82 protein-coding genes and 4 tRNA genes are annotated in these 90962 nt (G+C 62.2%); 57 read left to right on the top strand and 29 right to left on the bottom strand.

Translation table 11 applies throughout. The features are described 5' to 3' along the window. Positions 1 to 644 precede the first annotated feature (644 nt). A complete protein-coding gene (locus HMPREF2635_RS12470; protein ID WP_175973587.1) occupies positions 645 to 1370 on the top strand; it encodes a fructosamine kinase family protein in 726 nt (241 codons plus the stop codon). 16 nt (positions 1371 to 1386) lie between these two features. Here the strand turns inward: HMPREF2635_RS12470 and nadE are convergent, their stop codons facing one another. Next, the gene (gene nadE / locus HMPREF2635_RS12465) at positions 1387 to 2202 is read right to left on the bottom strand and encodes an ammonia-dependent NAD(+) synthetase (RefSeq protein ID WP_369816130.1); all 816 of its coding nucleotides are present in this window, start codon (positions 2200 to 2202) and stop codon (positions 1387 to 1389) included. A gap of 217 nt (positions 2203 to 2419) precedes the next feature. Here nadE and ykgO point away from each other — a divergent pair, with 217 nt between their 5' ends. The 4 genes from ykgO (at position 2420) to nrdE (ending at position 5883) form a co-directional block, all read left to right on the top strand. After that, positions 2420 to 2542: a type B 50S ribosomal protein L36 gene (gene ykgO / locus HMPREF2635_RS12460; RefSeq protein ID WP_003847162.1), complete on the top strand. Its 123-nt coding sequence runs from the start codon at positions 2420 to 2422 to the stop codon at positions 2540 to 2542. A 440-nt stretch (positions 2543 to 2982) separates the two neighbouring features. Continuing rightward, entirely contained in the window at positions 2983 to 3222 is a 240-nt protein-coding gene (nrdH, locus tag HMPREF2635_RS12455) for a glutaredoxin-like protein NrdH (RefSeq protein WP_046647387.1), read from the top strand. A 9-nt stretch (positions 3223 to 3231) separates the two neighbouring features. Further along, positions 3232 to 3657 (top strand): class Ib ribonucleoside-diphosphate reductase assembly flavoprotein NrdI, encoded by a 426-nt coding sequence (nrdI, locus tag HMPREF2635_RS12450; protein ID WP_070509778.1) that lies wholly within the window; start codon positions 3232 to 3234, stop codon positions 3655 to 3657. 63 nt (positions 3658 to 3720) lie between these two features. Beyond that, positions 3721 to 5883, top strand: coding sequence for a class 1b ribonucleoside-diphosphate reductase subunit alpha (nrdE, locus tag HMPREF2635_RS12445; protein ID WP_070509791.1), 2163 nt, complete (start codon positions 3721 to 3723; stop codon positions 5881 to 5883). On the opposite strand, the gene HMPREF2635_RS12440 is transcribed toward nrdE, so the two are convergent. Next, positions 5880 to 6569: a FadR/GntR family transcriptional regulator gene (locus HMPREF2635_RS12440; RefSeq protein WP_070509775.1), complete on the bottom strand. Its 690-nt coding sequence runs from the start codon at positions 6567 to 6569 to the stop codon at positions 5880 to 5882. The genes nrdE and HMPREF2635_RS12440 overlap by 4 nt on opposite strands. Before the next feature lie 125 nt (positions 6570 to 6694). Here HMPREF2635_RS12440 and nrdF point away from each other — a divergent pair, with 125 nt between their 5' ends. From nrdF to HMPREF2635_RS12420, 4 genes are all read left to right on the top strand, one after another. Next, on the top strand, positions 6695 to 7684 hold the full coding sequence (nrdF, locus tag HMPREF2635_RS12435; protein ID WP_046647383.1) for a class 1b ribonucleoside-diphosphate reductase subunit beta: 990 nt from the start codon (positions 6695 to 6697) through the stop codon (positions 7682 to 7684). Positions 7685 to 8035: 351 nt separating this feature from the next. Then, positions 8036 to 9727 (top strand): aa3-type cytochrome oxidase subunit I, encoded by a 1692-nt coding sequence (gene ctaD / locus HMPREF2635_RS12430; protein ID WP_070509772.1) that lies wholly within the window; start codon positions 8036 to 8038, stop codon positions 9725 to 9727. A gap of 103 nt (positions 9728 to 9830) precedes the next feature. Then, on the top strand, positions 9831 to 11024 hold the full coding sequence (serB, locus tag HMPREF2635_RS12425) for a phosphoserine phosphatase SerB (protein WP_070821857.1): 1194 nt from the start codon (positions 9831 to 9833) through the stop codon (positions 11022 to 11024). Beyond that, a complete protein-coding gene (locus tag HMPREF2635_RS12420) occupies positions 11017 to 11742 on the top strand; it encodes a peptidyl-tRNA hydrolase (protein ID WP_070821856.1) in 726 nt (241 codons plus the stop codon). Before serB ends, HMPREF2635_RS12420 begins: the two co-directional genes overlap by 8 nt. On the opposite strand, the gene HMPREF2635_RS12415 is transcribed toward HMPREF2635_RS12420, so the two are convergent. The 3 genes from HMPREF2635_RS12415 to HMPREF2635_RS12405 are packed head-to-tail and all read right to left on the bottom strand — an operon-like array spanning position 11739 to position 15712. Next, entirely contained in the window at positions 11739 to 13700 is a 1962-nt protein-coding gene (locus tag HMPREF2635_RS12415; protein ID WP_070821855.1) for an ATP-dependent DNA helicase, read from the bottom strand. The genes HMPREF2635_RS12420 and HMPREF2635_RS12415 overlap by 4 nt on opposite strands. A 36-nt stretch (positions 13701 to 13736) precedes the next feature. After that, entirely contained in the window at positions 13737 to 15089 is a 1353-nt protein-coding gene (locus HMPREF2635_RS12410) for a nicotinate phosphoribosyltransferase (RefSeq protein WP_080975094.1), read from the bottom strand. A 41-nt stretch (positions 15090 to 15130) separates the two neighbouring features. Continuing rightward, positions 15131 to 15712: a spore germination YkwD domain-containing protein gene (locus HMPREF2635_RS12405; RefSeq protein ID WP_070821854.1), complete on the bottom strand. Its 582-nt coding sequence runs from the start codon at positions 15710 to 15712 to the stop codon at positions 15131 to 15133. An 88-nt stretch (positions 15713 to 15800) separates the two neighbouring features. Between HMPREF2635_RS12405 and clpS the strand changes: the two genes are divergently transcribed. The 8 genes from clpS to rdgB all read left to right on the top strand — a co-directional run bounded on the left by clpS (position 15801) and on the right by rdgB (position 21345). After that, on the top strand, positions 15801 to 16136 hold the full coding sequence (gene clpS, locus HMPREF2635_RS12400; protein WP_049155733.1) for an ATP-dependent Clp protease adapter ClpS: 336 nt from the start codon (positions 15801 to 15803) through the stop codon (positions 16134 to 16136). Positions 16137 to 16139: 3 nt separating this feature from the next. Beyond that, positions 16140 to 16676 (top strand): DUF2017 domain-containing protein, encoded by a 537-nt coding sequence (locus HMPREF2635_RS12395; RefSeq protein WP_046647374.1) that lies wholly within the window; start codon positions 16140 to 16142, stop codon positions 16674 to 16676. Between the two features lie 22 nt (positions 16677 to 16698). Further along, positions 16699 to 17643: a P1 family peptidase gene (locus tag HMPREF2635_RS12390; RefSeq protein ID WP_070509763.1), complete on the top strand. Its 945-nt coding sequence runs from the start codon at positions 16699 to 16701 to the stop codon at positions 17641 to 17643. Between the two features lie 13 nt (positions 17644 to 17656). Next, positions 17657 to 18379 (top strand): rhomboid family intramembrane serine protease, encoded by a 723-nt coding sequence (locus HMPREF2635_RS12385; protein ID WP_232751589.1) that lies wholly within the window; start codon positions 17657 to 17659, stop codon positions 18377 to 18379. After that, a complete protein-coding gene (gene murI / locus HMPREF2635_RS12380) occupies positions 18379 to 19155 on the top strand; it encodes a glutamate racemase (RefSeq protein ID WP_070509761.1) in 777 nt (258 codons plus the stop codon). The genes HMPREF2635_RS12385 and murI overlap by 1 nt, the downstream gene beginning before the upstream one ends. Positions 19156 to 19222: 67 nt before the next feature. After that, on the top strand, positions 19223 to 19990 hold the full coding sequence (locus tag HMPREF2635_RS12375) for an MBL fold metallo-hydrolase (RefSeq protein ID WP_046647370.1): 768 nt from the start codon (positions 19223 to 19225) through the stop codon (positions 19988 to 19990). 21 nt (positions 19991 to 20011) lie between these two features. Beyond that, the gene (gene rph, locus HMPREF2635_RS12370; RefSeq protein WP_046647369.1) at positions 20012 to 20740 is read left to right on the top strand and encodes a ribonuclease PH; all 729 of its coding nucleotides are present in this window, start codon (positions 20012 to 20014) and stop codon (positions 20738 to 20740) included. Beyond that, a complete protein-coding gene (gene rdgB, locus HMPREF2635_RS12365) occupies positions 20734 to 21345 on the top strand; it encodes an RdgB/HAM1 family non-canonical purine NTP pyrophosphatase (RefSeq protein WP_070821853.1) in 612 nt (203 codons plus the stop codon). Before rph ends, rdgB begins: the two co-directional genes overlap by 7 nt. A gap of 365 nt (positions 21346 to 21710) precedes the next feature. Here rdgB and HMPREF2635_RS12360 read toward each other — a convergent pair. Continuing rightward, positions 21711 to 21792: transfer RNA gene (locus HMPREF2635_RS12360), tRNA-Leu, on the bottom strand. A gap of 143 nt (positions 21793 to 21935) precedes the next feature. Between HMPREF2635_RS12360 and HMPREF2635_RS12355 the strand changes: the two genes are divergently transcribed. Next, positions 21936 to 22334, top strand: a complete 399-nt coding sequence (locus tag HMPREF2635_RS12355; protein WP_070509754.1) for an SURF1 family protein — start codon at positions 21936 to 21938, stop codon at positions 22332 to 22334. Beyond that, positions 22331 to 22687 carry a DUF3817 domain-containing protein gene (locus HMPREF2635_RS12350; protein ID WP_046647365.1) on the top strand — a complete coding sequence of 119 codons (357 nt, stop codon included), beginning with the start codon at positions 22331 to 22333 and terminating at the stop codon, positions 22685 to 22687. The genes HMPREF2635_RS12355 and HMPREF2635_RS12350 overlap by 4 nt, the downstream gene beginning before the upstream one ends. Here the strand turns inward: HMPREF2635_RS12350 and HMPREF2635_RS12345 are convergent. Continuing rightward, positions 22684 to 23454 (bottom strand): DeoR/GlpR family DNA-binding transcription regulator, encoded by a 771-nt coding sequence (locus tag HMPREF2635_RS12345; RefSeq protein ID WP_046647415.1) that lies wholly within the window; start codon positions 23452 to 23454, stop codon positions 22684 to 22686. The genes HMPREF2635_RS12350 and HMPREF2635_RS12345 overlap by 4 nt on opposite strands. Positions 23455 to 23597: 143 nt before the next feature. Between HMPREF2635_RS12345 and HMPREF2635_RS12340 the strand changes: the two genes are divergently transcribed. After that, complete coding sequence (locus HMPREF2635_RS12340) at positions 23598 to 23900, top strand: hypothetical protein (protein ID WP_230308861.1); 303 nt, start codon at positions 23598 to 23600, stop codon at positions 23898 to 23900. Between the two features lie 83 nt (positions 23901 to 23983). Then, entirely contained in the window at positions 23984 to 24589 is a 606-nt protein-coding gene (locus HMPREF2635_RS12335; RefSeq protein WP_046647363.1) for a hypothetical protein, read from the top strand. Positions 24590 to 24668: 79 nt separating this feature from the next. On the opposite strand, the gene HMPREF2635_RS12330 is transcribed toward HMPREF2635_RS12335, so the two are convergent. Further along, the gene (locus HMPREF2635_RS12330) at positions 24669 to 26591 is read right to left on the bottom strand and encodes a solute carrier family 23 protein (protein ID WP_070509752.1); all 1923 of its coding nucleotides are present in this window, start codon (positions 26589 to 26591) and stop codon (positions 24669 to 24671) included. A 354-nt stretch (positions 26592 to 26945) separates the two neighbouring features. Here HMPREF2635_RS12330 and pflB point away from each other — a divergent pair, with 354 nt between their 5' ends. The 5 genes from pflB to HMPREF2635_RS12305 all read left to right on the top strand — a co-directional run bounded on the left by pflB (position 26946) and on the right by HMPREF2635_RS12305 (position 32770). Next, positions 26946 to 29057 carry a formate C-acetyltransferase gene (gene pflB / locus HMPREF2635_RS12325; protein WP_232745238.1) on the top strand — a complete coding sequence of 704 codons (2112 nt, stop codon included), beginning with the start codon at positions 26946 to 26948 and terminating at the stop codon, positions 29055 to 29057. A 35-nt stretch (positions 29058 to 29092) separates the two neighbouring features. Further along, positions 29093 to 29344 (top strand): autonomous glycyl radical cofactor GrcA2, encoded by a 252-nt coding sequence (gene grcA2, locus HMPREF2635_RS12320; protein WP_070509749.1) that lies wholly within the window; start codon positions 29093 to 29095, stop codon positions 29342 to 29344. Then, positions 29345 to 30214 (top strand): pyruvate formate-lyase-activating protein, encoded by an 870-nt coding sequence (gene pflA, locus HMPREF2635_RS12315; protein ID WP_070516097.1) that lies wholly within the window; start codon positions 29345 to 29347, stop codon positions 30212 to 30214. 4 nt (positions 30215 to 30218) lie between these two features. Then, a complete protein-coding gene (locus HMPREF2635_RS12310; protein ID WP_070516094.1) occupies positions 30219 to 31469 on the top strand; it encodes an alpha/beta fold hydrolase in 1251 nt (416 codons plus the stop codon). Positions 31470 to 31573: 104 nt separating this feature from the next. Next, positions 31574 to 32770 (top strand): SPFH domain-containing protein, encoded by a 1197-nt coding sequence (locus HMPREF2635_RS12305; RefSeq protein ID WP_070516092.1) that lies wholly within the window; start codon positions 31574 to 31576, stop codon positions 32768 to 32770. Positions 32771 to 32889: 119 nt separating this feature from the next. Here the strand turns inward: HMPREF2635_RS12305 and HMPREF2635_RS12300 are convergent, their stop codons facing one another. The 5 genes from HMPREF2635_RS12300 to HMPREF2635_RS12280 form a co-directional block, all read right to left on the bottom strand. Continuing rightward, on the bottom strand, positions 32890 to 34599 hold the full coding sequence (locus HMPREF2635_RS12300; RefSeq protein WP_070516090.1) for an ABC transporter family substrate-binding protein: 1710 nt from the start codon (positions 34597 to 34599) through the stop codon (positions 32890 to 32892). A gap of 62 nt (positions 34600 to 34661) precedes the next feature. Further along, entirely contained in the window at positions 34662 to 36632 is a 1971-nt protein-coding gene (locus tag HMPREF2635_RS12295) for an ABC transporter ATP-binding protein (RefSeq protein WP_070516088.1), read from the bottom strand. Further along, on the bottom strand, positions 36629 to 37714 hold the full coding sequence (locus HMPREF2635_RS12290) for an ABC transporter permease (protein WP_070509741.1): 1086 nt from the start codon (positions 37712 to 37714) through the stop codon (positions 36629 to 36631). Before HMPREF2635_RS12290 ends, HMPREF2635_RS12295 begins: the two co-directional genes overlap by 4 nt. Beyond that, positions 37715 to 38698 (bottom strand): ABC transporter permease, encoded by a 984-nt coding sequence (locus tag HMPREF2635_RS12285; protein ID WP_070516086.1) that lies wholly within the window; start codon positions 38696 to 38698, stop codon positions 37715 to 37717. 370 nt (positions 38699 to 39068) lie between these two features. Further along, positions 39069 to 39851 (bottom strand): HNH endonuclease family protein, encoded by a 783-nt coding sequence (locus HMPREF2635_RS12280; RefSeq protein WP_070516084.1) that lies wholly within the window; start codon positions 39849 to 39851, stop codon positions 39069 to 39071. 37 nt (positions 39852 to 39888) lie between these two features. On the opposite strand from HMPREF2635_RS12280, the gene HMPREF2635_RS13490 reads away from it, so the two are divergent. The 6 genes from HMPREF2635_RS13490 (at position 39889) to HMPREF2635_RS12255 (ending at position 52351) form a co-directional block, all read left to right on the top strand. After that, on the top strand, positions 39889 to 40059 hold the full coding sequence (locus HMPREF2635_RS13490; RefSeq protein ID WP_158013196.1) for a hypothetical protein: 171 nt from the start codon (positions 39889 to 39891) through the stop codon (positions 40057 to 40059). A 5-nt stretch (positions 40060 to 40064) separates the two neighbouring features. After that, positions 40065 to 48986: a type I polyketide synthase gene (locus HMPREF2635_RS12275; protein WP_070821852.1), complete on the top strand. Its 8922-nt coding sequence runs from the start codon at positions 40065 to 40067 to the stop codon at positions 48984 to 48986. 97 nt (positions 48987 to 49083) lie between these two features. Then, the gene (locus HMPREF2635_RS12270) at positions 49084 to 50079 is read left to right on the top strand and encodes a substrate-binding domain-containing protein (protein ID WP_070821851.1); all 996 of its coding nucleotides are present in this window, start codon (positions 49084 to 49086) and stop codon (positions 50077 to 50079) included. Next, positions 50076 to 51134, top strand: coding sequence for an ABC transporter permease (locus HMPREF2635_RS12265; protein WP_070821850.1), 1059 nt, complete (start codon positions 50076 to 50078; stop codon positions 51132 to 51134). Before HMPREF2635_RS12270 ends, HMPREF2635_RS12265 begins: the two co-directional genes overlap by 4 nt. 2 nt (positions 51135 to 51136) lie before the next feature. Further along, entirely contained in the window at positions 51137 to 51889 is a 753-nt protein-coding gene (locus HMPREF2635_RS12260; RefSeq protein ID WP_046647351.1) for an ATP-binding cassette domain-containing protein, read from the top strand. Positions 51890 to 51925: 36 nt separating this feature from the next. Further along, positions 51926 to 52351: a holo-ACP synthase AcpS gene (locus HMPREF2635_RS12255; protein ID WP_070509785.1), complete on the top strand. Its 426-nt coding sequence runs from the start codon at positions 51926 to 51928 to the stop codon at positions 52349 to 52351. Between the two features lie 13 nt (positions 52352 to 52364). Here the strand turns inward: HMPREF2635_RS12255 and HMPREF2635_RS12250 are convergent, their stop codons facing one another. Both HMPREF2635_RS12250 and bcp read right to left on the bottom strand, forming a co-directional pair. After that, positions 52365 to 53003 carry a TetR family transcriptional regulator gene (locus HMPREF2635_RS12250; RefSeq protein WP_046647350.1) on the bottom strand — a complete coding sequence of 213 codons (639 nt, stop codon included), beginning with the start codon at positions 53001 to 53003 and terminating at the stop codon, positions 52365 to 52367. 3 nt (positions 53004 to 53006) lie between these two features. Further along, positions 53007 to 53477 carry a thioredoxin-dependent thiol peroxidase gene (gene bcp / locus HMPREF2635_RS12245; protein ID WP_046647348.1) on the bottom strand — a complete coding sequence of 157 codons (471 nt, stop codon included), beginning with the start codon at positions 53475 to 53477 and terminating at the stop codon, positions 53007 to 53009. Between the two features lie 198 nt (positions 53478 to 53675). On the opposite strand from bcp, the gene HMPREF2635_RS12240 reads away from it, so the two are divergent. The 5 genes from HMPREF2635_RS12240 (at position 53676) to HMPREF2635_RS12220 (ending at position 57759) form a co-directional block, all read left to right on the top strand. Continuing rightward, on the top strand, positions 53676 to 53954 hold the full coding sequence (locus HMPREF2635_RS12240; RefSeq protein ID WP_010191207.1) for a DUF3618 domain-containing protein: 279 nt from the start codon (positions 53676 to 53678) through the stop codon (positions 53952 to 53954). Between the two features lie 268 nt (positions 53955 to 54222). Then, entirely contained in the window at positions 54223 to 55371 is a 1149-nt protein-coding gene (locus tag HMPREF2635_RS12235) for an ABC transporter substrate-binding protein (RefSeq protein WP_070821849.1), read from the top strand. Between the two features lie 2 nt (positions 55372 to 55373). Next, positions 55374 to 56489 carry a FecCD family ABC transporter permease gene (locus HMPREF2635_RS12230; protein WP_232745235.1) on the top strand — a complete coding sequence of 372 codons (1116 nt, stop codon included), beginning with the start codon at positions 55374 to 55376 and terminating at the stop codon, positions 56487 to 56489. After that, positions 56480 to 57241 carry an ABC transporter ATP-binding protein gene (locus HMPREF2635_RS12225; protein WP_070821848.1) on the top strand — a complete coding sequence of 254 codons (762 nt, stop codon included), beginning with the start codon at positions 56480 to 56482 and terminating at the stop codon, positions 57239 to 57241. Before HMPREF2635_RS12230 ends, HMPREF2635_RS12225 begins: the two co-directional genes overlap by 10 nt. Positions 57242 to 57252: 11 nt before the next feature. Next, positions 57253 to 57759: a 2'-5' RNA ligase gene (locus HMPREF2635_RS12220; protein ID WP_070821847.1), complete on the top strand. Its 507-nt coding sequence runs from the start codon at positions 57253 to 57255 to the stop codon at positions 57757 to 57759. A gap of 81 nt (positions 57760 to 57840) precedes the next feature. On the opposite strand, the gene HMPREF2635_RS12215 is transcribed toward HMPREF2635_RS12220, so the two are convergent. Beyond that, positions 57841 to 57913: transfer RNA gene (locus HMPREF2635_RS12215), tRNA-Lys, on the bottom strand. A 286-nt stretch (positions 57914 to 58199) separates the two neighbouring features. Here HMPREF2635_RS12215 and HMPREF2635_RS12210 point away from each other — a divergent pair. The 4 genes from HMPREF2635_RS12210 (at position 58200) to sucD (ending at position 62392) form a co-directional block, all read left to right on the top strand. Continuing rightward, positions 58200 to 59429, top strand: a complete 1230-nt coding sequence (locus HMPREF2635_RS12210; protein ID WP_070821846.1) for a L,D-transpeptidase — start codon at positions 58200 to 58202, stop codon at positions 59427 to 59429. A gap of 55 nt (positions 59430 to 59484) precedes the next feature. After that, positions 59485 to 60129, top strand: a complete 645-nt coding sequence (locus HMPREF2635_RS12205) for a hypothetical protein (RefSeq protein ID WP_070821845.1) — start codon at positions 59485 to 59487, stop codon at positions 60127 to 60129. Between the two features lie 203 nt (positions 60130 to 60332). Then, the gene (sucC, locus tag HMPREF2635_RS12200; RefSeq protein ID WP_210385870.1) at positions 60333 to 61505 is read left to right on the top strand and encodes an ADP-forming succinate--CoA ligase subunit beta; all 1173 of its coding nucleotides are present in this window, start codon (positions 60333 to 60335) and stop codon (positions 61503 to 61505) included. 8 nt (positions 61506 to 61513) lie between these two features. Further along, a complete protein-coding gene (gene sucD, locus HMPREF2635_RS12195) occupies positions 61514 to 62392 on the top strand; it encodes a succinate--CoA ligase subunit alpha (protein ID WP_046647338.1) in 879 nt (292 codons plus the stop codon). 49 nt (positions 62393 to 62441) lie between these two features. On the opposite strand, the gene HMPREF2635_RS12190 is transcribed toward sucD, so the two are convergent. From HMPREF2635_RS12190 to orn, 4 genes are all read right to left on the bottom strand, one after another. After that, positions 62442 to 62987: a DNA-3-methyladenine glycosylase gene (locus HMPREF2635_RS12190; RefSeq protein WP_070821843.1), complete on the bottom strand. Its 546-nt coding sequence runs from the start codon at positions 62985 to 62987 to the stop codon at positions 62442 to 62444. 27 nt (positions 62988 to 63014) lie between these two features. Further along, on the bottom strand, positions 63015 to 63875 hold the full coding sequence (locus HMPREF2635_RS12185; protein WP_070821842.1) for a siderophore-interacting protein: 861 nt from the start codon (positions 63873 to 63875) through the stop codon (positions 63015 to 63017). Between the two features lie 154 nt (positions 63876 to 64029). Continuing rightward, positions 64030 to 64102, bottom strand: a tRNA-His gene (locus HMPREF2635_RS12180). Between the two features lie 49 nt (positions 64103 to 64151). Beyond that, positions 64152 to 64784 carry an oligoribonuclease gene (gene orn / locus HMPREF2635_RS12175; protein WP_046647412.1) on the bottom strand — a complete coding sequence of 211 codons (633 nt, stop codon included), beginning with the start codon at positions 64782 to 64784 and terminating at the stop codon, positions 64152 to 64154. A gap of 262 nt (positions 64785 to 65046) precedes the next feature. Between orn and HMPREF2635_RS12170 the strand changes: the two genes are divergently transcribed. After that, on the top strand, positions 65047 to 66588 hold the full coding sequence (locus HMPREF2635_RS12170) for an alanine/glycine:cation symporter family protein (RefSeq protein WP_070821841.1): 1542 nt from the start codon (positions 65047 to 65049) through the stop codon (positions 66586 to 66588). Between the two features lie 47 nt (positions 66589 to 66635). Here the strand turns inward: HMPREF2635_RS12170 and cmrA are convergent, their stop codons facing one another. Then, a complete protein-coding gene (gene cmrA / locus HMPREF2635_RS12165) occupies positions 66636 to 67448 on the bottom strand; it encodes a mycolate reductase (RefSeq protein WP_049155810.1) in 813 nt (270 codons plus the stop codon). A 129-nt stretch (positions 67449 to 67577) separates the two neighbouring features. On the opposite strand from cmrA, the gene HMPREF2635_RS12160 reads away from it, so the two are divergent. Continuing rightward, positions 67578 to 67763, top strand: coding sequence for a PspC domain-containing protein (locus tag HMPREF2635_RS12160; protein ID WP_046647333.1), 186 nt, complete (start codon positions 67578 to 67580; stop codon positions 67761 to 67763). On the opposite strand, the gene HMPREF2635_RS12155 is transcribed toward HMPREF2635_RS12160, so the two are convergent. The 3 genes from HMPREF2635_RS12155 to HMPREF2635_RS12145 all read right to left on the bottom strand — a co-directional run bounded on the left by HMPREF2635_RS12155 (position 67764) and on the right by HMPREF2635_RS12145 (position 69518). Beyond that, positions 67764 to 68396 carry a hypothetical protein gene (locus HMPREF2635_RS12155; protein ID WP_070821840.1) on the bottom strand — a complete coding sequence of 211 codons (633 nt, stop codon included), beginning with the start codon at positions 68394 to 68396 and terminating at the stop codon, positions 67764 to 67766. A gap of 76 nt (positions 68397 to 68472) precedes the next feature. Then, positions 68473 to 68546 (bottom strand) — tRNA-Arg (locus HMPREF2635_RS12150). Between the two features lie 39 nt (positions 68547 to 68585). Further along, positions 68586 to 69518, bottom strand: coding sequence for a LysR family transcriptional regulator (locus HMPREF2635_RS12145; protein ID WP_070679998.1), 933 nt, complete (start codon positions 69516 to 69518; stop codon positions 68586 to 68588). A 76-nt stretch (positions 69519 to 69594) separates the two neighbouring features. On the opposite strand from HMPREF2635_RS12145, the gene HMPREF2635_RS12140 reads away from it, so the two are divergent. From HMPREF2635_RS12140 to HMPREF2635_RS12120, 5 genes are all read left to right on the top strand, one after another. Further along, positions 69595 to 71667: a bifunctional copper resistance protein CopD/cytochrome c oxidase assembly protein gene (locus tag HMPREF2635_RS12140; protein WP_070821839.1), complete on the top strand. Its 2073-nt coding sequence runs from the start codon at positions 69595 to 69597 to the stop codon at positions 71665 to 71667. A gap of 221 nt (positions 71668 to 71888) precedes the next feature. After that, positions 71889 to 72479, top strand: a complete 591-nt coding sequence (locus tag HMPREF2635_RS12135) for a single-stranded DNA-binding protein (protein ID WP_046647328.1) — start codon at positions 71889 to 71891, stop codon at positions 72477 to 72479. Between the two features lie 80 nt (positions 72480 to 72559). Next, positions 72560 to 74230, top strand: coding sequence for an energy-dependent translational throttle protein EttA (gene ettA / locus HMPREF2635_RS12130; RefSeq protein ID WP_070516054.1), 1671 nt, complete (start codon positions 72560 to 72562; stop codon positions 74228 to 74230). Between the two features lie 49 nt (positions 74231 to 74279). Then, entirely contained in the window at positions 74280 to 74753 is a 474-nt protein-coding gene (locus HMPREF2635_RS12125) for an acyl-CoA thioesterase (protein WP_046647327.1), read from the top strand. Next, positions 74743 to 75399 (top strand): DUF8185 domain-containing protein, encoded by a 657-nt coding sequence (locus tag HMPREF2635_RS12120; protein WP_049155827.1) that lies wholly within the window; start codon positions 74743 to 74745, stop codon positions 75397 to 75399. Before HMPREF2635_RS12125 ends, HMPREF2635_RS12120 begins: the two co-directional genes overlap by 11 nt. Here HMPREF2635_RS12120 and chrA read toward each other — a convergent pair. Further along, complete coding sequence (gene chrA, locus HMPREF2635_RS12115) at positions 75396 to 76562, bottom strand: chromate efflux transporter (RefSeq protein ID WP_070512017.1); 1167 nt, start codon at positions 76560 to 76562, stop codon at positions 75396 to 75398. The genes HMPREF2635_RS12120 and chrA overlap by 4 nt on opposite strands. Positions 76563 to 76690: 128 nt before the next feature. Between chrA and ald the strand changes: the two genes are divergently transcribed. After that, complete coding sequence (gene ald / locus HMPREF2635_RS12110) at positions 76691 to 77773, top strand: alanine dehydrogenase (protein ID WP_049155868.1); 1083 nt, start codon at positions 76691 to 76693, stop codon at positions 77771 to 77773. Here ald and HMPREF2635_RS12105 read toward each other — a convergent pair. After that, the gene (locus HMPREF2635_RS12105; RefSeq protein ID WP_046647325.1) at positions 77770 to 78159 is read right to left on the bottom strand and encodes a globin; all 390 of its coding nucleotides are present in this window, start codon (positions 78157 to 78159) and stop codon (positions 77770 to 77772) included. The genes ald and HMPREF2635_RS12105 overlap by 4 nt on opposite strands. Before the next feature lie 2 nt (positions 78160 to 78161). After that, positions 78162 to 79163 carry a mechanosensitive ion channel family protein gene (locus tag HMPREF2635_RS12100; RefSeq protein WP_049155834.1) on the bottom strand — a complete coding sequence of 334 codons (1002 nt, stop codon included), beginning with the start codon at positions 79161 to 79163 and terminating at the stop codon, positions 78162 to 78164. 115 nt (positions 79164 to 79278) lie between these two features. Here HMPREF2635_RS12100 and HMPREF2635_RS12095 point away from each other — a divergent pair, with 115 nt between their 5' ends. Further along, a complete protein-coding gene (locus HMPREF2635_RS12095; RefSeq protein ID WP_070511962.1) occupies positions 79279 to 80439 on the top strand; it encodes a cystathionine gamma-synthase in 1161 nt (386 codons plus the stop codon). A gap of 12 nt (positions 80440 to 80451) precedes the next feature. On the opposite strand, the gene HMPREF2635_RS12090 is transcribed toward HMPREF2635_RS12095, so the two are convergent. Continuing rightward, complete coding sequence (locus HMPREF2635_RS12090; protein ID WP_070821838.1) at positions 80452 to 82332, bottom strand: FAD/NAD(P)-binding protein; 1881 nt, start codon at positions 82330 to 82332, stop codon at positions 80452 to 80454. A gap of 56 nt (positions 82333 to 82388) precedes the next feature. Between HMPREF2635_RS12090 and HMPREF2635_RS12085 the strand changes: the two genes are divergently transcribed. From HMPREF2635_RS12085 to HMPREF2635_RS12055, 7 genes are read left to right on the top strand one after another with little or no spacing between them, the layout of a single operon-like run. After that, the gene (locus HMPREF2635_RS12085; protein WP_246824895.1) at positions 82389 to 84092 is read left to right on the top strand and encodes a TIGR04028 family ABC transporter substrate-binding protein; all 1704 of its coding nucleotides are present in this window, start codon (positions 82389 to 82391) and stop codon (positions 84090 to 84092) included. Beyond that, positions 84093 to 85073, top strand: a complete 981-nt coding sequence (locus tag HMPREF2635_RS12080) for an ABC transporter permease (protein ID WP_070511974.1) — start codon at positions 84093 to 84095, stop codon at positions 85071 to 85073. Continuing rightward, positions 85070 to 85924, top strand: a complete 855-nt coding sequence (locus HMPREF2635_RS12075; RefSeq protein WP_046647321.1) for an ABC transporter permease — start codon at positions 85070 to 85072, stop codon at positions 85922 to 85924. The genes HMPREF2635_RS12080 and HMPREF2635_RS12075 overlap by 4 nt, the downstream gene beginning before the upstream one ends. Position 85925: 1 nt before the next feature. Continuing rightward, positions 85926 to 87623, top strand: coding sequence for a dipeptide ABC transporter ATP-binding protein (locus HMPREF2635_RS12070; RefSeq protein ID WP_070546580.1), 1698 nt, complete (start codon positions 85926 to 85928; stop codon positions 87621 to 87623). A 27-nt stretch (positions 87624 to 87650) separates the two neighbouring features. Then, positions 87651 to 88838, top strand: coding sequence for an alkylhydroperoxidase domain protein (locus HMPREF2635_RS12065; RefSeq protein WP_070511980.1), 1188 nt, complete (start codon positions 87651 to 87653; stop codon positions 88836 to 88838). A gap of 18 nt (positions 88839 to 88856) precedes the next feature. After that, entirely contained in the window at positions 88857 to 89531 is a 675-nt protein-coding gene (locus HMPREF2635_RS12060; RefSeq protein ID WP_070511984.1) for an SDR family oxidoreductase, read from the top strand. A 56-nt stretch (positions 89532 to 89587) separates the two neighbouring features. Beyond that, positions 89588 to 90334, top strand: coding sequence for a GntR family transcriptional regulator (locus HMPREF2635_RS12055; RefSeq protein ID WP_070546577.1), 747 nt, complete (start codon positions 89588 to 89590; stop codon positions 90332 to 90334). Between the two features lie 264 nt (positions 90335 to 90598). Here the strand turns inward: HMPREF2635_RS12055 and HMPREF2635_RS13175 are convergent. Continuing rightward, positions 90599 to 90962, bottom strand: a 364-nt coding sequence (locus tag HMPREF2635_RS13175) for an HNH endonuclease signature motif containing protein (protein ID WP_141761716.1), incomplete at its 5' end; no start/stop codon positions are given.

The following is a 90962-nucleotide window of genomic DNA, read 5'->3' as shown; positions in this document are numbered from 1 at the left end:
TCCGTGTCCAAAAAGTCGCTAGACATCACATTCCTCAGCTAAGGAAGGATTGAACTATGCCTAGAAGGTATTCCGTTGAGTTCAAGGAGAAGGCTGTCATCCGGCGGCGATGGAATTGCCTAGTGCTCTCTTTTGTAATGCTGTCGCTCTCGTTTAGCCAAAGGTCTATTAGCTGTTCCACGGTTGTGCTGTTTGTCAGCTCTAGCTTCTCTTTTTCAGCGGGGGAGATCCATTTAATCCCCGATGCCTCTGCCTTATCGATGTCTGCCTTATTGCGGTTCAACCAACTTTCGGCGTCCTTCTTTTCTTTAAAGGTGATCGGTGCTCTGTGCAAAATGCCTTGGTGTTTGAAACTGGCACGCCACCTATTTTTTCCGCGTTGCTCAATTCGCCCCCACGAACGATGGGGCTTATACTTCGGGCCTTTTTCTTTTCGTTTTCGTTCTGCATATTGGGGAACCTTCGGGGAACTCTAGCGCCGTTTTGTGTCATATAATGATGTTAGAAATTACCTAAAATAAATGCAGGTTAAATAGGCATAATGCCAGCTAGGCAAGGGGTAATATTTAGAAACCGATGGAATCCCGTTAGCTCCACCAGTGGCCGTCTCTGTTATGGAGCCGGCCTTTTCCTATGCTGGGAACATGGATGTTTTCACCAAGACCGTGTCCCGTCCTGATCAAGCTGGTGCCGAGGCTGCTGGGTTGAGATGGCTGGCGCAGGCGCATGGCGACGTCGTCGTGGACGTCGCCGAAGTCACCCCCACATCTATTAGCACTCGGCGGGTTGAGCAGTCGCGACCGAGTGCCCTCGCTGCCCGCGCTTTTGGTGCTGCGCTCCGTACGGTCCATGAAGCAGGAGCGCCCGCTTTCGGCGCGCCGCCGGCGGGCTGGGAGGGCGCGAATTTCATTGGACGCGTGGAACAACGCTGCGAACCATGCGAATCCTGGGGCGAGTTCTACGCCGAGCAGCGGGTGTCGCCTTTTATAGGAGGACTGCCTCAAGAGCTACAGGGGATAGTTCGACAAGCATGCGAGGCTATAAAAGCCGTTGAGTGGGACGTGAAACCGGCGCGAATTCATGGCGACCTGTGGGCAGGAAACGTATTGTTTACTGCCTCGTCGGCCGTGATGATCGACCCAGCCGCACACGGCGGACACCCGTGGACGGATTTGGCCATGCTGGAGCTATTTGGCACGCCGTACTATGGCGAGATACTGCGTGGTTATGGGGTGGGGGAGGAGTATCACCAGTGGGTGCCGGTGCATCAACTACACCCGCTGGCGGTTCATTCGATGACGCATGGTCCCGCGTATTATGTACCGCTCGAGCGGGCCGCACGTGCCACGCTCGAAGCGTTGGGCGGATAGTCTTCCTTGTGAGGCGTTAGGCACTAGTGGGTCCTGGCGGCATGGCGCGCTTATGGGCGCCGCGGCGCCAGAGGCTTTCGATGCGCTCGCGGGCGTCGTCAGGCACGGCCTTGCCCTCGAGGTAGTCGTCGATATGGGCATAGGTCACGCCGAGTGCTTCCTCATCAGATAGCTGTGGGCGGTCATCCTCCAAGTCGGCGGTAGGAACCTTCTTCCACGTGGACTCGGGTGCCCCGAGGTGCTCGAGAAGTTGAGCGCCCTGGCGCTTGTTGAGCCCGGCGAGAGGCAGGATGTCGGCAGCGCCATCGCCCCACTTGGTAAAGAAAGCCGTGACGTTTTCGGCGGCATGGTCGCTTCCGATAACGAGTGCGCCGACCTCACCAGCCACCGCATATTGGGCGGACATGCGCAGGCGCGCCTTGAGATTCCCACGGTTGAAATCGTTCAAGTGCTCCGTGTCGAGTGCGGAAGCCACGGCGCCGGCGAGAGCCGCTGTGGCGTCGGCGATGTTGATGGTGAGCCGGTAATCGGGCTGGATGAAATCGAGCGCTACTTGCGCATCGTCCTCGTCCGCTTGCGTGCCGTGGGGAAGACGTACGGCCCAAAAGTGTGCGCCATCGACACGCTCGACGGCCAGCTGGGCCAAGCGGCCGGCAAGGGTAGAATCCTGGCCACCGGAAATACCGAGAACAAAGCCCTGAGCGCCGGTGTTGCGCAGATACGTGGCGAGGAAGTCGACACGGCGTTCAATCTCCTCTGCCGGATCAATGAAAGGTTTCGTCCCTAGCGCAGCGATGATCTCTTGTTGAAGCTCCCTGGATGCTTGTGTCATAGCGACCATGGTAGCCATCACGCGCAGCGGTGGTCCGAGGGTCTGCCAGGTTGGCTCGGGGAAAAATTGGCGTGGCTAGTTCTCGGTGACGTGAGTGTTTTGGTAATGAGGCACTCGTGGGGTAATATTTTTCCTCGTGTCATTGCTGGGTGTCTGCCCAGCTGTGCTTTGAACTAATCAATCGCATCAAGATTGCGCATAACGAAAGGAGCGCCCGATGAAGGTTCGCAAGTCGCTTCGGTCGCTGAAGAAGAAGCCGGGCGCCCAGGTTATTCGCCGCCACGGTAAGGTCTTCGTGATCAACAAGAAGGATCCGCGCTTCAAGGCTCGCCAGGGCTAAGAAACGAGTGTCCTCGGTCCGCCGTCCCCGCATTGTGGGGCGGCGGATTTTTTTATGCCTCCCTTCGCCGGCTGGGATCGGGGGAGGCGTCGCGGGGTGGCCTGCTCCCATTTGTGGACTTTGTCACAAACTGAGTGAATGTTTGGTAAACGTGCAGGGAATATCACCCGTGTAGTTACCGCCGTGGCGGTGGGGGTTGTGGCGGGGTGTCAACATGTGGGGTCGGGCCGAGTTACATCCTGGGAATACCAGCCATGTAACTACTACATATTGTGTCGGTTGCGGGTTGTGGGCACAAAGTATAGTGTCGTTGATGTTGCTCGGGCGGCGGCCCTACATCACCGCTCAGAGCTCGCATGCAGAGCCGCTAAACGCTCTGCTCGTATCGAATTCAACAGTCACTCCGCGTGTAGTGCCGAAGGAAGCTAAAGGAACGTCACATGAGCATCACCCTCTACACCAAGCCAGCCTGTGTCCAGTGCAACGCCACCAAGAAGGCCCTCGACCGTGCTGGCCTCAAATACGAGACGGTGGATATCTCCCTGGATGATGATGCCCGCGACTACGTGATGGCTCTGGGGTACGTCCAAGCACCGGTCGTTGAGGCGCACGGTGAGCACTGGTCCGGCTTCCGTCCTGACCGCATCAAGGCACTCTCTGCGATGGCGGCGAGCGCCTAGGGCAAAACCATGTTGGTCGTGTATTTCTCTTCCGCTACAGAAAACACCCACCGCTTCGTCGAGAAGCTCGGCCTTCCCAACGTCCGCATCCCGCTGCGTCTCAGCGATGAGCCCATCACTGTGAATGAGCCCTACGTCTTGATTTGTCCGACGTATGGGGGAGGGGTATCGATGAGCGGGCGGAACACGCGGCCTGTCCCCAGGCAAGTCATTCGTTTCCTGAATGACGAACACAACCGCAGTTTCATTCGTGCCGTCGTGGCCGGAGGTAACAGCAACTTCGGCAGTGACTTTGGCAAGGCCGGCGAGGTCATCGCAGCCAAGTGTAAGGTTCCTTATGTGTACCGCTTCGAACTTCTCGGAACCGAGGAAGATGTCACAATTTGCCGTGAAGGCCTCTTGGCCAACGCGGCCGCTTTAGGTTTAGCCGCCTAAGGCTTTAATTCCTACCAACCCATCTCTCCATTTCGCCATAGCAAAGAAAGGCCCGTGAACGTCGTGACCACGCAACTGGGTAAGACCGTCGCTGAACCTGTGAAGCCGGAAGAGCAGCTGGACTACCATGCGCTCAACGCCCTGCTGAACCTGTATGACGAGAATGGCAAGATTCAGTTCGACAAGGACCGCGAGGCCGCGAACCAGTTCTTCCTCCAGCACGTCAACCAGAACACAGTCTACTTCCATGACTTGGAAGAAAAGATGCGCTACCTGGTAGAAAACAAGTACTACGAGCCGGGACTGATCGAGCAGTATGACTTTGAGTTCATCAAGTCCCTGTTTAAGCGCGCCTACGCCTTTAAGTTCCGCTTTAAGACCTTCCTGGGTGCCTACAAGTACTACACCTCCTACACGCTGAAGACTTTCGACGGCCGCCGCTACCTCGAGCGCTTCGAGGACCGTGTATCCATGACTGCCTTGTTCTTGGCTGACGGCGACACGAAGCTGGCGGAGCGCCTCGTCGATGAGATCATGACCGGCCGCTTCCAGCCGGCCACCCCGACGTTCCTCAACGCCGGCAAGGCGCAGCGCGGTGAGCTGGTTTCCTGCTTCCTGCTGCGTATTGAGGACAACATGGAGTCGATTGGTCGCTCCATTAACTCTGCTCTGCAGCTGTCCAAGCGCGGCGGCGGCGTCGCTCTGCTGCTGTCTAATATCCGCGAGTCGGGCGCACCCATCAAGCACATCGAGAACCAGTCTTCCGGCGTCATCCCCGTAATGAAGCTGCTCGAGGACTCCTTCTCCTACGCCAACCAGCTGGGTGCTCGTCAGGGTGCTGGTGCGGTCTACCTCAACGCGCATCACCCGGACATCATGAACTTCCTCGACACCAAGCGCGAGAACGCGGATGAGAAGATCCGTATCAAGACTCTCTCGCTCGGCATCGTGATCCCGGATATTACGTTCGAGCTGGCCAAGAACAACGACGACATGTATCTGTTCAGCCCGTACGATGTTGAGCGGGTCTACGGTAAGGCCTTCGGCGATATTTCCGTCACCGAGCACTACGAAGAGATGGTCGAGGATCCGCGTATTCGCAAGAAGAAGATCAACGCTCGTCACTTCTTCCAGACCGTCGCGGAGCTGCAGTTCGAGTCCGGATACCCGTACATCATGTTCGAGGACACCGTGAACCGTGCCAACCCGGTCAAGACTGGGCGCATCAACATGTCGAACCTCTGCTCGGAGATTCTGCAGGTGAACTCCCCGTCGGAGCTCAACGAGGACCTCACCTACAAGACCTTGGGCAGTGACATTTCCTGCAACCTTGGCTCCCTCAACATTGCCGCGACCATGGATTCTCCGGATTTCGCCCTCACGGTGGAAACGGCCATCCGCGGATTGACCGCTGTGGCAGACAAGACCTCCATCAACTCCGTGCCTTCCGTGCGCAAGGGCAACGATGATTCCCACGCCATTGGCCTGGGGCAGATGAACCTGCACGGTTATCTCGGTCGCGAGCACATCGAGTACGGCTCGGAGGAAGGCCTCGATTTCACCAACGCCTACTTTGCGGCCATCATGTATGCCGCGCTGCGCGCATCTAACAAGCTGGCGCGTGAACGCGGCGAATACTTCACGGAGTTCCCGGAATCTGAATACGCGAGCGGCGAATTCTTCGACCGCTACGATCCGGCCGACTTTGCTCCCCGCACGGAGAAGGTCAAGGAACTCTTCGCTAAGTCGTCCATCCACACCCCGTCGGTAGAGGAGTGGGCGGAGCTGAAGGCGGACGTCGCCAAGCATGGCATTTACAACCGCAACCTGCAGGCGGTGCCGCCGACCGGCTCGATCTCCTACATCAATAACTCAACCTCCTCGATTCACCCGATTGCGTCGAAGATTGAGATCCGCAAGGAAGGCAAGATCGGCCGCGTCTACTACCCGGCGCCGCACATGGACAACGACAACCTGGAGTACTTCAAGGACTCCTACGAGATCGGCTACGAGAAGATCATCGATACCTACGCCGAGGCCACGAAGTATGTTGACCAAGGTCTGTCGCTGACGCTGTTCTTCAAGGACACCGCTACTACCCGCGATATCAACCGCGCCCAGATTTACGCTTGGCGCAAGGGCATTAAGACCCTTTACTACATCCGCCTGCGCCAGATGGCTCTGGAAGGTACTGAGATTGAGGGCTGCGTTTCCTGCATGCTCTAACCCTTATTCGCACGCGCCTCAAGCAAGATGGCGCGTGCGATTTTTTCTGCCTCAGGTGAGTCGCCGCGGTTGATGGCTTCTGCCAAATCGAGATGAAGTTGGGCGGTACCGGCCGTCGGGTTTCGCTTGCGGGAACCATAGAGCGAACGCCCGCGCACCATGGAGAGCAGGTAGGGGCTCAGCGCTGAGAACATCTCATTGCCTGAGGCGTGGAGGACCATGGCGTGGAAGCGCAGATCTGTGGCGAGGTGCTCGCCGACGCGCCGCGTGGGCGTGACCTGGAGGCGCTGGGCCAGCTCCAGAATCTCTTCCTTATCTTCAGGGGAGGCGTGCTGTGCGGCTAAGCCCGCGGCGACAGGCTCGATGGCAAGGCGCAGATCATTAAGGGAGGTGCGCTGGCTATCGCGCGCTTTCTCCGAGCCCAGGCGCCACGAAATGATGGCGGGATCGTAGACCGCCCATTCGCTGATGGGGAGCACCGTAATGCCGACGCGGCGCGAGGAAGAGACCATTCCCAGTTGCTCCAGTGCGCGCATGGCTTCGCGCGCCACGGTTCGGGAAATGCCGAAGCGTTCGCAGAGGTCGTTGAGCGTAAAACGTTCACCGGCGGGGAGGGCGCCACTGACGATATCAGTGCCCAACGCGTCCAAAACGGTGCTGAGTAGGGGAGTGGAGGGTTCAGTCATTCCATCGAAACTCGGGGTCGTGGGAGTAGGGCTTAAGTATAAAACACGCAGGAATTTTGGCCCCTAGTTTTACCGGGTACGATGGCACCAGACTCACAAATTACTAGTAAGACGAGGTGACGTGCGTGTCTCACGAGTACGACGATTACATCGCCAGCCACGAGGCTCCGGTGAAGGCAATCAACTGGAACACCATTCCAGATGAGAAGGATCTTGAGGTGTGGGATCGTCTAACCGGCAACTTCTGGCTCCCAGAGAAGGTCCCGGTGTCCAACGACATCCAGAGCTGGAAGACGCTCACGGAGAAGGAACAGGAGACCACCATGCGCGTCTTCGCTGGCCTGACGTTGCTCGACACTATCCAGGGCACCGTGGGTGCGGTATCGCTGCTTCCCGACGCCGTCACGCCCCACGAAGAGGCCGTCTACACCAACATCGCCTTCATGGAGTCGGTGCACGCGAAGTCCTACTCCAATATCTTCATGACGCTAGCGTCGACCCCGATGATCAACGATGCTTTCCGCTGGTCTGAGGAAAATGAGAACCTGCAGCGCAAGGCCAAGATTGTTATGTCCTATTACCAGGGTGACAATCCGCTGAAGAAGAAGGTCGCCTCCACGCTGCTGGAGTCCTTCCTCTTCTACTCCGGTTTCTTCCTGCCGATGCACTTCTCTTCGCGCGCGAAGCTGACGAACACCGCGGATATCATTCGCCTCATCATCCGCGATGAGGCCGTCCACGGCTATTACATCGGCTACAAGTTCCAGCAGGGGTACAAGAAGCTGTCGGGGCCGGAGCAGGAGGAAATGAAGGGCTATGCCTTCGACCTGCTCTACGACCTCTACGAGAACGAGATCGACTACACCGAGGATCTGTATGACGAGCTGGGCTGGACCGAAGATGTGAAGCGCTTCCTTCGCTACAACGCCAACAAGGCTCTGAACAACCTCGGCTTCGAGGGGCTGTTCCCGGCTGATGAGACCCGCGTGTCTCCGGCCATCCTGTCCTCGCTGTCCCCGAACGCGGACGAGAACCACGACTTCTTCTCCGGCTCCGGCTCCTCCTATGTCATTGGTAAGGCGGAGGAAACGACCGATGATGACTGGGACTTCTAGCTAGTTCCTCGCATTTACCTGTCGCCGTACCGCACCTTCTGGCAGGGATCATCCGAAAGGTTGATTCTTTCAGGGGGTGCGTTTTCGGGTTTTGGGGGACGACACCCCCGCGTTGCTGTGTTCTAGATCACCGTATGCTAGGGCGTAGTGTGGGCAGTTGGCCACGTACATGGCGTTATCTGCTCCAAACGGGGTTAGCAAGGTTGGCGGAAAATAACAGAGCGCTGGAAATTCGGCCCTGAGGTGGCCTAATATAATGCGAGTAAACCTAGGTGTTTGACCACTGAGTGTGTGGCGCGAGAAAACGCGTGATGCCGATGTGGTTAAGCACTTGTTCTTCAGGAGGATTTTATGACCGCTGTGGCGCCACGGCTCGACGATTACGTCGCGCCTACACGTCCAGAGCCGACTGGTAACGCAAAGACCGGTTCCAAGGCTTGGATGATGCTAACCACCACCGACCACAAGCAGCTGGGCATCATGTACATGATCATGTCCTTCAGCTTCTTCTTCCTCGGTGGATTCATGGCTCTGCTGCTTCGCGCTGAGCTTTTCACCCCAGGACTGCAGTTCCTGTCCAACGAGCAGTTCAACCAGCTGTTCACCATGCACGGCACTGTCATGCTGCTGCTGTTTGCTACACCAGTGGTGTGGGCATTCGGTAACTACGTTATGCCCCTGCAGATTGGCGCACCGGACGTGGCCTTCCCGCGTCTGAACGCCTTCGGCTTCTGGATTACCCTGACCGGCGGCATTGTTATGCTCGCGGGCTTCTTGACCCCGGGCGGCGCTGCTGACTTCGGCTGGACCATGTACATGCCGCTGGCTGATTCCGTCCACACCCCGGGCATCGGCGCGGACATGTGGATCGTTGGTGTGGGTGCTACCGGTGTCGGTACCATTGCTTCCGCCATCAACATGATCACCACGATTCTCACCCTGCGTGCGCCGGGCATGACCATGTTCCGTCTGCCGGTTTTCACCTGGGCTATCTTTACCGCTTCCATCATCGTGCTGATGATCTTCCCGCTGCTGACTGCTGCGGCTCTGGGTGTTCTGTATGACCGCAAGCTGGGCGGCCACATCTATGACTCTGCCAACGGCGGCGCCATCCTGTGGCAGCACCTCTTCTGGTTCTTCGGCCACCCAGAGGTCTACGTCCTCGCACTGCCGTTCTTCGGCATTATCTCTGAGATTGTCCCGGTCTTCTCCCGTAAGCCGGTCTTCGGCTACATCGGCCTCGTCTTCGCCCTGCTGGCCATTGGTGCTCTGTCCATGGCTGTGTGGGCACACCACATGTTCGTGACTGGCGCCATCCTGCTGCCGTTCTTCTCCTTTATGACCTTCCTGATTGCGGTTCCGACCGGCGTGAAGTTCTTCAACTGGGTCGGCACCATGTGGAAGGGCCACATCACCTGGGATACCCCGATGATCTTCGCCATGGGCTTCCTGACCACCTTCCTCTTCGGTGGTATGACCGGTATTATGCTGGCCTCCCCGGCGTTGGACTTCCACCTCGCAGAGTCCTACTTCCTTATCGCTCACTTCCACTACACCCTGTTCGGTACCGTGGTCTTCTCCGCCTTCGGTGGTCTGTACTTCTGGTTCCCGAAGATGACCGGCCGCATGTTGGATGAGCGTCTGGGCAAGATCCACTTCTGGCTGACCTTCATCGGCTTCCACGGCACCTTCCTGGTTCAGCACTGGGTGGGCAACATGGGTATGCCGCGTCGTTACGCCGACTACCTGGAGTCTGATGGCTTCACGGTCTTCAACCAGATTTCCACCATCTTCTCCTTCGTCCTGGGCGCTTCGGTTATCCCGCTGGTCTGGAACGTCTTCAAGTCCTGGCGCTACGGCGAGATCGTCACCGTGGACGATCCGTGGGGCTACGGCAACTCCCTCGAGTGGGCTACCTCCTGCCCGCCGCCGCGCCACAACTTCGTGTCCCTGCCGCGCATCCGTTCTGAGCGCCCGGCCTTCGAGCTGCACTACCCGCACATGGTTAAGCGCATGCGCGAGGAAGCACACGTCGGGCACTAAGCACTCACTAGCTGAGTACTCCTGAAAACGCCGCCACCCCATCACAGCGATGGGGTGGCGGCGTTTGCCGTTGGTGGAGATTCCAGGATCGCGGTGTGCGATAATGAGGCCCGTGGATAATCAAAGTGAACAAGTTTTCGCCGTTGTCACCGCCTCAGGTCCCGACAAACCAGGCGTGTCTGCCGCCTTCTTCCGCGTTCTTAGCTCCCATAACGTCGAGCTTGTCGACGCCGAACAGGCCATCTTCTCCGGCCGCATCTCCCTCTCTGCGTACATCCGTGTCAGCGCCTCGCGTCTGGAGGCCATGGAGCAGGGGCTGCGCAACACGTTGAGCATCTATGCGCAGTCCATCACCGTGGAGCCCCGGGAGGAGGAAGCCACCTCCCGCCCGCGCTCGACACACGTCGTCGTGGTGCTGGGCCGTCAAGTCAACGCAAGCCACATGTCGGCGATTGCCAAAGAGTTGGCCAACCTCGATGTCAACATCGACCGCATCCGCGGCCTGTCCACGTACCCGCTCAACGGCCTGGAGCTCTACATCACGATCGATGGCTCCTCTGACCCTGTTCGCGCCATGTTGGCCCGCTTGGCCACGGAGCAGGGCGTGGACATCGCCATCGAGCGCTCCGGCCTGCAACGCCGCTCAAAGCGGCTTATTTGCTTTGACTGCGATTCCACCCTCATCACCGGCGAGGTTATCGAGATGTTGGCCGCCCACGCCGGCAAGGAGGCAGAGGTTGCCGCCGTGACGGAGCGCGCTATGCGCGGTGAGCTGGACTTCGAAGAGTCTCTCCGCGAGCGCGTCGCCGCCTTGGCCGGGTTGCCGGAAACGGTGATTAAGGAAACCGCCAACGATATTCGTCTGACTCCAGGCGTGCGCACCACCATCCGCACGCTCAAGCGCATGGGCTACCGCGTTGCGGTGGTGTCTGGCGGCTTCATTCAGGTCCTCGAGGATCTAGCTAAAGAGCTCGACCTCGACTACGTGCGCGCCAATACCCTCGAGATCGAGGACGGCAAGCTCACCGGCCGGGTCATCGGGGACGTCGTGGACCGTAAGGCCAAGGAGATGTTCCTGCGCGAATTTGCTGCGGATTCGGGCCTGAGCATGCGGCAGACCGTGGCGGTTGGTGACGGTGCCAACGATATCGACATGATCTCCGCTGCCGGCTTGGGCATCGCCTTCAACGCCAAACCCGCGCTGCGAGAGGTTGCGGATACCTCGGTCAACCACCCCTACATGGATGAAATCCTGCAAATCCTGGGTATCCCCATGGAGGAAGTTGCCAGTGAATAACCTCCGCGAGGCCCACCGTCGCCTCGTGGCCGCGTGCAGCGAGCGCAGCTGGCGGGAGGATCCCGAGGACCCCAACAAGCCCGAGACCATCCAGGCGATGCAGATAGCGCTCAACCTGCCCAAGCAAGACACACCCACGCGCACGGAGGTGTTGGAGGCAGCGGCGCGGGGCGTGGTCAAGCTCTGCCTCGACGATCGGGCCGGGCAGGATGGGGCCTTCGCCGAGGCCTTGGGGCAGTGGTACGGCCACCGCATCCGCAAGGTGGCCCGCCGGGCGCGCAACAAGGCGTGGCGCGATGTACAGGCTCTGCCTGGGGTCACTGTCAATGACCGCGCGCGTGTCTTCGTCCCCTCGGCGGTACAGGATGTGCACCCGCTCGTCGCCAAGCTGCAGATCGGCCATACTGATCTCCCGCAGGATGAGCCGGGCCCCGCGCTTGCCGACGCCCCCGTGATCTACATCGACTCATCCCTTGCCATGAGCGCCGGAAAGGCTGCGGCGCAAGTGGGGCATGGTTCAATGCTGCTGGCTGCGGCAATAAGCTTCAAGGAAGTAGAGGACTGGGCAGCGCGGGACTTTTCGCTTTCCGTGCGCGAACTCGGCACTGCGGACTTTGCAGCGGCATGCGCTCGCCCCGGTGCTGTTGTGGTGCACGACGCCGGCTTCACCGAAGTTGCCCCAGACTCAGCTACGGTCTGCGCGCTGCGCCGCCCCTAACGGGCTTCGACTAGGCGCTGGAGAGCCCCGCGCACGACGTGCGGGTCGCTCGTGGGCCACATCTGTGGCATCGAGGCCCTCAAGTAGGAGCCATAGCGCTTGGTTACTAAGCGGTTATCCAGTACTGCGACGACGCCGCGGTCGTTAGCAGAGCGCAGCAAACGGCCCGCGCCTTGGGCCATAAGCAATGCAGCATGCGTGGCGGAGACTTCCATGAAGCCGTTGCGCCCGGCGGCCTTCGCGGCCTCGGTGCGAGCCTGCATGAGGGGGTTATCCGGGCGGGGGAAGGGAATGCGGTCGATGAGGACCAGGGAACAAGCAGGACCCGGTACGTCGACGCCCTGCCAAAGGGTTAGCGTGCCGAAAAGACAGGAGTTTTCGTTCTTCGTGAACTTGTCCACGAGAGCGCCGATGGAGTCCTCGCCCTGGAGGTAGATATCGAAGGGGAGCGTGGGCTTGAGTTCCTCGGCTGCCTGCTGCGCGGCTCGCCGCGAGGAGAAGAGCCCGAGCGTGCGCCCGCCCGCAGCCATGATGAGCTCGCGGATCTCCTTGAGCGTCTCGGGGCTGAGGCCGTCACGGCCCGGCTGCGGTAGGTGCGACGCGGTATATAAGATGCCACTGCGCGCGGGGTCGAAAGGATAACCCACATCAAGGCTGTCCCACGTGCCCTTCGGCAGGCCCCATTGTGCGGCCATGGCGTCGAAGCGCCCGCCCAATGCCAGGGTGGCGGAGGTCAGCACCACGGTTTGTTCGCCGAAGAGCTTTTCGTGCAGCATGCCAGCGATGGACAGAGGGGCTACGGCTAGGGTGTCGTTCAGCGTGCGCTCATCGCGCTCCAGCCAGACTACGTCGGCATGTGCGGCGGGGTCACCGGTAGCGAAAACGTCAAGGATGCGAGCGATGGCTTCGACGAGGCTAGCGAGGTGATTGGTCAGGTTCTGGCGCTCCGCAGATTTTTCCGGGTCTTGGGACTGTTCGCCCTCGGGTGCGCGGGCGATGGTGTCGCGGCAGTCGGCCAGCGTGTCCGCCACGCTCATGAGTTGCTGTTTGGCTTCCTCTGGCAAGTCGGTCCAGCGGCCTGGCGCGAATTCTCCGAGGAGTTGACTCAGCTCGTTGGCCTGCTCAGCGAGGCGTTGGTCCTTGCCGTTGGCGCCGAGAGACTTGGCGCGGCTGGCCGCCATCTTCAGCGCGCGCCCGGTGATTTCGGCGGTAGAAACCGAGGTGATGCGGCCATCTAGCTCGTGGGCCTCATCGATGATGACGACATCGTGTTCCGGCAGGATATTGATGTCTGCTACTGCGTCGATGGCGAGCAGGGCGTGGTTGGTGACGACGATATCGACGTCGGCCGCGCGGCGCCGTGCGAGCTCCGCGAAGCAGTCTTCGCCGTGCGGGCAGCGCGTGGCACCGAGGCACTCGTTCGAGGTGACGGATACCTGCCGCCACGCTAAGTCTGGCACGCCCGGTTCCAAGTCCTCGCGGTCACCAGTCTCGGTGTCTTCCGCCCACTCGTAGACGCGCTGGACGTGGCGGCCGAGGTGGGAAACAGCGTCTTCGTCGAGCAAGGCGTCCTCGTCCTCAAGCTCAGCGGCGCGGGAGACTTTGTTGAGGCAGACGTAGTTGGAGCGGCCCTTCATGATGGCGAAGGTCGGCTTCTTTTCTAGGTGCGGCTCGAGGGCCTCGGCCAGACGTGGAAGGTCCCGCTCCACCAGCTGGCGTTGGAGCGCCAGCGTGGCGGTGGAGACGATGACGGTGTGACCGGTTTCCTGTGCGTGGCGGAAGGCAGGCACAAGGTAGGCCAAGGACTTACCTGTGCCTGTTCCTGCCTGCACGGCGAGGTGGCGCTCTTTCTCCAACGCAGTGGTCACGGCCGTCGCCATGCGCACCTGGCCGGGGCGCCGCGAGCCACCGAGGGCGGAGACTGCGGCGTCAAGGAGGTCAACCGTTGTGTCCTGCATTGGTGCCAGTGTAGTCGGTCTTCCCGCGCGTACTTCCTAAGCGTCGAAGCCGATAAAGCGGGTGGGAACCGCGGGCTCATCGCGGGTGAGTGCGAGGCCCTCCCACGGCAGGGTGGTGATGGCCTGGGCCAGGTACTCGCGGGATTCCTCGAGGGTAGGCAGGTTGTCGAGGATCTCGCCGTCGCGCATCAGCGGCACCGTCATCTCGCGGGTGCGCAGCGTCCCGGTCTCTGGGTTCTCGGAGGAGAAGGGGAGCACGAGCTCCTCGACGGCCACCCCGGAGGAGCGGTAGGTGCGCAGGGCGCGCTTTGACCCGCCCTGCGACTTCTTCGAGGAGGAACGCTTGGCCACTGGATGGCCATCGACCTCGACGACCTTGTAGACCATCCCAGCAGTCGGGGCGCCCGAGCCGGTGACCACCGAGGTGCCCACGCCGTAGACGTCGACGGGATCGCCGCGCAGACCGGCGATGGCGAACTCATCCAGGTCGGAGGAGACCACGATCTTGGTGTTGTGGTTGCCCAAATCATCGAGCTGCTTGCGCACACGGCGGGTGACCGCGGCCAAATCGCCGGAATCGATCCGCACGCCGCCCAGCTCGGGTCCGGCCACCTTGACGGCGGTTTCCACGCCCTTGGTGATGTCATAGGTATCCACCAACAGGGTTGTATCCACGCCGAGAGTTTCGATCTGCCCGCGGAAGGCGGCCTCCTCGTTCGGGGTGCCGTCCTCGTTGACGTGTGCCAGCGTCCACGCGTGCGCCGCGGTGCCGGAGACCGGAATGTCATAGCGGTAGCCGGCCTCCAAGTTGGAGGTGGCCTGGAAGCCTGCCAGATAGGCGGCGCGGGCAGCAGTCACCGCAGCGTATTCGTGCGTGCGGCGCGAGCCCATCTCAATGATGGGACGGCCGTCCGCGGCAACCACCATACGGGAGGCCGCGGAGGCCACTGCGGAATCGGAATTCATGATGGAGAGGATCACGGTTTCCAGGATGAGACACTCACCGAAGGTGCCGCGCACGGTCAGCAGTGGCGAGTTGGGGAAGTACAGCTCGCCTTCCCGGTAGCCATCGATCTGCCCGGAGAAACGGTAATTGGCCAGGTACTCCTGTGTTGGAGCATCCAGGAAGTCCATCTCCGCCAGTTGCTGGGCGGTGAAACGGAAGTCCCGGACAGCGCGGAGAACGCGCTCGGTGCCGGCAACAACGCCGTAGCGCCGTTCGTTGGGAAGGCGGCGGGCAAAAACTTCGCAGGCTACCTGGCGGTGCGCAGAGCCATCGCGCAGCGCCGCTTGCAGCATGGTCAGCTCGTACTTATCGGTAAGAAGGGCCGTGGAACGATCTGCAGGGTCGTTTCCGGCATCCCGGACGTTATCTGAGGTAGTAGTCACATCGAAGATGCTACTCAGGGCGTCCTAAAAAATCAGCTGTTCTATTCCTCAAGCTGAATGACGACGTACACCTCGCCGTCGTTATAAGCCACGCCAACGGCCGCGGTGGTCATCCGGCGATCCCGCAGGGCGGCCACGTGGTCGGGGGAGGCCCGGAAGGCCTCGACGAATTCATATGCGCTGGCCTTGTCCACGGGCAGGTGGTGCTGAACCATCTGCACATTTTCTTCCGATGGCTCCTGCGTCTTGGTCACCGCGTTGCACTCTGCCTTTTCGCGGGCTGCGGTTTGGCGGTCGATCCAGGGCACCAGTGGGGCTTGGCCGTCTTCCTTACGCCAGGTGTTGAGCGCACCTATCAGCTCCTCTTGGATGGTGTTGAGCTGACGTTGGACGGAAACGTCGGGAAGCTCGTAGTCGCACGCCTCCGACATTGGGGGTTCCGCATCCGTCGAGCTGCCGTCGTTCGACGGGTTGGTCAGGCTCAATACGGCAGCCACGAGCGTGCCGCCGAGAACGAGCACGGTCAGCACTCGTTGCAGGAGGAGGAGGACGACATCCTCCTTCGCCGGTTGGCGTCCCGTGAGAATGTCAACAACGGCTGGGGGAAGGGAGAAAGAATTCATTGATGCCACCTGGAAACGATAATCAGGTTAAGGGTCGCTGACAGTATAACTGCTCGCGACGCGGAGAATTTTAGCTAGTGTAGAGGGCATGAAAGCGCACAACGAAACGTCCGCGGGCGTGGTGATGAGTTCACCCATGGCCACCCCGGAGCTGGATGAGGCGATTGACGTCGACGTCGCCACGAGCGAAAACCTGCCGTGGATGTGCATTGTCTGGGATGATCCAGTCAACCTGATGAGCTACGTCTCCTACGTGTTCCAGACCGTTTTAGGTTATGACAAGAAGCGAGCCAACGAGCTGATGATGCAGGTCCATACCGAAGGTAAGGCAGCCGTGTCCTCGGGTGAACGCGACAAAGTCGAAGCCGACGTGAAGAAGCTGCAGGTCGCGGGCCTCTGGGCCACAATGCAGCAGGCAGGGTAGGTTATGCAGGCTTGGAAGAAGAAAAAGTCCTTCATGCGCGGCGCCAAGTACACGGCTGTTTTCGAGCCGATGGAGCGCGAAGTCTTGGGTGACCTCACCGCGACGGTGTCTGAGGCCATCATCGCTCGCGCGCAGTCGGCGCCGAAGGATGAGCTGGCGGACATGCTCGACATGCCCACCGGCCACACCGAAGCCCCCGAAGACCCGTCGCTGGCCCGCCTCTTTCCGGACTTCAAGAAGCCGGGGGATGAGGAATTCGATGGAGACAATTCCCTCATGCGCTCGCTCCATGAGAACGACATTGCGCGCGCCAAGCTGGAGAACCTACAGGTCATTAACACCGCGCTGGGGCCGACTGGCGGGGTAGAGGTAGCTATTAGTGAGGAAGAGGCGCATGCTTTCCTCGCGGGGCTTAACGATCTGCGCCTCTATATCGCCGCCGGGGACGTGCCGGAGGATACCCCTGGGGCGGACCGCGATACGCTCGTGGAATGGCTGGCCTTCTGCCAGGATTCGCTGCTCGACGTTCTCATGGACTAGCACCGTGCGCACACTTCCCGACATGGGCTTTTCCGTCGGCCACGTCACACGTGAGGACACCGGCGTCACCGTCATCTACTGCGGCGAGCAGGGGGCCGTGGCCGGTGTCGACGTGCGGGGCGGCGGTCCAGGCACGCGCGAGACGGATCTTTTAGAGCCACACAACACGGTCGAGCGCGTTCATGCGTTTCTTCTGGCAGGCGGCTCGGCCTTTGGGCTGGCCGCTGCGGGTGGCGTCATGCGCGGGCTGGAGGAAGCAGGGATTGGCTTCCCCGTCTTTGGGGAGGAGATCCCCGGCCCGCGCGTTCCTATCGTCCCGGGCGCGGTCATCTTCGACCTGCTCGCCGGACCGCAGCGTCCCTCGGCGGCAGACGGCGAGGTGGCTCTACGCGCCGCGTTGGCAGGACATGACGCCACGAGCGGCAGCGTGGGTGCGGGCACCGGGGCCTGTGCCGGCAAGGTGCGGGGTGGGGTGGGCACCGCGCTTGTCGACGTCTCCCCCTTCTCCGTCGCCGCCGTCGTCGTGGCCAACCCGGTGGGTCAGGTGATCGATGCTGAGACCGGGCGCTTGTTTGGCGCACCGGGTGCACCAGCCGTCGACGTTGAGCGGTTTGCCGCGGCCCGCAGCTTGGCCGAGTCCTTCACGGAATCTTCACGGTTGAACACCACCATTGGTGCGGTGTTGACCGATGCTCCTTTAATCAAGGCCCAGACCAAGCGCCTGGCCCTCGCGGGCCACGATGGCATCGCCCGCGCTGTGCGCCCAGCGCATTCCCCGCTGGATGGGGATACGCTGTTTGCTGCCGCCTCGGGAGTCCGCTCAGCGGAGAAGGGCATCGGCCCGGCGGAGTTGGCGTCGTTAAGCGCAGCTGCTGCCGATGCCGTGGAGGCAGCCATCGTTGACGCCGTGGTGAGTGCAAGCCCAGGGCTGGGTTTGGAGGCGTATTCCTCGCTGCGGGCTTGCTAGAGTTGGAGGCATTATGACGACGAGTGGACCCTTTGGCCAGCAGCATTCGCATGAGCCTAACCCCTTCCAACCCCGCCCCGCTGCCGCGGGACAGGGACAGCAGCCCCTCCTTAATACAGGCGATTCGAAGAATTACACGCGGGCCGGCCGCCTCAAAACAGCCGCGTCTCTCACAGTGGGATTCCTCGCCGTCGAGTGGATCATCCACATCATTAACTTCCTGTTCTTTGGAAGCGAGCTGGGGCAGTACGGCATTCATCCGCTGGACTTCAACGGCATCTGGGGGATTTTCACCGCGCCGCTGCTCCACGCGAACTTCGAGCACCTCATCGGAAACTCGTTGCCTGGTGCGATCTTTTGTTTCCTGATCGGCTTGTCGGGCCGCAAGGCGTGGTGGGAGGTCACCATCATCGTGGTGCTCATTGCCGGCGTGGGCACGTGGCTGCTGGGCGGGCCGGGGACCTCGCATATCGGTGCTTCGGGCATGGTCTATGGCTGGCTGGCCTATCTCATCGTGCGCGGCATCTTTAACCGCTCGCTGGGGCAGTTCCTGATTGGTGTTGGTCTAGGGTTCGCCTACTCCGGCCTCATTTGGGGCGTGCTGCCGATCTACGAGGGAGTCAGCTGGCAGGGCCACCTCTTCGGCGCCATCGGTGGCATCGTCGCGGGCATGGTGATCACCTCCGATGACCCGATTAAGAAGGTCAAGCCCGCGCCTCGGGGAGCGATGCGTTAATGCCTGACGCGACCTCTCCGATCGGGATTTTTGATTCGGGCGTGGGCGGCCTGACTGTCGCGCGCACGATTGTTGAGCAGCTTCCCGACGAATCCATCATCTACATCGGCGATACCGCCCATACCCCCTACGGCCCGCGGCCCATCGCCGAGGTGAGGGAGCTCTCCACCGCCATCGCCGACGAGTTGGTAGAGCGCGGCTGCAAGATGCTGGTGATCGCCTGCAACACCGCCACGGCCGCCTTCCTGCACGATGCCCGCGAGCGCTATGCCATTCCGGTCGTGGAGGTTATCCGCCCGGCCGTGCGCCGCGCCATCGCCACCACCCGCAACGGCAAGATTGGCGTGATTGGTACGGAGGGAACCATTAATTCCGGGGCCTACCAGGATTTGTTCGCCGTCAACCCGAATGTTGAGTGCACGGCCGTGGCCTGCCCGGACTTCGTGAACTTTGTCGAGCGCGGCATTACCGCTGGGCGCCAGATCCTGGGTGTGGCCGAGGGCTACCTCGCGCCGCTGCAGTCGGCGGGCGTCGACACGCTCGTTCTTGGCTGCACGCACTACCCGCTGCTGACGGGCGTCATCCAGCTCGCCATTGGGGATAACGTCACCTTGGTGTCCTCGGCGGAGGAGACTGCAAAGGATGTTCTGCGCATCCTCACCAACACGGACATGCTGGCCCCGGCGGGGCAGGTACCCACACGTAGTTTCGAGTGCACTGGCGACCACGCCGCCTTCGAGCGTTTAGCCGCGCGCTTCCTGGGGCCCAAGATTTAGAGCGGGTGAGGATGTACAATCGACCCAAATCCCGCATCCCCCATTGTTTCGTGGAACTATTGAACGCATGAAGCTGACCATCCTAGGCTGTTCCGGCTCGGTGCCCACCGTGGGTAATCCGGCCTCTGGCTATCTCCTGTCTTTCCCCTCGGCTCCGTCCATCATCATGGACTTGGGCCCGGGTACGCTTGCACGCCTGCAGGAACTCCAGGATCCGTGCGATGCACACGTGGCGTTAACTCATCTCCATGCCGATCACTGCCTGGACTTTCCGTCTTTGATGGTGTGGCGCCGCTTCCACCCCACAGAGCCCGCAGCCTCCCGCAATTTCTGCCTCGGGCCGTCGACGACTGAGACCCACCTGGGCCGGCTGTCCTCGGATACTCCGGACGGGGTGGATGACATGAGCGATACCTTTGCGTTCAGTCCCTGGGTGGATCGGGAACGCCAGCTTGTCGACGATGTCTATATCACCCCCTTCCGCACAGTTCACCCGGTAGAGACATATGCCTTGCGGGTTGAGCACGCTAAAGCCGGCTCTACCCTGTGCTATTCCGCGGATTCGGCCTATACGCCCGCGCTCATTGAGGCTGCCCAGGGCGTGGATGTTTTCCTCTGTGAGGCCGCATGGGGCGAGACCTCGGAGGATAAGGCCCCGGACATGCACATGTCGGGGGCAGAAGCTGGCCGCTTGGCGCGTGAGGCGGGCGTGAAGAAGCTGGTGCTCGTTCACCTGCAGCCGTGGGGCGATGCCGCCGCCACCTATGCCGCAGCTGCCCGTGAGTTCGACGGTGAGATTGTCGTCGGTGCTGCTGGGATGGAGCTCGACTTTTAGCACGCGCGGTAGGGTAGGGGCATGACTGATTTCACTCGTGCCGATGGTCGCGCGCTCGACCAACTCCGTAGCGTTCGTATTACCCGCAACTTCACCACCAACCCGGCCGGGTCGGTCTTGGTGGAGTTCGGCAACACCCGAGTCATGTGTACGGCTTCCGTGGAATTCGGGGTGCCGCGCTTCAAGAAGGACTCCGGCGAGGGCTGGCTGACTGCTGAGTACGCGATGTTGCCTGCGGCCACCCACGACCGCATGCCGCGCGAGTCGATGAAGGGCAAGGTCAAGGGCCGCACCCACGAGATCTCCCGCCTGGTGGGCCGCAGCCTGCGCGCCGCCGTGGACCTGTCCGAGCTGGGGGAGAACACCATCCAGCTGGATTGCGATGTGCTGCAGGCAGATGGCGGTACCCGCACGGCGTCGATTACCGGCGCGTATGTGGCGCTGGCTGATGCGATTGCCTACCTCAAGGAGGAGGGTGTCGTCCCGGGCGAGCCGCTGCTGGATCCGATCGCTGCGGTTTCCGTGGGCATCATCGATGGTCACGTGTGCTTGGACCTGCCCTATGAGGAGGATTCCCGCGCGGAGGTTGATCTCAACGTGGTGATGCAGGAAGGCGGGGACTTTGTCGAGATTCAGGGCACCGGTGAGCACGGTCTGTTTGGCCGCGCGGAGCTCAACGACATGTTGGACGTTGCCCAAGCCGGCTGCGCCCAGCTTATCGACGCTCAAAAGGCGGCCCTCGGATGGTAAAACTCCTCGTCGCTTCGAATAACGCCAAGAAGCTCAAGGAGCTAGAGAAGATCCTCGCCGACGCCGGCATCGCAGGCATCGAGCTGCTCCCGCTGTCCGCTGTGGAGGCCTATCCGGAGCCCGTGGAGGATGGCCGCACGTTTGCTGATAACGCACTGATCAAGGCGCGCGCCGGGGTGGAGCACACCGGTTTGGCGACAATCGCGGATGATTCCGGCCTCGCGGTGGAAGAACTCAACGGCATGCCAGGTGTGCTCTCTGCTCGGTGGTCGGGCGGCCACGGTGACGATGAAGCCAATAACCGGCTGCTGCTGGGGCAGATGTCCCACGTGCCCGCCGAGCGCCGCGCGGCTGCCTTCGTGTCGGTCTGCGCACTGGTGACCCCGGATGGGCAGGAACACGTGGTGGAGGGCCGCTGGCCAGGCTCCTTGCTCACCGCCCCGCAGGGCGAGAATGGCTTTGGCTACGATCCGCTCTTCCAACCCGAAGGTGAATCCCGCTCCGCCGCGGAGATGTCCCCGGAGGAGAAGAACGCTGTCTCGCACCGCGGCCGCGCGCTTGCACAACTGCGCGAACCCTTAGCGGCGCTTGCCGGCCAAGCCTAAGCCTCCGCCCGCCATCACCACGAGCCCCAGCATCCGCCGAGCCATCACCGCAAGCCTCGGCGTCCGCTAGCTGGGCTGGTTGATGGGGGACCAAACTCGAAAGGACCGCCTGCGTACATTCTGCGAAGACCACCTGGGGAAATGCAGAAGCTGCCTCGCAGATGGTCCTGTGGCTTTGGTCCCTCCGCACATGGTTCTACTCATATGGTTCGCCTCCCCCAAACGAACCTTCTGCAGTGCTTTAGGTGGTTTCTTTGCCCCCCAAAAGAACCCGATGAGGGGAACCGCCTGAAGAGAACCATGTGGGCTCGCCGAGCGCTGTGGCGACAAGACCCCACACGGAAACCGTGCGGGGTCAGACTATGTGCGCCCGGTGAGACTTGAACTCACACGTCATAAGACACTAGAACCTAAATCTAGCGCGTCTGCCAATTCCGCCACGGGCGCTGGTTTCGTTGCTGCGGAGCGCTCTTTGCTCTGCGCAACGGTCACTAGCCTACAGGGCGGCAGGCTATAGACGGAAATCCACTTTTCCGGGCGTGGTGGGTAGGCTGTTCAGAGTGAGCACCAACCCAGCACCGAAAAAGCGGATGAAGGTTCGATGGTGGCACATCGTCCTCATCGTGCTCTTCGTCGTGCTCTTTTTGTTCCTTGCTTACTGGCAATGGACGCGGTTCCGCTCCGGTTCGGGAACCTTCCAGAACTTGGGATACGCCTTCCAATGGCCGCTGTTCGCGGTATTTGTTGTTTACGCTTACCGCACCGCCATGCGCTACGAGAATGAGCGAATCGATGCCGAGAACGAAGCCCTCCAGCGGGGAGAAGAGCCAGCCCAATATGAGGCAGAGGACGTGCGCGCGGCCAAGGAGCACACCGAGACTAAAATCGACGAAGATTTCCTACCGCCCCGTCCGCAGATTGATGTGGAAACCTTCAACGCTATGAACAAGCAGCGCCGCCGTCGCGGCACCGAAGAGGAGAATTTATGAGCAACCCAGTGAACAACGCTGTCCATCCTGACCGCCAGGCGCGTATCCGTGGCCCGCTGAAGTTCTTTTCCATTGCCGCCACGATTACCGGTATTTTCCTTCTCATTCTTGTCGCGCGCATGATCCTGCAATACGGCGTGGGCATGGAGATGCCATCGTGGGCTACGCTCATCGCCCAAGCGCACGGCGTGGCCTACATGGTCTACCTCGTATCCATCCTGGTCCTCGGTCCGCGTGCAATGTGGCCGGTAGGCAAGCTCTTTACCACGGCGCTCGCCGGTGTTGTTCCGTTCCTTTCCTTCTGGATGGAGCACAAGCGCCGCACTGAAGTTGTTGAGCAGTTCCAGCTTTAAGAGTCTTCTACCGGCACCATCGTGAGGTTGGCGCCAAAATCGACCACGTCCTGGGCTATGTCCGGGGATAGGTCAGTTGTTGTGATGACCGTGTCGACCTGGTCAAAGGTGGCCACTCGGTGGGCCGACATGCGGGTGAACTTCTCTGGTGTGGTGACAACGATGACACGTCGGGCCGCTTTAAAGTAGGCCCGTTTGATGGTGGCCTCGGTAAGGTTCGGGGACATAAGGCCCACCGACGGAGTGCACGCGCAGACACCCACGATTGCTAAGTCGAAGCGCATGGACATGACTGTGTCAACCGCTTCTGCCCCGTACACCGCAAGATCGTCGCTATTGACGGTTCCGCCTGGAATTAGGACGTCGCTGCCCGGCGTCTTGGCTAATGCTGCGCCCGCGTACAGAGACATCGCCAGGGCCGTGATGTCCATTCCGGCGAGGTTGCGGGCGACCGCTGTGGGGGTTGTACCCGAGTCGATGAGAACACAGGAGCCGGGCTCGACTAGTCGTGCCGCCTCTGCGGCAATAGCGCGTTTGCCAGCGGGGTCCTCTTTCCGGCGAACCTCTAGGGGATAGCGGGCACCCCGTCGCACAGCGGGGCGAGCGCCGCCATGAAAGCGCGTGAGTGCCCCAGCTTCTTCCAGCTCGGTGAGATCTCGGCGGATGGTAATCGCGGAGGCCCCAGTGAGTTCTTGTAGTTGGTTGACCGTTTTGCTCCCCGAGTCAACCGCCCAGATGATTCTGCGCTGACGTTCTTCCTTGTCCATGGCCCTGATCATATAGAACTGAAACGACCATATACAGTGAACGTTTCAATCTTTATTCTGTGGCTAGGCAAGGTAAAAGCCCTTGTCACAAGGCTTCAGGACAGGTGATTGAAATGCGTATGACAGTAACTCTCGGGCTTTTAATGAGCGAGCGTTTGGCTGCGGATGTGGCACGCTACGCACCACACGGAGTGCGTGTTCGGTGGATCAGTACGGAAGAGGAAGCACGCGCGTGCGATGGTGTGGTTCTCGACGCCACAGAATTCGATGGCGTCCTCCCCGGCCACGTGGTGCTGGTGCTAGGCGACGTCAACGGGGTTGCCGAAGAACGGCTTCGGCGTTCTGGGGCGGTGGTTATGCACCGCCACTTGCGCACGGAGCTTGACACCTTGTTGATGGCCTTTGGCGCCTTCGTGGATCAGCAGGCCCTCATCAGAGCAAGGTAAAAGCATTGTGTGTGGGGCTGGGTTCAGATCGAAGGGCTAGTCTGGAAGGCATCTTTTTCTGAATCACACAAAGGACGGGCTTTATGTCTCCTCGCAAACTAAGCACCACCCTCATCGCCCTCGTGGTGCTGTTGTCGCTGGCCTGCGCTGCGCTTGGTGTCTACGCCGTGCGCCAGCCGCACGAGGTTTATACCGCGCCGGTGCAGTCAACCAACACGCAGGTCGTTAAGGCTGTCCAGCGCGAAGAGCAGGTGGTCTTGCTCAGCCTGGGTATCCAGGGGCTGGCGGAGAAATCTTCCGTGGGTCAGGTCTTAGGCGTGAAGGTTCCGTGGACTAGCCGAACACAATTTGTGCAGTATTCCTATAAAGCCAAGCTCGGTATCGAAGGCAAGGACGTTCGCGTCACTGAGACCGGCGAGCATGCCTACACTGTCCACATCCCGGACTTCATCTTCATTGGGCATTCCGATGAAGAGTTTAAGACCGCTGTGGAAAACAACGGCGTGCTCAGCTGGACCACCCAGCCGATCGACGCCGCATCTACAGTGTCGGATGTCCTCAGCGCCGATAAGAAGCGCGAGGACATCGACGACAACCGCGAGCTCCTGCAGGATCAAGCTCGCAATTTCTATGAGGGCATCATCCGTGGCGTTGACCCCGAGGCCCAGGTCACCATGGAGTTCAGCTAGTCCTCACGTCGAGTGACCTTTTGCGTGGAATGATCCTTTTTCTACGTCGAGTGTCCCCCGTACGTGGAATGAACTATGTTCATTCCACCTCCGTGAACTTGCGGTCCCAGTAAGCTCGCACCGGGTTAGCGTCCGCAAGGAGGATATCGAAGCGGTCATTGGCAATCTCGATGATTTCGCTCAAGACCACGCGCTGCTCCAGCTCATCCGAGTTGGACAAGCGGCGCACGCCCGCATCGATGACGCGATCGGCCGAGTCATTGGTGTCCAGGTATGCCACGAACGGCATGTCGAAGCGCTCGCGATAGGCCTGTGAGACGTCGATAAGCTGCTGCGTTTGAATATCGTCGAGGTCATCCAGGGCCAGGGAACCGCGGTCGGCGGAGATGGTGGCGGCCGTGTCGGAATCGGCCAGCAGCAGCTCATCCATCGCCGGGTAGTCGTGGATCAGTGCGCGGCGCTGGTCGCTCGGAGCGGTGAGCACCGTGACCTGGATTGCCTCGCGCAACTGGCTGACGTCCTGGAAGGGGCGCAGTTCCCAGGCGGCTTCGAGCGGCCAGGTTTCGTTGTTGAAGAGCGGGCGCAGAGCGCTGACGAAGCTATCGCGGTCCATCTCGTTGAGCTCCTTGAGCGAGACACCGGCGCCGTCGAGGCGGCTGACATCATCGCCGGACTGCGAGCCGAGGTGGAAGAAGAGCAAGTTGAGCAGGATTGCGGTGATAGCGCCGATGGACATTCCGGAGGAGACGAAGATCTGCGCCCACTCCGGGAAGGCGGTCGCTACGTCCGGCTTGAAGGTGACGAGCATGGCCAGCCCCAACGCGGTGGTAACGATGGCGGCGTTGCGGCCGTCGGTGATGTCTTCCTTCGCGATGGTCTGCAGGCCGGCCCAGGCGACGTTGGCGAACAGAGCGAGGGAGGCGCCGCCGAGCACCGGGGAGGGGATAGCTGCCACGATGGCTGCAGCCTTGGGTAGCAGCCCCAGGATGATCATGAAGCCCGCTGCTGACACCGCGACCCAGCGGGACTTCACACCGGTGAGGCGGACGAGGCCGACGTTCTGCGCAAAGCAGGTATAGGGGAAGGAGTTCATCACGCCACCAAGGGTGGTGGAGAGACCGTCGGCGCGAATGGCGCGCACAACGTCATCGCGTTTGATGCGCTTCTTCACAATCTCACCGGTAGCGAAGACATCGCCGGTGGTTTCCACCATGGTGATGATCATGACGATGATGAGGGAGAGAATCGCCATGATGTCGAACTTCGGCATACCGAAGTAGAAGGGCGTCGTCATGCCGATGGCATCAGCCTCACGCACGCCGTCAAAGGACGTATCGCCCAGCACGAAGGCCACGCCAGTACCGATGACCAAACCAAGCAACACAGACAGCGTGCCCAGGAAGCCGCGGAAGAAACGCTGCACAACAATGATGATGGCCAGCGTGCCGAAACCATAGAGCAGATCGCGCGCGGCCGGGACCCCGTCAGCGTAATTGACAAAGTCATTTGCTGAGACCGCCAGCAGCGACGTACCCATGACCAGAAGCACGGTGCCGGTGACAATCGGCGGGAAGTACTTGAGCACGCGTCCAAAGACCGGCGCGGCGAAGAAGGTAAAGATACCGGCAGCAATAATCGCACCATAGATCGTGGGCAGTGGCTGGTCACCAGCGCTCATGCCGATGGCTATGATGGGGCTGACCGCCGTGGTGGTTACGCCCTGGATGATGGGCAGCCGGACGCCGATGTGCTTGCCGACGCCCACCGCTTGGATCAACGTCGCCAGACCACAGGTCAACAGGTCAGCGTTGATGAGGTGAATCGTGGTGGCCTCATCGAGGCCCAAGGAACCAGCGATGAGCAGCGGCACGATGACCGCGCCCGCGTAGAAAGCGAGAACGTGCTGAAGTCCGAGCGCTGCCAGCTTGGGCGCTGGCGGGACAACATCAACGGGATGGGTTGGGGTGGTGGCAGGGCTAGCGGTAGCGGCGGTGTCAGACACGCAAAGAGCTCCTTGCTGAAGGGCGAGACGAGGATACTGCGCATAACAATAGAGCGCGGCGCGGACAGGCACCAAGAACTTGCCTGGAAGGTGTGGGAAAGGCCACGTCAGGGGGTGATTTACCCCCGCATCTAACCGTACGGTCGTTACCTATGAGAGAGCTGACCAGTGTGGTGCTAAAACCAGCCCGTTCGGTGGCATGGGGCCCGCATTTGCCGATATGAGGTTATGCGTCCGTACCCCTACTATTGGCTACAGAGAGGGGTTCGGTGACGATACGCGTTGACCGAATTGCCCGTGAGCCGAAGTCACCCACAGCCCTTCTGCGACTAAGTGTTACGCGTCGTGCGAACTATGAAGGGAGTCAAAATAGTGACCACCGCAACGGAACAGTCTGTGCAGTTCGAGGCATGGAAGGGCTTTGAGCCCGGCCCGTGGACTGAAAACATTGACGTTCGTGATTTTATCCAGCGCAACTACACCCCTTATGACGGGGACTCCTCCTTCCTCGCTGGGCCCACCGAGAAGACGCAGCGCGTGTGGGATCATTTGGAGAAGAATTACCTGTCCGTCGAGCGCCAAAAGCGCATCTTCGACGTAGACACCCACACCCCAAGCGATATCGACGCCTTCCCGGCTGGGTACATCTCCGAGGACGATGACGTCATCGTTGGCCTGCAGACGGATACGCCGCTCAAGCGCGCCATGATGCCCAATGGTGGTTGGCGCATGGTCAAGCAGGCCATCAAGGAAGCCGGTAAGGAAACCGACCCGGAGATCGAGAAGATCTTCACGCGCTACCGCAAGACCCACAACGATGCAGTCTTCGATATCTACACCCCGCGCATCCGCGCAGCGCGTTCCTCCCACATCATCACCGGCCTGCCGGATGCCTATGGCCGCGGCCGCATCATCGGCGACTACCGCCGCGTGGCCCTCTACGGCGTGGACTTCCTCATTGCTGAGAAGGAAGCATCCAAGCATGCGGTGGGGGACCTCGGCTTCTCCGAGCACTGGGCACGCTACCGCGAGGAGCACGCCGAGCAGATCAAGGCTCTGAAGAAGCTCAAGGTCATGGCTGAGTCCTATGGCTTCGATATCTCGAAGCCCGCGAAGACCGCCCACGAGGCAGTGCAGTGGACCTACTTTGGATACCTTGCCTCCATCAAGTCCCAGGACGGCGCCGCCATGTCCATCGGCCGCCTCTCCGCATTCTTCGATTGCTACTTCGAGCGTGACCTGAACGCGGGCATCATCACCGAGGAAGACGCCCAGGAGATCATCGACCAGCTGGTGCTCAAGCTGCGCATCGTCCGCTTCCTGCGCACCGAGGACTATGACCAGATCTTCTCCGGTGACCCGTACTGGGCAACCTGGTCCGATGCCGGCTTTGGCGACGATGGCCGCCACATGGTGACCAAGACTTCTTTCCGTCTGCTGCAGACGCTGATCAACCTGGGCCCGTCGCCGGAGCCGAACATCACCATCTTCTGGGATCCGCAGCTGCCGGCGGGCTACAAGGAATTCTGCGCCCACATCTCGATTGAGACCTCCTCGATCCAGTACGAGTCCGATAAGCAGATTCGTGAGCAGTGGGGCGACGACGCCGCAATTGCGTGCTGCGTGTCCCCGATGGCCGTCGGCAAGCAAATGCAGTTCTTCGGCGCCCGCGTGAACGCCGCCAAGGCCCTGCTCTACGCCATCAACGGCGGCCGCGACGAGGTCAGCGGCAAGCAGGTCGTGGACGGCTACGAAGCAATCCAGGGCGATGGACCGCTCGACTTCGACGAGGTCTGGCAGAAGTACGAGGAGATGCTGGATTGGGTTGTGGGCACCTACGTTGAGGCCCTCAACATCATCCACTACTGCCACGACAAGTACGCCTACGAGGCCATCGAGATGGCGCTGCATGATTCCGATATCGTGCGCTCCATGGGCTGCGGTATCGCCGGCCTGTCCATCGTGGCTGATTCGCTTTCCGCCATCAAGTACGCCAAGGTCTACCCGGTGCGCGATGAAACCGGCCTCATCGTGGACTACAAGACGGAAGGTGACTTCCCCTTCTACGGCAACGATGACGACCGCGCCGATGACATCGCCGCCACCATCGTTCACACCGTGATGGAGAAGATTAAGGCCATCCCGATGTACCGCAACGCCATCCCCACCCAGTCGGTGCTGACCATTACCTCCAACGTTGTCTACGGCAAGGCAACTGGTTCCTTCCCGTCCGGCCACCAGGCAGGTACCCCGTTCGCGCCGGGCGCAAACCCGGAGAACGGCGCGGATAGCCACGGCATGGTTGCCTCCATGCTGTCGGTAGGCAAGCTGGACTACAAGGATGCACTCGACGGCATCTCGCTGACCAACACCATCACCCCGTCCGGATTGGGCCGCACCCCGGAGGAGCGCATCACCAACCTGGTGGGCGTCCTCGACGCCGGCTTCATCATGGATTCCGAATAGACCACGTCCACACCACTTCCTAAGGAGAACACATCATGGCAACCAAAACTTTCGACGAGCGCCTCGCTTCCATGAAGGCCAACCGCACCGCCAACAACATGAACTCGGGCCTTTACCACGCCAACATTAACGTCCTGGACAAGTCCACCCTGGAGGACGCCGTTGAGCACCCGGAGAAGTACCCGAACCTCACGGTCCGCGTTTCCGGCTACGCGGTGAACTTTGTGAAGCTCACCCGCGAGCAGCAGCTGGACGTCATCTCCCGTACCTTCCACCAGGGCTCCTAAATGGCAGATGGCATTACCGGCGTCGTGCGCCTTACCCCAGAAGAAGGGGAGAAGGTGCGCGGCGCCGCCGCCGGTTTAGGAACGGACAACGACCTCGACGGTTACACCCGCCCAGAGTTGATGCAGGCTCGCCGCTCTGGTGATGTCGCGCTCGTGCACTCCTGGGAGCTGGTGACGGCCGTGGATGGGCCTGGAACCCGCATGACCATGTTCATGTCGGGTTGCCCGTTGCGCTGCCAGTACTGCCACAATCCAGACACCATGGAGATGAAGGTCGGCACCTTGGAGCGCATCGAAGACGTGGTTAAGCGCGTCAAGCGTTATAAGCCCGTCTTCAAGGCTTCCGGGGGTGGGCTGACCATCTCTGGTGGTGAGCCACTCTTCCAGATCGCCTTCGCGCGGCGCCTGCTCAAGGAAGTCCACGATGCAGGCATCCACACCACGATCGATACCTCGGGCTACCTCGGCGCGCGCCTGCGTGATGAAGACCTGGACAATATCGATTTGGTGCTGCTGGACGTCAAGTCCGGTGACGAGGAGACCTATAAAAAGGTCACCCGGCGTGAATTGCAGCCGACGATCGACTTTGGGGATCGCCTCAATGCCATCGGCAAACCGGTGTGGATTCGCTTCGTGGTGGTGCCGGGGCTTACCGACTCCCCAGAGAACGTCGCCAACGTTGCGCGCATTGTCTCCCGCTGGAAGAGCAACATTGAGCGCATCGAGGTGCTGCCCTTCCACAACATGGGCGCGGATAAGTGGCACGAGCTGGGCTACCCCTACACCTTGGAGGATACGAAGCCGCCGAAGCCGGAAGACGTCGAAGCTATCCGCGAGGTGTTCCGCAAGGAAGGTTTCGTGGTCTACTAGAAGCATGAAACGCTTCGGCCACACCATCAAGGAACACACCATCACCGTCCCCTGGGACTATGACAATCCCGCCGCGGGGGAGTTCGAGCTCTACGCCCGGGAAATCATCCCGCCCGGCGGTGAGAATTATCCGGCGCTGCTCTATAACCAGGGCGGGCCGGGCTTCCCGGCGCCGCGGCCGACGGGTGCTTCCGGACTCATCGGGAAGGGCTTGGAGCGCTACCGCTGGATCCTCATGGACCAGCGCGGCACCGGGCGCAGCCATCGCATTGACGAGCTCAGCCCGGCTGAGGATCGCAGCGCTGCGCGTCTGGCGCAGCTGCGGCAAGAAAATATCGTGCGCGATGCCGAGCGCCTGCGCGAGCACCTCGGCGAGGAATCCTGGGATCTCTTCGGCCAATCCTTCGGCGGCTTCATCATCACCGCCTATGTCTCGATGTTCCCTGATTCCATTGGGCGTGCCTTCCTCACTGGTGGACTGCCCACCCTGACCAAAGGCGCGGATGATCTCTACCGCACCACCTTTGCCAAGCTCAAGGTCCGCCACGAGCGGTTCTATGCCCAGTTCCCGTGGGCACAAGCGCGCATCGAGGAAATCCTCCACCACCTAGACAACTCGGAGGAGCTGCTGCCGACGGGGGAGCGTCTGTCTTCGCGCCGCTTCCGCACCATCGGCATCGAACTGGGCCGCGGTACCGGATTCGATTCTCTGGGTTACCTGCTGGAGGAACCTTTCCGCACCGTGCACGGCGAGAAGCGCTTGCGTTCGGACTTCCTCAACGACGTCGGTAGCCGCGTGAGCTTCCAGGCCGGCCCGCTGTACGCGGCGATTCATGAATCCATCTACGGTGGCGTCGGCGGCCAAGCCGTCACCGGCTGGGCGGCGCACCGCATACGCGAGGAATTCCCCGAGTTCGCCGAAGGCGGCACCTATCTGACCGGTGAGCACATTTTCCCTTGGCAGTTCGATGAGGACCCGGCGCTGCGCCCCTTCAAGCAGGCCGCCGAGGAGCTCGCCGCCCACGAGTGGGCAAGCTCTCCGTATGACGCCGCCAAGCTTGCCGACGCCCCCGTTACCGCCTCCGCCGCCATCTACCTCGACGATATCTTCGTGCCCTTCGAGGATTCCCTAGCCACAGCGGAGACCTACCGCGACTTGCGCCCAGTGGTGACTAACCGCTTCCAACACAATGGGATTAGTGAGGACGGCGCGGGGATTTTGGGTGAGCTCTTCCGGGTAGCTGACGAGCATTAAAGGCTCCGAGTGACCTCGGGGAGTGATCTCCCTCGAGATGTGGTGGTGGTCACCGTGTGGCACACTGGTTAGGAAAATCTAAATCGAGCAGAAAGGATAAGCCTATGGCCGGTCTCATCGTCATTGGCGTGATTCTCCTACTTATTATTGCCACCGCCTTCGACGGTTTCTTCATCGTCCGGACGAAGGAAGCCGCCATCATTGAGCGGATGGGTAAGTTCGTGACCGTGGCTCACGCAGGCTTGCACTTCAAGCTGCCCTACGTCGACCGCGTGCGCGCCAAGATCAGCCTGCAGATCCGTCAGCTCGATGTCATGGTGGAAACCAAGACCAAGGACAACGTCTTCGTCCAGATCCCCGTTGCCGTGCAGTACGAGGTAGTCCAGGGCAGCGAGCGCCAGGCCTTCTATACCCTGTCCAACCACGAGCAGCAGATCGTGGCCTACGTGCAGGACAACGTCCGTTCCTCCGTGGCAAACATGAACCTGGATGATTCCTTCTCTTCCAAGGACACCATCGCCCGCAACGTGGCGATGTCCCTGCGCGATAACATGGCCGCCTACGGCTGGAACTTCGTCAATACCCTGGTCACCGATATTCGCCCAGATGCTCGCGTGCGCGAGTCCATGAACTCCATTAACGCGGCGCAGCGTGAGCGCGAGGCGGCCGTTGCTCAGGCGGAGGCCGAGAAGATCCGCGTGGTCAAGGAGGCCGAGGGTGCGGCCGAGGCTAAGAAGCTGCAGGGTCGCGGTGTGGCTGACCAGCGTAAGGAAATCGTCGAAGGTATTGCCCAGCAGTATGAGCTGCTGCGTGCTGCCGGCGTGCAGGAGAACCCCGAGACCCTCATGCTGGTCTCCCAGTACCTCGACGCCATGGTGGACGTAGCCGACCGCGCCCACACCAACGTGCTCTACATGCCGTCTAACCCGGGCGGCATGCAGGATCTCTTCGGCGGTATGCGCGATACGCTGCTGTCCACCAACGCTATTAATGAAGCCCCGAAGCCGAAGGTGCCGGCCGGCGAAGCAAAGCACAGCCGCGAGGACGCCGCCGCTGAGCGCCGCCGCCGTGAGGAGCAGGAGCGCCGCGAGCGCGATGAGCGTGCCCGCCGCGATGCTGAGCTGATGGAGCAGGCGCAGCGCGCACAGCAACAGGCTCAGGAAAAGGTGCAGAACGCACAGCAGGGCCAGGGCTTTGGTCAGTTCTCGGGTTTCCCGGCCCCGCCCCAGGGCAATAATCAGCCGCAGAGCGCGCGCGATTACTTTGACCAGTTGCGCAACCAGCTCAACAAGGGCAACTAAAGACAGCTAAGCACATGAATAGAGGGCCTTCCCGCAGTCTGGGAAGGCCCTCTCTTTTCTTTCGGCGGAAGTGAGAGCAAGGCTCCGCGCATCATATGGTGCGGCGCCGAGCGCGTTACCTACTTGACGTAGCCGATGTTCTCCACCTCGATGACGGCGAAGGAGTTGGCACCGAAGTTCGCGATGTCCGGGCTGGTAGCCACCATGGCCGGGCCGTTGTAAATCGGCATGATGCCGAACTGACCCAGTGCTTCCTTCTCCAGCTTGTTGGCTTCCTTGATCTGCTCGTTTGGATCGGCGATCTGGGATAGCTCGTCGATCTTCTTGTCCATCTCCGGGGTACCCGTGCCGGAGCGGTTGAGCTGGGAGCCGGAGCGGTAAATCTGGCCGAAGTAGGCCACACCGAACGGATCGCCGGAGGAGAAGCCCATGGGGAAGACATCAAAGTCATAGGAGGAGGTGATCTTGGAGAAGTCCGCGGACGGGCGCTCCTCCACCTTCAGGTCCACGCCGATGTCCTTCATCATCTTCTGGGTGGCGGTGGCCAGGGCCTTGCTGATGGAAGAATCACCCAACAGCGTGTAGCGCATGGACAGCTTCTTGCCGTCCTTCTCGCGGATGCCGTCGCCGCCTTCCTTCCAGCCGGCCTCGTCGAGCAGGGACTTAGCCTTCTCGGCATCGAACTTCACCACAGACCCGAAGTTGTCCTCGTAGCCCTCCTGGGTCTGGTACAGGTTGAAGGATCCCGGCAACTCCTCGGTGTAGCCGTTGAGGCCGTTGAAGCGGATGCCGGACAGCGTGGAGCGGTCGATACCGGTCATGATGGCCTCGCGGACCTTGGCATCGGAAAGAATCTCGTTCTTGGAGTTGAGAACGATGAGCGAGTTGGACGGGGCCATGGCGGTGCGGATCTCAATGCCCTGCATGTCCTTGACTGCAGCCAGGCGCTCCTTGTTGCCCACGCCGGTGGCGTCAATCTCGCCGGCCTTGAACGCGTTGATGGAGGCCTGATCCTCCATCTGACGGTAGGTCACCTTGTCCAGGAAAGGCTTATCGCCCCACCACTTCTCGTTCGGGACGAAGGTAGCGCTGCCGCTCTGGAAGTCAACGTTTTCAACCTTGAACGGGCCCGCGCCCCACTCTGGGTGGACCTCACCGAGGTAGGCTTCGTTGAACTTCTTGGCGGAGTCAATTTGCGGCGGGAGCAGGATGTTGAACAGACCCTGCCACCAGGGGTATGCCTGCTTGAAGGTGATGACGGCCTGCTTGTCGTTCTCACCTGGCTCGACGGACTCGATGAGCTCGTAGCCATCGGTGGAGGAGACGTTAGCCTCCTCGTCCTCACCGTTGTTGAACTTCCAGGTGTTCTCGAAGGCCTTCCAGTCAATCGGGGTGCCGTCGTTGTACTGGGCCTTCTCGTGGATGGTGTAGGTGACGACGGTCTTGCCGTCCTTCTCCTCGTCCTTGACGTCCGTGATGTAGTCATTGTTGACGTGGAACTCGCCGGATCCGTCGAAAAGACCGATCTGCGGGTTGTAGAACTTCCAGACGTCGCTGGTGTAGCGGGTACCGTCGGCCTGGAAGGGGTTCTGCTGCTGGGAGATCTCGGTGATGGCCAGGCGCAGCTCGCCGCCCTGCTTGAGCTCGGAGCGGTCCTTGGCGTTGTAGGATCCGTCCAGCTTGACGTCCAGCTTCTCGCCGGCTGCGGAGTTGCTGGAGTCCTTGGAGCCATCGGAGCTGCCGGAGCCGCCGTCGGAGGCGCAGCCGGTGAGAATGAGGGCAGAGGCGGTGACCACTGCGAGGGCGGTCCTGCGGAGCTTCATGTTCATTTTTGTGTCCTTTCGAGAGGAAACATGGAGACAAAGGGGTGAGTATTCAGTTATAAGTCTTGCTAAGCCGGGGTTTCGGCGGGCTGGTAAATCTCGCGCACCCGGTCACGTTCCACGGCTGGGTCCGGCACCGGGATGGCGGAGAGCAGCGCGCGGGTATAAGCGTGTTGGGGGTTGTCGAAGACCTCGTCGGTGGGGCCGTATTCCACGAAATCGCCCTTGTACATCACCGCGACCTTGTCGGAGAGGTGGCGCACAACGGACAGGTCGTGGGCGACGAAGACCAGGGAGATCCCGAGGCGGTTCTTCAGATCGTGCAGCAGGTTGATGATGCCAGCCTGGATGGACACGTCGAGGGCGGAGACGGGCTCATCGAGCACCACGATGGAGGGGTTGGTGGCGAGCGCGCGGGCCAAGCCGATGCGCTGGCGCTGTCCGCCAGAGAAGTGTCCGGGGAAGCGGTCCACCTGGTGGGATTCGAGGCCGACGAGTTTCATCAGCTCACCCACGCGCTGGCCGACGTCCCCCTCGTACCCCAGCGATTCCAGCGGCTCAGCGATGATCTCACGGATGGTCATGCGCGGGTTGAGCGAGCTCATTGGATCCTGGAAGACGATCTGGATGTCCTTGCGCAGCTTGCGGCGTGCCGACGCACTCAAGCCGGAGGTGTTGGTGCCGTTGACCACGATGGTGGAGCCCTCTGGAGGGTTGAGGTCCATGATCTCCAGCAGGGTGGTGGTCTTGCCGGAACCGGACTCACCCACGATGGCGAAGCACTCGCCCTGGTGCACGTCGAAGCTGACGTTCTTGACCGCATGGACGGTGCCGACGCGGCGCTTGAGAATCGCTCCCTTGATGAGCGGGAAGTCCTTGACCAGGTTCTTGACCTCCAAGGTGACGGGGCGCTGGTCGTAGGGCGTATCGCCCAAGGTATCGGCGGAAAGCTTCGGTAGTGGGTACATGCGCTCGCCGCCAATCGTGCCGTCCTCAATTTCATCGGAGCGTAGGCAGGAGGCGTAGTGGCCGGGGCCGTCGCCAAGCTCACGCAGCTCCGGCTCCATGGTGCGGCACTCGTCCATCACCACTGGGCAACGGTCGGCGAAGGGGCACTCGGCGGCGACCTCAATCAGCCGCGGCGGGGTACCCGCTATGGGGGTCAGCGGCTCATCGGTGGCCTTGTCGACGCGCGGCGTCGACCCGAGAAGACCCACGGTGTAGGGCATCTTGGGGTTGTTGAAGATGGTGTCGACATCGCCCAGCTCCACCGGGCGACCGGCGTACATGACGAGGACGTCGTCGGCTGTGCCGGCCACGACACCCATGTCGTGGGTAATCATGATGACCGCGGCGCCGGTTTCGCGCTGCGCCACCTTGAGGACCTCCAGGATCTGAGCCTGGATGGTGACGTCGAGGGCCGTGGTGGGCTCGTCGGCGATGATGACGCGCGGGTTATTCGCCATGGCGATGGCGATGACCACGCGCTGACGCATACCACCGGAGAACTCGTGCGGGAAGGACTTCACGCGCTTGTCCGCCTCCGGAATGCCGACGAGTTCGAGCAGGCGAATGGCCTCCTTCTCCGCCTCCTTCGTGGAGACATCGCGGTGGGTCTGGATGGCTTCGATGAGCTGGTCGCCGATGGAGAACACCGGGGTCAGGGAGGAGAGCGGGTCCTGGAAGATCATGGCGATGTCCTTGCCGCGGATCTTCGACATCTCCTTGTCGGACTTGCCGATGAGCTCGGTGCCGGCATAGACCACGGAGCCTTCCACCTTGGCGTAATCCGGCAGCAGACCCATAACCGCCATTGAGGTGACGGACTTACCGGAGCCGGACTCGCCCACAATGGCCAGGGTGCGGCCCGGCATAAGGTCGAAGTCAACGCCACGTACGGCGTGGACGGAGCCGGCCTCCGAGGGGAAGGTGACGGACAGATTGCGTACGGACAGAACCGGGTCGGCGGACGCGGCGGGATCGGTAGCGCGGCTGGCCGGGACGGCGTTGGCGTTATGCGCAGTATTCTGCGGGGTCATGCTCGGCCTCCAGAGTTCGAGTTGGGGTCAATGGCGTCGCGCAGACCGTCGGCGATGAACGCCATGGAGACGGTCAGCAGCGTGAGGATGCCTGCAGGGAAGTAGAAGAGCCAGGGTGAAGCCTCGACGGCGTTGGCGCCGCCGGCCAGGAGGGTGCCCAGGGAGACGTCGGGAAGCTTCACGCCCAAGCCCAAGAAGGACAGCGCGGTCTCCGACATGATGGTGGACACCACGCCCAGGGCCGCTTGGATGATGAGCAGCGAACCGATGTTGGGCACTACGTGGCGGAAGATGGTGCGCAGGCGCGAAACACCCATGTAGTCCGCGGCGCGGACGTAGTCGTTCTCGCGCACGCTGAGCGCCATGGCCCAGATGACACGCGCCGGGTACATCCAGCCGAAGACGATGAGCACCACGATGAGCAGCTTCCAGTCACCGCCGGAATCGGAGACCACCAGAGCGATGAGCAGGAAGGTCGGGATTGCCAGCAGGAAGTGGATGACGGCCAGGATGACCTTTTCCACCGCGCCTCCGTACATGGCCGCGGCCGCGCCGATGAAAGCGGACAACACCGTGGATGCTATCGACACGATAAGCGCAATGATGAGCGAGCGGCCCAGGCCGTGGACGGTTTGCGCGAAGAGGTCGTTACCGGAATCGGTCGTGCCGAACCAGTGCTCGGAGGAAGGTCCGGTGGACAGGTTGAAGAAGTCCGGCTCATCGAAACCCCAGGGGGTCAGCAGGCTGCCAAAGATGGCCAGCAGGGTGAGCAACACGAAGATGACGAGGCCGACGGCCGCGAACTTGTTGCGGAAGAAGCGGCGAACGTACAGCTTGAGCTTTGAGGTGCCGCGGAACTCGTTGCTGGAGAACTGCTTGCGCTGTGCGTCATCGACATCGACGCCGGAACCAAGTGCGGACTGTGCGCTGGGTTCGGTCTGCGGTGAAAAGTCAGCAGTGGCGGTATGCGGGCGCACGCCAAGGTTGTCCGCGGCGGTGTCGATAGCGAGATCGTTGCGGCGGTGGCGTTGCGGCTGACGTGCTGCCGAGCGCGGCGACGTGGATTTCTTTTCTGGAGACATTTAGCTCACCCTTACTCGCGGATCGAGGGCTACGACGACGAGGTCAGCCAGGATTGCGGAGAAGGCAATCATGACGGCACCGAAGGCGGCGACGGCGGTGGTGCCGTTGACGTCGTTGCGGCTGATGGTTTCGATGAAGTACTGGCCCATTCCCTTCCACGCGAAAATGGTTTCCGTCATGATGGCGCCGGTAAAGATTCCGGGAACGGAGAAGGCCACGGAGGTTGCCACCGGAATGATGGAGGTGCGCAGGGCGTGCTTGCGGATGGCCTGGGAGCGCGTGAGGCCCTTGGCCCGGGCGGTGCGCACGTAGTCGGCATTCAAGTTATCCAGCAACAGGGTGCGCTGCATCATGTGGTAGCCGGCGTAGCTGATGATGATGAGCGAGATGGACGGCAAGATGAGGTGCTGCGCCATATCCAGCAGCTTGGGGAAGAAGCCTTCGACGCCGAGGCTGGACGCGCCCGTCACATAAACCACGCGGTGGCCGGTGACGCGGTTGATCCACAGGCCACCGGCAACAACCAGAATGGAGGCGACGACCACGTGGGTGTTCATCGTGATGATGGAAACGCCCTGCCAGAAGCGGTCAGCCGCTTTGTATTGGCGGGAAGCGGTGTAGACACCAAGGCCGACGCCGATGATGACGGAGAGGATCGTGGCGACGAGCAGTAGCTGTGCCGAGACGAGAGCGCGGTGAGCGATTTGCGCGCTGACCGGGTCGCCGAGAGGGGAGGTACCCCAGTCCCAGTGGAAGAGAATGTTGGAAAGCCAGCCCCACCAGCGCTCAATAAGCGGGGTCTCAGGATTGAGCCCGAGCGGAGTGAGGATGCGGCCGATTTCTTCCGGCTCGAGCGGTGGGTTGCGGCCGACATAATTTGATCGGGGATCAAGGAAGGTTGCGGCCAGGAGATACGCGATATTAGTCGCGAGGAAGATGACTACCAGCCAGCTGGCGGTCTTCTTGATGATGTACTTGAACATCACTATTCCTTCGCAGGGTTTGTCTCGGCAGATTCGGTGAGTATGGCGGCCGATAAGAGTTAACGGCACTCATGTGACCTAGACCTCAGGCTAGGTGCTGTGTCACATATTAAAAGAAATGTGAGACAGGAGAGGAATAATGATTGTTTTTGTTTCATGGGGGTACTCCCCGCGTGTGAAAACTTTGTATTAATTACATATTAATTGGCCTATAGAAATTTGCAAGCAGGGGAGTGTCGGTGCAGGGACTGAAAGCTTCTTTGGGCTCACAAATCGTGCCTGATTGCCTGGGTGGCAGTGAATAATATGCGCATAGTTTGGGGGTAGTGTGCAGGGGGATTGCGCTGAATAGATAAGGGGTAAGGAACGCTCAGCAAGCATGCAGGAGCCGGCTCAGCGCATCTTTTTCAGCCTCCGTGACCCAGATTTCATAGACCGCTTTTACCTCGACGATGCGACGCGCATACTCACAGCGAAAACCTTTGTTGGGCGGCAGCCACGTGGCGGCATCGCCGGCGCCTTTCTGCTGGTTGAGAGGACCATCGACGGCAAGGAGATTGCGGGGATCATTGGCAAAGTTGCGGCGCTTCTCGGGTGACCATTGCTGGGCGCCTTTCTGCCAGGCGTCGGCCAGCGCCACAACGTGATCGATCTGCACTGCACTCGAGGTCTGCGCCCCGCGCTGAAACTCAATGTCCTGGCCCGAATAAGGATCATGCAAGGTGCCGGCGAGCGCCACGCAGTCGTGGGTTCCTTCCTTGAGCACGAGGCTCTCCGGATCCAAGTCCCTGCGGAGGATATCGTTGCGGGTATCGCAGCCGTTGTGGCCAAACACCACCGTGACATCATCGGACCAGGCCTGGCCGAATTCCTCGCGCTCATAACCGGTCATGGGGGCGCGGCCCTTGACCTTCAGAGAATCTAGGGCGGCGAGCGCTTCGGCTATGCCTGGCGCAATGTCTGGCGGGGGCGTGGCTTCGTCGGAGTGTTCTTCTGTGGGGGCTTCTTGCGCGGGCGCCGCTGTTGTTGTGGAAGCACTCGGCCCCGCCGCTGGGGGAGCAGCCGGGGAGGGAAGGAGCAGGCCGACCACCACGAGCACAGCCACCGCAGCGTTGAGCAGCGCGGCGATGAAGAACGGGGTACGAGAGGCCATGACGCATTGATCCTAGTGGGTAGAATCGGCACACGGTATGAGTATCGATATGTTCTTTGACGACTACCTCGCCGAGCGCGGCCTTACGCGCTCGGCGGAGGTCATCCCGGATCACGCCTGCCAGGTCTTTTGCGGTATGCCGAAGCCGACATCGCATCCTTCCCTCGATGAGGCCGTGCAGCTTGTTGTGCGCACTTTGGGGGAGTAGCGCAGGTGTCTGATTTCCACGTCTCTGTGCCTTTGTCCGCGCGCCTAGACGCCGAGCCCTTCGCACTCTCCTTCTCCGGACAAGGCTATGCCTGGCTGCCGACGCTGCGCAGTGCCCTCGCTGCCGGCGTCCGGCCACTCATAGCGGAGTACCTCGCCGAAGCCGAGGAACTCCTTGCCCCGCTGGAGGACGAGCTTGTACCCACCGCGCCGCGCGGGTTTGCGCCACTGGTGTGGGCGGACGAGGAGCAAGGGAGGGCACATGGGCTGGACGACGCCTCACTCTCCACCCCCGGCATCCTCACCGCGCAGCTGGCCGTACTCGAATGCTTGCGCGCGCACGGAGTAGAACTCGACGACGCCGTCACCAGCATTGGTCACTCCCAAGGCGTACTCGCCGCAGCGGTGGTGGAGAAGCGCATGAGACCAGCGGAGGCCCTGGCGCTGGCACGCCTCATCGGTGCAGCCATGACGACTACCGCGCGCAGCGCTGGGCTCATACGCACCCCGCAGGGCGCGCCCATGGCGGCGGTGACGGGCGCGACGAGACAGCAACTGCGCGAAGTCGGAGCACACATCGGGCTCGACAACGGCCGTGGGCGCTTCGTCATCGTTGGAACACCGGCTGAGCTCGCCCGAGTGAAGGCCACGCTGCAGGAGAGCTCGGACCTCAAGGAAGGGCGGGAAGGGGAGTCAGCCGCCATCGCTGTCACCGACCTTGAGGTTTCAGCAGCGTTCCACCATCCCACCATGCAGTTTGCGGTGGAGCAGGTGGAAAGCTGGGCGGAGCGAATCGGCTTGGACCTAGAAATCACCGCGCAGCTCGCGCGGGCCGTGCTCACGGATTACGTGGACTGGCCCGAGCGCGTTGACTCGGCGCTCGAAGCCGGGGCTCGCTGGATATTAGAAGTGGGGCCTTCCCGCGGGGTGGAGCCGTTGACGCGGGACATTGTTGCTGGACGCGGCGTGGGCACGCTTGCCGTGGGGACGGCGGAAGGACTGGCTCAGCTCGCGGAACCGGGTCGCGCACCGGCTCTGCCCCGCGCGTGGTCCGAGTGGGCCCCGCGCATTGCAAACGGGCGCCTAGTGACTGCCTTTACGCGAGCCACCGGCTACTCACCAGTCATGCTCCCCGGGATGACCCCCACCACTGTGGAACCAGGCATCGTCGCCGCAGCCGCCAATGCCGGGCACTGGGCGGAGCTGGCCGGCGGAGGACAGCACACCGATGACATCCTGCAGGAGAACCTGCACACCCTGGGTAGGTTGCTGCAGCCCGGGGTGAACGTCCAGTTCAACGCACTGTACCTTGCGGCTTCCCAGTGGCGTCGCCAGATCGAGGGGCCGAACTCGATTCTGCGAGCACGCGAAGGAGGAGCACCCATCAACGGCGTGGTGATTTCCGCTGGCATTCCGCCTGTGGAGGAGGCCAAAGAGCTGGTGGAGAAGCTCCACGCCGCGAACATCCCTTGGGTCGCCTTCAAACCGGGAACTTCGGCGCAGGTGGAGGAGGTACTCTGTATCGCCGATGCTCTCACTGAGACCACCCTCATCATGCAGCTGGAAGGCAGCGCGGCCGGTGGCCACCACTCCTTAGAAGGTCTCGATGACGTCCTCGTTGCTACTTACGCGCGGATCCGTGAGCGCGACAATATTCTCCTCGCTGTTGGTGGGGGAATTGGTACCCCAGCGCGCGGTGCAGAGTACCTGCTGGGTACGTGGGCGCAGCGCTTCGGTCTGCCCGCGGCGCCAGTCGATGCCATCATGGTGGGCACCGCTGTCATGGCGGCGAAGGAATCCACCGCATCCGAGTCGGTAAAGCAGGCGCTCGTCGCTGCGCACAGTGGGGACGTTATATCGGGCCGCTCGGACCTAGGGGCGGACATCCATGAGCTGGACAACTCTTTCGCCCGCGCCGGGCGCCTTCTGGATGAGGTGGCCGGTGACGCCGCGGCCGTAGAAGCACGCCGCGCCGAGATCATTGAGGCCATCGGGCGCACGTGCAAGCCTTACTTCGGCGACCTCGATGAGAGGTCCTATTCCGAGTGGCTGCAGCGCTACCTTGAGCTGTCCTACCAGGACGGCTGGGTTGATGAATCCTGGTTGAGGCGATTTACGAGCATGGTGGCTCGCGCCGAAGCCCGCCTTCACCCGACCGATCACGGCGAGATCGAGTTGCGCGTTGAGGTTGACCGCGAGAACCCGGCTGAGGCAATTAATCAGCTGACCGAACTCTACGGTGACGCCGCGCTGCACCCGACCGACGCCGCGTGGTTCATTCAACTCGTGGACGGTCCGGGCAAACCCGCAAACTTTGTGCCGGTTATCGATTCCGAGGTACGCCGCCGCTGGCGCCGCGACACCTTGTGGCAGGCGCACGATGAGCACTACGAGGCCGATGAGGTCTGCATCATCCCCGGCACGGCGGCTGTTGAGGGAATCGAGCAGGCCAACGAACCGGTGGCACAGATACTAGGCCGCTTCGAGCAGGCGGCGCTTGCGCTTCTCGACGACTCCAGCGAGGAGCCTGTCTTAAGTAATGAAGAGCTCATCCGCCGAGCCCCGGGCCTAAATTGGGCGGGGCGCGAGCAGCCCAACCCCCTGCGTCTTGGACTTGATGGGGCCGAGCTGGACACTGCGGTCGACGGCACCATGTGGTTGACCGTTCCTTTTCACTCCGGAGCTGAGCTGCGCGTTCGCATCACTCCGCCGCGCGTTCCGGGTGCCTCACCACTCGTTAAGGTCGAGGATGCTGAATCCGCCATGCGGGATCTGCTGCGCCAGGCCCTCGGCGGTGACCTACCTGAGGTTGATTCCGGGATCGCAACAATCAGCGCTCACCTCAGCGCCACCGACATTGCCCAGTATGGTGCGGTGACGAGCGGGGAAATGAGCCCTGATGTCTCGCCCGATGTTCTCGTCGGCCCCGCCTGGCCGGCACTCTTCGCCGTCCTGGCCAGTGCCCACACTGAGTCGGGGGAACCGGTGGTGGAGGGCTTCCTTGGCCTCGTCCACCTTGAGCATTCGCTGAGCCTCAAGTCAGACACCTGGGAGCTGCTTCGCAGCAGCGTCGCCCTGGGCTGCGAGCCCTTGGCACTGAACTACACCGCAGCACTGAAAGACGTTCGCGATACGCCCTCGGGGCGCCTCATCGACGTGAGCGTTGCTGTCGCCGCCGCGGTAGGCGGCGGCGAGCGCGAATTTGCGCAGTTGCACGAGCGCTTCCTTATTACCGGGCGGCGCGGCGATGCCCCGCTCGAGCTCGCGCGCGTCACAACTAATGGTGCACAAGAAAACGGGACAGAGACAGCAGAGCCGTCCTTCCGGGAGACGCCGCGCTCCTTCCGCTACCGCACCACCGCAGTGGCACCGGAAGAATTGCGGCCCTTTGCCGTGGTGACAGGGGATAGGAACCCCATCCACCTGTCATCGAACGCAGCGGCATTGGCGGGGCACCGTGAAGGCCCCATCGTCCACGGCATGTGGACCTCGGCGCTGGCGCAAGCAGCCGCGGCTTTCGACGGCGCTCGCGTTCTCGAGTGGTCCACTACCTGGCTTGCACCCGTGCTGCCGGGCAGTGAGGTGGAGTTCGAGGTGGAACGGGTGGGCGTCGACAAGCGCGGCGGCTACGGCGAGGTCCGCAGCGTGACCGCCACCAGCCAGGGCGTGCCGGTGCTGCAGGCGCGAGCGACGATGAGCAGTCCCACCACCTTCTACGCCTTCCCCGGCCAAGGCATTCAATCCCCGGGGATGGGGATGAAGGACTATGCGGAGTCCGCAGCGGCGCGCGCCGTGTGGGAGCGTGCGGACCGGCACACGCGGCAAGACTTGGGCTTTTCCATCCTGGAGATCGTCCGCCACAACCCCGACACCGTGGTGGTGGATGGTGAGACCTTCACCCACCCGGAAGGCGTGCTTTATCTGACGCAGTTCACGCAGGTGGCCATGGCCACGCTGGGCTGCGCGCAGATTGCAACGCTCAAGGAAGCCGCGGTGCTCGATTCCGGTGCCTTCTTTGCTGGCCACTCGGTGGGCGAGTACAACGCCCTAGCCGCTTATGCCGAGGTCCTGTCCTTGGAGGCGGTCCTGGACATTGTTTATGTCCGCGGGCTGACCATGCACCGACTGGTCGAGCGCGATTCCGCGGGCCAGTCGCTCTACGGTTTGGCAGCGCTGCGCCCGCCCAAGATGGGGATGAGCGCGGGCGAGGCCATCGCCCATGTTGCCCGCGTGGCCGCAGAGACCGGCGAGTTCCTTGAGGTGGTCAACCACAATATTGCCGGGCGCCAATACGCGGTCGCCGGGACGAAGGCGGGGCTGGATGCGTTGGCTCATGACGCCGAACGCCGCGCCGCGGGACAGCGCGCCGTCATCCCCATCTCGGGGATTGACGTGCCCTTCCACTCCTCCCGCTTAGTGAGCGGCGTGGCAGATTTCCGCGCGCACCTTGACGCGCTCATCCCTGAAGGGATCAACCTCGATGCCCTGGTGGGGCGCTATATTCCAAACCTCGTGGCGCGGCCCTTCGCGCTCAGCCGCGAGTTCGTGGAATCCATCGCCGCGGTGGTGGATTCGGAACCCATCGCGGAGATCCTGGCGGACTTCGATGGTGCCATGGCAAGCCCGGCGCGCTTGGGGCGAACCCTGCTCATCGAGCTTTTGGCCTGGCAGTTTGCCTCCCCGGTGCGCTGGATAGAGACCCAGGATCTGCTCCTTGGGCAGCTCGGCGTGGAGCGTTTCCTCGAGGTCGGCGTTGGTGCCGCGCCGACGTTGACCAACATGCTGGGCCAAACCCTGCGCCTGCCCCAGTACGCGGGCAGCGCAGGCATCGAGGTGCTGAATTACGAGCGCGACCGCGGGCGAGTCTTTGCCGAAGACGCCGAGCCGGTGCCCGACTCAGCAGCGGAGGTGGCTGCGCAGCCGGACGCTGCCGAAACGGAACCGGCAGAATCTGAGTCGAGGCAAGCAGTCGACAGGGCACACCGGGAAAACTCCGTCCACGCCCCGCGCGAGGAGGCCCCGGCCGCCGTCGAGGACCGCCCGCTCAGCGTGCACCAGGCCCTCGAGATGCTTATTGCTCTGTGGACCAAGGTCCGGCCTGACCAGATGACGGCGACCGATTCCATCGAAACCCTCGTGGAAGGCGTGTCCTCCCGCCGCAACCAGTTGCTCGTTGACCTCGGCGTGGAGTTCGGCATCAGCGCCATCGAGAATGCCGCGGATGCGCCTCTCCCGCAGCTGGCGGCGAGCGTGGCTCAGCGCGCGCCGGGCTATGCAGCTTTCGGGGAAGTCCTCAGAGAGCAGGTCGCGCAGGCTCTCAACCGGCTCACCGGGCCCGCGGGCAAGAAGCCGAGCTACGTGGCCGAACGCGTGAGCAATACCTGGGGATTGGGCTCGGGCTGGGCCGATCGCGCTATTGCACAGCTGGTCCTAGGCACGCGCGAGGGCTCATCGCTGCGCGGCGGGGAGCTGGCCAGCTTGCCCATGACCGGTGTGGCATCGGCGGCTGAGCTCGATGCACTGATCGACGCCTCCGTGCGCGCCGCCGGCGAGCGCGAAGGAGTCTCGCTGCAAAAGGCCGCAGCACCAACGCCACACGAGACCGTAGACCCAGAGGCGGTGCGCGCCTATACCGAGCGCCTTGAAGCGGCGCTGGAGGACTCCGCCCGCGCTGCACTCGCCGCCCTCGGCCGTGAGGAGACCCCGATTGAGCAGGGGGACAGCGCCGCGCACACGGAGCTGGAGCAACTCGTTGCAGTGGAGCTCGGCCCGGACTGGCAGCGACAAGTCGCCCCCGCTTTTGATGCTCGCAAGGCAGTGCTTCTCGACGACCGCTGGGCCAGCGCCCGCGAGGACATCGCCCGCGCGGCGGCCGCCGGGGAAGCAGAGCCCGAGCTGGACGTGTTGGGTGCCGGTGAGGAAGTTGCGCTCCTGGCCGAGCACTTCGGCTATGAGCATCTGGCCCGCGATGCCCGCACCCCGGCCGACGGGTTGCTCTTCGCTGACCAAGTAGCCGTGGTGACGGGTGGCTCGCCGGGCTCGATTGCCGCCGAACTCATCGGTGAATTGCTCGCGGAGGGCGCAACCGTGATTGCGACGACTTCCCGGCTAGGCCACGAGCGCCTCGAGTTCTATAAGGAGCTCTACCGCAACCGTGCCGTCGGTGCGGCGGCCCTGTGGGTGGTTCCAGCAAACCTCAATTCCTTCGCGGACGTGGATGCACTCGTGGAATGGATTGCGGCGGAGCGCACCGCTACCGTGGGTGGCGAGTCCGTGCGACTGAAGCCGGCTTACGTGGCGGATTTGCTCTTCCCCTTCGCCGCGCCGCGCGTGGCGGGCACCCTCCAGGATGCCGGTGCGGGGGCGGAGTCCCAGATGCGCCTGCTGCTGTGGTCGGTGGAGAAGCTCATCGCGTCGCTGTCCGCCGTGGGCGCGGATACACATGTTGGACACCGGCTGCACGTGGTGCTGCCGGGCTCGCCGAACCGTGGGCGCTTCGGCAGCGATGGAGCCTACGGCGAGGCCAAGGCGGCCCTTGATGCTTTGGTTAACCGCTGGTCCGCAGAGCAGTCCACGTGGGGCGCGCGCACCTCGCTGGTGCATGCCCACATCGGGTGGGTGCGCGGCACCGGCCTGATGGGCGGAAACGATCCGCTGGTTGCGCAGGTGGAGGCCCGCGGCGTGCGAACCTTCTCAGCGAAGGAGATGGCGGTGCAGCTTATCGACGCCACCGCCTCTTCCGACATCCGCGCCGAAGCAGCACAGGCGCCGCTGAGCGTGGACCTCACTGGCGGGCTGGCCGAGGCCGAGCTAGACCTAGCCGCGCTTGCCCGGGATTCACAGTCAGAGGATGCAGATGCATCGAGCGCAGCTGCTAGATCGGGCGAAGAGAAGGCTCCGCGAACGGCGAAGGCCCTGCCGAATGTGCTGAGGCCTGCAGAGCGGACCAGCCCCGACTTCAGCGGGGTGACGCAGTCCCTCGAGGACATGGTGGTCATCGTCGGCGCCGGCGAGCTCGGTCCGCTGGGCTCCTCGCGTACCCGCTATGAGGTGGAGGTCGGCGGAGAGCTCTCTGCGGCTGGCGTGCTGGAGCTGGCGTGGAGCCGCGGGCTCATCAGCTGGGATGAGCGCACGGCCGGCTGGCTGACAGCCGGAGGTGAGGAGTTAGCGGAGGAAGACGTCTACGAGCGCTTCCACGACGAGGTCCTCGCCGGGATTGGTGTGCGCCGCTTCCACGATGACTTCGGCCCGCACCTGCCCATGGTGGATAACCTCGCGCCCGAGCTGGCCACCATCTACTTGGAGAAGCCACTGAGCTTTACCGTGCAGGACGAAGAGACAGCGCGGAGCTTCGTCGATAGTTGCGAGGGCGCCACACTGCGCCGTGTCACTGATCCGACTGGCGAGGTCGAATGGCAAGTCACCCGGCCTGCTGGCTCCGCGGTGCGGGTACCGCGGCGCGTGACCATGACCCGCTTTGTGGGCGGCCAGATACCGGAGGGCTTCGACCCGCAGGTCTACGGCATTCCCGCGGACATGGTGGATAACCTCGACCGCCTTGCCCTATGGAACCTGGTGTGCACCGTGGATGCCTTCCTCTCCGCAGGCTTTAGCCCGGCCGAGCTCTTGGCCCATGTCCACCCGGCGCGCGTGAGCTCCACCCAGGGCACCGGCATGGCGGGCCAGGAGGCGCTGCGCTCGCTGTACGTCGATAAGCTGTTGGGCCAGCCGCGCCCCAATGACATCCTGCAGGAAGCGCTGCCCAACGTCATTGCCGCGCACGTGATGCAGTCCTATGTCGGCGGCTATGGCCAAATGGTGCACCCGGTGGCCGCCTGTGCCACGGCGGCGGTGTCGGTAGAGGAGGGCGTCGACAAGCTGCGCCTGCACAAGGCCGATTTCGTGGTGGCCGGCGGCGTCGACGCCCTGTCCATCGAGGGCATTACCGGCTTTGGTGACATGGCGGCCACCGCCGATAGCGCCGAGATGATGTCGAAGGGGATTGAACACCGCTTCTTCTCCCGTGCTAATGACCGCCGCCGCGCTGGCTTCGTGGAATCCGAAGGCGGCGGAACCATCCTGCTTGCACGGGGAACCTTTGCGGCGGAGATGGGGTTGCCGGTCCTCGGCGTGGTGGGCTTTGCTGAGTCTTTCGCCGACGGCGCGCACACCTCCATCCCCGCGCCGGGCCTGGGTGCACTCTCTGCAGCGCGGGGTGGGCAGGACTCCCGCCTGGCGCGCTCGCTGGAGGCCCTCGGCGTGGGCCCCGACGATATCGCCGTTGTGTCTAAGCACGATACGTCCACCAACGCCAACGACCCCAACGAATCGGATCTGCACGAGCGCATCGCCGCCGCACTCGGCCGCAGCCCCGGCAACCCGCTGTATGTGGTTTCGCAGAAGAGCCTTACCGGGCACGCCAAGGGCGGTGCCGCCGCCTTCCAACTCGTCGGCCTGACTCAAGTGCTGCGCAGCGGAATTCTCCCGCCGAACCGTTCGCTTGATTGCGTTGACCCGGTGCTGCGCCGCCACGCGCATCTGGTGTGGCTGCGCCAGCCGCTGGACCTGCGCCGCACCCCACCCAAGGCAGGCCTGGTGACCTCTTTGGGCTTCGGGCATGTTTCCGCCCTCATCGCGCTGGTTCACCCGGGTGCTTTCTTTGCTGCATTGGCCCGGGAGCAGGGTGAGGGCGTGGCCGAAGCCTGGCGGGCAGCCGCTACCGAACGCGAGCGTCGTGGTCTGCGGCGCTTGGAAGAAGCCATGCGAGGTGGAGCAGCGCTGTACGAGCGGCCGGTGAACCGCAACCTGGGGACCGGAACAGCCGACGAGGTAGTGAAGCGTGAGGCCACAGCTTTGCTGTGCGAGTCCACGCGGCTTCGCAACGGCATGCTTAATCCGGAGGGAGGAGACACAACGCAACGGGGGTAGCTTCCGTTGACGTATCCCCAGCGTGCACCCTCTGGAACGATAAAGAAGCAGGTCAGATGGGTTGGAGAAGTCCCCCAATCTGGGGCACCATGCAAGGGTGAATAAAGCTAAGAAGCCTCTACTAGGCCTTATTTCGGTCGTCGCCGCCACTCTGCTTGCCGCCTGCTCCGCCACGGGTGGAGCGCCCCGCCCCGAAGCGGACGGCGAGCTAGCCGGTGGCGTCGACACCGAGCGCCTTGTCGTCGCCATGATTTCCCACGGCGCGCCGGGTGATACGTACTGGGATCTCGTGCGCAAGGGTGCGGAGGACGCCGCCCGCAAGGACAACATCGAGCTGCGTTACTCCTCCGACCCGGAAGCGCCCAACCAGGCTAACTTGGTGCAATCCGCCATTGACTCCGGTGTGGACGGCATTGCCGTAACCATGCCCAACTCTGCGGCGATCGGGCCGGTAGCCAAGAAGGCCGCGGATGCCGGCATCCCCACCGTGGGGCTTAACGCCGGCATGGATGATTATCAGAAGTACGGCATGAGCGCCTTCTTCGGCCAAGAGGAAAAGGTGGCCGGTACCAAGGCCGGCGAGCGGCTCAAGGACGATGGCGCCAAGCACGTTCTGTGCGTCATCCACGAGCAGGGCAACTCTTCACAGGAGTCGCGCTGCGCCGGCGTGAAAGACGGCCTGGACAACGGCAAGGTGGAGATCCTCTACGTCAACGGCAAGGATCTGACCTCCGCGCAGTCCACCATTAACGCGAAGCTGAGCCAGGATCCGTCCATTGACTGGGTCATGGCGCTGCAGGCCTCCGTGGCGATGCGCTCCGCCGACGCGGTTGCTGACGCCTCCTCCCAGGCCAAGGTCTCCACTTTCGACACCAACGCCGAGCTTGTCGACGCCATCGCGGACAATCGCATCGAGTGGGCCGTCGATCAGCAGCCTTATATGCAGGGCTACCTCGCCGTCGACTCGCTGTGGTTGGCGCACCGCAACGGTTCCACGATGGGCGGCGGCCGCCCCGTGTACACCGGTCCCTCCTTCGTGGATTCCACCAACGTGGACATCATCTCCGAATCCGCTAAGGCAGGTCTGCGATGAGCGAAACCGCTACTGCATCAGACGAGGCTCTATCTAGCCCCGCCGATACGCGCCTGACCCGTCGCAGCGGTTTCGCGCGCCTCATCCGCCGCCCAGAGTTGGCCAGCCTGCTCGGTGCTGTGGTCATCTTCGTCCTCTTTATGATTGTGGCGCCCGCCTTCCGCTCGGTGGAGGCCTTCTCCACGGTGCTCTACGCCAGCTCCACGCTGGGCATTGTGGCCCTAGCAGTGGGCCTGCTCATGATTGGTAATGAGTTTGATTTGTCCTCCGGCGTGGCAGTGACCTCCGCGGCGCTCGTGGCCACCATGCTCAACTACAACTTCCACCTCAACTCGTGGGTGGGCGTGGGGCTGTCCCTCATCACCGCACTGGCCATCGGTGCACTCAACGGCTTCCTCGTGGTGCGCACCAAGATCGATTCCTTCCTTATTACGCTGGCGGCATTCCTCATGCTGCAGGGCCTCAACCTGGCGATTACCAAGCTGGTTACGGGCCAGGTTGCCACCCCGACTATCTCGGACATGGAAGGCTTCGGCTCTGCTCGCGTCATCTTTGCCGGCACCGTCCATATTGGCAGCCTGAGCATCCGCGCCACCGTTATCTGGTGGATCTTCTTCGTCGCCATCGCCTCGTGGGTGCTCTACAAGACGCGCTGGGGTAACTGGATCTTCGCCGTTGGTGGCGACGATGAAGCCGCCCGCGCCGTCGGCGTTCCCGTGCGCCGCGTCAAGGTGGCGTTGTTCATGCTCGTCGGATTTGCAGCGTGGTTCGTGGGCATGCACACCCTCTTTGCCTTCGACTCCATCCAGGCCGGCCAAGGCATTGGCAACGAGTTCCTCTACATCATCGCCGCGGTTATCGGCGGCTGCTCCATGACCGGCGGGCGCGGTACCGCGGTAGGCACCGCCATCGGCGCGCTTATCTTCGGCATGACCAACCAGGGCATCGTGTACGCCGGTTGGAACCCCGACTGGTTCAAGTTCTTCCTCGGCGCCATGCTGCTCTTCGCCGTGCTCACGAACACCTCGGTGGCCAACTTTACGAGGAAGCGATAATCATGATTGAGCTGCACGATATTTCCCAAACCTTCGGCAACTTCCACGCCCTGCGCGGTATCAACCTCAGCGTGAAGGAAGGGGCGGTGACCTGCGTGCTGGGTGATAACGGCGCGGGCAAGTCCACGCTGATCAAGATCCTCGCCGGCCTCAACCAGCCCACGGGCGGCACCATCACCGTCGATGGGGAAGAGGTGAACTTCGCCAGCCCCCGCGATTCCCTCGATGCCGGAATTGCCACCGTGTACCAGGATTTGGCGCTGGTGCCTTCGCTGTCGGTGTGGCGCAACTTTTTCTTGGGCCAGGAACTAACCGGGGCGCTGGGGAGCTTGCGTGAGGAAGAGATGAAGCGGATTACGCATGACCAGCTGGCCGAGATGGGCATTGAGCTTGGCGACGTCTCCGTGGAACTCTCCGCTCTCTCCGGCGGCCAGCGCCAGGTGGTCGCGATTGCCCGCGCCATCTACTTCGGCGCGCGCTACATCATCTTGGACGAGCCGACCGCCGCTCTTGGTGTGAAGCAGTCGGGCATGGTGTTGCGCTTTATCGACGCCGCCCGCGAACGCGGCATGGGCGTGGTGTTCATTACGCACAACCCGCAGCACGCCTACCTCGTGGGCGATCATTTCATCGTGCTCACGGTGGGGCAGATGTCGCTGGATGCCTCCAAGGAGGAGGTCACGCTGCCGGAGCTGACCCAGTGGATGGCCGGCGGCGACGAGCTGGAGGAGCTCAAACAGGAGCTGGCGCGCTAGGCCACAGTTGGCGTAACTAAGCTGGCCTGCATGACTATGAGTGGCGTGAGCGTGGGCACCGACCTGGTGCACATCCCCTCCTTTGCCCAGCAGCTGGAGCTTCCCGGCACGCACTTCGCGCAGGTTTTCAGCGCCTCCGAATTGCGCGTGGCGCAGGCCCGTGGACTGAGCGGTGCTGCCCGCGCGCAGCACCTCGCAGGGCGCTGGGCGGCGAAGGAGGCCTTCATCAAGGCGTGGTCGCAAGCGCTCTACGGGCATCCGCCGGTCCTAGCGGAGGAGGCCGTGGACTGGGCCGAGATTGAGGTCCGCCCCGATGCGTGGGGCCGCGTAGCACTTGAACTGCGGGGCGAGATTGCCCGCCTCGCGCGGGAGTCCTTGGGGGATTTTTCACCGGCGTTGTCCATCAGCCATGATGGTGATTACGCCACCGCTATCGTGCACCTTTCGCGGCACACGCCATAACCCACGCCATGATCTAGGCGCTGGTGGCGATGGCAAAGAGGTAGGCGATGAGCATGCGCTTAATCTCTTCCACCACGCCATCGAAGCTCTCCTCCGAGCGCATGGTGCTGTAATTGAGCAGCGAGACCACGGTGTGGACGAGGAAGGCCGCAATTTCCACTCGGGCGGACTCGTTCATGCCTTGGGCAAGTGGTTCGATGATCTCGGCGATAGGTTTGAGCAGAGACAGCTCCGTATCAGCGGCCGTGGCGCGGGTGGCCGGCGTGGACTGCACGGCATGCCACACTGCGCGGCGCGAGCGGTCCTCGCGCCAGACCCGCGCCATGCGATCAATGAACTCCTCGAGAAAGTCCGGCCACTGCAGGGCCGGCACGCGCTGGGAAAAACGCTCAACCTCCGCCAGCATTTCGGCGGTGTCTTGGCGGTCAAGCTCGCAGATCAGCACGTACTTGTTGGCGAAGTATTGATACAGCGTGCCAATCGGCACTTCCGCGCGGCGCGAGACCTCGTCGAAAGTAAAAGACTCGAAGCCATGGTCCACGAGCGTCTGACGCGCGCAGGACAAAATCCGGTCATACTTGGCCCGGCTACGCGCCTGCGCTGGGCGACGCCTAGGGACCAGTATCTCCGGTGACTTCGAGCTAGATTCCACGGTTTAGTTGAGCCCCTTGAGCACGCGGGCGACGTGGCCGGTGGCCTTGACGTTGTACATGGCTTGGCCAATGGTGCCGTCTTCCTCGACGAGGAACGTGGAGCGGATAACACCCTGGACGATCTTGCCGTAGTTCTTCTTCTCACCGAAAGCGCCGTACGCAGTCATGACCTCCTTATCGGGGTCAGAGAGCAGCGGGAAGTTCAGCTCGTGGTCCTCACGGAACTTAGCCAGGGCCTCGGGCTTGTCGGGGGAGATGCCCACCACGGCGATGTTCATGCCATTGAGCTGCTCTAGGCTATCGCGGAAGTCGCAGGCTTCCTTCGTGCAGCCAGGGGTGTTGGCGCGCGGGTAGAAGTAAACCACGACGCGCTGGCCGGCATAGTCGCTCAGGCTTACGGTGTTGCCGGCATCATCGCTGAGGGAAAAAGCGGGGGCTTTGTCACCCACGGACAGTCGTTGTGCTTCAGTCATGGTGTATAGCCTACCGTGCTCTCCCTTAGGACTCTTTGGTGAATCTCAGTTCGCTCGCCGCAGCACAGCTGAGACAAAACGTGGCCAACTCTGCAGGGGAGCCGGTGGTCAATGTAGAATGTCCACGTTAGAACCTCAACGGTTAGAAAGACACTAACCGCAACAACACCGAACGAAGCCAAAATTCAGGAGATTCACGTGGCACGCAACATTGATGATATCCAGCGCGACATCGAGCGCACCCGCCGTCAGCTGGCTAGCACCTTGGATGAGCTGGCTGATCGCAGCAAGCCGCAGAACTTCGTCGAGGACGCTAAGGGCGCGGCAACCCAGAAGTTGCAGGAGCGCAATGTGCAGATGGCGCTCGCCGGCGTTGGTGCAGCCGTCGTAGGCCTTATCGCTTTCTCCGTTTTCCGCTCCAAGCGCCGCAAGTCCGATATCAAGGAGCTGCAGCGCCTGCTCGCTGAGCGTCGCTAGAGCCGGTTAGCGCCGTTGGGCGCGACTGCATACCTAGAGGCCCTGCCTTGGGAAATACCCCGGGGTGGGGCATTTTTGTGCTCCGTATGCGTTACTGGAAGCATTGCCTACCCTATGCGGGCTTTGGGTAGCCTTACCTGTCTGTGTAGTATGAACCTCCGAACAGACCATAAGACCAAAGTTTGAAGGAGAAATCGTGCTTCACGTATCGACGCCTGCAGGCCAGGCATCCCGTCCGCGCGTCGGGCGAGTAGTAGGGGCGTGCGCCATGGTGGCGGCGCTGGCCAGCGCGCTGGCGGGCTGTGCCTCCGACAATGCCGATGCCGGCAGCGAGCAGGCCACGGGAGCGCAGGGGACTGCCGCTGTGAGTTTCACAGACCTTGCCGGCCGCCAGGTGGAGCTGGACCACGCGCCGGAACGCGTCATCCTGGGAGAAGGCCGCAGCGTCTTTGCCACCGGCATCCTCAACAAGGAAGACCCGCTGGACAAGGTCGTGGCCATCGGATCGGACCTGAAGCAGAATGTGCCCGACTACTACCGCGAGCTGGAAAAGACCGCGCCCAAGGTCAACGAGCTGCCGGAAATCGGCGGCTTCACCAAGGGTGACGTGACCGTGGAGGAACTGATCAGCCTCGACCCGGACCTCATCGTGCTCTCCAAGGATCAGTATGAGGCCTCCCAGACCGCCGGGCTCACCGACAAGTTGGACCAGGCCGGCCTGACCTATGCCGTCACGGACTTCCGCGCCAAGCCCTTGGAGAACACCATTCCCACCATGGAAATCTTCGCCGATATCTTTGGCCACGAGGACCGCGCGGAGGAGTTCATCGCGGACTGGCAAAAGAACGTGGACCTGGTGACCGAGCGTGCCACGAAAGCACAGGACAAGCCCTCCACCTTCGTGTGGCGCGCAGCGGGTGTCTCCGACTGCTGCGGCTCGTGGAATGACTCCAACATTTCTGAGCTGGTCAACGTCGCCGGCGGAAAGAACGTGGCAGACGGCATCATCGAGGGAGAGTCCGGCGCACTGACCCCGGAGAAGGTCATCGACGCCGATCCCGACATGATCATCGCCACCGGCGGCGACTGGTCCGCCAAGGTGGATAACGCAAAGGGCCACACCGGCTTCGCTGCCGCCGGCTATGGCATCAGCGAAAAGGATGCCCACGAGAGCGCCGCTTCGCTGGCCGGCGTCCAACCTGGTTTTGAGGACCTCTCTGCCGTCAAGGAGCACAACCTCCACGGCCTGTGGCACCAGTTCTACAACTCGCCCTTCAACTACCTGGCACTCCTTCAGATCGCCGCGTGGCTCCACCCAGAGGACTACGCAGACGTCAACGTTCAGCAAGAATGGGCCGAAGCCCAAGAGAAATACTCGCCCGTCCCAGGCGACGGAACCTTCTTCAGCACCAATTAGTCATGAGCATTCTCACATCAACCGGGCGCTCGGCAAGCCCTGAACGGACCACGCGCGCAGAAACCGCAGTTCTTCCCGTGGAGGCCCTGGCATGCGAGCACTCCCGTGTAACACGCCGCCGCATCGCCATCGTCGCCGGGCTAATCGTCGTGGCTCTCGCCGCCTTCGTCGTCAGCGTTATCGTCGGCGCCATCGACCTCACCCCGGGTCAGGTGCTGCGGGGGATGGTGGATCCGGGAGGTGTCGACAAGCAAACGCGTACAGTCCTGTGGAGCCTGCGCCTGCCTATGGCTGTCATGGCGCTGCTTATCGGCGCCAGCCTGTCACTGGCTGGCGCACAGATGCAAACCATCCTGGATAATCCGCTGGCGGAACCCTTTACTCTCGGTATTTCCGCGGCGGCTGCCTTCGGCGGAGCCAGTGCCATCGTGTTGCGTTGGCAGCTTTTGGCCCAGCCGCAGTTCAACCTCGCGCTCATCGCGTGGCTGTCGGCGGCGCTCGCCACGGCCATCATCGTCGTTGCCGCCGTTATCCGCGGCGCGAAGTCCGAGACGATGGTGCTGCTCGGCATCGGCCTCGTCTTCTTCTTTCAGGCTATGCTGGCGCTCATTCAATACCGCTCTTCCAGCGAGGCTCTCCAACAGATCGTTTTCTGGTCCATGGGTTCGCTCACCCGCGCCAGCTGGCAGGCCAACGCCGTGCTAGCCGGCGTGCTTGCAGTGGCGCTGCCCATCCTGGGCGCGCTGTCGTGGCGGCTGACAGCGCTGCGGCTTGGCGATGCCCGCGCCACCGCCCTCGGTGTCAACACCTCCCGTCTGCGCGTGATCGTGCTCGTCGTGGTCTCACTCGTCGCGGCCACCACCGTGGCCTTCGCTGGCATCATCGGCTTTATTGGCCTAGTAGGCCCTCACATCGCGCGCATGCTGGTGGGGGAGGACCAACGCTACTTCGTGCCGGCATCCATGGCCGCGGGCGCGGCGGTGATGTGTGCCGCCCATGCGCTGAGCCTCGTCATTAAGCCCGGGCTGGCCATCCCCATTGGCATCGTGACCTCACTATTGGGCGTGCCGTTCTTCATCGCCATCGTCATGACCCGGAGGAGGGCATTGTGGACGTAGAACTCACCATCGCTGATCTGACCGCCGGCTATGGTTCGCGCACGGTGGTAGACGGGCTGAGTCTCCCCACGCTGCGCGGCGGGCAGGTGGTGGGCTTGCTGGGGCCGAACGCGTCTGGCAAGACCACCACCATTAAGGCGCTCGCCGGCGTGCACCGCGCGCGGGGTGGCACGGTTGATTTTCGTGTCGACGGCCAAGCCCCGCGCGGGCAGCGGCGCCGCCAGCTCATTGGCTACGTGCCGCAGGGCCTGCCGCACACCGCGGCGCTGCGGGCGTTTGAGGCGGTGCTGATTGCGGCGCGGCGCGAAGCATGCGAGGACCCAATCACCCGCACAGCCGAGGTCCTGCACTCCATGGGGCTCGATGAGATTGCGCAGCGCTACCTCAATGAGCTCTCTGGAGGCCAGCGCCAGCTCGTCGCCGTGGCGCAGATGCTCGTGGGGACCCCTGGGCTCATGCTTCTCGACGAGCCCACTTCTGCCCTCGATCTCAACCGCCAGCTCTTCGTCTTGGGCCGCGTGCGGGCAAAAGCTCGGGAGGAAGGCAGCCTCGCGTTGGTGGCGATTCATGACATCAATCTGGCCGCCCGGATGTGCGAGCAGCTTGTCGTGCTTCACGGCGGCAAGGGACGCGCTCACGGCGCGCCGGGGGAGGTGCTCACGGAGGAACTCTTGCGCGAGGTCTACGGCGTAGAGACGGATGTGCTGGACCACCGCGGGCAACCCATCGTGGCGCTGCGAGAGGTTAGTTAGACTCGGGCCGTGTGAGCCGAAATTCGCCCGAGAACCTCCTGCTGTACCTCACCCCGGAGGATGAAGACACGATCCGGGAAGTCTATGCTGCCCTGGCTCAGCGTGGCTTTCCGGTGCAGCACCAGCGCCCGCACATTACGGTAACGTTTGCGCCGGCGCTCGAGACCGCAGTCGTCGACGAGGCCCGCACGCTGTTGCCGCCGCTACTGCCGGCGCTGTTTCATCGCGTCGGGACGGTGGTATTCGGGAGGAAAAGCAAGCAGACCGTGGCGTGGCTTCTGGAAACTACGGACGAGTTGGAGATCGCTGCGCGCCAGTTAAGCGCCGCGAACCCGGAAGGCCGCGGGCCTCGATGGACCCCGCACCTGACGATGGGGCTGCGCCTGCCCCGAGCGCTCGTTCCCGACTATATGCGGGCACTCGATGAAATCTCGACGTTTGAGCACAAGGAATTCACGGCGGCGCAGGCCGCGTGGTGGCGGCCTAAGACACAGCGCTCGGAGGTCTTCGGGGCTTAAGCCTCTAACCCCCCTTAACCCGGTCGTCGGGGCTGTGGCACGAGGAAACCCCCTTCATCTAGGATGAAGGGGGTTAAACTGTGCGCCATCAGGGAATCGAACCCCGAACCCACTGATTAAGAGTCAGTTGCTCTGCCAATTGAGCTAATGGCGCTTGTGTTTACTCGGTGGCTTCTGATTTCCTCAGCGCCTGCCGTGCAACGAGATGTAACTTTAACACCCTCTTCCTGAAAAGGTAAAATCGCCAGGTGAATAAAGGTTTTTGAGCTCCTAAGGTTGCGGCTACTTGTCTCTTCTTTGAAAGTGTGGAGTGTGGGAGTGGGGAAGACCGGTAACGAAACGGTTAAGGGCGGTGGCGCTAACTAGTTAGAAGGCCGTGCGGGCGGTTAGGCTTAGTGCACTCTTGTCCTTGTCTGTCCTTTTATGAGCTAGGGGTTTGTGTGCACTCTCTATTCCCTTCTGCACGTCCCGCAGTGCTTCTCTCGAGTCTCATTGCGACTGCCTCCCTTCTGACTGCCTGCACCATTGGCGGGGCCGAGAATTCCAGCCCGGCCGATAGTCACTCTGAGGCAGACGCCCAAGCGAGTGCGGCGGCGGATGCTTCGGCCTCGGCAGCCGCTAAGGCGAAGCAACTAAAGTTTTCTGTCAAAGACGGCGCTAGTGATGTCGATCCTTCCGAACCGGTCGAGGTCACTTCTCCTGCGGGTCTGAAGTCGGTGACGATGACCAACGAGGCCGGCAAAGTGGTGGAGGACGAGCTGTCGAGTGATTCGACCACGTGGAAGAGTGCCGAGGTTCTGGGGTACAACCGCACCTACACCATCGATGCCACAGACAAGAATGGCACCCACAAGACCATCACCTTCACTACCCCGCAGGCCGCGGCGGTGTCTGAGGTGGCGTTGAGCCCGCTGCCGGACTCCGAAGTAGGAGTGGGCCAGGTTATCGGCGTGCGTTTCGGCAACTACGTCACCGACCGCAAGGCGGCCGAGAAGGCCATCACGGTCAAGACCGAGCCTGCCGTTGAGGGGGCGTTCTACTGGGTAAATAACCAGGAGGTGCGCTGGCGCCCGCAGAACTACTGGGAGCCGGGCACGAAAGTGACTGTCGACGTCGACCTGTACGGTCGCAACCTCGGCGGCGGTGTTTACGGCGGCGAGGATGCCTCAACCAACTTTACTATCGGTGACCGCGTCATCGCGCTGATCGATAACAACACGAAGATGATGTCGGTGTTCAAGAATGGCGAGGTGCTGCGCCGCATTCCGGTGTCGATGGGCCGGGATGGCCAGTGGGACACCCCGAATGGCGCCTACATCATCGGTGACCAGTACCCGTCCCTCACTATGGACTCGACTACCTTTGGCCTGGCTCTCGACGCCGGCGGTTATAAGACCGACGTTCAGTGGGCGACCCAGATGTCTTACTCCGGAATCTATGTCCACGCGGCGCCCTGGGCTGTGGGTGCGATGGGCAGTTACAACCAGTCCCACGGCTGCATCAACGTGACTACTGAGGCTGCTCAGTGGTTCCAAAACACGGTCAAGCGCGGCGATATCGTGAGGGTTTCCAACACCGGCGGTGGCGTGTTGAGCCCGCTCGACGGCCTGGGGGATTGGAACATGGACTGGGAGACGTGGTCTGCGGGGAACGCTACCGCTAACCAGTAGCCCGGTTGATTGCCGGGGTAGTCTTGCGGAAAAACTGCCAAGGAAAGGGCCCCGGATGAACTGGTATAAGCGAGCTGCGATAGTGCTACTAGCGCCGTTGGCGTTGGTGGCGTGCTCCTCGGAAGGCGGTAGCACGCATGAGGAAAGCGAAAGTGCAAGCCCGTTTGTATCAAGCGTTAGCGCTGCCGCTCCAGCTGAGGAAGGTACGTGCGCGACTGAATTCGATGTCCCGGCGCTGTTGGAGGCGATGCCGGAGGAATTCGCTGGCCTGGCGCACGACCCCACGTATGACGCGGGTGAGCCTGATGGCTGGGGGCGCTTCTATCAGGCGGATGGGCTGCAATTTATGGTCAATTCCACCTATCTAGATGAGAAAGAAACCGATCCTTGCCCGCAGGACAATGAGCAGGCCGCGCGAGACGTGCGCTCGTTCATCGCCGAGGACTATCAGCGTCAGGAGCGAGAGAACGGCGAAGAAGTCAAACCTTTTGAGGACCTCGACTTCACTGAGGGTGGACGCTACTTTGCCTGCGCGAAGCATCCGGAGGCGGACCTGCGACAGTTCTTTTGTGTTACCACCGTGGGTAATGCGGAAGTGGTTAACTACATGTTCCGGCACTCGATGGGTGATGTGAAGGACGTGGAAGATATGAAGAGCGCATCGAAGGAATTGGCCGCGATTATTGACAGCGTTGCCTAGGGTTACCGTCTAGGGTGCCCCCGAAAGTAAAGTCAGTTAATTCATTATTGGCATACTGTGGCCCCGCAACGGGCGGCGTTGTGTCATGCCTGCGCACTTTGTGAAGCACTACGCAGGCGCAAATGTTAAGTGGTTTGCATCACGTCTCTGTTTTGGTGAATCTTGTGGAGAACTAGTTATTCACTGCAAAGATGGAGGCAGAAGTGGATCTCTACGAGTACCAAGCTCGAGACCTCTTTGAAGCTCATGGGGTTCCCACCCTGAAGGGCATTGTTGCGACCTCGGCCGTGCAGGCTGAGGAAGCAGCCACGAAGCTGGGCACGCCGGTGGTTGTGGTCAAGGCACAAATCAAAACCGGTGGGCGCGGCAAAGCTGGGGGAGTCAAGCTAGCGCACAGCCCCGCGGAAGCCGCGGAGAAGGCCAACGAGATCCTAGGCCTGAAAATCAAGGGCCATACCGTGCGCAAGGTGATGGTGGCAGAAGGCGCAGACATCGCTGAGGAATACTACTTCTCGATCCTCCTCGACCGCACCAAGCGCCGTTACCTGGCCATGCTCTCCAAGGAAGGTGGCGTGGAGATTGAAAAGCTGGCTGAGGAGCGCCCAGATGCCCTGATTAAGCGCAGTTTCTCCCCACTCGACGGCATGACGGACACCCTCGCTAGGGACATGGCATATGAGGCGGGGTTTGATGAGGGGGACGTCGCCAAGCTCGTGCCCGTGTTTAAGAAGCTCTACACGGTCTATACCGAGGAAGACGCCACGCTGGTGGAAGTTAATCCGCTGGTCAAGACGTCAAGCGGCGAAATTATTGCGCTCGATGGCAAGGTCACGCTGGATGATAACGCGCAGTTCCGCCACCCCGAGCACCGCGACCTGCAAGACCACGGTGCGACCGACCCGCTGGAGCTCAAGGCGCAGAAGATGGGGCTGAACTATGTCAAGCTCGATGGTTCGGTGGGTATCATCGGCAACGGCGCTGGCTTGGTGATGTCAACGCTCGACGTCGTGGCCTACGCCGGCGAGGACCTTGCATCGCAGCCGAAGCCCGCGAACTTCCTGGATATCGGCGGTGGTGCCAATGCGGAAGTGATGGCTAACGGGCTTGAGGTGATTCTCAGTGACCCGCAGGTGAAATCTGTCTTCGTCAACGTCTTCGGTGGTATTACCGCCTGCGACGAGGTTGCTAAGGGCATCGTGCAGGCGTACAAGATTTTGGATTCTGAGGGGATCGAACCCAAGCCGCTCGTGGTGCGCCTCGACGGCAACAATGCCGAGCTGGGACGCTCGATTCTTAATGACGCACGCCTGCCCAAACTGGAGCAGGTTGAAACCATGGATGCTGCTGCCCGCAGGGCTGCTGAGCTGGCGAACTAGGAGTAGATATGTCGATTTTTCTCAACAAAGACTCGCGGATCATTGTGCAGGGCATGACGGGTTCGGAAGGCATGAAGCACACGCGCCGCATGCTGGCGTCCGGCTCCAACATCGTAGGTGGCGTCAACCCGCGCAAGGCCGGCGAACGCGTAGACATTGATGGGCGCGAGATCCCTGTGTTTGGCAGCGTGCGCGAGGCTATGCAGGCGACAGACGCCAACGTCACCGTCATCTTCGTGCCGGCAAAGTTCACCAAGGATGCGGCGGAGGAGGCGATCCGCGCTGGCATTGAGCTCGTCGTGATCATCACCGAGGGAATCCCAGTGAAGGACACGGCGGAGCTCTATGCGTTGGGACGCGAGTCCAAGACGCGCATCATCGGCCCCAATTGCCCGGGGCTGTACACACCGGGTGAATCCAATGCAGGCATTATCCCGGCGGAGACCGCTCCGAACCCGGGAAAGATTGGCTTGGTGTCGAAGTCGGGCACGTTGACGTACCAGATGATGTACGAGCTCTCTGATATCGGCTTTAGCACGTGCGTGGGAATCGGTGGTGACCCGATTATCGGCACGACGCATATTTCTGCGATCGAGGCATTCCAGAATGACCCGGACACCGAGGCAATCATCATGATTGGTGAGATTGGCGGCGACGCAGAAGAGCACGCTGCGGCCTATATCAAAGACCACGTGACGAAGCCGGTCATTGCCTACATTGCTGGATTTACCGCACCAGAAGGCAAGACGATGGGCCACGCCGGTGCCATCGTCTCGGGTGGCTCCGGTACGGCAGAAGGAAAGAAGGCAGCGCTGGAGGCCGCCGGTGTAAAGGTAGGAAAGACCCCGTCCCAAGCGGCAGAGTTGGTGCGAGCAGCCTTGGCGTAGTTGGGTGAGGGACATGGGGTGGTTCGCCCCCATGCCTCTCCAATAAGAACTAGCGGGGGAGACCGCGGCGTCGTGACACCGTCTTGTCGAAGGGAATCCAAAAGCGTAAGGCTGCGTCTTGGTTCTTCGAGATTCCGATGCGCGGCCCGCGGACCCACTCCGGCTCGCTCTCGCGCTCGCTGAGGAGTACGGGCGTGCCGTTGTCCTCGATGCTGAAGCCAAGGGCCTTGCCCACATTGCCAGGGCCGCGGGCGAGATTATGAAACTCCGTGTCGCCCCTCCGCTGGTAGGCGAGGTCTATACCGTCGATTACTTCGCCGGCCCGCAGCAGGCAGCCCTCGCCGGTCCCCTCGGGTGCACAAACGATATTGCCGTTCCGGTGGATGCCGTAGGACACATAGACGTAGAGGCGGCCGGGGGGACCGAACATGGCGGCGTTGCGTGGGGTACGTCCGTTAAAGGTGTGCGAGGCCTCATCGCCTGAGCCGAGGTAGGCCTCCACCTCTGTGATTCGAATGGAGACGCCGTTGTGCGTCAGCACCATTCCCAGCAGTTGGGGAGCGACGATGTCTGCGGAGGCGGTGAAATCGATCATTTCCGCAGTCTAACGTGCGAACGAGGTTTAGACCTTGGCCTTGTCTTCTTCGGCTTCAATCTCTGCGTTGAATTCGCGTTTGGAGGCCTGCCACTGGTCCTCAGTCATGCCGATACGCCAGTAGCCAGAGATAGAAACGTCTTCCTTGGGAATTCCAGATTCCACGAAAAGGAAACGACGCAGCTCCTTGATCATCTCGGCGACACCGTGGATGAACCAGCTGGTTTTCTTCCCCGTGGGGATACCAGCTTCGCGTACCACGCGGGATAGCTCAGTACCGGGGGTAGCGCCATTGCGGACCACCCAGATGACCTCCACGCCCTCGCGGGTGGGGAGTTCAAACGTGCGGTCTTCGGCCGCGATCTCGATGTATGCAGTTGCAGTCGCGCCTTCGGGGAGACGCTTCAAGCCGGCACCGATGGCCGGTGCTGCGGATTCATCACCGGCGAACACAAAGTGCGCATACTCTTCGGTGGGTCCCCACGCGCCACCTGGGCCGAGGAAACCGATTTTCTCTCCGACCTCAGCTACTCGTGCCCAGGGACCGGCCAAGCCGGAATCACCGTGGGTGACAAAGTCAACGTCGAAGTCCCCGGTTTCCGGGTTCAGGTTGATCAGGGTATAGGTGCGGAGAATCGGTTGTTTATCACGCGGCTGCTCTTCACGAATCTGCTGGACATCAAACGGCCAAGAGTAGTCAGCGCTTTGTGGTACGAACAACAGCTTGATGTAGTGATCCGTAAACTCCAGCTCTTTGCCCACAAAAGCCGGGGAGTTCATGCTCAACCGAACCAAATCCGGTGAGGCCTGGTGACGACCAGTCACGGTCGCTTCATGCGCCTTGCGGGGCTTGCGCTTCGGCGCCGCTTCTTTAGTTTGGGCAGCCATTGTTATCACTGTCCTTCGGGATACTTGAGTTGCTGTGAGGGCGGGAGCCTACACAATACTAGATTAGGTAAGGCTAACATATCCAAGGCTAGGGTGGTTCGGCGCAAAAAGTTAACCCCGCATCCTGCTCAAGCAGAATGCGGGGTCTATTCGGGGTGGCTGACGGGGCTCGAACCCGCGACACCCAGGATCACAACCTGGTGCTCTACCAGCTGAACTACAGCCACCATCGTTGCCCGAAAGCAACGAGATACAGGTTAACCCACGTCGTCGGTTTTACAAAAACGCCTGGTAATCGGCGGTTGTAGCAGCCTTTAATTCCTCGGCTTCCGTGGAGGAGGGGCCGTCGTCGGTGCGAAAAACGCTGCGGCGGTAAAAATCAAGCTCGCGGATGGACTCGATAATGTCTTGCAGTGCCCGGTGCGCCATTCCCTTTTCCGGTTGGTTGTAATAAGCCCGCGGGTGCCAGCGGCGGGCGAGCTCTTTAATAGTGGAAACATCAATCATTCGGTAGTGCAGCGCGGCATCCAGACGTGGCATGTAAGCGCGGATGAAGGCGCGGTCTGTGGCGATTGAATTGCCCGCCAGGGGTGCAGGGTGGCTCGGATCGCAGTGCTTTTCGACGAGCTTCAGCACTGCGTCCTCTGCTTCTTCGATGGTGAGCGTGGATTCCCGAATTTCCTTGTCCAACCCGGAGTTTGCGTGCATTGTGGTGACGAAGTCGTCCATCTCCGCGAGTTGTTCTTCCGTGGCGTGCACGACGAGGTCGATGCCTTCGTCAAGGATGTTCAGCTCGGCGTCGGTTATCACGGCGGCAACTTCCACGATGACGTGGCGTTGTGGTTCCAGTCCGGTCATTTCCAGATCGATCCAGACAAGGCGGTCATTCTTAGCGGGGATATCACTCATGGGTTCCACCATAGTTTCTCCTTAGGTGAGGTTCGGGAGGTGCCAGAGTGGGGGTAGATGGGGGTAGGACACATCTGCGGGAATGGGGAGGCGCTTCTTAAACGATGTGAACTGGTGATTTGTGGTGATTGCGGAGGTTACGGTACGCCCTTTTCTCAACTTTTTCATGATTTCGCTCACGAAAGCCTCAGCCGATGGGACATTATTAGGACAGCCTTTAACGTGATGGCACTCACATATTTCGAAGGATGGTACCCCACCGATGTCAGCCTTTCTCGACACCCTCAATGCCCTTATCTGGTCACCAGCGTTGGTCTTTCTATGTCTCGGCGCGGGCATTTACTTCACGCTAGCGACTAAGTTTCTGCAGATACGCTGCATTCCGGACATGATTAAACAGCTGAAGGATGGCGAGAGCTCCGAGGCGGGTGTCTCTTCCTTCCAGTCGCTCATGATTTCCTTGGCCGGCCGCGTCGGCGTAGGCAACATCGCCGGCGTTGCTACGGCTATTGCGTTCGGTGGCCCGGGCGCCGTGTTCTGGATGTGGGCGGTGGCGTTGCTGGGTTCTGCAACGTCGTTCGTGGAATGTACCTTGGCCCAGGTCTATAAAGAGAAGGACCAGGACACTGGTGAGTACCGCGGTGGCCCGGCTTACTACATCGAGAAGGCCTATAAGCACACCAAGGCCGGACCATTCATGATGGTCTATGGCATCGTCTTCGCCGTCGCAATGATTCTTGCTACCAGCTACTTCCTGCCTGGTATTCAGGCTAACGGTGTGGCCGCGGCAGTCCAGAACGCTTGGGGTGTTGATGTCGGCTGGTCTGCGCTGGTTCTGGGCGGAATTCTGGCCATCATCATTATCGGTGGCGTCAAGCGTATCGCTAACTTTGCGTCCCTCGTGGTTCCGTTCATGGCGGCTGCGTACATTATCTTCGCCATCATCATTCTGATCATGAACTTCAGCCAGATCCCTGAGGTCTTTGGCATGATCTTCAAGTCCGCCTTCGGCGCAGAGCAGGCCTTCTCTGGCCTGTTGGGCTCGGCCATCATGTGGGGCGTGAAGCGCGGTATTTACTCTAACGAGGCAGGCCAGGGTACCGGCCCACAGTCGGCCGCGGCGGCAGAGGTTTCCCACCCAGCGAAGCAGGGCTTCGTGCAGGCTTTCGCGGTGTACATTGACACCCTCTTCGTGTGCTCCGCTACCGCGTTCATCATCATCTCCACTGACATGTACAAGGTCTTCGAGGGCGAGTCGGAGGAAGGCCCTGTGCGCTACGCAGGCTCCCTCCCGGATGGCGTTGAGGTGGGCCCGGGCTTTGTCCAGCACGGCCTCGACACCCTGCTGGCAGGTTTCGGCCCGAGCTTCATCGCCATCGCCATCGCCTTTTTCGCCTTCACCACCGTTCTGGCGTACTACTACATGGCGGAGGTCAACCTGACCTACTTCAACCGCTGGATCAGCAACAAGACCACCCGCCGCGCGCTCGTCTGGATTCTGCGTATTCTCCTCGTGGTGTCCGTGGTCGTTGGCGCGACGACGACTCCGGGTTCCGCCTGGGCGCTGGGTGACATCGGTGTTGGTGCAACGGCATGGCTCAACATCATCGCCATTCTTTTCCTGCAGGTCCCGGCTCTCAAGTGCCTCAAGGACTACAGCGCACAGAAGGCTGCCGGCAAGGACCCGCAGTTTGACCCAGAGGCACTGGGAATCCAGAACGCTGAGTTCTGGGTCGAGCGCAAGCTCGCCCGGGAAGAGGCCGCGCAGAAAGCCATTGCGCAGGACTCGCCGCTCCAGGGTTAAGTAACGCAAAAGCCCGCTCTCCCAAAGAGAGCGGGCTTTGTCGTGTCCTAGGCCATCTTGGAATAGAAACTGCCGATGATCGGCGCAACAATCGGGGTCGGCACAATCTTGCCCAGTGCATTCATTACCTTGGAGAGCGGGCCGGGGACCACGCGCCGCTGGTTGCGGGCCATGGCCTCGAGGGTTTCTTCGGAGCAGGACTCGTAGGTGGTCCACAAGAAGTCCGGGACGACCTTATCCACGATGGACTGCTCCTCCTCGGGGATAACAGCATCGCGCACCGGGCCAGGAGCCAGCAGAGTGCAGGTCACCCCCGAGCCCTTGAGCTCATAGTGCAGGGCCTCAGTAAAGGCATTGACACCTGCCTTGGTGAAAACATAGGTGGCGTTGTTCGGAATGGAGACGTTGCCCGCAGCCGAGCCCACGTTACAAATAGCGCCGCTGCGCCGCGGCAGCATCTGCTCCAGTGCGGCACGGGTCAGACGGTGAACGGCCTTGCCGTTGAGATCGAACTGCCGGGTTTCATAATCCCAGTCCTGATCCATGAACTTGCCAAAGCTGGCGATGCCCGCCGAGTTAACGATGATGGAGATTTCCTTGCCCGCCATGAATTCGATAACGCGGTCAACGTCCGCCGCCTCGGAGAGATCCGCAGCCAGCGCAATGGCATCAACCTCGTGACGGGAGCGTAGGTCCGCAGCGATGGATTCGAGGACCTCTTCACGGCGAGCAACGAGAATGACGTTGTAGCCGCGAGCGGCCAGATCTTTGGCCATCGCAGCGCCAATGCCCTGGCTGGCACCAGTTAGCAGCGCATACGACGAGCGGGTAGGGGCGGGCAGCCCAGGGGAGTGAGCCATGAAACGGCGTCCTTTCTCTGAGGGGTGGGAAGTCTCCACCCAGCGTAGAGCACTCAGGGTCTAAACCAGGGTAAACACTGATGTCTCCTCGGCCCCAACTCTGGATAATAGAAAGCGAAAGGAGACATCATGACCAACCAACGTTTAACTCGTTCCACTACTGACACGATGCTCGGCGGCGTCTGCGGCGGCATCGCACAGACCTACAACCTCGATCCGACCCTGGTGCGCATTCTCTTCGTTGTTGCGACTCTGCTGGGCTTCTCAGGAATCCTGCTCTATCTCATCCTCTGGGTTGTTATCCCGGTGGAGTAGCTACTGCAGCGGGCCTAAAGCCATAAACCTCTTCCACGTTTCCCACTCCTCCTGCAGACGCGGCAAGGCGCTGGGCGGGGTGGCGGAGGCGTCGACAAGCACGGCGTCCTGCATACGTACGCCGTTGTCGAAGAAGAGTGCTGCGTGCCCGGAGGCGCCGTAGCGGAGCACCGGAACCAGATTGAGACCGTCGAAGGACAGCGGGGCGTTGGGGCGCACATCCAGCCCCGCGATTGCCGCGAGCGTGGGCGCTAGGTCGAGAGGGGAGACGAGCTCTGCGCAGACCCCAGACTCCGCTACGCCGGGCCATAGGAGGGACATCGCGGACTTCTCGCCCTGTAGGGAGCAGACCGCCACGACGCCCTCCAGGTCACCCAGCAGCTGGGGTTTTGGCTGCTCGAGGAGGCGAAAGGCCGGTGAGGACGCGGGGAGGGCATCTTCTCGGACCTCGAAGCCGGCGGCCGCGAAAATCTCCGTGATGCGGGTGGTGGCGCCGCGCTGCGGGTACTGTCCGGTGAGCACCCCGCGGCGCGATTCCGCATAGCTTGGCGACGGCACCCAGGCGTTACTGAAACGCAGTCCGCGCAGCGCGGATTCCGGGGCGTAGTCAAAAGTGGCGAGAGTAATGTCCATAGGAGTGTGCCCAAAAGGTGCCTAAAGGCCACTTTTTGACGTTATGGCAAATCTCAAAAAGTGGCTCTGAACTGCGTGCCCCCAGCAGGATTCGAACCCGCGACACATGGGGTAGAAACCCACTGCTCTAATCCACTGAGCTATGGAGGCGTACCGAGCCATCATAACGCACCGGAGAGCGAAGTCAGACTATCGGGCTACTGCTGGCGTTGATTCGGTGCTGGTGCTGAGGAGGGTGGAGACCAACGTGCGCGCTGCCGGGCTCAATGCACGGTCCGTACGGTGGATGAGAAGCGCCTGCATAGTAGGCAGCGTTTCCGCAACGCGGCGGAAATGAACGCCGCTTTGGCCCAAGGCCTGCGCGGTGTGCGGCATGAGGCTGATGCCATAGTCGCCGGCAACGAGCGGCAAGCCTGTTTGCAGCGTGGAAATTTCCTGGACACCCATAGGTTTGCTGAGCGGGGCCGCGGCCCATACCTGGTCCAACACTTCGGGCAGGCTGCTGAGCTCCGGACAGCGCGGCGGCAGGAGCCACGTTTCGGCGGCAAGATCGGAGAGCTGGACGGGGTCGGGTAGGTCCGCCAGGCGTTGGGGGAGTGCGACGCGCAGGTCCATCTCGGCGGCGCAGTCAATGGTGAGCTGTGTGCCGTAGTCTTGGCGGAACCGCTGTGGGTTGGTGGTGAGGATGATGCCGATCTCCACGGAGCCATCCAGGACCTGCTTGAGCGTGGAGGTAGGTTCTAAGTCCTTTAAGGAAACACTTACCTCTGGCGCGCGTTGCCGCATGCGGCGCAGAACCGCCGGCATATACAGCCAATTGAACTCGGGCGCGGAGCACAGTGTGACTGACCCGGCACTGCCCGACGCAATCTCGGCTAGGCGCACGGCAGCGGTGTTGAGGAGGGAATCGATCGAGGTCGCGACACCATAGAGGTAATCCCCAGCCTCCGTTGTTTGGACTCCGCCGCGCCCGCGGGAGAGCAGCTTCACGTTGAGATCTTTTTCGAGTTTGCGCACGGTAAGGCTCAGGGAAGGTTGCGTGAGCTGCAGCGATTCCGCGGCCTGCGTAAACGAACCGTGGTCCACGACGGTTCGAAAGTGATGAAGCTGGCGTGAGTCCATAAGTGAAGACTACCCGAAAGCTGAGAGTTGTCTACCTTTTAGGTAAGAGAACATGTGTGGCGGTAGACTGCCCACCATGCACACTGAGAAGGAAAACACCAGCTCACAGTACTCGCCTGGGCTGGCGCACTCGGCGTCGGGAGCGCGGCCCTCCCGTTTGTTGAATCTTTCTTTCGTCGTCTTCGCCGGTCTCGTGGGCGGGATCATTTCCCTGTTCTTCCTTGCAGATTCGCTCGCCGCCCTCGGTATCCCCGACCCGGGGCGCATGACGACCTTTGGTCTGCCCTTCTTCCGTGCCGTCGCTTGGATGCTGATGGCGCTGTCCATTGGCTCATTCATGTCCAGCGCGTTCTTGATCTACCCGGCCGTGCCTGATAAGGACAACGAGCGTTTGATCAAGGCGCGTCTCACCGTCGACGGGCACATCGCTGCGCGGACCGGTGCCTGGGCCGCTGTGGGGGCCGCGGTGGTGTCCTTGCTCGAGGTTCCCCTTGTTATGTCGGATCTCACCGGTACCCCGTTGCGGCAGGTCCTTAACCCGGAGCTGATGGGCATGGCGGTGGGCCAGATTGCGGCGTCGCAAGTCTGGCTCCTCACCGCGGGGATCGCAGCGATCGTCGCCGTGGCGGGGTTTGTTGCGCGCACGTGGGCGGGACAGGTCGGTACGTTCTTCTTGTCGCTGTTGCTCACCGTGCCCCTCGGGATGGAGGGGCACTCGGCCTCTGGCGGCGACCATGACTACGGCACGAACTCACTGCTCTTGCACCTGTTCTTCATCATGCTGTGGGTCGGTGGGCTCATGGGCCTCATTGCGCATGGCCGCCGCCTAGGGCCTGACATGGGCGTGGCGGTTCGCCGCTATTCTACGGTTGCGCTGCTGTCCATCTTGGGGTTGGCGGCGACCGGTGTGGTCAACGCGCTCATCCGCGTTGAGTTAGGGGATTTATTCACCACTCGCTATGGCTTGCTGGTGTTGAGCAAAGCGGTGCTCACGGTGGTGCTCGCGGCCATAGGCTTTGTGCATCGCCGAGTCACCATCCCGCAGCTGAAGAGTGCCCCGCGCCTGTTTATTCGGGTGGCCGTGGTGGAGGTCTTCATCATGGCGGCCACAGTCGGCGTGGCCATCTCGATGGGCCGTACACCGCCCCCGCCGCCGCGGGATCCGAACCTCAACGCCATGCAGATTCTGGTGGGCTACGAGCTTTTCGACGCCCCGACAGCCACCAACGTGTGGACCATGTTCCGCTTCGACCTCATGTTTGGCTCGCTCGGACTCGTGCTAGCCGGCTTCTACTTGTACGCGCTCTGGCGTCTGAAGCGGCGTGGGCTGACGTGGTCGGCGGGGCGTACGACCTGGTTCCTGGTGGGCTCGTTGGGCATGACCATCATCATGAGCAACGGTATTGGCCTGTACATGCCGGCGCTGTACTCCATGCACATGCTCGTGCACATGATTTTGTCCATGGCGATTCCGCTCTGCCTCGTGTTGGGTGCCCCAGTGACCTTGGTTATGGAGGCGTTTGAACCGGGTGAGCCGGGCAAGCCCACGCTTCACGACGCCGCTGTCGCCCTCACCAAATCCACCACGCTGCGCGTCCTGACGCATCCGGCGGTCAATGTCCTGCAGTTTCTGGCCATTCTCTACGTGCTCTACCTCTTTCCGAGCTTCTACGAGGTTGCCATTTCGGAACATGCCGGGCACGTCATCATGAACTGGGTCTTCCTGATTTCCGGCTACATCTACTACTGGGAGGTTATTGGCCCGGATCCGTTGCCGTGGCGCGCGCCCACTGGCGTTCGCCTACTGATCCTGTTTGTGTCGATGCCTCTGCACCTGTTCGCCGGTGTCTACCTCATGCAGATGCAGGTTATTCTGGGCTTGGATTTCTATGAATCCTTGAACCTGCCGTGGAACCCGGATTTTGTCACGGATCAGCGGACCGGCGGTGGCATTTCGTGGGGCTTTGGCCAGTTCCCGCTGGTGATCGTGTTTGGTTCACTATTCCTGGATTGGCTGCGAGAGGATCGCGCCACTGCTCGCCGCCACGATGCTAAGGCGGATGTTGACGGCGATGCCGACTTGGCAAGCTACAACGCCATGCTCAAGCAGATGAACGAAGGCGACGATTCCAGCTTCCGCCAGCACTAGGGGCGCCAGCACTAGAGAGCTGGCGCGTCCAGGGTGATGGAAAAGGGTCTTTGAACTGTGCGAATGGATATTTTGTTGATTCTTTCAACGAGTTATCCACAGGTTGGCGGTGACGCCATTGCGGGTGCGGTGATCGGTGGCGATGATGCGAGGTAAGGGAGGCGTATTGCTTCCTCGCACTCAAGAAGATCACCAACCACACATGGCAAAGGAATCACGCAATGTCTCAATACCCAATCTCACTCACTGGGCGTCTGACCCATGACCCGCACCTGACCAAGATTAGCGACACCATGTACAAAGCCCGCCTGCGCTTTGCCTCCTCCCGCAGCGTTCCGGAAAAGGATGAAGAAGGCAAGACGGTGTGGCGAGAGCTGGACCTCAACTATATCGACGGCGAGGTGTGGGGCCAGTGTGCCATCAACGTCAAGAAGTCCCTGTTTAAGGGCATGCCGGTCTTTGTGATGGGCTCCATCGTCACGGATCGATGGGAGGATCAGCACGGAGCGAAGCGCTCCAGGACCTATATCAAGATTGCGCACGTGGGGCTCGACCTCAACCGCTTCTGCATTACCTCCACCAAAATTGGCACCTCCTACGGTGAGGAGGGCAGTGAAGCCCTCTGGCTGGGGGAGAATCCACCGGTGCCGGACGTAGATTACACGGCGCCACCCAGCACCACGGAGAATGAAGCAATGCCGGCTGCCCTGCAGTCGGGAGATACTCCGCAGGACACCGCGGCGGACCGTCAGCAAGCGCAGTCCGCGGCCGAGTCACACGTCGAACCGGAACCTGAGGACGCGATGGTCTAAGGACAGAGGACCACCGCCGCCCATGTGATGTAGTCTTTGTACTGTTATTTACCAATCCTGACAGAAGCAAAGGGTGAAACATGGGCGAATTCATCTACACGATGAAAAACGTGCGTAAGGCCATCGGTGACAAGGTTATTTTGGATAACGTCACCATGGCTTTCTACCCGGGCGCCAAGATTGGCGTCGTGGGCCCCAACGGTGCAGGTAAGTCCTCGATCCTGAAGATCATGGCCGGCCTTGATCAGCCTTCCAACGGTGAGGCTTTCCTGGATCCGGGCAAGACGGTCGGCATCCTCCTCCAGGAGCCACCGCTCAATGAGGAGAAGACGGTCCGCGAAAACGTCGAAGAGGGCCTCGGGGAGATCTTCCAGAAGAAGCAGCGCTTCGAGGAGATCGCGGAAGAGATGGCCACCAATTACTCCGACGAGCTCATGGAGGAAATGGGCAAGCTGCAGGAGGAGCTCGACGCCGCCGATGCCTGGGAGGTTGATTCCAAGATCGAGCAGGCTATGGAAGCACTGCGCTGCCCGCCGTCCGATGCCCCGGTAACCAACCTCTCCGGTGGTGAGCGCCGCCGCGTCGCGCTGGCCAAGCTGCTGCTGAGTGAGCCCGACCTGCTGCTGCTCGACGAGCCCACGAACCACCTGGACGCTGAGTCTGTCCAGTGGCTGGAGAAGCACCTCGAGTCTTACCCGGGTGCGGTCCTGGCCGTGACCCACGACCGTTACTTCCTCGACCACGTCGCGGGCTGGATCTGTGAGGTTGACCGCGGCAAGCTCTACCCCTACGAGGGCAACTACTCCACCTACCTGGAGAAGAAGGCTGAGCGTCTGGAAATTGCCGGCGCCAAGGACAAGAAGCTGCAGAAGCGCCTCAAGGACGAGCTCGCATGGGTTCGCTCCGGTGCGAAGGCCCGCCAGGCCAAGAACAAGGCCCGTCTCCAGCGCTACGAGGAGATGGCTGCGGAAGCCGAGAAGTACAAGAAGCTGGACTTTGAGGAGATCCAGATTCCGACCCCGCCGCGCCTGGGCAACAAGGTGGTAGAGGTCAAGAACCTGACCAAGGGCTTCGATGATCGTGTGCTCATCAAGGACTTGTCCTTCACCCTGCCGCGCAACGGCATTGTCGGCGTGATCGGCCCGAACGGTGTTGGTAAGTCCACGCTGTTCAAGACCATCGTGGGTCTGGAGCAGCCGGATTCCGGCAGCGTGGACGTTGGCGAGACCGTCAAGCTGTCCTATGTTGATCAGGGCCGCGAGAACATCGATCCCGAGGCCACCGTGTGGGAGGTAGTCTCCGACGGGCTGGATTACATTCACGTCGGCCAGAACGAAATGCCGTCCCGCGCTTACCTCTCCGCTTTCGGTTTCAAGGGTGCCGATCAGCAGAAGCCTTCCAAGGTTCTCTCCGGCGGTGAGCGCAACCGCTTGAACCTGGCCCTGACCCTTAAAGAGGGCGGCAACCTGATCCTCCTCGATGAGCCGACGAACGACTTGGACGTGGAAACCCTGGGCTCGCTGGAAAACGCCCTGGAGAAGTTCCCCGGCTGTGCCGTGGTTATTTCTCACGACCGCTGGTTCCTCGACCGCACCTGTACTCACATCCTGGCCTGGGAGGGCAACGTGGCAGAAGGTCAGTGGTTCTGGTTCGAGGGCAACTTCGGTGACTACGAGAAGAACAAGGTTGAGCGCCTCGGTGAGGAAGCTGCCCGCCCGTCTCGCGTTACCCACCGCAAGCTCAGCCGTTAGGGCGAACTGGCCCTAACACTCAGAGGAAGAACTCCGAAAGGAACCTGGAATGTCCGCTCAAAAGGTTGTGTCGGAAAAGACCACGGACAATGTCCATGCGCTCACCGTAGGTGTGCGCTGGTCGGACTTCGACATGTACGGCCACATGATGAACTCCAATTTCATCGAGCTGGCGCAGGAGGCGCGCTTGGCTTTTGCCATGCACAACTTCTACGCCCGCGGTGTCAACATGGTGGCATTCGTCCGCCATATCGACGCGGACTATGTCCGCCCCATCAAGTGGGATGGACGCCACGGCACGGTGACGGTGGAAACCACGGTGGTGCGTCTTGGCACCACCTCCTTCACCACCCGCCAAAAGATTAAGGACGCCCAGGGCCAGGTGGCTTGCGTCATCGACTGCGTGCAGGTCGCCATCGACCCGGGTACACAGATGCCGCGCGAGGTTACTGAGGAGGAGCGCAACATCATCCTGGAACACGCCGTCGTCGAGCTGGATGAGCAGCGCGATCATGGAGAGTGAAACTCTCCGAGTGCGCAGCGGTGGGGGAGGGCTGCGTGCCCTCCTCGCCCGCGCGACGGGGCTCGATGCCTCAGCCTCGGTGCGTCTGCGCCAGCATGACGCCAACCAGGTCGAGGTCTTTGTCACGACGCCCTTCGAGGTCGTTGTGGCACGGCGGTGCGGAGGCACCGTGGGCCGCGACGGGGCAGTGGTGTCCGCGCAAGCGCTTGCCGACGCCCTCCACACCGCCCCCGACCCTGTCCTTGCGGAGGACGGAGTGGAGCTTTCGCTGGGGCCGGCGCGCGATCCATCGTGGCCAGGCGCGTTGCCGCCGGCGCAGGGATTCCGCGAGATCGATTCCTTGCCGGTCGACGTCGTGCGCGAGCTCGCAGACAAAGGCCGGCAGCTGGCCCGCCAGTTCTCAGGGCCGATGGGCCCGCCAAAAAGCCTGTTGAATCAGACAGTGCTCACCGTGGAGAGCTCGGAGGCGCAGGTGGAGATTCCCATGCGGATGATCTTCGCCTGCACCAGCCTCGGCCTCATTCCGGGGTTTGCCGCATCACTCAAGATCCCCCGTCACTTGCGCGTGTCCGGCAAGGGGCGCTGGGTGCGCCTCGACGCGCCCTATGGCAGCGTCTACCACTCGACGCGCCTGTCACTGTTCTAGAGCAGCACGAATCCCGCCAGTGCGGCGCCGACGGCGACCGTCCACGGCGGGGCCTTGCAGAAGAGGGCTATGCCCGCGCCCACCGCAATGAGCGCCGAGGCCCACCCGCTAACCCCGTGGGTGATGATGGGATCCCAGAGCGCCGCGATGAGCAGGCCGACCACGGCTGCGTTGATGGCTGAGAACGCGCCGCGCAGCCAACCAAGATGATTCCAGCGCGTCCACAAATGCAAAGCCGCGAGCGTGAGTAAGGCGCCCGGCACGAAAATGAGAACGGTCCCTAGGAGCGCTCCGCCGATTCCGCCGTCGACCGCCCCAAGGTAAGACGCGAAGGTAAACAGCGGCCCCGGCACGCCCTGTGCTACCGAGTATCCCGCGAGAAACTCCTGCTGGCTGAGCCAGCCCGCGCCGACGAATTGTTCCTCCAGCAGTGGCAGGACCACGTGCCCGCCGCCAAAGACCAGGGCGCCGGACTGGTAGAAGGCGTTGGCGCGGGTGATGAGGTAGGCGTCGCTAAGCTGTGCCCCCACCGCCAGCCCGCCTAGCAGGAGGAAGAACGCTGCTACACAGCCCCACGCCAGGCGGGCGGGTACCGCGCGCAGGCCACTATCGGCGGCGGGCGCCGAGGTCGTCGGCAGCCATGTTCTCAACACGGTGGCCCCCAGCAGCCCAGCCACGGCGAGGACAGCCAGCTGCCACGCGGACCCGGCGACGAGCAGCACGGCGGCGCTGATGAGCGCAAGCGCCCACGCGGTGGGGGTAAGCAGGAGCTTCTTTGCCATCCCCACGATGGCGTGGACCACCACACCGGCGGCGGCAGCGAGGAGTCCCCCTAAGATGCCCTGGATCCACCCACTGTTGGGCGCAACGAGGAGCCCAAACAAGGCGAGGATGAGCGCGGAGGGGAAGGTGAACAGGAACCATGAATAGATGAGGCCCAGGAGGCCCGCGCGCCCGTAGCCCAGCGCCATCCCGACCTTCGAGCTAGCCGGGCCGGGGAGAAACTGGGACATGGCCACGAGATCTGCATAGGCGGAATCGCTGAGCCACTTCCGGCGGCTGACAAACTCAGCGCGGAAATAACCCAGGTGGGCAGCCGGCCCGCCAAACGCAGTCCACCCGAGGGGGAGGAAGGAGCGCCGTACATCGCCTAGTGTGCTCATGCTCCGCATACTAATTCTTTAAGAATCACCCCGCTCGGTGAACAAGAGCGACGCACGCAGGAGGTGATCTGCGTTACTCTGAAGGGGTCGAATTCAGTTTTCTTCAACAAAAGGAGATGGCTCTCACCATGCGTATTGCTGTACCCAAAGAAATCATGAACAACGAAAACCGCGTCGCCCTTACTCCTAGTGCCGCGGACATCTTGATCAAGGACGGTCACGAGGTCCTGGTGGAAACAGCGGCCGGGGAAGGCGCCTCATTCCCGGACTCCGACTATGAAGCCGTCGGCGCGACCATTGTCCCTTCCGCTGCGGAGGCCTGGGCGGCGGATATGGTGGTCAAGGTCAAGGAGCCTCTCGAATCCGAGTACGGCTACCTGCGCGAAGACCTCCTGCTGTTTACTTACCTGCACCTGGCTGCGGATCGCCCGCTGACGGAAGCGCTCATGAAGGCCGGTACGACGGCCGTGGCCTATGAAACTGTGACCGATTCCCGTGGCACGCTGCCGCTGCTGACACCGATGTCCCAGGTGGCTGGCCGCCTGGCGGTTACTGAGGGCGCGCACCACCTGCTGTCTACTGAGGGCGGGCGCGGATTGCTGGTAGCCGGTGTGCCGGGCACGCGCCCGGCCCGCGTTGTCGTCATCGGTGGTGGCCAGGTGGGAGCTTCGGCGGTGGCGATGGCGCAAGGATTGCGCGCGGAGGTAACCGTGCTGGACCTTGACCCGCACGTGCTGCAGCGCTTCGACGAGCAGTACCATGGAAACGTGCGCACGATTGTCTCGGACCCCGCGGCGCTGGAGTCCGAGCTGCTGGAGGCAGATCTGGTCATTGGCGCAGTTCTGGTTCCGGGCGCGGCGGCCCCGAAGCTGGTGCGCGAAGACGTGGTCCAGCGGATGAAGAAGGGTGCAGTGCTTGTCGACGTCGCCATTGACCAAGGCGGTTGCTTCGAAAACTCCCGCAAGACGTCCCACGACGATCCCACCTTCAAGGTGCACGACACCATCTTCTATTGCGTGGCCAATATGCCCGGCGCGGTGGCGAACACCTCTGCCCGTGCGCTGGGTTCTGCCACTCTGCCCTACATTCGCGCAGTGGCTGCCGACGGCTTCGACGGTGCCGTGGAGCGCTTCTCGGGATTGGCCGATGGGCTTATGACCCGCGGGGGAGAACTGGTCTCCCAGCCGGTGAAGGAGGCCTTCGGGCTTTAAGGGGCGCGGTTGATGAGCATCGCCGCGACTCGCTCCATGTGGTCCCAAATCATGGCGCGGTAGGCGGGCGGGATGGTGTCTTCGTCGATCTGCGCCAGGGAGTTGCCCATGAGTTCGAGCCAGCGATCGTGGGCAGCTATGTCGATGGGGTAGGGCGCATGCCGCATGCGCAGGCGCGGGTGGCCGCGTTGTTCGGAGAAGAGCTGCGGACCTCCCCAATACTGCACGAGGAACCACGTCAAGCGTTGCTGTGCGCCTTCCCAGTCCTGCTGGGGGTACATCGGCCCGATGAGATCGTCTTCGCGCACCTGGGCGTAGAAGCCGCCGACGAGTTTCTCAAAGGTCTCCATTCCGCCGACGGCTTCGTACACGCTCGTTGGTTGCACGTCTAGTCTTCCTTTCGCGTCAGGCCGGGTTCTTCCAGATCAAAGATAGCCATCCCGCGCGGGTAGGGGGTGGTGATCCCCTCTTCGTGCATGGCTGTGAGGATCTTCGCCTGCATCGCGCGCTGCACATCCCATTGCTTGCCTGGCAGCGTCTTGACGGACACGCGGTAGGACATGTGGTCGACCTCCAAGCCGGACATGCCGTTGACCGTCGGCGTGGCCAGGATGTAGTCCTTGATTTCGGGATCGCGGGCGGCGTCCTCTGCTGCGGACGTGATGACGTCGACTGCTCGCGTGGGATCGTTGCTCAGCGCAATCGGGACCTGGACGCGGGCCACGGAGTAGCGGTCGGAATGGTTGGCCACCTGCAAGATTTCGCCGTTGCGGACGTACCATAGCGCGCCATCGATATCGCGGACCGTGGTAATACGTAGGGAAATGGACTCCACGTCGCCGAAGACCCCGTTTCCGAGGTCGATGGTGTCACCGATGCCGTACTGGTCCTCCATGAGCATGAAGATGCCGGAGAGGAAGTCCTTGACCAACGCCTGCGCGCCGAAACCAAGGGCGACACCAACCACACCGGCAGAGGCCACGAGCGGGGCGACGTTGACGCCGAGCTTGTCCAGGATGGCGAGCACGGCCCAGACCCAGACGAAGATGGAGACCGCGGAGCGGCCCACCCCGGCGAGCGTCTGGATGCGGGAGGTGCGCCGAGCCTCCTGTGTTTGCTCGAGGACCTTGTCGGTTGTTCTGTGCGCTTTGCGCGGGGAGAGCGGCGAGCTGAGCTTGCCCTTCTTGATGCTGTTATCAGCCAGCTTGGTGATGAGTCGGCGCAGCAGCCAGCTGCCGATGATGGCGACGATGAGGATGAGCGCGATGCCGATGGGTTTGTCGATGAGCCAGGACTGCATGTTTTCTGTTTGCCACCAGCGGGTGACCGCGTCGACAGCCCCGTCGGTTGGCTCGGAGGAAGCGCTTAGGTATGCGGTTGGTCTGGTCACGTGTGTCCTTTCTGCTATCGCTCACGACTGACGCTTACCGATGGTAGGGAAGAGAACTGAATATAAAAAGCTCGTCTTTCTCCCAACTGAACAGCTTGGTCTAGACTTGTGCCTCATGACTGACAACCGCACCCTTGGCTTTTCCTCCCGTTCCATCCATGCCGGTTACCAGCCGGATCCCTACATGGGATCCATCAACGTACCGATCTACGCTTCCACCACGTTCCAACAGGACGGCCTCGCGCAGCTGCGCGGCGGCTATGAGTATGGCCGCGTGGCCAACCCCACCGTTCACTCCCTCGAGAAGACCCTCGCGGCGCTAGAGAACGCTGAATACGCCCGCTGTTTCGCCACGGGCATGGCGGCCGTCGATACCCTCATTCGCATCCTCGTGCGCCCGGGTGACCACGTGATTCTGGGCAACGATGCCTACGGCGGCATGTATCGCTTGCTGCACCACGACTATGGCCAGTGGGGCATCGAGCTGTCCATCGTCAACACCGCCGATACCGCGGCGGTAGAGGCGGCGCTGCAGGAGAACACCAAGCTGATTTGGCTGGAGACCCCGACCAACCCGGCGACAACAATCACGGATATCGCTGCGGTTACTAAGGCGGTCAAGGCGGCTGGCGACGCCCAGATCGTCGTCGACAACACCTTCGCCACGCCCTACCTGCAGAACCCTTTGGAGCTGGGCGCGGATCACGTCCTGCACTCCACTACGAAGTACCTGGGCGGCCACTCGGATGTGCTGGGCGGCGCGGTCGTGACCAACTCCGCGGAGATGGACGAGCGCCTGCTGTACTTCCAAGGCAACGTCGGTGCGGTGTCCTCGCCTTTCGACGCCTACCTCACCGCCCGCGGTATCAAGACCTTGGAAGTCCGCATGGATCGCCACTGTTCCAATGCGCAGGCCGTGGCTGAGTTCTTGGAATCCCGTCCGGAGGTCAAGCAGGTTCTCTACCCGGGCCTGCCCTCGCACCCGGGCCATGAGCTGGCGAAGAAGCAGATGCGTGGCTTCGGCGGCATGATGTCCGTGCGCTTCCACAGCGAGGAGCATGCCCGCCAGATTTGCCTCAACACTAAGCTCATCTCGCTGGCGGAGTCCCTCGGCGGCGTGGAGTCCCTCATCGAGCACCCACAGAACATGACGCACATCTCCGCGGAGGGCTCCGAGCTCGTGCCGCCGGCAGACCTCGTGCGCATCTCTGTGGGCATCGAGTCCATCGATGACCTGCTCGCGGACTTGGAGCAGGCCCTCGACGCCCTGGATTAAACCGCCGCGTGATTAGAGGGAAGTGAGCAGGGAGCCGGCCGTGCGGTCGGTCTCCTGCAGCATGAGCGGATCCGTGCCGGGCATGGGGGAGATGGTGGTATCCGGCCACTGCGAATAGGTGGGGATGCCCACGATGTGCAGGCGCGGGTCTTCGGCGCCGCCCGGGTTGACCACGCGGCGGTTCCATGTCGTCTCCGGCGAACCGGTGGCCTGGCCGTGGTCGACGAACGCGCGCACGCGCCCGTTGAGCGACACCGCGAGTGGATCGCCGGCACGGCGGACATCGGGGGAGTGCATCCAGGCGTCGATAAGCCAGGTGGAGGAAGCCTCGCCGTGCGCGGTGCACAGCGTGAACTTCTCGCCGATCTCCAGCTGGGGGCGCTGGCCTAGGAAGGTGACGAGGCCGGCGTCGACAAGCGCGAGCAATTGGCGGGTGCGGAAGAGCGGCGGGCCGGAGCCCACCATCTGCCCGAAGGCCATGAACTCCTTGTAGGTGCTGGTGCGGGACTCCCACGTCATCCGGCCTTCTGAACCGGCAATCGAGGAGGGCTTGCGCGCGGCCGAGATGGCCCACAGCGCGGACTTCAGCGGGGAGTCTGCCGCGGCGACGGCCTCCCGGATATCGTGGGCGAGGCCCTCGGCGATGTACTCGGTCAGCTCCGTGCCGTCGAAGTCCGCCAGCGGGTGCGCCCAGTGCGCTAGGTCGAGCGGCTCAGTTGACGCGCCGTCGAGCGCGACGCGTAGCTGGTCCGCCATGCCACGGAGATCCGGGGCGGTGAGCTCCGTGGAATCGATCGTGGTGAGGATATCCTCGAGCGGGCGCTGCAGAGCATCCGGTGCCACCCGCGCTTGGTTCTCGTAGTACTCGGCGTAGGCATCGCGCAGGATGTGCGGCAGTAGTTGCGTGCCGAAGTCCAGCTCGACCTCCGGATCCAGCGCGGCCACCGCGGCGCGGAAGCGGGTCAGCGGGGCCTTCGGCGGCAGCGCGTGGTATTCCGACTTCGGGATATAAGGGTAGCCGCGGCCGGAGGAGACGATGAAGTGCGGCTCCTCACCGCTGGGCTCGTAGCGCAGCCCGGAGCGCGTGGAGGGATCCTCCACAAATTCACCACCGCGGTCGATGGTGAGCAGCGCCATGACATCGAAGAAGCCCATGCCCAGGCCGCGGACCAGGACCTTCTCGCCCGCAGGGACCTCAGACACCGGCTGCTCCACGGGGTTATCCGGGCGCACCCAGTGCAGGCCGGAATCCGCAGCCTCCGCCAGTGCGCGCTCGGATTCGTTCAACGCAGGCACCTGCCAGCCATAGGCCAGGACGGTGGCGTCGGCGGTGACGGTAGTGCCGTCCGAAAGCTTGATGGCGTCCTGCTCACCGTGCTCCTCCACGGACAGCGCGCGGGCGCGGTGCTGGACGACGTCCACGCTCTCCGGCAGCTGAGCCAGCGCAACCTCGAAGACCCACTCCAGGTAGGCGCCGTAGAGCGCGCGGGAGGGGTTGGATTCCGGGCGGGTCTGCGCGAGTTCTTCGGCGAAAGAGTCTGCAAGCCCCTCGCGCGGCGGGTGGGAATCATAAAGCTCCAGCTTGGCGGGGGAGATGGAGGGGCGCTCGCCGCGCAGAAGCTGGATCCACTCATAGAGGATGGGGCCTTCAAGTACCGGCGCGGTGGTCGTGGAGCCGGGCTCGGTAAACAACGTGACCGCGCCGGCCAAGGTGTTCATGCACAGCGTGCGGGTCTGCTCGGTATCCCAAATGCGGCCAGCGCCCAGCGGGGCATCGTCGATGATGTGGAGCCGCAGGGGTGAATGAAGGGGGGTCGCGCGCAGGTGGGCTGCAAGGCGCTCGACCAGCGAGATACCACGCGGGCCGGCCCCGACGATGGCGATGGCGGGCATATAAATCAACCTCAAACTTTTAGACTGTGCTGTCTAGTGGAATAATACCGCTCAGTATGCGTTGTGTTAAATCCAGAGACGCACTGCACACCGACTATCTACTTTCTGAAAGCAATACCGTGAAAACCTTACGCGCACTCGCCGCCACCTTGGCAGCAGCCCTGGCCCTAGCGGGCTGCTCTGCTGCGGACCGGCCGGACGGTGAGGACAACGTCCTTACCTACCTCGAGCCGCAATTCTTCCGCACGCTCTATCCGCCAGCCGCGGGCTTTTATCCCAACGGCGGCGTGGTCAACCAGCTGACCGACCGCCTCCTCTACCAAGACCCCGAAACCCTCGAGCTCTCGCCGTGGATCGCCACGGAGATGCCCGAGGTCAACGAGGATGCCACGGAATACACGTTTAACATTCGCACCGACGTCACTTACTCCGATGGCTCCCCGCTCACCGCCGAGAACGTCGTGGCCAACTTCGATCTTTTCGGTCGTGGCGACAAGTCCCGCACGCTGACCAGCTCCGAGCAGATCGCCAACTATGACCACGGCGAGGTCGTGGACGAGGACACCGTGAAGTTCTACTTCACCCAGCCTTCCCCGGGCTTCCTCCAGGCCACCTCCGCCTATAACGCCGGCCTGCTCTCCGATTCCACCCTGGCTTTGGACAACGAGGGCTTCGGCCCCGGCAACGCGATCAACGTCATCGGCTCTGGGCCCTTCGTGGTGGAATCGGAAGAAATCGGCACGGACCTCAAGCTCAAGACCCGCGAGGACTACGACTGGGCCCCGCCGGCGGTCAAGCACCAGGGCCGCGCGGACATCGACGGCGTCCACTACATCCTCGCCGCCGAAGAGTCCGTGCGCACCGGCGCTATCCTCTCCGGCCAGGCCGATATCGCGCGCCAGATCTCCGCTCCGCAGGAGTCGCTGCTGAAAGAACAAGGCGTTGACATCGTCTCGCGCGGCACGAACTCCATGAACAACCAATTCGCCTTCCGCTTCGATCACCCGTTGCTGCACGATAAGCGCGTGCGCGAGGCCATCATCCACGGCGTGGACCGCGAGGAGATCCTCCGCGTGCTCTTCTCCGAGTCTTACCCGCTCGCCACCTCGACGGTGGCCGAGACTGGCCTGGCCTACAAGGACCAGTCTTCCGCTTATACCTTCGACCCCGAGGAATCCAAGCGCCTCCTCGACGAGGCCGGCTGGGAGCCCGGCCCCGACGGCATCCGCGTCAAGGACGGCCAGCGTCTCGTCCTGCGCACCAACACCGCCTTGCCACAGCCGCGCTCCAAGGAAGTCATGACCATGGTCCAGGACCAGCTGCGCGCCCTGGGCATTGGCATCCAGGTCAACGCCGGCGACCAGGCCACCCAGAACGCCGATGCCAAGGACATCAACAAGGTGCAGATCTACCACTCGATGGTGGGCCGCGCCGACTACGACGTCATCACCTCGCTCTACGGCATCAACAACCGCGATGCCTTCCTCAACCAGGACGCAGAGGGCAATCCCATCGACGAACACCTGCAGGAGCTTCTCGACGCCGTCCTCGACACCCCCGACAAAGAAGGCCGCATCAAGGCCACGGAAGAGGTCCAGGACTACCTCACTGAGCAGGCCTACGTGCTTCCGCTCTTCGAGGAACCTGTGGTCTACGCCGTGCGACCGGGCATCACTGGCTTTAGCCCGGAATCGGTAGCGCGCCCGTGGTTCTACGAGGTCAGCATCGACGCCGCGCCATCGGATGAGGAGGAAAAATAGATGACAACCCGCCAGATCTTCAGCCGCATTGGGCAGGCTCTCCTCGTGCTGCTCATTACTTACACCGTGGCCTTCCTGCTTCTGTCGGCGCTGCCGTCGGATGCCGTGCAGTCGCGATTCGGCGATCCCGCCCTGGGCCTATCCCAGGCGGAGATTGAGGCTATTCGGGAGGAGATGGGCGTCGACAAGCCGCTTGTAGTGCAGTACTTCACCTCCCTGGGCGGCTTCCTCACCGGGCACTTTGGTAACTCCACGCAGTCCGGCGCCCCGGTGGCTACGCTGCTTGCCGACGCCCTTCCCCACACCCTCATCCTGGCCATCAGCGCCATCGGCTTGGCACTCATCGTGGCCGTATTCGTCGCCTTCCTTGCCACGCTGCCCGGTCTCGGCGCCATCGGCTCCTTCTTCCGGGGTCTGCCTTCCTTCATGGTCTCGCTGCCCGGCTTCTGGATCGCGATCCTGCTCATCCAGTTCTTTTCCTTCCAGCTGGGCTGGGTGCGCGTTATCGAACCTGGGTCTGTCGAAGGCCTCATCCTGCCGACCTTGACGCTGTCCGTGCCCATGGCCGCACCGCTCATCCAGGTTCTGATTCGCTCCATTGATGAGACGCAGTCGCGGCCCTTCGTCCAGGCGGTGCGCTCTCGTGGTGCCTCGGAGTCCTGGATCTTCTGGCGCACCGTCCTGCGTAATTCGCTGCTGCCTACCTTGACCATGGCGGGCCTGCTCTTTGGTGAGCTCGTCGGCGGTGCCGTGGTGACCGAAACCGTCTTCGGCCGTACCGGCTTGGGCTACATGGTGGCCCAAGCGGTGGCTAACCGCGATACCCCGGTTCTGCTGGCGGTGGTTCTCATCGCCGCAACTTCCTACATCATCATCAACCTCGTCGTGGATCTGCTCTACCCGGTACTGGATCCCCGCCTGCGCGCCGGTTCCCCGAAACGCCGCGCTGCCGCCACTGAAGAAAGGACGGTGCGCTCATGAGTGTGACGTTCACCAAACCCCTGCGAACCTCGCGCCGCGCTCCCGCGGGGCAGGCCAACCCATGGCTCGCGCCGGGTTCCGTCATCGCCATTATCGTCCTCGCGGTGGCGTTCTTGGCCGCCCTGTTCCCGAGCCTGTTTACCTCGGCTGACCCGTACGCGGGCACCGACGTAGCCCTGTTGGCGCCGGGGGAGTCCGGCCACCTCATGGGCACGGACGCGGTGGGCCGCGACCTGTATGCGCGCATCGTCTACGGTGCCCGCCAGTCGCTGCTTGGCGCGCTGATCGCCGTGGCTGTCGGCTTGGTCGTCGGTACGCTGATCGGTCTTCTCGCCGGCTCCCTGCGAGGAGCGGTGGATAGCGTGCTCATGCGCGTCGTCGACGTGCTGCTGTCCATCCCCGGCATCCTGTTGTCGCTTTCCATCATTATCGTGCTGGGTTTCGGCTCCGTGCAGGCGGCGGTGGCCGTCGGTGCGACCTCGGTGGCGACCTTCGCGCGCCTGGCCCGCTCCCAGGTGATCACCGTGGCCAGCTCGGACTACATCGAGGCCGCGTACGGCGCTGGCGCCACCCACGCCACGGTGCTCTTCCGCCACATCCTTCCCAATTCACTCACCCCTGTTATCGCCCTGGCCACCCTGCAATTCGGCACCGCGATCCTGCAGCTGTCCATCCTCGGCTTCCTGGGCTACGGCGCCCCGCCGCCGACCCCGGAATGGGGCCTCATTATCGCCGAGGGCCGCGACTTCATGGCCACCGCCTGGTGGCTCATCATCCTGCCTGGCATCGCGCTGGTCGCCGTGGTGATGTCCGCTAACCGTCTGTCCCAGAACTTCCCCGTGGAGGCCTAACATGACTGTTATAAAAGATGCAGCTCAGCCCCTGCTCAGCGTGCGGGATCTAAACGTGTCCTATTCCACTGCAGGTGGTGACGTTTCCGCCGTGCAAGGCGTCAACCTCGAGGTTCACCCGGGGCAGATGACCGCCATCGTGGGCGAGTCCGGCTCCGGCAAGACCACCTCCGCCATGGCAGCCATCGGCTTGCTGCCCTCGAATGCCACCATCGATGCCGGAACCATCACCTTCGATGGCCGCGATATCACTTCGCTGCGTCGCCGCGAGTGGCGTGAGCTGCGTGGGCGGCGCATCGGCCTCATCCCGCAGGACCCGAACAACTCCCTCAACCCGGTGCAGACCATCGGCGCCTCGGTGGAGGAGGGGCTGCGCATCCACAAGGTTGGTACTGCGGCCGAGCGCAAGGCTAAGGCGTTGGAGTTGCTGGAGCGCGTCGGCATCGATGACCCTGCGCGCCGCTATCACCAGTACCCGCACGAGCTGTCCGGCGGCATGAAGCAGCGCGTGCTCATCGCCGCCGCCGTGGCGCTGGAGCCCGACCTCATCATCGCCGATGAGCCCACCTCCGCGCTGGATGTCACCGTGCAGAAGATCATCCTCGACCTCCTCGACGACATGCGCGCAGAGCTCGGCATGGGCATCCTCTTCATTACCCACGACCTCGCCGTGGCCGGTGACCGCGCCGACCGCGTCGTGGTCATGGAGTCCGGCCAGCTGCGCGAGGAGGGCCTGGCCGCCACGGTGCTGACGAACCCGCGCCACGACTACACCAAACGCCTGCTTGCCGACGCCCCCTCCCTCACCGTCGCCGACGCCCGCACAGCAACCACCGGCGCTGTTGCGAAGGCTGGCGCAACCGCTGAACGCGCTTCTTCTGTTCCCCACGTCGCGGCGACTGCTCGGGATGCCGGCGAACCACTGGTGCGCGTGGAAGGCCTGACCCAGCGCTTCGGCGACTTCACCGCGGTCGATGACATCTCCTTCACCGTGGCCAAGGGATCCACCCACGCCATCGTGGGCGAGTCCGGCTCCGGCAAGACCACGACTGGGCGCAGCATCGCCATGTTCAACACCCCGACATCGGGCAGCATCACCGTGGGCGGGCGCGACATCGTGGGTCTGCGCGGTAAGGCCTTGCGCGAAGAGCGCAACAACATCCAGCTGGTCTACCAGAACCCCTATGGCTCCCTGGACCCCAAGCAGACGATTGGCCAGACGGTGGCGGAGCCGCTGCGGAATTTGAAGGGGGAGCGTGCAAGCGCGGCCAAGGAAAAGGCCAAGGAGTTCTTGGACCTGGTGGCGCTGAACCCGGACTACTACGACCGCCGTCCGCGCGAGCTCTCCGGCGGTCAGCGCCAGCGCGTGGCGATTGCCCGCGCCATGATTGTAGAGCCGGAGCTGGTCATCCTCGACGAGGCAGTCTCCGCCCTCGACGTCACCGTGCAGGCCCAGATTCTGCGGCTGCTGGCCCGGCTGCAGGAGGAGCTCGGTCTGACCTACATTTTCATCTCGCACGACCTCGCGGTGGTCAACCAAATCTCCGATACCGTATCGGTGCTCTCGAAGGGCCAGCAGGTGGAGTGCGGGCCTACGGCAGAGGTCTTCAGCAACCCGCAGTCACCGTTTACCCGGAAGCTCATCGAGGCCATCCCCGGCTCGCGCTACCGCGCCGGCGACCTCAACCTGGGCCTGTAGCCTGGGCGAAAACGAAAGGATTAATTCATGGCAGACATCATAAACCTGTTGGCGGGTGTTGAGGGAGACGTGGCTCAGCTGCGCGAGCGCCGGCCCGAAGCAAAGGAGAACGCACAAGCCTCCTTCGCCGCGCTCCTCGAGCCTTCAGCGCCCGGCACGTTTAGCTATGCGGAGCGCTACGCTATCGCGACGTTTGTTGCGGGCGTGTATCAGGCGGCTCCTGCCGTCGCCTTTTATTCTGACCTGCTGGCGGAGGAATCGGAGGAGCTCGCCGCCGAGATAGCCCGCGCTGTAGAGCGCGGCATCACCAGCGGCCCGTACATCGATGGCGGCTTCACGCTTTTCGAGGGCTCACCGCGCCTCGCCGCCGCCCTTGACTTCGCCCACCTTCTGGTCTTCCACCCCAAGGACGCCTCCCCGGCTGCGATTGGTCACCTGCAGGCGGCCGGGTGGTCCAACGATGACATCGTGACGCTGGCGCAGCTGGTCAGCTTCCTATCCTTCCAGCTGCGCGTGGTGTACGGCCTCTCCGTGCTTGCCGGTGCCGCGCAGCCCGCGCCCGTGACTGAGGCGCCGCGCCCCACCCAGACCCCGGAGTGGGTGCCGGGGGAGGGGACGTTGGTGCCGGACGTCGCCAAGCCGCAGGGCTTCGTGGCGCACTCGCTGGGCTGGAAGCCCTGGGTGCCGCCGCAGCCGAAGGAGGAGTTCACGGACGCGCAGCGTGATGCGCTGATTAAGCCCGAGCGCATCGACATGGAGTACTTCCGCCTGCTAGCCCGCGACCCAGCAGCGCTCAAGGCGCGCACGCTCACGGACCTGGACATCTTCTACAACACCGACGGCGGCCTCGGCCGCGCCGAGCGTGAGCTGGCCGCCACGGTAGTCTCGCGCCTCAACGGTTGCGAGTACTGCGCGTCGGTGCACCAGCAGCGCGCGAAGGAGGAGGGCGGTGACGCCGCGGCGATTGACCGCCTGCTCGAGGAAGGCGTAGATGCTGACCTGGGCTCGGCGCAGTGGTCTGCCATCCGCGATGCCGCTCTGGCCCTGACCGAGTCTCCCTTTGCGTTCGACGCCTCCCACGTTGAGCGCCTCGAGGCCGTGGGATTCGATACCCTAGCCATCATCGATGTCATCAACTCCACCGCGTTCTTCAACTGGGCCAACCGCCTGATGCTGACGCTGGGGGAGCCGGATGTACCGAAGCGTTTCCGCTAACGAGAAGGAGGAACAACCATGGTGAAAACTGCCGTTGTAACTGGTGCGACGGGTGGAATGGGCGCGGAGATCATCAAGGATCTTGCCCGGGACCACCGCGTGTATGCCCTGGGCCGGCGCGCCGGGGAGCTGCCGGAGGCGGAGAACATCGTGCCGGTGGAAATCGACTTGCTGTCGCTTCTCGACGGCGCAGCGCTCCCCACCGAACTGGCTTCGCTTGAACGCGTCGACGTGCTCGTGCATGCGGCGGCGCGGGCGGATAAGCGCTCTGTGGAAAGCGCTAGGCCAGAGGATTGGCGCGCGCAGATGGACCTCAACGTGCACGTGCCAGCCGAGCTGACCCGCCAGCTTCTGCCCGCGCTGCGTGCGGCGGAAGGGCTTGTGGTGTTCATTAACTCCGGTGCCGGCATTCACTCCTATGGTGACAACGTCATTTACGCCGCCACGAAGCATGCTTTGTACGCGCTTGCCGACGGCTTGCGCCTCGGCGAGCTCGGCATCCGCGTGTCCACCGTCGCGCCGGGCCCGACGGATACCCCGATGCTGCAGGGCCTGCAGGACTACAACCCGGAGCATGTCATCGCCCCAGTCGAGGTGGCGAAGGCTATCCGCGCCACCGTTGATGCCGGCCCTACCACGCAGCTCACTGAGATCCGCGTGCGCCCACGCATTGAGCTAAACCAGCGCAAGTAGGTGGCGCGTTTTCTCTCAAGATGCGAAAAACCCAGCACACGGTACAGTTATGAGGCGTGTCCACCTCTCAACGCCGCCGCCCCGCCTATTTGGTGATCGCGGATTCGCTGCGGAGCAAGATTGAATCCGGCGAACTGAAGCCGGGTGATCGCTTCCCCACGGAGCGGGAATTGGTTCAGGAATACAAGGTGGCGCGCATGACAGTGCGCCACGCCCTGGACATCGTCCAGATCGAGGGACTTATCGACCGCAAGCGTGGGCGCACCGGCGGCACCTTCGTGCGTGCCACCCCGCCGACGCTGAGCCTGACGAGCGGGCGCAGCGCCCTCGACCAGCTGCGTGAGCATGGCCTTGAGGTTGAGGTGCGGGTGCTGTCGTTGGCGTTGATTGAAACTCCGGGCCATCTTGCCTCCGCCTTCGGGATTGAGGAGGGTGATGCCGTGTGGGAGTGCCGTACGGTGCAGATGACTGAAGGATCGCCCATCATGGTCTCCACGCTTCTTATCCCGCAGGCCTTGGCACCGCACCTCACGGAAGAGGAAATGCAGAAGCCGCTGACTGAACTATTGACGGAGCTTGACCTGGCACCCGTATTTAAGCGGGATTCTCTCGTGGCCGCCACCGCGCGCACGGAGGAGCAGAAAGCCCTGGGCGTTGGACGCAACCAACCGGTCTTGCGCATTACGCGAACCGTCAAAGCAGAGGGCGGCCTCGTAGCCGCTCAGCTGGAGGAGACCCTGCGCCCTGATGCGGTCACGGTGGAAGTTGTCGTCGGCGAGGACCCCACGCCGACCCTCGACTAAACACTATGAGTCTGCGACCCTGCGGGGGCAGCCGTCATTAGGTGTGTCCCTTTGGGGAGGCGTTAAAGCACGCCAACTCGTCAGCCATCTTTCGGTTGGCGGGTTTCGTTCTTTAAGGGCTTAACCCTCAGCGGGAAGCGCGTGAATCGTGCTCAAGGATCGCCGATATGCCCGCGTGCCTTGATGTGGTCTGCGGGTGGCAGTGTTGTCGCTGGTGGTTAGCTGTTTCCTTTCTGCCGTTGCTGCGTGTGGTGGCTGTGGGTGTTAGCTGCTGTCGGGTGGTTCCTCTGGTGGTTGTCCTGCTTGTTCGGTGTTGAGTCTGGCGACTGCTTCCTGGTATTCGGGCATCGCGGTTATCGGTGTTCCCCAGGGTGGGATGAACGCCACGCCTGTGTTGAGCCGGTACATGTAGCCGCGCCCGGTGGGTTTTAAAGGGTCATCATCGTTAATACCGTTGTGGTAGGCGCACAGGAAGGTCAGGTTCTTAATGTTGGTGTAGCCGCCTGCTTGCCAGGGGATGAGGTGATGGATTTGGCAGTAATCAGCTGGCTTATTACACCCAGGTCTTGAACAGGTGTGGAATTCGGCGTGCAGGGTAAGGCGTTGGTTGAAGTTTGCTCCGCGTTCT

This window comes from Corynebacterium sp. HMSC035E02 (genome assembly GCF_001836065.1).
GTDB lineage: Bacteria > Actinomycetota > Actinomycetes > Mycobacteriales > Mycobacteriaceae > Corynebacterium > Corynebacterium hiratae.
The sequence above is the reverse complement of the archived record's forward strand: the minus strand, read 5'-3'. Positions and strand labels throughout refer to the sequence as shown.

What these genes read in the sequence shown, in the direction of transcription:
- HMPREF2635_RS12470 (WP_175973587.1), top strand. Translation starts at nt 645, where the DNA reads ATGGATGTTTTCACCAAGACCGTGTCCCGTCCTGATCAAGCTGGTGCC.
- nadE (WP_369816130.1), bottom strand. Translation starts at nt 2,202, where the DNA reads ATGACACAAGCATCCAGGGAGCTTCAACAAGAGATCATCGCTGCGCTA.
- ykgO (WP_003847162.1), top strand. Translation starts at nt 2,420, where the DNA reads ATGAAGGTTCGCAAGTCGCTTCGGTCGCTGAAGAAGAAGCCGGGCGCC.
- nrdH (WP_046647387.1), top strand. Translation starts at nt 2,983, where the DNA reads ATGAGCATCACCCTCTACACCAAGCCAGCCTGTGTCCAGTGCAACGCC.
- nrdI (WP_070509778.1), top strand. Translation starts at nt 3,232, where the DNA reads ATGTTGGTCGTGTATTTCTCTTCCGCTACAGAAAACACCCACCGCTTC.
- HMPREF2635_RS12440 (WP_070509775.1), bottom strand. Translation starts at nt 6,569, where the DNA reads ATGACTGAACCCTCCACTCCCCTACTCAGCACCGTTTTGGACGCGTTG.
- ctaD (WP_070509772.1), top strand. Translation starts at nt 8,036, where the DNA reads ATGACCGCTGTGGCGCCACGGCTCGACGATTACGTCGCGCCTACACGT.
- serB (WP_070821857.1), top strand. Translation starts at nt 9,831, where the DNA reads ATGAGGCCCGTGGATAATCAAAGTGAACAAGTTTTCGCCGTTGTCACC.
- HMPREF2635_RS12415 (WP_070821855.1), bottom strand. Translation starts at nt 13,700, where the DNA reads ATGCAGGACACAACGGTTGACCTCCTTGACGCCGCAGTCTCCGCCCTC.
- HMPREF2635_RS12405 (WP_070821854.1), bottom strand. Translation starts at nt 15,712, where the DNA reads ATGAATTCTTTCTCCCTTCCCCCAGCCGTTGTTGACATTCTCACGGGA.
- clpS (WP_049155733.1), top strand. Translation starts at nt 15,801, where the DNA reads ATGAAAGCGCACAACGAAACGTCCGCGGGCGTGGTGATGAGTTCACCC.
- HMPREF2635_RS12395 (WP_046647374.1), top strand. Translation starts at nt 16,140, where the DNA reads ATGCAGGCTTGGAAGAAGAAAAAGTCCTTCATGCGCGGCGCCAAGTAC.
- HMPREF2635_RS12390 (WP_070509763.1), top strand. Translation starts at nt 16,699, where the DNA reads ATGGGCTTTTCCGTCGGCCACGTCACACGTGAGGACACCGGCGTCACC.
- HMPREF2635_RS12385 (WP_232751589.1), top strand. Translation starts at nt 17,657, where the DNA reads ATGACGACGAGTGGACCCTTTGGCCAGCAGCATTCGCATGAGCCTAAC.
- murI (WP_070509761.1), top strand. Translation starts at nt 18,379, where the DNA reads ATGCCTGACGCGACCTCTCCGATCGGGATTTTTGATTCGGGCGTGGGC.
- HMPREF2635_RS12375 (WP_046647370.1), top strand. Translation starts at nt 19,223, where the DNA reads ATGAAGCTGACCATCCTAGGCTGTTCCGGCTCGGTGCCCACCGTGGGT.
- rph (WP_046647369.1), top strand. Translation starts at nt 20,012, where the DNA reads ATGACTGATTTCACTCGTGCCGATGGTCGCGCGCTCGACCAACTCCGT.
- rdgB (WP_070821853.1), top strand. Translation starts at nt 20,734, where the DNA reads ATGGTAAAACTCCTCGTCGCTTCGAATAACGCCAAGAAGCTCAAGGAG.
- HMPREF2635_RS12355 (WP_070509754.1), top strand. Translation starts at nt 21,936, where the DNA reads ATGAAGGTTCGATGGTGGCACATCGTCCTCATCGTGCTCTTCGTCGTG.
- HMPREF2635_RS12350 (WP_046647365.1), top strand. Translation starts at nt 22,331, where the DNA reads ATGAGCAACCCAGTGAACAACGCTGTCCATCCTGACCGCCAGGCGCGT.
- HMPREF2635_RS12345 (WP_046647415.1), bottom strand. Translation starts at nt 23,454, where the DNA reads ATGGACAAGGAAGAACGTCAGCGCAGAATCATCTGGGCGGTTGACTCG.
- HMPREF2635_RS12340 (WP_230308861.1), top strand. Translation starts at nt 23,598, where the DNA reads ATGAGCGAGCGTTTGGCTGCGGATGTGGCACGCTACGCACCACACGGA.
- HMPREF2635_RS12335 (WP_046647363.1), top strand. Translation starts at nt 23,984, where the DNA reads ATGTCTCCTCGCAAACTAAGCACCACCCTCATCGCCCTCGTGGTGCTG.
- pflB (WP_232745238.1), top strand. Translation starts at nt 26,946, where the DNA reads ATGAAGGGAGTCAAAATAGTGACCACCGCAACGGAACAGTCTGTGCAG.
- grcA2 (WP_070509749.1), top strand. Translation starts at nt 29,093, where the DNA reads ATGGCAACCAAAACTTTCGACGAGCGCCTCGCTTCCATGAAGGCCAAC.
- pflA (WP_070516097.1), top strand. Translation starts at nt 29,345, where the DNA reads ATGGCAGATGGCATTACCGGCGTCGTGCGCCTTACCCCAGAAGAAGGG.
- HMPREF2635_RS12310 (WP_070516094.1), top strand. Translation starts at nt 30,219, where the DNA reads ATGAAACGCTTCGGCCACACCATCAAGGAACACACCATCACCGTCCCC.
- HMPREF2635_RS12305 (WP_070516092.1), top strand. Translation starts at nt 31,574, where the DNA reads ATGGCCGGTCTCATCGTCATTGGCGTGATTCTCCTACTTATTATTGCC.
- HMPREF2635_RS12300 (WP_070516090.1), bottom strand. Translation starts at nt 34,599, where the DNA reads ATGAACATGAAGCTCCGCAGGACCGCCCTCGCAGTGGTCACCGCCTCT.
- HMPREF2635_RS12295 (WP_070516088.1), bottom strand. Translation starts at nt 36,632, where the DNA reads ATGACCCCGCAGAATACTGCGCATAACGCCAACGCCGTCCCGGCCAGC.
- HMPREF2635_RS12290 (WP_070509741.1), bottom strand. Translation starts at nt 37,714, where the DNA reads ATGTCTCCAGAAAAGAAATCCACGTCGCCGCGCTCGGCAGCACGTCAG.
- HMPREF2635_RS12285 (WP_070516086.1), bottom strand. Translation starts at nt 38,698, where the DNA reads ATGTTCAAGTACATCATCAAGAAGACCGCCAGCTGGCTGGTAGTCATC.
- HMPREF2635_RS12280 (WP_070516084.1), bottom strand. Translation starts at nt 39,851, where the DNA reads ATGGCCTCTCGTACCCCGTTCTTCATCGCCGCGCTGCTCAACGCTGCG.
- HMPREF2635_RS13490 (WP_158013196.1), top strand. Translation starts at nt 39,889, where the DNA reads ATGAGTATCGATATGTTCTTTGACGACTACCTCGCCGAGCGCGGCCTT.
- HMPREF2635_RS12265 (WP_070821850.1), top strand. Translation starts at nt 50,076, where the DNA reads ATGAGCGAAACCGCTACTGCATCAGACGAGGCTCTATCTAGCCCCGCC.
- HMPREF2635_RS12260 (WP_046647351.1), top strand. Translation starts at nt 51,137, where the DNA reads ATGATTGAGCTGCACGATATTTCCCAAACCTTCGGCAACTTCCACGCC.
- HMPREF2635_RS12255 (WP_070509785.1), top strand. Translation starts at nt 51,926, where the DNA reads ATGAGTGGCGTGAGCGTGGGCACCGACCTGGTGCACATCCCCTCCTTT.
- bcp (WP_046647348.1), bottom strand. Translation starts at nt 53,477, where the DNA reads ATGACTGAAGCACAACGACTGTCCGTGGGTGACAAAGCCCCCGCTTTT.
- HMPREF2635_RS12235 (WP_070821849.1), top strand. Translation starts at nt 54,223, where the DNA reads ATGGTGGCGGCGCTGGCCAGCGCGCTGGCGGGCTGTGCCTCCGACAAT.
- HMPREF2635_RS12230 (WP_232745235.1), top strand. Translation starts at nt 55,374, where the DNA reads ATGAGCATTCTCACATCAACCGGGCGCTCGGCAAGCCCTGAACGGACC.
- HMPREF2635_RS12205 (WP_070821845.1), top strand. Translation starts at nt 59,485, where the DNA reads ATGAACTGGTATAAGCGAGCTGCGATAGTGCTACTAGCGCCGTTGGCG.
- sucD (WP_046647338.1), top strand. Translation starts at nt 61,514, where the DNA reads ATGTCGATTTTTCTCAACAAAGACTCGCGGATCATTGTGCAGGGCATG.
- HMPREF2635_RS12190 (WP_070821843.1), bottom strand. Translation starts at nt 62,987, where the DNA reads ATGATCGATTTCACCGCCTCCGCAGACATCGTCGCTCCCCAACTGCTG.
- HMPREF2635_RS12185 (WP_070821842.1), bottom strand. Translation starts at nt 63,875, where the DNA reads ATGGCTGCCCAAACTAAAGAAGCGGCGCCGAAGCGCAAGCCCCGCAAG.
- orn (WP_046647412.1), bottom strand. Translation starts at nt 64,784, where the DNA reads ATGAGTGATATCCCCGCTAAGAATGACCGCCTTGTCTGGATCGATCTG.
- HMPREF2635_RS12170 (WP_070821841.1), top strand. Translation starts at nt 65,047, where the DNA reads ATGTCAGCCTTTCTCGACACCCTCAATGCCCTTATCTGGTCACCAGCG.
- cmrA (WP_049155810.1), bottom strand. Translation starts at nt 67,448, where the DNA reads ATGGCTCACTCCCCTGGGCTGCCCGCCCCTACCCGCTCGTCGTATGCG.
- HMPREF2635_RS12160 (WP_046647333.1), top strand. Translation starts at nt 67,578, where the DNA reads ATGACCAACCAACGTTTAACTCGTTCCACTACTGACACGATGCTCGGC.
- HMPREF2635_RS12155 (WP_070821840.1), bottom strand. Translation starts at nt 68,396, where the DNA reads ATGGACATTACTCTCGCCACTTTTGACTACGCCCCGGAATCCGCGCTG.
- HMPREF2635_RS12145 (WP_070679998.1), bottom strand. Translation starts at nt 69,518, where the DNA reads ATGGACTCACGCCAGCTTCATCACTTTCGAACCGTCGTGGACCACGGT.
- HMPREF2635_RS12140 (WP_070821839.1), top strand. Translation starts at nt 69,595, where the DNA reads ATGCACACTGAGAAGGAAAACACCAGCTCACAGTACTCGCCTGGGCTG.
- HMPREF2635_RS12135 (WP_046647328.1), top strand. Translation starts at nt 71,889, where the DNA reads ATGTCTCAATACCCAATCTCACTCACTGGGCGTCTGACCCATGACCCG.
- ettA (WP_070516054.1), top strand. Translation starts at nt 72,560, where the DNA reads ATGGGCGAATTCATCTACACGATGAAAAACGTGCGTAAGGCCATCGGT.
- HMPREF2635_RS12125 (WP_046647327.1), top strand. Translation starts at nt 74,280, where the DNA reads ATGTCCGCTCAAAAGGTTGTGTCGGAAAAGACCACGGACAATGTCCAT.
- HMPREF2635_RS12120 (WP_049155827.1), top strand. Translation starts at nt 74,743, where the DNA reads ATGGAGAGTGAAACTCTCCGAGTGCGCAGCGGTGGGGGAGGGCTGCGT.
- chrA (WP_070512017.1), bottom strand. Translation starts at nt 76,562, where the DNA reads ATGAGCACACTAGGCGATGTACGGCGCTCCTTCCTCCCCCTCGGGTGG.
- ald (WP_049155868.1), top strand. Translation starts at nt 76,691, where the DNA reads ATGCGTATTGCTGTACCCAAAGAAATCATGAACAACGAAAACCGCGTC.
- HMPREF2635_RS12095 (WP_070511962.1), top strand. Translation starts at nt 79,279, where the DNA reads ATGACTGACAACCGCACCCTTGGCTTTTCCTCCCGTTCCATCCATGCC.
- HMPREF2635_RS12090 (WP_070821838.1), bottom strand. Translation starts at nt 82,332, where the DNA reads ATGCCCGCCATCGCCATCGTCGGGGCCGGCCCGCGTGGTATCTCGCTG.
- HMPREF2635_RS12085 (WP_246824895.1), top strand. Translation starts at nt 82,389, where the DNA reads ATGCGTTGTGTTAAATCCAGAGACGCACTGCACACCGACTATCTACTT.
- HMPREF2635_RS12080 (WP_070511974.1), top strand. Translation starts at nt 84,093, where the DNA reads ATGACAACCCGCCAGATCTTCAGCCGCATTGGGCAGGCTCTCCTCGTG.
- HMPREF2635_RS12075 (WP_046647321.1), top strand. Translation starts at nt 85,070, where the DNA reads ATGAGTGTGACGTTCACCAAACCCCTGCGAACCTCGCGCCGCGCTCCC.
- HMPREF2635_RS12070 (WP_070546580.1), top strand. Translation starts at nt 85,926, where the DNA reads ATGACTGTTATAAAAGATGCAGCTCAGCCCCTGCTCAGCGTGCGGGAT.
- HMPREF2635_RS12065 (WP_070511980.1), top strand. Translation starts at nt 87,651, where the DNA reads ATGGCAGACATCATAAACCTGTTGGCGGGTGTTGAGGGAGACGTGGCT.
- HMPREF2635_RS12060 (WP_070511984.1), top strand. Translation starts at nt 88,857, where the DNA reads ATGGTGAAAACTGCCGTTGTAACTGGTGCGACGGGTGGAATGGGCGCG.